Source organism: Neorhizobium tomejilense (genome assembly GCF_964254135.1).
Lineage (GTDB): Bacteria > Pseudomonadota > Alphaproteobacteria > Rhizobiales > Rhizobiaceae > Neorhizobium > Neorhizobium tomejilense.
In genome coordinates this window covers 4,319,916-4,430,419 of record NZ_CAXUSO020000001.1, presented here as the reverse complement: position 1 = coordinate 4,430,419, position 110,504 = coordinate 4,319,916, and the positions used below count along the sequence as shown (strand labels likewise).

The following is a 110,504-nucleotide window of genomic DNA, read 5'->3' as shown; positions in this document are numbered from 1 at the left end:
TTCGGTCACCGCGGCCTCGTCTCCCGCGAGCAGCTTGCGATAGGGAATGACCATGTCGATCTCGTCGGCGCCATCCTTGATCGCCTGCCGCGTCTCTTCGACCACGGTCGCGACGGCCAGATCGCCCGACGGAAAATTCACGACGGTCGCGATCCGGATCGGATGCTCGGGGCCTAAGATCTGGCGCGCATGGGCGACGAAACGCGGCCAGATGCAGATCGCCGCCGTGTTGCCATAAGACGTCTGGGCGCGCAGGCACAGTTTCTCGATAGCCGCATTGTCGCAATCGTCGCGCAGGTTCGTCAGGTCGAGAAGCGATAGCGCGAAGGCTGCCGCCTCGCGCGGGCTCAGGAGTTCCATGTCGAGTGCCTCCCCGGCTTGGTTACTGCGCCGCGCGACCGTTGGCCGCGTCAGGGACCCAGTAAATTCAAAGGCGACGCAGGTCCGGTCAAAGTCTGTTCGACTTCTGGGTCATGCGCCTGATCATATTTACCGTTCAAACGATTAGATGCAAGCCACACCGGCGGGACGCACGGCCGCACGGGACGTATCCGATTGAAATACATCGTGTAATCAGGCCAACATTTCTTTCAGAATAGCCGCCAGCCGCTGCCCTCCGACGGGGGCCATGTCCTTGGTTTCCGCGTGGCTGAGCTCCGCACCGGTCATGCCTGCGCCGAAATTCGTGATGACCGACGCGGCCGCAACCTTGAGCCCGAAATAGCGTGCGAGGATGACTTCCGGTACCGTCGACATGCCGACCGCGTCGGCGCCAAGCGTGCGCGCCATGCGGATTTCCGCCGGCGTCTCGAAGCTCGGTCCGGAGAACCACATGTAGACCCCAGAAAACAGCGGGACACCGCAACGGATCGCCGCATTGCGCATGTCGAGCGCGAGGTCTGCATCATAGGCGGTGGTCATGCCGACAAAACGCCCGTCGCCTTCCTCGCCGATCAGCGGGTTCATACCGGAATAGTTGATGTGGTCGGAAATCTGCATCACCGAGCCCGGCGGCATATCCTCCTTGAGGGAGCCTGCCGAGTTGGTCAGGATCAGCGACTGGACGCCAAGGCCCTTCATCACCTCGATCGGAAAACGCATCACCTTGGCATCGCCGCGCTCGTAATAATGAGCGCGTCCGGAAAGCATGATGACCGGCTCGGCTCCGAGATAACCGGCGACGATCTCACCCGCATGCCCGGTGACGCCGCTCGCCGGGAAACCGTCGAGCGCGCCATAGGGGATGCGGACGGCCTCCGTCACCTCGTTCACCAGCGAACCGAGGCCTGAACCGAGCACGACCGCGTGGCGCGGCACCAGGCCATCCAGGCGATCGACGAGCAGATCGATGACTTGCCTCATGTCTGCCCCCTCAGCCGATCGCGTCAGTTTCGAAAGCATAAGGGAGAAGCTCCGCCATGGTGACGGTCTTCTGCACGCCGAGATCGTCGCAGAGATAGATGCGCGTATTGGCGGAGGCGAACTCGGCGATCTTTTGCCGGCAGCCGCCGCAGGGCGAGCAGAGCGCCAGCTTTTCGGCGATCACCGCCAGTTCGACGATCTTCTTTCCGCCGCCCATGATCATTGCGCCGATCGCCGTCGGCTCGGCGCACCAGCCCTGGGGGAAGGAGATGTTCTCGATATTGGCGCCAAGATAGACCTTGCCGTCATCGGCGCGGATCGCCACACCCACCGGGAACTTCGAATAGGGGGCATGAGCCTTGGACATCGCGTCGCGGGCAGCTTCGAAAAGATCGTGAGACATCTGATCAGCGCTCCTTGGTATAGGGCACGCCGCCGGCCTTGGGCGGGCGGGCGGTGCCGATGAAACCGGCGAGCAATACGCAGGTGAGGATATAGGGCAGCGCCTGGAAGATCTGTACCGGCACTTCGCCGATCAGCGGCAGCGATTTGCCCTGCATGAAATTGGCGAACGCATCGAGGAAACCGAAGAGCAGGCAGGCGAGCATGACCGGCACCGGTTTCCACTTGGCGAAGATCAGCGCCGCGAGCGCGATGTAACCCTTGCCGGCCGACATGTTGTTGATGAAGGCGGCCGATTGGGCGATCGACAGATAGGTGCCTGCGAAACCGCAGAGGAATCCTGCGACGATCAGCGAGCGATAGCGCATCCAGGCAACCGAAATGCCGGCGGTATCCACCGCACCCGGATTTTCACCGACGGCGCGCAGGCGCAGCCCAAAGCGGGTGCGATAGAGAACCCACCAGGAGATCGGCACCATCAGGAAGGCGATGTAGGTGAGGATGTTGTTGCCGGAGATCACGTTGGCATAAAGCGGGCCGATGATCGGCACGTCGCGCATCATGTCGGCGCCCGGCAGGACGATGGAAGAGAAGCGGCCTTCAGGTGGAACCTGGCCGGTGCGCCCGCCCTGCCTGAACCAGGCCTGGCCGAGCACGATCGTCAGACCCGCAGCCACAAAATTCAGCGCCACGCCGGAGACGATCTGGTTACCGCGATTGGTGATCGAGGCAAAGCCGTGCACGAACGAAAATACGATCGAGACGCCGATGCCGCCGAGCAGGCCGAACCAGGCATTGCCGGTCCAGTAGGCGACGCAGGCTGCCGCGAAGGCGGATGCCAGCATCTTGCCTTCCAGGCCGATATCGAAAATGCCGGCGCGTTCCGAAAAGAGGCCGGCAAGCGCCGTGAACAGAAGCGGGATCGAAAGGCGAACCGCCGAGCCGAGAATGCTGATGAAAATATCGAAATAATCCATGAGCCTACTTCCCGGTGAGCTGCTGGTAGAGCCGGACGATGGACGGGCGTAGCATGTATTCCAGTGCCCCGGCGAACAGGATCACCATGCCCTGGATGACGACGATCATGTCACGCGTGATGCCCGGCATGTCGAAGGAGAGTTCGGCCCCGCCCTGGTAGAGAATGCCGAAGAGCAGCGCCGCCAGGATGATACCTGCCGGATGATTGCGGCCCATCAGCGAGACGGCGATGCCGACGAAGCCGGCGCCCCCGACGAATTCGATCTGCAGGCGGGCGGAAGCGCCCATCACCGGGTTCAGCGCCATCATGCCGGCAAGACCGCCGGAGATCAGCATGGTGATCATGACGATCTTGGAATAGCGGATGCCGGCGTAACTCGCAGCCGTCGGGCTGATGCCGAGCGTGCGCATTTCGTAGCCGAGCTTGGTGCGCCAGATCAGTACCCAGACCAGGAAGCACATGATCAGCGCGATCAGGAACGAGAAGTTGAGCGGTGCCGCGCCGATCTTGCCGCCAAACATGGCGATCAGCCAATCGAGCTTGGGAAGCTGACCGCCGGGCAAGAAGGTACGGGTTTCCGGCGCCATCTTGCCAGGCACGATCAGCACCCGCACCAGCATGTAGTTCATCAGCGACGAGACGATGAAATTGAACATGATGGTGGTGATGACGATATGGCTGCCGCGCTTGGCCTGCAGCCAGGCGGGAATGGCGGCGCAGGCCGCCCCGAACAGGGCAGCGCCGATCACCGCGAAAGGCATGGTGACATACCAGGGCACATAGCGGTCCATGGCGAGCGCCACCAGCGCCGCACCAAGACCGCCGAGATAGGCCTGGCCTTCCGAACCGATGTTGAACAGGCCGGCATGGATCGCGACCGCCACCGAAAGACCGGTGAAGATGAAGCTCGTCGTGTAGAACAGCGTGAAACCGATGCCCTCGCCACGGCCGAGCGCGCCGATCAACAGCAGCTGCAGCGCCTCGAACGGGCTTTCGCCGATCGCCCAGACGACCAGACCGGAAAAGAAGAAGGCCAGGATGAGATTGAGCAGGGGGATGAGGCCGTAATTGATCCAGGCGGGAAGCGGAACGGATGCGGTGGTCATGCCCCTGCCCTCGTCCGCGGTGCCGCCGCCGAAAGTCCGATCATTCCATGCTCCGGATGGGTCATTGCTGAAAGCGTCATTACTCCAGACATCATGCGGCGATCCCGGCCATCATCAGGCCCAGCGTCTGTTCGCCCGCCTCGCCCGACTTTTCGCCGACGATCTTGCCCGCGAACATCACCAGGATACGGTCGGAGAGCGAGCGGATCTCGTCCAGCTCGACCGAGACCAGCAGCACCGCCTTGCCGGCATCGCGCATCTCGATGATCCGCTTGTGGATGAATTCGATGGCGCCGATATCGACGCCGCGGGTCGGCTGGCCGATGATCAGCATTTTCGGATCGCGCTCGATCTCGCGCGCCACGACGATCTTCTGCTGGTTGCCGCCGGAAAAATTGGCGGTCCGCAGCCGCGGGTTCGGCGGGCGGATGTCGTATTTGCCGATCTTCTCCTCGGCATCCTTGCGCATCGCATCGAGGTCCAGGAGCGGACCCCGGCCGTATCTGGGATCGCGGTGATAACCGAGGATCGAGTTTTCGTATTCCTCGAATTTCAAGACCAGGCCCATGTGATGGCGGTCTTCGGGGATATGCGCAAGCCCGAGATCGCGCAGGCCCGCCGGATCGACCCCGGCGACGGGCTTGCCATCGATGAAGATCTCGCCGGACGACGGCTTACGGATGCCGGCGATCGCTTCGAGGAGCTCGGACTGGCCGTTGCCGGCGACGCCGGCGATGCCGACGATTTCGCCGGCCCGCACGTCGAAGGAGACGTCGTCGACCATGGTGACGCCGCGGCTGTCCTTGACCGTCAGGTTCCTGACCGACATCAGGACCCCACCCGGATGGGCGGCTCCCTTTTCGACACGCAGCAGGACGCGGCGGCCGACCATCAGTTCGGCGAGCTCTTCGACGGTCGTTTCGGCGGTCTTGCGGGTCGCGACCATTTCGCCGCGGCGCATGACGGACACCGTGTCGGTGATCGCCATGATCTCGCGCAGCTTATGGGTGATGAGGATGATCGTCTTGCCCTGATCGCGCAGCACGCGCAGGACCTTGAACAGATGATCGGCCTCCGGCGGGGTCAGCACCCCGGTCGGCTCGTCAAGAATGAGGATGTCAGCGCCGCGATAGAGCGCCTTCAAAATTTCGACGCGCTGCTGGTTGCCGACCGGCAATTCCTCGATGACAGCATCCGGATCGACCTCGAGGCCGTAATCGTCCTCCAGCCGCTTCAGTTCCTTGCGGGCGCTCGCAACGCCCTTGGCGAGGAGTTGGCCGCCTTCGGCGCCGAGCATGACGTTTTCCAGCACGGTGAAATTCTCGACCAGCATGAAGTGCTGATGCACCATGCCGATGCCCGCGGCGATCGCTGCCTGGCTATCCCGGATCGTCACCGGCTTTCCGGAAATGCGAATCTCCCCATGGTCGGCCTGGTAGAAGCCATAGAGGATCGACATCAGGGTCGATTTGCCGGCACCGTTCTCCCCGATGATACCGTGGATCGAGCCTTTGGCGACCGTCAGATTGATGTTCTTGTTCGCGTGTACCGTACCGAATTTCTTGTCGATGCCGACAAGCTCGATCGCGTGCTCCTTAGGAGAATCGAGGCTCAATGGTTCGCCCTTCCGCCTGATATGCAAAAAGGGCGCATGGCGATCATCATCGCCCTGCGCCCCTCGAAACCCGACCTTACTTGTTGCAGGCTTTGTTCGACATGTAGTCGTGCACCTTGATGGTGCCGGCAATGATGTCGGCCTTGGCCTTTTCAACAGCGGTCTTCATTTCAGGCGTGATCAGTGCCTTGTTGTTGTCGTCGAGCGCGTAGGCAACACCGTCTTCCTTGACGCCGAGAGCCTGGATGCCGGCCGTGAACTTGTCTTCCTTGGTGTCCTTGAAGGCATTGTAGACGGCGAGATCGACGCGCTTGACCATCGAAGTCAGAACCGAACCCGGATGCAGGTGGTTCTGGTTGGAGTCGACGCCGATCGACAGCTTCTTGTTGTCGGCAGCGGTCTGCAGCACGCCGAGGCCAGTTGCGCCGGCAGCCGCGTAAACGACGTCGGCGCCCTGATCGATCTGGTTCTTGGTGAGCTCGCCACCACGGACCGGGTCGTTCCAGGCAGCACCGGTCGTGCCGGTCATGTTCTGGAAGACCTGCGCATCGGGCTTGGCCGCCTTGACACCCTGGACATAACCGCAGCCGAACTTGCGGATCAGCGGAATATCCATGCCGCCGACGAAACCGACCTTGCCGGTCTTCGACGCCATGCCGGCGAGAAGGCCAACGAGGTAGGAACCTTCTTCCTCCTTATAGAGGATGGAGCGGACGTTCTTCAGGTTGACGACCGAGTCGACAATCGCGAATTTGGTGTCCGGGAACTCGGCCGCGACCTTTTCCATGGCCGAGGTCCAGGCGAACGATACGGCGACCACCGGGTTGAAGCCGCGGCTTGCGAAGTTGCGGATAGCCTGCTCGCCCTGGGTGTCGCTGGTCGGTTCGAAATCCCGGAAGTCGATCCCCGTTTCCTTCTTGAACCTTTCGGCGCCGACGGAAGCGGCTTCGTTGAAGGATTTGTCGAACTTGCCGCCTGTGCCATAGACCAGCGCCGGCTTGATATCCGCGGCAAGCGCGGTTGCCGACATGGCAGCCATGGCAATGAGGCTCAAAAGGGTTTTCTTCATCGTGCAGCCCTGTTTTTTAGCTGTTAGGTCCCCCCGCAATCCCGTTCTCCGGGCATGTCTGCGGCCACCGGCCCTTTTTCTTCAAGGGTCTGGCTTCGGTCACTCTTGCACGGGTTTCGGAAAAATTCACGAGATTTTTTTCAACTGGTAAAAAACAACGAACCTGCTGAAAACTTCGACAATGTTGTGGAAAAACTGCACAAACAGGCGGCTTTAGGCGCGACGCGGGGGAACTGGCGCGACCAGCCTCTTCAGGCGGAAAACCGCCCTGCGAAATGCGGCCTGCTGTATCCGGCCATCCAGAAGATCAGGGCGATTGCCAGGAACACAACGAATGCCGGCTGCGCCAGCACCGGGGTCACAAAGGGCCGCCAGATATCCTGACTGAGATATGTGCTCACGACGAATTCCGCGAGCGTCAGGCTTTCCGGATCGAGATTGAGCCAGGCGTTGCCAAGGCTGGTCAGCACTACCGACGAGGACGACACAGACTGGATGGAATCCAGCGTGCCGGCAACGATCGCGGCAGCCAGCGCAAGCCCGCTGAGCAAATGGAAGACGAACCGTATGACTGCCATTCCGAACAAGCCCGCGTCGTTGATCACGGTCGCGCCGCCTGCAGCACGACGGCATTTATGGCAGAAGAAATAGTCCGCGCGCCGAGGCTTGGCAACGCGGCCAAGAAGGTTTTCCCGCCCACTGTCAAAAAACGTTCAGATTCGGGTTGATCCCGGGGAATTGATCGGTATATATCGCGGCCGTTCCAACGTTTTGCTTCTCAGACGACGCAAAGCAACCAAGGACAGGTGGCCGAGTGGTTTAAGGCGCACGCCTGGAACGCGTGTGTGCGTGAAAGCGTACCGTGGGTTCGAATCCCACCTTGTCCGCCATTGGCTTTTTAAATAACTTTTTCTGTTGCGTATCTTCGGGCCGGGGGCTGATGCCCTCGATTGCCCTGCATCCCCGCTTGTACGGGCAGAGCAGCGGCCTCATTCCGCGGAACCATCGCGAAATCTCCAGAAATTATTCGAGCCATCATCCAAGGAGTTTTCCGGTTACTCCGGCATCGGTTGTGTGCCTGCAGCCGTATCGCCATCCGGGGATCGAAGACAAAAGACGCAAGCATGCACATCGCCGATGCCCTTGAACTGAGGCATGTCAGGCTCTTCAAACTGGATATACGACCCGCCCAACACGGACGCCGGGTTGAGGCCGTTTCTTATCAATTGCCAATTTTTCAATAATAGGTTGAGTTAGAAATTCGTTATGCAAAGATTTTACTCTTTTTGGTTACTTTCCTTCCAGACGACAACCGGATGGCCCCAACCAGGTTAGTCCGGTCTTCGAGCGCTAAGTTCACCTTCTGGATAATTCAGCCATGCGCCGTTCGGTTCTCTGCATCGCCCTTTTCTCAGCCGTGTCATTGCAAGGCGCGACAGCTGGCAATCTTGCCGATTTCAAGCGACCTCTCGCAATTCCCTTCGACAAGGTGACGCCATATTCGTTGCAGTTGGCGACGCTCGGAAAGATGTTGTTTTTCGATCCGCGCCTGTCGGGCGCGAAGAACATGAACTGCGCCAGCTGTCACAATCCGTCGTTCGGCTTCGAAGTGCCGGTCAAGACGCCGGTGGGTGCAGCCAACACGCATCTGTCCCGGCAGGCACCGACAATTCTGAACGTTGCGTGGACCACTTCCCTGTTCTGGGATGGCCGTGCGCCGACGCTCGAGGCGCAAGCCGCAGGACCAATCACGGCGCCCGCGGAGATGAATGGCAAGCTTGACCAGATTGTTGCCGATCTGCGCGCCATTTCCGACTACGACAGCTGGTTCAAGCAGGTATTCCCGGACAAGGGCGCGACCCAGGAGACGCTGTTGGCGGCGATCGCGACCTATGAACGAACCGTCGTTTCCGCGTGGTCGCCGTTCGACCGCTGGGTGGACGGCGACCAGGCAGCGGTCTCAGACAGTGCCAAACGGGGGTTCGAACTGTTTACCGGAAAGGCAAATTGCTCCGTCTGTCACACGGGTTGGAATTTCACCGACCACAAGTTTCACAATACCGGGCTGCCCACAGGCGACATAGGGCGCGCCAAGCTGGAGCCGAACAATCCCAAAGCCTTGTATGCTTTCAAGACGCCCAGCCTTCGCAACACTCTCTATCGAGGCCCGTATATGCATAACGGCAGCCTGGCGACCATGGAGGACGTGATTGCCCACTACGAAAGCGGCGGTCTCGAAAGCCCGTCCCGCTCGGATCATATATCCCCATTTTTCGTGACTGATCGCGAGCGGGAAGACCTGATCGCTTTCCTGAAGACCCTCACTCCCGAGCAGCAGGATTTGCTCCTGCCGACATTACCAAACTGAGTAGCACGCCATGGCACTTTCAGTCCGATTCCAGATCCTTCTTCCCCTCATTCTCTCCATTCTCGCGGGCCTTGGAGCTGCCGCTCTCGTCGGATCGCAGGCGATCGACGGCCAGGCGCATGTGGAACGCGTCGTGCAAGACGCGATTGCCGCCAAGACGCTGGCGGCAAGGACCGGAGCACAGTTCGAGAATGTGTCGGGCGTGGTCGCAAATCTCCTGGCGATGACGACGTTTGTTTCGGTCGAAGAGGTCAAAAAGCGGTTTGACACGACAAATGGCGCCTTGGAGACGACGCTTGCCGAATTCAGCCGCAATTCGCTGTCGCCTGCCGTTTCCGACAACGTCAAAAATCTCACCGAACTGCACGCTGCATGGCGCAGCAACGTGCGCATCATGCTCGGACTCGATCGGGCGAACGCTATTCCGACGGCCGAGCAGCTTACCCGCTCGCGCACGGCCATATTGGCAAAGATCCTCGACATCAACACGGTCGTGGACAAGGCAGCATCCGACAGGGTTGTGTCAGCCGGCGACGCGCTTGAGACCGAGATCCGCAACGAACTGACGACCGCCGCCGCACTCGCGGTCGTGGGCGTCGTCATTCTGCTGTTCGTCGCCCAGCGGATTGCCGGTCCGATCGTGCGGATCACCGCGTCGATGAAGCTGCTTGCGGGCGGCAACATCGAGGTCGTCGTGCCAAAACGGCGGGGCGCCAAGGAAATTCGCGCCATGATCGATGCCTTGGCCGTGTTCCGTGAAAATGCCCGAATGCGTGATACGTTGGAGAAGGAAGCGCAATCCCAGACCGCCAGTCTCGCCAATGTCTCGGCGGAAGCCCGGCTGCTGCAGAGCCAGGTGCGCGGCGTCGTCAACAAGGCCACCGAGGGCGATTTCTCCGGTCGGGTCAACGGCCCGTTCGACCGTCCCGAACATCACGAGCTGGCCCAGAGCCTCAATACGCTGATATCGAGCTTCGAAGGCGGGCTCAACGAAACCAGCCGCGTTCTCGATGCGCTTGCCAATGCCGACCTGACGATCCAGTTCGAAGGTGTCCACAAAGGCGCATTTGCCGAGCTGCAGGACAATGCGAACGCGGTGACGAGCCGTCTATCGGCGGTCGTGTCACGACTGGCCGATGCTTGCGCGTCCGTCTCGGCATCCAGCGACGAGATTCTGCGCGGAACCACCGAATTGAACGGGCGGTCTACGCGTCAGTCGTCGATGCTTCAGACAACGGCTGTGACAACGAACGCTGTTGCCGAAACCGTCGGCCAGAACTCCAAGCGTGCGGGTGAGGCCACCAGCGTGATTTCGGATACCAGCCAGATGGCTGAAAACGGCAGCCATGTCATGAACGGCGCGGAAAGCGCCATGGCCCAGATCACCGTCTCCTCCGGCAAGATTTCCGAAATCATCGGGGTCATCGAGGATGTCGCATTCCAGACAAACCTGCTGGCGCTCAACGCGGGGGTCGAAGCCGCGCGTGCAGGCGAAAGCGGGAAGGGGTTCGCGGTCGTCGCAACCGAGGTGCGCTCTCTCGCCCAGTCGACCGCCAATGCTTCCAACGAAGTCAAAGCGCTCATTCAGAAAAGCCAGGCGGAGGTGAAGGCGGGCGCCGAACTGGTCCGCCAGGCGAGCGAGCAATTTTCCCAGATCGTCTCGTCCATCGCGTTCGTCTCTTCGCTTTCCAGCCAGATAACCAGCGAGAGCAACAACCAAAGTGCCAACCTTCGGCAATTGTCGAGCGCGATGAAAGATCTCGACGAGCTCAATGCCCATAGCAACCGGCTCGTCGGTGATCTTTCAGCCTCCACCGAGAGGACAAGCCGGGAAATGGAGGCCCTGGCCGAGATCGTCAATCTGTTCCGCATCGACAATCGGGGGCAATCCCGCACCAGATCGGGCCGGGCTGCTTGAGACGGACGACGACGGCGCAGGGCGTCGCGCTGTCGATATGGGTGGAGTTTTCACCGGAACGCTCTGCTGCGGCCGGCAACTCTCACGGAACATGAACACGGCCCTCAGCCTTCGTTCATTTTCCGCGGCCTACCTTCACGGAAACCGCCAATCCAGCGGCCAATCCGAAGGAGGAGAAAATGAAAAAGTTCATTGCCGCCTGCATCATCGGGCTTGGATGTCTTACCACGACCGCGGCCCCGACCCTCGCCGATAGTTTCAGCATAACGATTGGTGATCGAGGATATCGGCCCGGACACCACTATCGGCCGTACCATCGCTACCATCGCCCCTACTACCGGCAGTATTCCAGGCACCATTACCGTCCGCACTGCAGGGTCCGGAGCGTCGAGTACCGCCATCATGGGCGGTGGGTCACCAAGACGACACGCGTCTGTCGAGGCAGATAAATCGATCCCGACCCGCTAGCCCCCGACATGGCTTGCGGGATCGGCTGGTTCGCGGCGCACTCTGCATTATTGGGAGATCGAAAAGCTGACCTGCTGCCATCGGCGCAGCTGCGGATCGAAAGCGATCACGAGCTCGAAATCCCTGCGGTCCAGGCCCTTGTCGGTGTTGATGTCGGCATGGCCGCCAATGGAGAACCGGCAATCGGCGATCCAGCGAAGATTGCCCCAGGCGACATCGACGATATCGGGGCGTTGTTCAACGAGCTGGCGGGATTTCTCAAACGCGAGGTTTCCCGGGCACGCCTCGTCGGCCGGCTCGCCCACGGCCATGAGAAACGCAAGGCCGGCAATCGGCACCACGAAGGCGACGCTCTTTACGACATTCGCTTCCATGACGGCTCTCCCAAGCTTCGAATCCGAAGCAGCCGAACTCAAGAACAGGGCCTAAATATCCGGAGCAAGGCCTGATCATGCCGTAAAGGATAACATCATTTCGACTGGCTCGCCAAGCTTTGCGGAATGAGCTTAGGCGCTACACCGCCGATTTGGGGTATTGCCAATTTCAACTTTATCTTCATAGGAAATGAACTAGGACGGTCATCCTTGGAGTCTCCTTTGATGGGTAGCGCATGAAATTCGGAACGAGCGGTCTTCGGGGCCTTGTGACTGACCTGGAGGGGCGGGCTTCATCGCTCTACACCCAGGCCTTTGCCCGGCACCTCCTGGAAACGGGCGCGGCAAAACCCGGTGATGCCGTGCTGGTCGGCCGCGATTTCCGCCCGTCTAGCCCCGACATTGCCGCCACCTGCATCGGGGCGCTGAAGCGCGTCGGTCTTTCGCCGATCGATTGCGGCGCGGTGCCGACGCCGGCGCTGGCGCTCTACGGGCTTCAGCTCAAGGCCGCATCGCTGATGATCACCGGCTCGCATATCCCCGCGGACCGCAACGGCATCAAGTTCTATCGACCCGACGGCGAGATCGACAAACAGGACGAGATGCGGATCACCGCGATCGCTGCCGAACTGGACAGAAGCGAGATCGACACGACGCCCGGCGAAGCGCCGGATCATTCGGCCAAAGCCGAGGCGCTGTTCCTCGCCCGCAATATGGCAATGCTACCCGCAAGCGCGCTCGCCGGCCTCAAGGTCGGGGTCTATCAGCATTCGACGGTCGCCCGCGATCTCATGGTGCGGGTTCTTGAGGGCTATGGCGCAGACGCCGTGCCGCTCGGCCGCTCCGAAGAGTTCATTCCGGTCGATACGGAAGCGGTCTCGATCGAGACGATTGACCTCCTCAAGGGCTGGGCGCGCGAACATGGGCTCGACGCGATCATCTCTGCCGACGGCGACGGCGACCGGCCGCTGGCTTCCGACGAAAGGGGAGAACCGCTGCGCGGCGACCTTCTAGGCCTGATCGCGGCAAAGTTCCTGAAGGCGCAGGTCGTCGTAACGCCGGTCACCTCCAATTCGGGCATCGAGGCGGCTGGGGATTTCGACGTGGCCCGCACCAAGGTCGGATCGCCTTTCGTCATCTCCGGCATGCTCGCAGCACTCGAAGCCGGCAAGACGGGCGTCATGGGTTTCGAGGCGAATGGCGGGCTTCTGACCGCCTCGCCTTTCGAAACCGGCACGGGCACGCTCTCGCTACTTCCCACCCGCGACAGTTTCCTGCCGGTGCTGGCGACGCTTGTGCTGGCTGCGCGCGAGAAGAAGCCCCTGTCGCAAATCGCCGCCGGTTTCCGCCTGCCGTTTGCGGCCGCCGACCGGCTGGAGAATTTTCCCGTGGAAACTAGCGCCGCGCTGATGGCACATCTCAGGCAATCCGACGACAATCTTGCGGCGTTCCTCGCGCCGATTTCGACAGTCGCTGCCAAAAGCGATATCGATGGCCTGCGGGTGGCGCTTGAAGATGGCCGGATCGTGCATTTCCGACCATCGGGCAACGCACCTGAAATGCGCTGTTATGTGGAAGCCGGGACGGAAGGCGAGGCGAAGGCCCTGTTGCACGAGGGGCTGAACCTCATCCGCGCCTGGGCCGCAAAAGCTTGAACGATAATTGGACGGTAACTGCCGGAGATATTGGAATGAATAGCAAGATCATCCCCGTCATCATGGCCGGCGGCAAGGGCACGCGGCTCTGGCCGCTGTCCCGCGCAAGCGCGCCGAAACAGTTCATCCAGTTCATCGGCGACAAGACGCTGTTCCAGGCGACGCTGTTGCGCGTTTCAGACCCGAAGCTCTATGAGGCTCCGGTCGTCATTACCAACGAGGATTTCCGGTTCCTGGTGGCAGAACAGGCCCGCGAGCTCGGCATCAAGCTTTCCGGCATCCTGCTCGAGCCCGTCGCCCGCAACACGGCACCGGCAGTCGCCGTCGCTGCCGCCTTCGTCGAAGGCCGCTTCGGCGAGGATGCCATCCTGCAGGTGCTTGCCTCGGACCACGAGATCACCGCGGATGCCGGCTATTTCGATGCAATCGGCATTGCCAGACAGACGGCTCTTTCCGGCAAGCTCGTCACCTTCGGCATTGCTCCGACGGAGCCCGCCACCGGGTATGGCTATATCGAGATCGGCGAGGCGCTGCCTTCCGGCGCCTGCAAGGTCAAGCGCTTCGTCGAGAAGCCGGTGCTGGCCGAGGCCGAGAAGATGCTGTCGACCGGCGGCTTTGTCTGGAACTCTGGTATCTTCATGTTCAAGGCCGGTCAGGTGCTGAGCGAACTTTCCACCTTCGCGCCCGAGGTCGAGGCGGCCGCGCGGGCCGCACTTGCCAAGGCTTCGAGCGACCTCGATTTCACCCGCCTCGACGCGCAGGAATTTGCCGCGAGCCCGGATATCTCCGTCGACTACGCCCTGATGGAGAAGACCTCCAACGCGGCGGTCGTGCCCTCGTCGTTCACCTGGTCCGATCTCGGAAGCTGGGACGCCGTCTGGAAGCTCGGCGCCCGCGACGAGGCCGGCAACGTCACCTCCGGCAAGACGACGCTGATCAACACCAGGAATTCGCTGGTGATGTCGCGCACCAGCCATCTCGCCGTTCAGGGCCTGGATGGCGTCGCCGTCATCGCCAGCGAGGACGCGGTCTATATCGGCCGACTGGAAGACAGCCAGGACGTCGGCAAGATCGTCAAGCAGCTCGCCGCGGCCAAGGCGACCGCGGCGCTGACCGAAACCCATCCGACCTCCTATCGGCCCTGGGGCGGCTATACGTCGGTTCTCAACGGCGATCGTTTCCAGGTGAAGCGGCTGTTCGTGACGCCCGGCAAGAAGCTCTCGCTGCAGAAACATCACCACCGCTCGGAACACTGGATCTGCGTCAAGGGTACTGCGGAAGTGACGATCGGCGAGGAAACCCGGACCGTCAGGGAAAACGAGTCGGTCTATATCCCGCAGGGCGAAGTGCATCGTCTGGCCAATCCCGGCAAGATCATGCTCGAGATGATCGAGGTGCAGACCGGATCTTATCTCGGCGAGGACGACATCATCCGCATCGTCGACGAGTTCGGACGCGGCTGAGGCGCCTCGGCGAATATCGGCTCAGTCGATCTCGTGGCGATGGTCGAGATACCACTGGACGAAGGCCTTGACGCCTTCCTCCAGGCCGATCTCCGGCTTGCGGCCGGTCAGCGCCACGAGAAGATCGGGGCTGGCGAAGGTTCTCGGCACGTCGCCCTTCTGCATCGGCAGCATCTTGCGCTTGGCCGGTTTTCCCATGATCCGTTCGATGGTTTCGACGAAGTCGATGAGGCCCGAGGGCTGGCCGCCGCCGATATTAACGACGCGGAACGGTGCCTGACGGGAGAGCGTATCGATGTCCGCGACGCGATTGTCCTCACCGGGATAGACCTTGGATAGGTCGATGATCGAATTCACCAGGTCGTCGATATAGGTGAAGTCCCGGCTCATCTTGCCTTCGCCGTAGATCTCGATCTCGCGATCCTCGATGATCGCCTTGACGAACTTGAAGAGCGCCATGTCCGGCCGGCCCCAGGGCCCGTAGACCGTGAAGAAGCGGAAGGCGGTAATCGGCACCTTGTAGAGATGGGCGTAGCTGTGCGCCATCAGCTCCGTGGCCCTCTTGGTCGCTGCATAAAAGGTCAGGGGTTCGTCGGCGCGGTCGCTTTCGCGGAAGGGAATATCCGGGTTGGCACCGTAGACCGACGAGGTCGAAGCGAGCATCAGATGGCCGACGCCGTAGTTTCGGGCAATCTCCAGGATATTCCAGGAGCCGATGAGATTGGAATCGAGATAGGCCTTGGGGTTTTCAAGGCTGTAGCGCACGCCGGCCTGGGCGGCGAGATGGATCAGGACATCCGGCTTGAAATCCTCGACGGACTTGTCGATCAGCGACTTGTCTTCCAGCATGCCGATGACCGGGCGGAAGGCAGGGAATTGTGCGAGCCCGGCATTGCGGGCTTCCTTGAGGCGCAGGCTGTAATAGGGCGTCATCCCATCAAAGCCTAGAACCTCGTGGCCGTCCTCCAGCAGGCGTCGCGCCAAGTGGAAACCAATGAAGCCTGCCGTCCCGGTGATGAAGTAACGCATGTATGACCCGCTGTCGCTCTGGGGCGATCCCATAGCGCGGATATCCGGCCCTGTCATCTCAAGGACAGAAGTTATTTGAACCGCCCGACGATCAGGCCGTTTTCAGTGAAAGAGCCGCAGCCGCGCCGGCGGCACCCCGGGCCGGCCATTCTTGCGATCGACGGCGAACTGGATGAGGTCCATCGAAGCCTGGTCGGTCAGCGGTTTTGCCATCACGCCGAGGACCCCGGAGACGCCCGCCGCCACAAGGCCCGGATTGCCGGTGATCATGATCACCACGATGCCGTATTCCGCCAGTGCCTTGGCGATCTCGGGGCCGGTCTCGCCGTCGGCAAGGCGCACGTCCACGAAGGCTATATCCGTGTCGCGGGTATAGTTCAGCGCCACGGTCATGTCGGGTGCTATTCCGACGACGTCATGGCCGCTTCGATGGACGGCGTCCTCGATATCCATCGCGACCAGCAAACTGTCTTCGACGATCAGGAAACGATATTCCAACGGCAGATCCTCCCGGACTGAAGGAGGCAAATAGACTCCGATCGTCGCTTGGCAATAGGAGCGGGGCCGGATATCGATTTTTTGATCTAGATCCCTGGGATCAGGGCACAACGCCGGCCGCTAGGCCGATAGATTTTCCGAACGGAGGCCTGTGAGGGCTACGTTGCCGACTCAGCTTTGGCGAGCGGAACATGGCTACACCTCCCGAATACCTCCTCGCTCAAGATTTCAGACACTTACGAAAGGTGACCGGCAGACAGGAACCACTCAAAAACTGGTGGGTTAGCCCTTCGGAAGTTAGAACGAAAAGGAGAAGACCCATGAAGAAGATCATTCTCGCGTCCTGCGCCATTCTCGCCGCTTCCTTCGCCACACAGGCCGGAGCCCAGCAAGGCACCGTCAACGGTGCAGCCGGCGGAGCCGTTACCGGTGCGATCGTCGGCGGTCCAGTCGGCGCTGCAGTGGGTGGGGTCGTCGGCGCCGTAGCCGGTACCGCGATCGACCCGCCACCACGCGAAGTCGTCACCTACGTCGAGGAACAGCCCGCCCCGACCGCTTCCGTAGTCGTCGAGCAGCCTATCGTTGTCGGTAAGCCGCTCCCGCAGAGTGTTGTGGTCACACCGGTGCCCAGCAATCCGAGATACGCCTATACGGTGGTCAACAATCAGCGCGTGATCGTCGATCCGCAAACCCACACCGTAGTGCAGGTCATTCGGTAAGCAAGGCTCCCATTCCCCTTAAGCCAGCCAACCCAGACAGGCTCCGCCACTTCCGGCGGGGCCTGTTCCCGTTCGAGGAGTCGGCTAGACCAGGACGACCTGATCGACGCGGTCTTCCTGGCCGAAGAACTTCAGATAACGTTCCACCTCGGCCGGATCTCCGGTCGCCTTGCGCGGATTGTCGGAAAGTTTCACCGCCGGACGGCCGTTCGCCTCGCTTACCTTGCAGACGATGGAGATCGGCATCAAGCCGGCAATCTCGTGGGGTGCGCAGCCGGCGAAATCGTTGGTCAGGTTGGTGCCCCAGCCGAAGCTCATGCGCACGCGGCCTTCGAAATGCCGGTAGGTGTCGATGATCGCATCGACGTCCAGCCCGTCGGAGAAGATCAGCAGCTTTTCCTTAGGGTTGCGGCCCATCTTCTTCCACCAGGCAATGATCTTTTCGCCGCCCTCGATCGGCGGAGCGCTGTCGGGGCGGAACCCGGTCCAGTCGGCCACCCAGTCCGGCGCATCGCGCAGGAACGCCGCCGTGCCGAAGGAATCCGGCAACACGATCAGCAAGTTGCCGCCATAAAGCCGGTTCCAGTCCTTCAGGACCTGGTAAGGGGAGGCGCGCAGCTGTTCGTCGGTCTCTGCGAGTGCCGCAGCCACCATGGGCAGCTCGTGCGCATTGGTCCCCACGGCTTCGAGATCGGAGTCCATCGCAAGCAGGACGTTGCTGGTGCCGGTAAACGCCGGGCCGATGCCTTCCTTGAGCGCCTCGACGCACCAGCGCTGCCACAGGAAGCTGTGACGGCGGCGCGTACCGAAATCGGAGATGCGCAGGCCCGGCAATGCCTGCAGCCGCTCGACCTTTTCCCACATCTTGGCCTTGGCTCGCGCGTAGAGAACGTCGAGCGTGAAGAAACCGAGCGAGCGCATCGCCGAGCGCGAGCGCAACTCGTTGATGATCGCGAGTGCGGGAATTTCCCAGAGCGTCGTTTCCATCCACTTGCCGTGGAAGGTCAGTTCGTACTGGCCGTCACGCTTCGAAAGTTCGTATTCCGGCAGCTTGTAGGTCGACAGCCAGTTCAAAAATTCCGGCTCGAAGATCTGCTTGCGGCCATAAAACGTGTTACCCGCGAGCCAGATCATCTCCTTCTTGGACAAGCCGACCGTGCGGGCATGGTCGAGCTGCTCGCGCAGCGCGCCCTCATCGATCTCCTCCGCCAGCTTGACGCTGGTCGTGCGGTTGATCAGCGAGAACGTGGCGTCCACGTTCGGATAGAGCTTCCAGATCATCTGCAGCATCAGGAGCTTGTAGAAATCCGTATCGATCAGACTGCGGATGATCGGGTCGAGCTTCCAGGTGTGGTTATAAACCCTGCTCGCGATATCGGTCTTGGTCATGCCTGCCCCTGCCCCGGCCCTTCCGGGCCGGCTCCGCCGATTTCGATGCGTATGGAGGCAGCGGCTGATCAACCTCCGGGCATTTTTATCGAAAAAAATGCAGAGTAAGTCCAGACGCAATTCGGCCGCGAGGGATCACGGCCGAAAAAATCAGGAATGATGCAGTCAGTTGCCGGATTGCGAGTTGGTTGCCGGTGGCGCGGCGGCCGGCGGCGCAGAAGGATTGGCGGTCGGTGGCGCATTCGGGTTTGCGGGCGCCGTGCTTCCGGCTGGCGGCGTCGCGGTCTGTTCGTCCGGCGGTGCGGTGCTCCGACCGTACCACTCGGCGCCGGCCCAGGCGACCATTGCCAGAATAAGGCCGGCAATCAGCACCTTCAGGACCGGTGCACCCCAGCTTCCCTGCCGCGCTTCCGTAGCGGTCTCAACAACCGGCGGCGAACCGATCGGGTTCGGATGACGGGGCTCGGCTTCCTGGGGATCGAAACGAGTGTTCATGATTTCGCTCCTTGTTCGGCCGGAATGCCCGGCTCATGCACAAGAAACGGTCAGCGAAAACGAATGTTCCGGCAGGAGGGCTCAGTAGCCCGCCCGGCGATCCACGACGTGCTGCAAGGGGTCGCCCGCCTCGTAGCGTTCCATCTGGGTCTCCGCATTGCGAAACAGCGCCCTTACATCGGACGCGGAAGCCGCGTGGGGGGTAATAATGACGTTGTCCTTCGTCCAGAGCGGGCTATCCGCACCGAGCGGCTCCTTCTCGAAGACATCCAGCGATGCGCCGCCGAGAATGCCGTTGCCGAGCGCGGCAACAAGATCGCTCTCCACCTGGCTGCCGCCGCGTCCGGCATTGATGAAGACCGGTTTGCCCAAGGCGCCGCCCTGGCGAAGCTTTGCAAACAGCGAAGCATTGAAGATACCGCGCGTCTCGGGCGTCAGCGGCAGGAGGCCGACCAGAATGTCGGTGCGGGCAAGGAAAGCATCGAGTTCGCCCCCGTCGAAGGTCTCGACGCCTTCGATGGCCTTTTTGCCGCGCGACCAGCCGATCACGTCAAAACCCATGATCTTCAGTTTGCGGACCGCGTCCTGGCCGAGCACGCCAAGGCCCATCACGCCGACGGTCAGATCCTTCGCTTCCGGCTGGGAGAGTTCGCGCCACTGGCGTTCGCGCTGCTGCCCGAGATAGGCCGGCACCTGCCGCAGGTGGCTCAAGGCCTGCAGCACGACCCATTCGCTCATCCGCGTCGTCAGGCTTTCGTCCACGAAACGAACGATCGGGATATCCGGCAGGCCGGGCATGGTGAGGATATAGTCAACCCCGGCGCCGCCGGAAAACAACACCTCCAGCTTCGGCGCCCGCTGGAACAGATCCGGGTCCGGCTTCCAGATCACCGCGTAGCGCGCCTCTGAAATCTCCGCTCCCGGATCGGAGGCGTGCAACACGGTGCGGCCGGTGAAGGCGCTGGCGAGTGCGGCATCGATCTCGCGGCGCTCGAATTTAAGATCGACGACGACCGGATGTTTGGCAGGCATGGACTGATTGACCTTGATTGCTGTGATTACTGGTTGATGGCTTCGATTTCGACGGCTTCCAGATTGAAGGCTGCGGCCATCAGGGCGCGGGTATAATCCTCTCTCGGCGCTTGGAAAATCTGGTCCGCGGGACCTTCTTCCACCACCTTGCCGAGCCGCATGACGATGACGTGGTTGGCGAGTGCCTTCACCACCTTCAGATCGTGGCTGATGAAGAGATAGGCCAGATCGTGCTTCTTCTGCAGGTCGCGCAGGAGATCGACAACCTGGGCCTGCACGGTCATGTCGAGCGCCGATGTCGGCTCGTCGAGCATCACGAAACGCGGTTTCAGCACCATGGCGCGGGCGATCGCGATGCGCTGCCGCTGACCGCCGGAAAATTCGTGCGGATAACGCCAGCGGGTCGCCGGATCGAGGCCGACTTCGCTCAACGCCCAGGCGACGCGCTCGTCGCGGCCGTCGGCGGAGAGCGACCGTTCATGCACCTTCAGCCCCTCGGCGACGATATCGCCGACCGACATGCGGGGGCTCAGCGACCCATAGGGATCCTGGAAGACGACCTGAAGACGGTCGCGGAACGGACGCATTTCCTTGAAGGAGAACTTGTCGATGTCCGTTCCGATGAAGGCGATGCGGCCCTTGGAGGAGATGAGCCTTGCGAGCGCCAGACCGAGCGTCGTCTTGCCGGAACCGGATTCGCCGACGACGCCGAGGGTCTCGCCGGCCCGCAGTTCGAGATCGACGCCATCGACCGCCTTCACATGATCGACCACCTTGCGCAGGAAACCCGCCTTGATCGGAAACCAGACACGGATGTCCTTGCCTTCCATCACCACCGGCTTCGAGGGATCGGTCGGCGGCGGCTCGCCGCGCGGCTCGGAGGCGAGCAGATGGCGCGTATAGGCGTGCTGCGGATTGGTGAAGACCTCCTCCACCGTGCCGGTCTCGACGATCTTGCCCTTGGTCATGACGCAGACGCGATCGGCGAATTTCCGGACGATGCCGAGGTCGTGGGTGATGAACAGCATGGACATGCCATGCTCGCCCTTCAGTCCGCGCAGAAGATCGAGGATCTGCGCCTGCACGGTGACGTCGAGCGCCGTGGTCGGCTCGTCGGCGATCAGCAGTTTCGGGCGGTTGGCGAGCGCCATGGCGATCATGACGCGCTGGCGCTGGCCGCCGGACAGCTCGTGCGGATAAGCTTTCAGCCGCTTTTCCGGCTCGCGTATACCGACCTGGTTCAGGAGTTCGAGCGTGCGGATACGCACTGCCTGACCGGCAATTCCGTGATGAAGCTCAAGGATTTCGCCGATCTGCTTCTCGATCGAATGAAGCGGATTGAGCGACGTCATCGGCTCCTGGAAGATCATCGTGACGTCGTTGCCGCGCACGCGGCGCAGCTCCGGCTCGGACGCTTTCAACATGTCCTTGCCGTCGAACAGGATCTGGCCGGACGGATGGCTTGCCGAAGGATAAGGCAGAAGCTTGAGGATGGAATTTGCCGTCACCGACTTGCCGGAGCCGGATTCCCCGACCAGCGCCATCACCTCGCCGGGCATGATGTCGAACGAGACCCTGTCGACGGCAATCGAGGTATCGCTGCCCTGATGGAAGGCGACGGAGAGATCGCGGACGGAAAGAAGCGGCTCTGTCATCGGCCAAGGCTTTCGATGAGGGAACGAAGCGTCGTTTCGTCTGGCCGAAGTACGGTTAAAGGTGAGCTACTTTTCGTCAGACCGAAGCGGAAATGTGTAATTTCGTAGATGTTTTTCAGCCCCATATCGGCGGTGAGCATGTGCGTGCAGCCGGCTCCGAATGCGGTGGAAATATGGATCGAGTCCGGAAGCTTCAGCCCCACGTTTTGAGATCTTAGGATCGCGGCGTACCATAGCATCTGCCTGCCAACGGGAAGCACTTCGAGCCATTCGTTCGTTTGAATCAGCCCTTCATATTTGTCGATGGCGCTATCATTTCCGTCTCGGTACGGCTTGACCAACAATTCGGACAGCGTCAGTTCGCTAGTGGCGAAACGCTGAGAATGGTCTTCTATCGAAAGGAGATTGCCCAACGCGGCGCTGATTTCGCTGTTGTTCTCAAATGCCAGAATGAAGATATTCGTATCCAGATAGATTTTTCCGAGCCCGAGCATCAATCGTCCCATTCATCGCGCAATTCGCGTATGCGAGAGACAGCTTCTTCGACGCTGACAGACGGCCTGCCTTCAGCCTTGTATTTCCTGATGGCTTCCAGCGTATCTGCAATACTCATCGGCTTTCGCTCGACCATCGGGAAATCCTTGAAACCGGGATATCTGCCGATATCGTTTGGTATCGCGGCATCTTCCACCTCAACGACGATCTTCACGGTCGCGTCAGTCGCCAGTCCCTCCCGCAGATCCTCGGGAAGGTTGGCGACCGGGTAATGCTCCCTGACGATCTTGTTCATGGCGTCACGCTCGCTGATATCCCCGACAATCTAGCGCATCGATCATGCAATTACGACCCGCCATCACCCGAACGTCTTTCTGGGATCGAAGGCATCGCGCACGGCCTCGCCGATGAAGATCAGCAGCGAAAGCATGAGGGACATGGTGAAGAAGGCGGTGAAGCCGAGCCATGGCGCCTGCAGGTTGTTCTTTCCCTGCGAAATCATCTCGCCGAGAGACGGGGAACCTGCCGGCAGGCCGAAGCCCAGGAAGTCGAGCGAGGTCAGCGTCGCAATCGAACCCGACAGGATGAAGGGCAGGAAGGTCAGCGTCGCGACCATGGCGTTCGGCAGCAGGTGCCGGGACATGATCGTCCAGTTGCCGACGCCGAGCGCGCGGGCGGCGCGGACATATTCGAAATTGCGCGCCCGCAGGAATTCGGCGCGCACCACCCCGACAAAACCGACCCAGGAGAAAAGCAGAAGGATGCCGAGCAGGACGAAGAACCCTGGCGGCAGGATCGAGGCGATGATCAGCAGGATGTAGAGAACCGGCATGGACGACCAGATCTCGATGAACCGCTGCATCAGCAGGTCCGTCCAGCCGCCGAAATAACCCTGGACCGCGCCGGCCGTCACCCCGATTACTGCCGAGCAGACCGTCAGCACCAGGCCGAACAGGACGGAGATGCGGAAGCCGTAAATCATGCGGGCGGTCACGTCGCGTGCCTGATCGTCGGTGCCGAGCCAGTTCAGGTTGCCGAGGATGCAGTTCGGGTCCTGATCCTTCTGCGGATAGGCGGCGCAGCGATCCGCCTTCTCCATCAGCCAGAAGGGTTCGGTCGGCGCCGAATGGGGGATGTTGGAATTGACCGTCTGGTAGGAATAGCGGATCGGCGGCCAGACCATCCAGCCGTTTGTCTCGATTTCCTGCTGGATGTAGTCGGAGCGGTAATCGGTCGTCGCCAGGAAGCCGCCGAACTTCTCTTCCGGATAGTCCACCAGGACCGGGTAGAGGATCTCGCCCTTGTAGGAGGCGACGATCGGCCGGTCGTTGGCGATGAATTCCGCAAACAGGCTGAGCACGAAAAGGACCATGAACAGCCAGAAGGACCAGTAACCGCGCTTGTTGGCGCGGAAATTGGCAAGCCGTCGCCGGTTGGTCGGCGAAATCCAGGGCCGCTTCTGCGGCGGTGCCGTCTGTACGGTGGTCTTTGCGGCGGTCGCCTCCATCAGACATCCCTCCGCTCGAAATCGATGCGCGGATCGATCCAGGTATAGATCAGGTCCGAAATCAGGCTGACGAACAGGCCCATCAGCGAGAAGATGTAGAGCGTGCCGAAAACGATCGGGTAGTCGCGGTTGACGATCGCGAGATAACCGAGGCGCCCCAGTCCATCCAGCGAGAAGATGTTCTCGATCAGCAGCGAGCCGGTGAAAAAGGCCGAGATGAAGGCGCCGGGAAACCCTGCGATGACGATCAGCATGGCGTTGCGGAAGACGTGGCCGTAGAGCACCTGCCGCTCGTTGAGGCCCTTGGCACGCGCCGTCGTCACATACTGTTTCTTGATTTCGTCGATGAACGAGTTCTTGGTCAGCAGAGTGGTGGTGGCGAAGGCCGAAAGCGACATGGCGATCAACGGCAATGTCAGGTGCCAGAAATAGTCGATGACCTTTTCCCACCAGGAAAGTTCCGAAAAATTGTCCGAAACCAGGCCGCGCAGCGGGAACCAGTCGAAGAAGGAACCGCCTGCGAAGAGCACGATCAGCAGGATGCCGAACAGGAAGCTTGGCACTGCATAACCGATGATGATGACGCCGGAGGTCCAGACGTCGAAGGTCGAGCCGTCCTTAACCGCCTTGCGAATGCCCAACGGGATCGAGATCAGATAGGAGACGATCAGGATCCAGAAGCCGAGCGAGATCGATACCGGCATCTTATCGATGATCAGATCGAGCACCGAGGTATTGCGGAAGAAGCTCTCGCCGAAGTCGAAGCGGATGTAGTTCCACATCATTTCGAGGAACCGCGTCGCCGGCGGCTTGTCGAAACCGAACTGCTTCTCGAGCTTGGCGATGAATTCCGGATCAAGGCCCTGGGCGCCGCGATAACGGCTTTCCTCGCCTCCGCCCTGTTGCTGGAGCAGGTCACCGCCACCGCCGGAAAGCCGGTCGCCGGTATCCTGGCCCTGGATCTGAGCGATCACCTGCTCGACGGGGCCGCCCGGCGCGAACTGCACGACGAGGAAGGAAATCGCCATGATGCCGACGATCGTCGGTATCATCAGCAGAAGACGGCGGAGAATATAGGCGCCCATCAGAGCTCCCTGCCCGTGGCTACAGGGCTTGTCTCAGCGCATATTCCAATGCCGATCAAATGGCTCTTTCCTCTTTTTGCGGTGCGAATCATACGGGTTCATTTGGAACAGGTGCCGGTCGGCGACGCAAGTGCGCGCCCAGTTCTTCACTTCGCGGCGCTTCTGGCCGACCAGGTGTCGGGGAAACCTGTGCTGTATTCCGGCAGTCTCTGCGGATGCGTGATGCGGTTCCAGTAGGCGATCCTCGCTTCGCCGGAATAGAACATCGGGACCACATAGTGGTTGGCGAGCAACACCCGGTCCATCGCCTTGACGGCGGCCACCTGATCCTCCCGGTTCTGGGCAAAGGTGATCATGTTGATCAGCTGATCCACCGCTGGATCGGCGATGCCTGCATAGTTGCGTGATCCCGGCCGGCTGACGGACGCCGATCCCCAGTAGTCGGACTGTTCGTTGCCGGGGTTCATGGTCTGGGCCCAAACCCCGTACATCATGTCGTAGTCAAAGCTGCGGATTCGATTGATGTATTGCGATGCGTCGACGATCCGGAGCCGGACATCGATGCCGATTTTCTTGAGACTTGTCACATAGGGCATCACGGTGCGCTCCTGCGACTGGCTGTTCAGGAGAATTTCGAAACCCAAGGGCTGCCCGGTCTTGGCATTGACCATCCGGTTGCCCTTCAGCTCCCAGCCGGCCCCCTTCAGCAGGCTCACGGCCGTGCGCAGGTTGTCGCGCACCTTGTTGGGGTCGCCACCGACGGGGTTGGTATAGGGGGTCGTGAACACCCTCGCCGGAACCTTGTCCTTCAACCCGTTGAGAATCTCCAGTTCCTTTCCCTGGGGCAGGCCGGAGGACGCAAGCTCGGTGCCCCAGAAGAAGCTATCGACCCGCTTCAGGCCGCCATAGGCAAGGTTCTTGTTGAGATCCTCGAAGTCGTAGGCGTAGTTCAGCGCTTCGCGGACCCGCGCGTCCTTGAAGATGTCACGCCGCATGTTCGGCACGAAAGCCTGCATGACGCCGACGGCCTTGAACGGATTGGTCAGCGCTTCCTTGATGACCCGCCCGTCCTTCACCGCATCGAAATCGTAACGCGTGACCCAGCGGCTCGAACTGTTTTCCTGGCGGTAGTCGATCGTACCGGCCCGGAAGGCCTCGAATTCCACGTCGGCATCCGAAAAATAGGTATAGCTGATCGTCCGGAAGTTATACTGGCCGAGGTTGATCGGCAGATTTTTGCCCCAGTAGTCGTCGCGCAGCTCGTAGCGAATGGTGGAGCCCGGCTGAACAGCGCCGATCTTGTAGGGTCCGGACCCGATCGGCGGCTCCAGGGTGGTGCGGGAAATGTCGCGCTGGTTGCCCTGTGCGTCCTTGCCTTCCCACCAGTGCTTCGGCAGGACCGGAAAATCGCCGACGATCGAGGGCAGTTCGCGGTTGTTCTTTTCGTCGAAGCGGAAGGTCACTTCGCGATCGCCGGTCTTTTCAGCACCGATGACGTGCCGATAGTAGCCGGAATAAAGGGCGCTGTGCTCCTTCAGCTTCCCCAGGCTGAAGATCACGTCCTCCGGAGTGACCGGCTGCCCGTCCGACCATTTCGCCTCCGGCCTCAACCGGAAGGTCACCGAAGACACGTCGTCCGGATAGGACACCGCCTCGGCCAGAAGGCCGTAGGTGCCGAAAACCTCGTCCTCCGAGCGCTTCATGAGCGTGTCGTAGATCAGGCTGACACCCGAAGCCACGGCACCCCGGTCGATCACCAGGTTGAGGTTGTCGAACGTGCCTTCGTCGCCGAGGCGCAGTTCGCCGGCCTTCGGCGCGTTTACATCGACATAGGGGAGCTGCTTGAAGCCTTCCGGCAGCTTGAGGTCACCGACAACGGCCATGCCATGCCGCCATTTGGGTTCCTGGGCCGGCACGTTCGACGCTGCGAGAACCGCCGCCAGGACGATCGCGAAACCTACCTTCAGCCGAGCCAGAACCATTCGTTACCTCTTCCGAGTTTCTCTGTTGCGGTGAAGCATAGGACAAAAGGCGGCGAAAAACAGGAGTTCGGCGCTCACATCCGTTTTATCCGGCGTTTATCTTCCGGAAATCGGCAAAGCTTCCACCATCTCCATTTCACCAAAATCCTGTTTCACGGTAGATTCGAGGCGATCAGGTGATTTGCGGCGGATGGGCATGAGATCGATTTCGGGTATTATTTTGCGGCTGACGGTGACTGCTTTCCTCTGCGGCACCTCTGTAGGGCCGGTGGCAGCGCAGGAAGGCACGCCGGCGAAACAGCTTTTTGGCACCGTGAAGCTCCCGAGCATGGCGGAGGCGGAGCCGCTCGGTTTCTATGCGAAGGGCTGCATGTCCGGCGCCGTGGCGCTGCCCACCGACGGACCGACCTGGCAGGCGATGCGCCTCTCGCGCAACCGCCGCTGGGGCAATCCGGCAATGATTTCATTGCTCGAGCGGTTCTCCGGCGATGCCGCAAGGCTCGGCTGGGGTTCCGGCATTCTGGTCGGCGACATTTCCCAGCCGCGCGGCGGTCCGATGCTCACAGGCCACGCCTCACACCAGATCGGCCTCGACGCCGATATCTGGTTCACGCCGAAGCCCGCCCAGCCTCTGAGCCCACAGCAACGCGAAAGCCTGCCGTTTACCTCCATGCTCGACAAGAGCAAGTTCCTGACCGTCGATCCCAGCCGCTGGACCAGCACCCACGCCAAGGTCGTCATGCAGGCGGCGAGCTATCCGCAGGTGGAGCGGGTCTTCGTCAACCCGGCCATCAAGAAGAAGCTTTGCGAAACCTGGACCGGCGATCGAAGCCTGCTCGGCAAGGTCCGGCCGATCTACGGCCATGACGAACATTTCCATATCCGCATCCACTGCCCGGCCGGCGCTACGGCCTGCCAGAGCCAGGCACCGGTCACCAAGGGCGACGGCTGCGACAATTCCCTCGCCTGGTGGTTCAGCAAGGAGCCGTGGGCGCCGCCACCCAAGCCGGACCCGAACAAGAAGCCGGTCAAGCCTCGCCAAGTCATGCTCTCGGATCTGCCGAAAGCCTGTGCAGCCGTGCTTGCCGCCCCCGCGCGCTCCGAAGACGACGCCACCTTTGGCGGCAGCGCCGTGGCCTACACGGCTCAGCCTGCCGCGTCGGCACCGGCAAAGACTATCGAGGCGATCGTCAACGATCCGCCGGCTGCTTCCGACGACATGCCGATCCCGACGCCACGTCCGCTGCAATAGTTCCGGATGAGGCCGGCAATCGAAAACGCCGGTGTCGACGCCACCTTTCCAAGAACGAAGCGGCACGCTAGAACGCGTCACAAATCGATTGAATATCGTTCTGGTGAGGATACCCAATCATGTCGGCCAAGCCCTGCATCGCGCTGATCGCGCACGACCAGAAGAAGGACGACATGGCGGATTTTGCCCGCCATCACCAGGTGGCGCTTTCGCGGTTCCGCATCGTCGCCACCGGCACGACGGGCGGCCGGGTTCAGGATGCCTGCCCCGGCCTCGAAGTGACGCGGCTGAAGAGCGGCCCGCTCGGCGGCGACCAGCAGATCGGCGCGATGATCGCCACCGGCGAGGTCCACATGCTGATCTTCTTCATCGATCCCTTGAGCGCGCTTCCCCACGATGTCGACGTCAAGGCGCTGACGCGGCTTGCAACGGTCTATGACATACCGATGGCGCTCAACCGCGCCACCGCCGAAAAACTCATCGACTTTCAGAAGGACTAAGCTTCCCGATGGCCGATAACATGAAGACAGACAAGCTGCCCTTTCCGATCCTGATCGGTGATATCGGCGGCACCAATGCCCGCTTCTCGATCCTCCTCGACGCCGATGCGGAACCGAAGCCGTTCCCGAACGTGCGCACCGCCGACTACCCGACGATCGATGACGCGATCCAGAAAATCGTGCTCGACAGGAGTTCGGTAAAGCCCCGTTCGGCGATCCTTGCCATCGCGGGGCCGATCGATGGCGACGAGATCGACCTGACCAATTGCGACTGGGTGGTGCGGCCGAAAGGCATGATTGCCGATCTCGGCTTCGAGGACGTGCTGGTCGTCAACGATTTCGAAGCCCAGGCGCTTGCCGTCGCGGCCATGCCCGACGAATACCGCGAGACGCTCGGTGCCAACAGCGAGCCGCATATGGCGTCGCGCGTGGTGCTCGGCCCCGGTACCGGCCTCGGCGTCGCAGGCCTTGTCTATGCGCGGCACATGTGGTTTCCGGTTCCCGGCGAAGGCGGACATGTGGATGTCGGCCCGCGCTCGGAACGGGATTTCGAGATCTTTCCGCACCTCAAGCGCATCGAGGGTCGCGTTTCCGCGGAAGAAATCCTGAGCGGGCGGGGCGTCGTCAACATCTACCAGGCCGTCTGTGCGGCCGACGGTCTGCAGCCGGCGTTTTCCGAACCGGCGGATGTCACGGCCCACGGTCTGAACCGCTCGAATTCCCAGGCCGTCGAAACGCTTTCGCTGTTTGCCACCTATCTCGGCCGGGTCGCCGGCGATATGGCGCTGATCTTCATGGCGCGGGGCGGGGTCTATCTCGCCGGCGGCATTTCGCAGAAGATCGTTCCGGCGCTGAAAGGCCCAGAGTTCCGCGCCGCCTTCGAGGATAAAGCGCCGCATACGGAGCTGATGGGCACTATCCCGACCTTCGTGGTGACCCATCCCCAGGCGGCGCTGGCCGGCCTTGCAAGCTTTGCCCGCACGCCTTCCGCCTACGGCCTTTCCATGGATGGCCGCCGCTGGCAACGTTAGGTGCGGCCCGAGATGATCGTCGCGGGCGAGGCTCGGTTTCCTGGATACGACCTGCAAGAGATGCTTGCGCAGTGCGGAAGCGGCCTTTACGCTCGCCCCGACAAGCTGTAACCGCTCCAAAAGACTGACCGACGAAGCAAGGACTGCGCCGCGCATGACCGCAAATGACATGAAACTCGTGGTGGTTGGTGCTGCAGGCCGGATGGGCCAGGCAATGATCCGGGTCATCCATGAAACAGCAGGCGTGACACTGCACGCGGCCGTTCAGCGCGAGGGTTCGCCGTTCATCGGCAAGGACGCCGGCGAGCTTGCGGGTGTCGGAACTCTTGACGTTCCCGTAACCTCCGATCCGCTGAAGGCTTTTCTCGATGCCGACGGTGTCCTCGATTTCACCACGCCGGCGACCAGCGTCGCCTTCTCGGTCCTCGCCGCGCAGGCACGGATCGTCCATGTGATCGGTACGACCGGCTGCTCGGTCGAGGACGAGGAAAAATTCAAGGCGGCCGGCCGTCATGCGCGCGTCGTCAAGTCCGGCAATATGAGCCTCGGCGTCAATCTGCTCGGTGTGCTCGTCGCGCAGGCGGCGAAGGCCTTGCCGGCCGCCGGCTGGGATATCGAGATCGTCGAAATGCATCACAAGCACAAGGTCGACGCGCCATCCGGAACGGCACTACTGCTCGGCGAAGCCGCAGCGCAAGGCCGAGGCATCGATCTCGCAAGCCAATCCGTTCGGGTGCGCGACGGCCATACGGGCGCCCGTCCGACCGGCACGATCGGGTTTGCGACGCTGCGCGGCGGCTCGGTCGTCGGCGACCATTCCGTCGTGCTTGCCGGCGAAGGCGAGTTGGTGACACTCGCGCACAGCGCGCGCGACCGCTCGATCTTCGCCCGCGGCGCGGTTGCCGCGGCGCTCTGGGCGCGCGACAAGAAGCCCGGCCACTATTCCATGCTCGACGTGCTCGGGCTTTCCTGAAAATCTTCCCGGAGGAATTCATCCCATGAGCGGCACTCTCGTCCTCGTTCGCCACGGCCAGAGCGACTGGAATCTCAAGAACCTTTTCACAGGCTGGCGCGACCCGGATCTGACGCCGCTCGGCGTCCAGGAAGCCGAAGCCGGCGGCGAAGCGCTGGCTGCAACAGGCATCAAGTTCGACATCGCCTTCACCTCGGTGCTGAAGCGCGCCCAGGACACGTTGAAGATCGTCCTCGACAAGGTCGGCCAGCCGGATCTCGAGACGATCCGCGACCAGGCGCTCAACGAGCGCGACTACGGCGATCTTTCCGGCCTCAACAAGGACGATGCGCGCGCCAAGTGGGGTGAGGAGCAGGTGCATATCTGGCGCCGCTCCTACGACATTCCACCGCCGGGCGGCGAAAGCCTGCGCGATACCGGTGCCCGCGTCTGGCCCTATTACATGACGGAAATCCTGCCGCGCGTGCTGCGTGGGGAAAAAGTCCTCGTCGCCGCGCACGGCAATTCGCTTCGCTCGCTGGTGATGGTTCTCGACCGCCTCAGCAAGGAAGAGATTCTCAAGCTCAACCTCGCGACCGGCGTGCCGATGGTCTACACGCTCAAGGCCGACTCGACCGTCGCTTCCAAGGACGTTCTCGGCGACATGTCCGGCGCGCATTGAGCTTTGCCTCCAGAAGATCCATGTGTTACATTGTATTGACAGCGTAACACATGGATTTGAAGATGACTGAGGCCACATTCACGTTCCGCGTCGAGGAAGAGCTGAAAGCCGCGTTCACCGAGGCTGCGAAAGCGGACGATCAGACAAGCGCGCAGTTGTTGCGCAAGTTCATGCGCGACTATATCAAGCAGCAGCAAGAAGCTGCGGATTACGATGTTTGGTTTCGCCAAAAGGTCCAGAAGGCGATAGATTCGGCGAATGCCGGTGACCTTCTTTCCGAAGAAGACGTCGAAACCGAATTCGCTGCCTTACGGGAAGAGGCGCGGAAATCGTCCGCTCAATGAAGCTTCTCTGGACGCCGCAAGCGCGTCGCGATCGCAGAACAATTTTCGATTACATTCGCCTTGAAAATCCGATGGCCGCAGTCGCCATGGACGATCAGTTTGCAATAGCGGCAGGCCAGCTCTCCCGCCATCCCTATTCGGGGCGTCCCGGCCGTGTTTCTGGAACGCGCGAGCTCCTCGCCCATCCCAGCTATCTGATGATCTACGACGTGCGCGAAGGCGCGGTGCGGATTTTAAGCATCATCCATACCGCCCGCCAATGGCCGCCCGAATAGGCGACTTCAATTCTCAATCGTGAATTGCACCATGTCGGCCGGGAAGCGGCTGACGGCGTATTGGATCGGTACGCCTTCCGTATCGGTGTTGAGCGCGCGGGCCACGAGGATGATGGCTCCCGGCGACAGCTGCAGGTCGACGAGATCCGCGCCGTCGGCATGGGTAGCCGTCACTTCCGTCGAGACACGCAGATAATCTGAAATGCCGAGCGTCCGGAATGCAACCGTGATCGAGCCGCTTTTGCTGTAGGCCTCCTCGATGCCGCCGAAACGGTCGGCCGGAAACCAGGTCGTCGAGCGGGAAACCGGGCGGCGATCCGCTTTCCTCAGCGTTTCCAGCCGGATCACCTGTGCACCTTCAGGAATGCACAGCCGGGTCGACAGGTCGACTGTGGCCGGTTCCTGGGCCGAATGCAGCAGCAGGCCTTCCTTTTCCCGAGCCTGGTCGCCGATGCCCTCACTGAACCGGGTGCGCCGCGTGATCGGGAAGTTCAGCCGTTCCTTGCGCTCGATCAGCGTACCGCGCCCCTGTACCGAACGAACGATGCCCTCCTGAGCAAGGGCGGCAAGCGCGCTCCTGACCGTATGGCGATTGACGCCGAACTGCGCGGCCAGCGTGAATTCCGGCGGCACCTTGCCGGTCGCGTCGTAGTCGCCATTGGCGATCGAGGCGCGAATGCGGTCGGCGATCTGCCGCCATAGCGCTACGCCGTTTTGTCGGTGAACGTTTGTCTGCCCGGTATCCATGTCACACGCTTGTTATATCAGAAAGTTAGTAGTACATATAACTTGTATGGTTGTCTATATCAATAGACATTTAGGAGCTTGGCAATGGACCTGGCGAAACAAATCGAGCCGAATGCAGAAATCGCAGCGCGCCGACGCGCCGCTGGGCTTCTTGCGCGCGCGACGACGAGCGAACTGCATGCCGCCTGGGAAAAGCTTCCGGCCAAACCGGAGGTGAAGCCGGTGCGTAGGCCCGAGACCGGACTGGTGATGGTTCGCGGTCGCATCGGCGGCGGCGGCGCACCCTTCAATCTCGGCGAGGCGACGGTGACGCGTGCGACCGTGCTTCTGGCATCCGGCACCGCCGGCCATGCGCAGGCGCTCGGCACCGCGAAGGCGAATGTCCGGCTCGCGGCCATTTTCGACGCACTCTGGCAAGAGGACGGCACGCGCGATTTCGTGGAGGCTACGTTGCTCGGTCCGATCGAGGCCCGCATCGCAACGGAAGATAAACAGAAGGCGGAAGAGACGGCCGCGACCCGCGTCGATTTCTTCACCATGGTACGGGGGGACGACTGATGAACATCAAGACGCAAGCGCTTTCCGGCGGATTTAGAGAACCGGTCTTCGAATCCCAGGACGTGTTCCGCATGCTGATGGACAGCATGGCCCGTCCGGGAACGATCCGTACCGTCAGACCGGATGTCGGCCAGCCGGAACCGCTTGGAGGAGCGGCCGGGGCGATCGCCGTGACGCTCTGCGACCATGAAACGCCCGTGTGGCTAAGCGCCGGGCTTTTCAAATCGGCCGTCGGGGAGTGGATCGGCTTCCACACCGGTGCGCCGATCACCCGCGAGAAGGCCGAGGCCCGCTTCGCCTTTGTGGAGGCCGGGGCAGCGCTTGCCTCGTTCGGCCTCTTCTCGGCCGGCACGCAGGAATATCCCGACCGTTCAACGACGCTGATGATCGAGGTCGCAGCACTTGGCGAAGGCCTGCCGCTGACATTGACGGGTCCTGGCATTCCGCACGCGACCACCGTCATGGTGAAGGGCCTTCCGGAAGTTTTTCTGCGGCTGTGGGCCGACAACCGGGCGCTCTTCCCGCGTGGCGTCGATGTCATCCTGACGGCCGGCAAAAACCTGTTGTGCCTGCCGCGGACAGTCCGCATCGCCACCCAATGAACGGTCGACCGACTTTTTAACCTTGGGGCCGCCGCTTGGGGCCAAACGACCAAACCTTCCCGCATCTTGATGGGATGCCGGTAATGGCCAGGAGAATGAACCATGTATGTTGCCGTCAAGGGTGGCGAGGCCGCCATCAACAATGCTCACAGGCTGCTGGCCGACCGGCGTCGGGGCGATCGCTCGCTTCCCTCCGTCACCATCGAGCAGATCGTCGAGCAGCTGGGCCTCGCCGTAGACCGCGTGATGGCCGAGGCCTCGCTTTATGACCGGGCGCTCGCAGCGCTTGCCATCCGCCAGTCGCGCGGCGACATGATCGAGGCGATCTTCCTGCTGCGGGCCTATCGCACCACGCTGCCGCGCTTCGGCTCCTCCGTTCCGGTCGATACGGCCGCCATGAAGGTCGAGCGGCGCGTTTCGGCGACCTACAAGGACCTGCCGGGCGGCCAGCTTCTCGGAGCAACGTTCGACTATACCCACCGGCTGCTCGATCCTTCTCTGCTCACCGACGAACCGGTCGACGAGCCGGAACGTCGCGACACGCCGGCGGAGCACATCATGCGGGTCTCCGACATTCTCGCCCATGAAGGCCTGATCGAGGCGGACGGCGAGTTTTCCGAGGACCATCAGGCCGGCGACCTAACCCGCGAGCCGATGGAATTTCCGATGAGCCGTGATCTGCGCTTGCAGGCGCTCGCCCGCGGCGACGAGGGTTTCCTGCTGGCGCTCGGTTACTCCACCCAGCGCGGCTACGGCCGCAACCATCCGTTCGTCGGCGAAGTCCGGATCGGGGAAGTGGAAGTCGAGATCGAAGTTGCAGAACTCGGTTTTGCCGTCTCGCTCGGCCGCATCCGGATCACCGAATGCCAGATGGTCAACCAGTTCAAGGGTTCGTCGAAGGCGCCGCCGCAGTTCACCCGCGGTTACGGCCTGGTGTTCGGCCAGAGCGAGCGCAAGGCGATGTCGATGTCGCTGGTCGACCGGGCGCTGCGTGCCGAAGAGCTCGGCGAGGACATCACCGCGCCGGCGCAGGACGAGGAATTCGTGATCTCCCATTCGGACAACGTGCAGGCGACCGGTTTCGTCGAGCACCTGAAGCTGCCGCATTACGTCGACTTCCAGGCCGAGCTGGCGCTTGTGCGCAAGATGCGATCGGACATCGAGACGGCGCGCAATGGCGGCAATGGCCTGCAGGAGGCCGCCGAATGATGCCGGTTCGGCCGCAGTTCGGGGGCGGATCAGTCGCCTCCGCCGCCTCCCCCGTCACCACCTCCGCCGCCATCGCAGGCGCCGCCCGCGTTGGCGCCGTCGCAGCCGCTCCCGTAGCCCCCGACCCCACCGCCCTCGCTGCTCGCGTTGGCCCTGCCGCGGTTTTTCGGCGGCTTGATGACATAAAAGGGAATGATGATCCCGCAGGCGACGAAGGCCGCGAAGACGGCCACGCCCAGCAATCCGTTCGAAGTGATGGCGTCCATGACAGCCTTTCCTTCTAGTTGGTTCATGCAGTCACAGGATACTCCAAGATGACGGACCTCGCCACTTACAACTTCGCCTATCTCGACGAGCAGACGAAGCGGATGATCCGCCGCGCGATCCTCAAGGCGATCGCCATCCCTGGTTACCAGGTGCCCTTCGCGTCGCGCGAAATGCCGATGCCTTATGGCTGGGGCACCGGCGGCGTGCAGGTGACGGCAGCGATCATCGGCCCGCAAGACGTGCTGAAGGTGATCGACCAGGGCGCCGACGACACGACCAATGCGGTCTCGATCCGCGCCTTCTTCCAGAAGGTCGCCAACGTCGCCGTCACCACCCACACCAAGGACGCGACGATCATCCAGACGCGCCACCGCATTCCCGAGCACAAGCTCGCCGAGGGCCAGATCCTCGTCTACCAGGTGCCGATCCCGGAGCCCTTGCGCTTCCTCGAGCCGCGCGAGACCGAGACCCGCAAGATGCATGCGCTCGAAGAATACGGGCTCATGCATGTGAAGCTCTACGAGGATATCGCCCATAACGGCCGGATTTCGAAGACCTATGCCTATCCGGTGAAGGTTGCGGGCCGCTACGTGATGGACCCGTCGCCGACGCCGAAGTTCGACAATCCGAAGATGCACCGCTCGGAGGCGCTGCAGCTGTTCGGCGCCGGCCGCGAAAAACGCATCTACGCGGTGCCGCCCTATACGGACGTCGTCAGCCTCGACTTCGAGGATCATCCGTTCGAAATCCAGACCTTCGACAAACCCTGCGCGCTCTGCGGCGCCGAGAACGTCTATCTCGACGAAGTGGTGCTGGACGACAAGGGCGGCCGCATGTTCGTCTGTTCGGACACTGACAATTGCGAGGACCGCCGCGAACACGGCCATGTCGGCGCCATGCTGGCGCCTGCCAAGGAGGCAGCGGAATGACCGACACCCCTCTTCTCAAAGTCAGCGGCGTCTCGAAATTCTACGGCAGCCGGATCGGCTGCAAGGACGTTTCCTTCGACCTGTGGCCGGGCGAAGTGCTCGCCATCGTCGGAGAGTCGGGCTCCGGCAAGACAACGCTGCTCAACTGCCTGTCGACCCGGCTGATGCCGACGACCGGCAGTGTCGAATACCGGATGCGCGACGGCAATTTCCGCGACCTCTACCACATGAGCGAGGCCGAACGGCGCTTCCTGATGCGCACCGACTGGGGCTTCGTGCACCAGAACCCGGCCGACGGCCTGCGCATGACGGTTTCGGCCGGCGCCAATGTCGGCGAGCGGCTGATGGCCGTCGGTGACCGGCACTACGGCAAGATCCGCGAGACGGCGAGCGACTGGCTGACCCGCGTCGAGATCGGCACCGACCGTATCGACGACCAGCCGCGCGCCTTTTCCGGCGGCATGCGCCAGCGCCTGCAGATCGCCCGCAACCTGGTTACCGGCCCGCGCCTGGTGTTCATGGACGAGCCGACCGGTGGTCTCGACGTCTCGGTCCAGGCCCGCCTGCTCGACCTGGTGCGCGGTCTCGTCAACGATCTCGGCCTGTCGGCGATCGTCGTCACCCATGATCTCGCGGTTGCACGCCTTCTGTCCCATCGGATGATGGTGATGAAGGACGGCCATGTGATCGAACAGGGGCTGACCGACCGGGTGCTCGACGATCCCCGCGAGCCTTATACCCAGCTTCTCGTCTCTTCCATTCTTCAGGTCTGAGGAGAATACCGATGGCCACACCTCTCGTCGTTTCCGAAGTCTTCAAAAGCTTCACCATGCATCTGCGCGACGGCATCAAGCTGCCGGTCGTCAAGGATGTGAATTTTTCCGTCGCAAGCGGCGAATGCGTCGTGCTCGGCGGCCCGTCAGGCATCGGCAAGAGCTCGATCCTGAAGATGCTCTACGGCAACTACGCCGTCGATGCCGGACAGATCCTCGTCGACCACAAGGACCGGATCGTCGATATCGCCCGCGCCGATCCGCGCACGGTGCTCGACGTGCGGCGCCATACGCTCGGCTATGTCAGCCAGTTCCTGCGCACTGTCCCGCGCGTCTCGGCGCTCGACGTGGTCGCCGAACCGCTGGTCGCCCGCGGCATCGCAGCGCCGGAAGCGCGCGACAAGGCGGCCGAGCTCCTGGCCAAGCTCAACCTGCCGCGAGAACTCTGGACCCTGCCGCCCGCCACGTTTTCGGGCGGCGAGCAGCAGCGGGTCAACATTGCCCGCGGTTTCATCACCAGCCACCGCATCCTGCTCCTCGACGAGCCGACCGCGTCGCTCGACGCGGTCAACCGGCGCGTCGTCATGGACATGATCGCGGACAAGAAACAGGAAGGCGTCGCCCTTCTCGGCATCTTCCATGACGAGGAAGTGCGCGAGGCAGTGGCCGACCGCGTTCTCGACGTCTCCCAATTTTCTCCGCGAAAGGCAGTCGCTGCATGAGCGTCAAGGTGGGGCTAGAGCCCGCGATCCACGAAACGGCAAATGTCAGCAATTCCACGCTCGGTCCGTATACGGAGGTTTCCGAGCGCTGCCGCATCAGCGAGGCCGAGATCGGCGCCTATTCCTATATCATGCAGGACGGCTCGATCTGGTGCGCGACGATCGGCAAGTTCGTCAACATGGCGGCCTCGGTGCGCATCAACGCCACCAACCACCCAACCTGGCGGGCGACGCTGCATCATTTCACCTATCGCGCCGCCAGCTACTGGGACGACGCGGAAGACGAGAAGAGCTTCTTCGAATGGCGGCGCGACAATCGCGTCACGATCGGCCATGACGTGTGGATCGGCCATGGCGCCACCGTGCTGCCGGGCGTCACCGTCGGCAACGGTGCGGTGATCGGTGCCGGTGCGGTCGTATCGAAGGACGTGGCGCCCTATACGATCGTCGGTGGCGTGCCGGCAAAGCTCATCCGCGAGCGCTTCACGAAAGCGGTTGGCGAAGCGATGGACCGGCTTGCCTGGTGGGACTGGGATCACTTGAAACTGAGGGCTGCTCTCGACGACTTCCGGACGCTTTCAGCAGAGGAATTCGTGTCCCGTCATGCCAGGTAACGGAAGCGCGGCGGGCGCCTCCGGAATATAATAAAACCGACATAAATCCGACATTCAGACTTCATCAACCATCGCTATCGAGCTCTCAGAAAAAAAGCTGAATTGGCGAGAGAGCATGAAGTTCGAATTGAGGGACATCACCCGCCGTTTCGGCGATCGTATCGCGGTGAGTGCCGTGAACGTCGAGATTCCCCAGGGCCAGATGGTCGGCATCATCGGCCGCTCCGGCGCCGGCAAGTCTACCCTGCTGCGCATGATCAACCGCCTGCAGGAGCCGAGCTCCGGCTCCATCTACTTCAACGGCGCCGAAGTCTCCTCCCTCAAGGGCCGGGCGCTGCGCAACTGGCAGCGCGATTGCGCGATGATCTTCCAGCAGTTCAACCTGGTCCCGCGCCTCGACGTGATGACCAACGTGCTGCTCGGCCGTCTCAATCACCGGTCGACGACGATGAGCCTCCTGAAAATCTTCAGCCGCGACGAGCGCGTCATGGCGATGGCGGCGCTGGAGCGGCTCGGGATCGAACAGACGGCACTGCAGGCGGCCGGAACGCTGTCGGGCGGCCAGCAGCAGCGCGTGGCGATCGCCCGGGCGCTGGTGCAGGCACCGAAAATGATGCTCGCCGACGAGCCGATCGCCTCGCTCGATCCGCTCAACGCCAAGATCGTCATGGATGCCCTGCGCGACATCAACGAGCGCGAAGGCATCACGGTCATCACCAATCTGCACACGCTCGATACGGCCCGCAGCTATTGCGAACGGATCATCGGCATGGCGGGCGGCCGCGTCGTCTTCGACGGCCCGCCGCAGCAGCTCAACGCCAATGCGGTTCGCGAGATCTATGGTTCCGACAAGGATGGCGCCGGGATCGACGAGACCATGACATCGACCAGCCTTGCCCCCGCCCGCCGCGGCGAAGCTCCCGTCGCGATCGACACATCCGGCATGGTGACCGAAGCCGCCGCCATGCGCTGACCTGTTTCCGGCTGCCGACCCGCGGCCGGAAGACTGACGCCCTTTCCGGGTTGACCAACCCAATCACCAAAGGAGACTTCCATGTCTGCATTCCGCAAGATCCTGATGGCGACGATCGCCGTCGCCGCCGTTGCCGGCCAGGCCCACGCCCAGAGCGCACCGGTTCTGCGTATCGGCCTCGACGGCGGCGAAAACGAAGCCGATCAGGTCCGCCGCACCGAATGCGTCAAGCCGGGCCTGATCGCCGCGACCGGCGCTTCGGACGTCAAGCTCTTCCCGTCGCCGAACTACAACGGCGTCATCCAGGGCCTGCTCGGCGGCACGATCGACCTCGCCGTCATGGGCGCGTCCTCCTACGCTTCGATCTACATCAAAGACCCGAACGCCGTTACCCCGGTCCTGACCACCAAGCAGGCCGACGGTTCGACCGGCTACTACTCGATCATGGTTGCCCGCAAGGATTCGGGCATCAAGACGCTCGCCGACGCCAAGGGCAAGAAGATCGGCTTCGCTGATCCGGACTCGACCTCCGGCTACCTCGTGCCGAACGTCGCCCTGCCGAAGGACGTCGGCATGCCGGTCAAGCAGTACTTCTCCGAAACCGGCTTCGGCGGCGGCCATGAGAACCTCGTTCTCGGTATTCTCGACAAGAAGTTCGACGTCGGCACCACCTTCGGCTCCGCCGTCGGCGACTGGGCACAGGGTTACTCATCCGGCAACCTGCACATCATGGTCTCCAAGGGCCTGCTCGACATGGACGACATCGTCCAGGTCTGGAAGTCGCCGCTCATCCCGAACGGCCCGCTGATGGTTTCCAACAAGCTTTCCGACGACATGAAGAAGAAGGTGACCGCCTACTTCGCCGAGCTGCCGAAGAAGGACAAGACTTGCTTCGAGAGCTTCACGGGCGGCGGTTACGTCGACTGGTCGCCGGTCGACCAGAAGTTCTACCAGACCATCATCGACGCTCGTAAGGCTGTCATCGGCGGCTGATCCAACGTCTGATCAATATCTTGGCGGCGGCATCATGACGATGCCGCCGCTCGTTCAACAAGGATACCCAGAATGGCGCACGTGGCCGGACCCGCTCAGTACAGCGGGCTGCAGGAAAGCTCCCGCACCATCCTCGACCATTATCAGCAACAGGTGCGGACCCGGCGGATCTATACCGTCGTCTCCATCGTCGTTTTCCTGATCGTGCTCGGCGCGTCGCTGGATTTCGCCAACGAAGCCAATTCCGGCAAGTTCTTCGAACGCCTTCCTTATCTCTTCGATTTCCTGAAGAGCTTCGTGCCGAACAGCCCGCTGGAAATCTTCCGCGCCATGTTCGACCTGCCGTCGCCCTATGCGGACGGATCGATCAAGTTCGACTATACGAGCGATCGCGTCTGGATCACCGACAGTTTCTATATTCCGAACTTCTTCTACCAGTTGGCGATCACCATCAACATCGCCATCGTTTCGACCATCCTCGGCGCCACCGGCGCCTTCCTTCTCTGCTTCTTCGCCTCCACCAATCTCGTCGGCGCCGGTCTCACGCGCTGGGTGGTGCGACGCATCATGGAAATCCTGCGCGCTTTTCCGGAGATCGTCGTCGCAGGCCTGCTGGCCGCGATCCTGTCGATCGGCCCGATCGCGGCGATCATCGCCGTGTCGATTCACACCATCGGCGCGCTCGGAAAGCTGTTCTTCGAAGTGGTCGAGAATGCCGACATGAAGCCGGACGAAGGCCTGCGCGCGTCTGGTGCCAGCTGGCTGGAGCGCGTCCGCTTCGCGATCCTGCCGCAGGTCCTGCCGAATTTCGTCTCCTACACGCTGCTGCGCACCGAGATCAACGTGCGCGCCTCGACCATTATCGGCGCCGTCGGCGGCGGTGGCATCGGGGAAGTGTTCAGCCTGTCGATCGGACGTGACCACGCCGCCAAGACCTATGCGATCATCATTCTACTTCTGATTACGGTCATCTGCGTCGACCAGTTCTCGGCCTGGCTGCGCCGCCGGCTGATCGGCAAGCAATCGTTCGAATTCGGCCGGGGAGCTGCCTGATGTCCAATCTCGCCGTCAATGCCGCCGATCGCGAACGCCTCCTCGCCGCCTATCCGGAAGTCTTTCACCGCAGCGTCTTGCAGCGCTGGGGCCTGGCGATCGCGGCCGTCGCCGTCTTCGTCTACCTCGCCTTCTGCTTCTCCTTCTTCAACGTCATCCCGACCTTCGTCAACGGCAACTGGGATCGCGCGGCGATCTACCTGCAGGACTGGTATTCATGGCGCGCGCAGCCCCGTCTGCGCTTCCAGAACGGCGAGGCCGTGCCGCAATGGACGAGCCGCGGGCAATATCCGGACGGCGCGGCGATCGACTGGCTGAAGCCGGCCTCCAACGGCGGCTACACGGTGATCTTCGGTAGCGACGACCGGCTTGACGTCACCCCGAGCCAGGTCGACGTCTATCTCGACGGCAAGCTCTATCCCGTCGCGATCAAAGGGGATCGGGCGATACTGCCTGCCGGTGCGCCGGCGCGGATGGTGCAGGACGGCAACAAGGTCAATGTCCGTTTCGGCTTTGCCGGCCAGGCGGAAATCCGCAACAGCCAGGTCTATGTGCAGCGGCGTTTCCTCGGCTGGGCGAATTTCTTCTTCGACACCCAATCGCCGTTCTGGGGCCGCAGCGTCACCGGCGTGGGCGGGCTGATGCTCTTCGGCGAGCGGCTCGACCCGAGCCAGTCCAATGCCTCGCTGGCGCTCGACAACTTCTTGAACAATAGCAGCTGGCAGCATGGCGATATTCTCTCCAAGCTGATGCAGACGCTGGTCATGGCCTTCGTCGGCACGCTGTTCGCCACCCTCATCGCCTTCCCGCTCGCCTTCGTCGCGGCGCGCAACATCACCACAAGCCGGCCGATGAACTGGGGGATGAAGCGCTTTTTCGACTTCCTGCGCTCCATCGACATGCTGATCTGGGCCCTGTTCTTCACCCGCGCCTTCGGGCCGGGGCCGCTCCCCGGGATCGCCGCCATCTTCTTCACGGATACCGGTGCGCTCGGAAAGGTCTATTCGGAAGCGCTGGAGAATGTCGACGACAAGCAGCGCGAGGGCGTCAAGTCGGTGGGGGCCGCGCCGGTCGTCGTGCAGCGTTACGGCGTCGTGCCGCAGGTCCTGCCGATCTTCATCTCGCAATCGCTGTATTTCTGGGAGTCCAACACCCGTTCGGCAACCGCGATCGGCGCTGTCGGCGCGGGCGGTATCGGCCTCAAGCTGCTCGAATCCATGAAGACCAATGCGGATTGGGACAAGGTTGCCTATATGGTCCTGCTGATCCTTCTGGTGGTCTTCGTCTTCGACAATCTCTCCAATGCGCTGCGTTCGCGCGTCATGGGCAAAAAGGGCTCCTGACAGGCCGGATTATCATCATTCTGTCATGGAAATCTTTTAGCCGGGGGTCCTGTTTCGCGGGCCGGCGCACAGGTAAAGTCGGCCGGCCTTCTCCTGATTCCGGAATCCCGTTTTGCGCTACGCTCTCTATTTTTCGCCCGCCGAAAACCATCCGCTGACGAAGGCGGCAGCGCGTTGGCTCTGCCGTGACGCCTTTACCGGCGAGACGTTTCCGACGCCCGATGTCGAAGGCCTGTCCCGCGACACCGTCCATGAACTGACCGCCGATCCGCGCCGCTACGCCTTTCACGCGACGCTCAAGGCGCCGTTCGAGCTGCATCCGGACCGGACGGAAGCCGAGCTGATCAGGGCCGCCGAACGCTTTGCCGCAGAGACCACCGCGTTCGACATCCCGAACGTCATCGTCGGCCAGCTGGGGCGGTTCTTCGCGCTGGTTCCCGATACCATTTACCCGGAGCTCCAGCATTTTGCCGGACGCGTCGTCGAAGAGTTCGAACATTTTCGCGCACCGCTGTCGGAGGACGATATCGCGCGGCGTAAACCTGATATGTTAAGTTCGGCCCAGCGCGCCAATCTCGACCGCTGGGGTTATCCCTATGTCATGGACGAGTTCCGCTTCCACATGACGTTGACCGGGCAGGTCCCGCCCGAAGAGGCGCCCATCATGCGCCGCGAGCTCGACCGCCGCTTTGCCGATTTCGCCAACGCGCCGCTGACCGTCGATGGGCTCGCCATCTTCGTAGAGCCGGAGCGCGGCACACCCTTCATCGCCCATCGCTGGCTTCCGCTGGCGTCCGCCTTCGAAAACAGAAAGACCGCATCATGACCGCCGAACTCGTGCTCACCAATGCCCGCATCGTGCTCGAGGACAGCGTGATCTCCGGTTCCGTCCAGATCCGGAACGGCAAGATCACCGACATCTCGGAAGGCAATGTCCATACCGGCGAGGATTTCGAGGGCGACTATCTGATCCCGGGCCTGGTCGAACTTCATACCGACCATCTGGAACAGCATTATTCGCCGCGCCCGGGCGTGCGCTGGAACACCACGGCGGCGATCCAGGCCCATGACGCACAGATCGCCACCTCCGGCATCACCACCGTCTTCGACTGCCTGCGCATGGGCGCCGACGAGGACGGCGGCTTTGCCCATGGCGAAATGCGCGCCATGGCGGACGCGATTGCCGCTGCCGGCGCCTACGGCCGCCTGCGCTCCGAACATTTCCTGCATCTGCGCTGTGAAGTCTCCGCCGACAATTGCATGGAGCATTTCGTCGACTTCGAGAACGATCCGCATGTCCGGCTCGTCTCGCTGATGGATCACGCGCCAGGCCAGCGGCAGTTCCAGACGATGGATCAGTACACGCTCTACTACCAGAAGAAGCGCGGCCTCAGCGATGAGGCATTCGCCGCTTTCGTCGCCAAACGCCAGGAAGAATCGGCACGCAATGCGACGCCGCACCGCGTTGCGATCTCCAAGATCTGCGCCGAGCATGGCATTGCAGTCGCAAGCCATGACGACGCGACGCTCTCCCATGTGGGCGAAGCGATCGACAACGGCGTTCGGCTGGCGGAATTCCCGACCAGTTTCGATGCGGCAAAGGCTTCGCACGAAGCAGGCATGAGCGTGCTGATGGGCGCGCCGAACATCGTTCGCGGCAAGTCGCATTCCGGCAATATCGCCGCCCGCGACCTTGCCGAGCGTGGCGTGCTCGACGTGCTCTCCTCCGATTACGTGCCGCTCAGCCTGCTGCACGCGCCCTTCGTGCTTGCCTCGGAGGTTGAAAGCATCTCGCTGCCGAAGGCGCTCGCCATGGTAACATCGACCCCTGCCCGCACCGTCAGCCTCGACGACCGGGGCCGGATCGCGACCGGCCTGCGTGCCGATATCGTCCGCGTCCATCACGAAGAGGGGGTTCCCGTCTCCCGCGCCGTCTGGCGGGAAGGCCGGCGGGTCGCCTGATGGACGCCAGGCCGACAGCAACGGAACCGGAGCGAAGCGGCTGCATGGTCGCGGTCGTCGGCCCGAGCGGGGCCGGCAAGGACACGCTGATGGCCTATGCCGCCCGGTTCTTCGAGGGCCGCGATGACGTCGTCTTCGTACGGCGCGTCATCACCCGCAACGCCGCCGCCGGCGGTGAAGACCATGATGGCGTTTCCGAAGCGGAATTCGAGGCTCTGGAACAGGCCGGTCGTTTTGCGGTCTCCTGGGGTGCCCACGGCCTGCGATACGGCATTCCCGTCGAGACGAAAGAGGCCATGGCAAAAGGCCAGCTGGTCGTCGCCAACGGCTCGCGTTCCGCGCTTGCCCGGTTCAAGGATACCTATCCGTCGCTGGTGGTCATCAACATCACCGCCAGCCTGGACGTGCTCGCGGCCCGGCTCGAAGCGCGCGGGCGGGAAACGCGCGAGGAAATACTTCGGCGTCTCGAACGCAGCTCGCTGACCGTGACCGGCAACTACCAGGTGGTGACGATCGACAATAGCGGATCGCTCGAAGATGCCGGCAGGGCCTTGATCGAGGCCCTCAACGGTTGCTTTGCGAGCCACCCGACTGGTTAGCGAAAAACGTTCGATCGTTCTTTAAAGTCCCTGATCCGGCTCTATGTGCCTTTCCTTATAAGGAAAGGAAAAATCATGGGCCAGAGCAAGCCGCGCGAAGGGCAACGTCCCGATGGGGCTACTGCCATCGATCTGGAAGCGCGCGTCGTTGTTCTGGAAATCGTCTCCATGACGGCGTTGGCGCTTGCCATGGACACGTCCGAGAACGCAGACGTCGAACACGCCCGCGGGATCAGCAACCTCGTTCTCGAAGCCGTGCACCAGCGCTGTCACGAGATGAACATGCCCGAGGATGCGCGGCTCACCGCCTGCACCTATGCAGATGAGCTGCTTTCGACCGCACTTCTGTCTCTTTATCCGCAGGAACGCTGAGCCTTAGGCTCAATGCGCTTCGTCCCAATTGCTGGCGGCGCGAGCATCGACCTTCAGCGGCACCCGCATCGAGATCGCCGGCATGGCCGCCTGCTCCATGGTCGAGATGATCACCGGCAAGGTCTTGTCGATCTCCTCATCCTCGACCTCGAAGATCAGTTCGTCGTGCACCTGCAGCAGCATGCGGGCCCTTCCGTTCAGCCCGGTCGTTTCCAGCGCCGATTCCATCTTCGCCATCGCGCGGCGGATGATATCGGCGGCCGAACCCTGGATCGGCGCATTGATCGACGCACGTTCGTTGAAGGCACGCACCGAAGGGTTGGAGGACTTGATCTCCGGATAATGCGCCCGGCGGCCGAAGATCGTCTCGACGTAACCGTTCTCGCGCGCGAAGGTCTTGGTGCTTTCCATATAATCGCGGATGCCCGGGAAACGCTCGAAATACTTCTTGATATAGTCGCCCGCTTCAGAGCGTTCGATCGACAGCTGGTTGGCCAACCCGAAAGCCGAGATGCCGTAGATGATGCCGAAGTTGATCGCCTTGGCGCGGCGGCGCACTTCGCTCGGCATGCCTTCGACCGGCACGCCGAACATTTCCGAGGCCGTCATCGCGTGAATGTCGATCCCATCGGCAAAGGCCTGGCGCAGCTGCGGAATATCGGCCACATGCGCAAGCACGCGCAGCTCGATCTGGCTGTAGTCGGCGGAGACCAGCTTGTGGCCGGGCGTCGAGATGAAGGCGGTGCGGATCTTGCGGCCTTCCGCCGTACGCACCGGGATGTTCTGCAGGTTCGGTTCCGAAGAGGAAAGCCGGCCTGTGGTGGTGGAGGCAAGCGAGTAGCAGGTGTGGACCCGCTTCGTTTCCGGGTGAACGTAACCCGGCAGCGCGTCCGTGTAGGTGGATTTCAGCTTTGTCAGCTGGCGCCAGTCGACGATCTTGCGCGGCAGGGGATGACCTTCGGCAGCCAAATCTTCCAGCACGCTGGCCGAGGTAGACCACTGGCCGGTCTTGGTCTTGGCGCCGCCCGGCAGGCCCATCTTGCCGAACAGGATGTCGCCGAGCTGTTTCGGGGAGCCGATGGTGAACTTTTCTCCCGCCAGTTGGTAGATCTCGTCTTCGAAGGCGGCGGCCCGCTGGGCAAGCTCGCCGGAAAGCCTGGACAGGATCTGCCGGTCGATGGTGATGCCGCGCTCTTCCATGCGGGCGAGTACCGAAACCAGCGGCCGCTCGAGCCGCTCATAGATGCGCGTCAGGCCTGCGGCCGCCAGCTGCGGTTTCAGCACCATCCACAGGCGCAGCGTCACGTCGGCGTCTTCCGCCGCATAGGCGGTTGCCTTGTCGATATCGACGAAATCGAAGGTGACGCCCGCCTTGCCGCTGCCGGCGACTTCCTTGAAGGTGATCGGCTTGTGGTTCAGCCAGCGCTCCGACAGGGCGTCCATGCCGTGGTTCGCCTTGCCGGCCTCCAGTACATAGGACATCAGCATCGTATCGTCGTAACCCTCGACGGTGATGCCATGACGTCTCATCAGCAGGTAATCGAACTTCAGGTTCTGCGCCACTTTCAGGACCGACGGGTCCTCCAGCAGCGGCTTCAGACGCGCCAGCGCTTCCCGGGTCGGGATCTGGTTTTCGGCAAGCCCGCCGCCGAGCAGATCGCCGACGCCGGTCTTGTGGATCAGCGGCACATAGGCCGCGCGGACTTCGAGACCGGACGGATTGGCGATATTGTCGGCAAGTGCGAGGGAAAACCCGACCAGCTCCGCCTGCATCGGATCGAGCGATGTGGTTTCCGTGTCGAAGGCGACGAGACCGGTTTCCTGCGCCGCGCGGATCCAGTCGTCCAGCACCGTCAGGTCCCGGATGGTCACGTAGCAGCTCGGATCGAGTTTGGCCTTGGCAAAGGCTTCGATGCGGGCCTCTGCGAATGCGGTCGGCGTTGCCGCCTCCGTGCCCTTGGCGACCGGCGCCTTGGCGGGATTGGCGGGCGCTTCCGCCGCCGCCTCGCCGGTATCGACCGCCGCCACGCCGCCGGCATCGAGGTCCGGGCCGCGGGCGGCCTGGCCCCATTCGACGTTCACGACGGCGGGTTCGATGGCATCGGCATCGCAATTGCAAGCGGCGGCGACGCGGCGCGTCAGCGTGCCGAATTCCATGGTCTTCAGGAAGCCGACCAGTTTCGGGCCGTCCTGCGGCTCCAGCACCAGCGCATCGAGATCGAGGTCGAGAGGCACGTCGAGCCGAAGCGAGACGAGCCGGCGCGAAAGGCGGGCGAGGTCGGCATTGGCGACGATGTTTTCGCGGCGCTTCACCTGCTTGATTTCGCCGGCGCGGGCAAGCAGCGTGTCGAGATCGCCGAATTCTTCAAGAAGCTGCGCTGCCGTCTTCGGGCCGATGCCCGGAATGCCCGGCACGTTGTCGACCGAATCTCCGACCATCGCCTGCAGGTCGATCATCTTCTCCGGCGGCACGCCCCATTTCTCGATGACGTCGGGAACGCCGATCTGCTTGTCCTTCATGCTGTCGTACATATGGACGTTCGGCGTCACGAGCTGCATCAGGTCCTTGTCCGACGAGACGATGGTCACATCGGCGCCGGTCGCCTCGGCCTGGCGGGCATAGGTCGCGATGATGTCGTCCGCCTCGAAACCTTCGGTCTCGATGCAGGGCAGGTTGAATGCGCGGGTCGCCTGGCGGATCAGGCCGAATTGCGGGATCAGCTCTTCCGGCGGCGCCGAACGGTTCGCCTTGTAGGCGTCGTAGAGCTCCTTGCGGAAGGTTTTGGCGGAATAGTCGAAAATGACGGCGAAATGGCTGGGCGTCACGCCGACCGAGGTGTCGCGCGCATCGGTCAGCAGCTTCCACAACATGTTGCAGAAGCCGGAGACGGCGCCGACCGGCAGGCCGTCGGATTTGCGGGTGAGCGGCGGCAGCGCGTGGAAGGCGCGGAAAATGAAGCCGGAACCGTCGATAAGGAAAAGATGATCGCCTTTTTTCATGGCGCAAGGAATAGCGTGGGGCATTTGATCCGTCCACGAAAACTTCGCTGCCGCGAAGCCTCCCGCCCTCACCGGAACGTTACCGATTTGTAATATGCTTTCTCTTGAAAAGCCCGGTTCGGCCCCACATTTCCTACTCACCGGCGATTGATCACGCCGCAGTCTGGCAGCCGGCATGTCCCCCGCCGAACCAGGCCGGACAAAGGCCTATCCCCCTCTCCGGGCCTTTGTCCTTCCATCAGAAACCGCCACGGCTGTCCCCTCCCTGCCGTGGCGGTTTTTTATTGCTCTTTCGCAGGAAACACTTGTCATTTCCCCCATCTTCGCACAGGCTTGGCGAAAGCATGGCGTGCGATATATCTGGCAGATATTGCTCGCAAACGGGCTCGTTCAGGGAGGGATGAAGACCAGCCATGGGATTCGACCGCTCGCATTCTGCGACATACCTGGCGGGCCAACTCGCCAAAGGCTTTGCGCGCTCCCTGCAGAAGCGGGCGATGGTGCTTGGCTTTTCCCCTGGCCAGTTTCCCGTCCTGCTCGAACTCTGGCAGGAAGACGGGCTGACGCAGAAGCAGCTCCTCGACAAGCTGGAGGTCGAACAGGCGACGCTCGCCAACACACTCGCCCGCATGGAGCGGGACGGTCTCATCCAGCGCACCCCCCATCCGAACGACCGCCGTGCACAGATCATCACGCTGACCTCGCTCGGCCGCGAGCTGGAAGTCCAGGCCGTGGAAGCGGCCTCCGAAGCGGATGCGGCCCTGTTCTCAGGCTTTCGTCGCTTCGAGCGCGAGCTGATGATCGAATACATGCGGATGATCGTCGAGAACGCACGCAAGATCTAAGCCAACGGCGTTGGCGTCTTTGCCATTGTCTCCGCTGCCCCTGACTTGCTAACAAGGTCGGGCATTCGAAACGATGGGCCGCTTCTTGCCTCCTGGGCTCGAGGTCTCGCATTTCAAAGACAGGATTTCCCATGACCGATCTTTCCGCCGTCCTCGACCGCGCCGACCAGAACCTTCCCGCAAGCCTCGAGCGCCTGTTCGGCCTCGTCCGCATCAAGTCGATCTCCACCGACCCCGCCTTCAAATCCGATTGCCGCGAGGCTGCCGAGTGGCTGGTGGCCGAACTGAAGGATCTCGGCTTCGAGGCGTCGGTTCGCGATACGACCGGTCATCCGATGGTCGTCGGCCACCACCCGGGCGCCAGCGCTGATGCGCCGCACGTGCTGTTCTACGGTCATTACGATGTCCAGCCGGTCGATCCGATCGATCTCTGGGAGGACGATCCCTTCGACCCCAAGGTCAAGGAACTCGGTGTCGGCCGCAAGGTGGTGACGGGCCGCGGCGTTGCCGACGACAAGGGGCAGCTGATGACATTCGTCGAAGCCTGCCGGGCTTACAAAGATGTGCATGGCTCGCTGCCGGTGCGCGTCACCATCCTCTTCGAAGGCGAGGAAGAATCCGGCTCGCCGTCGCTCAAACCCTTCCTCGACGCCAATGCCGCCGAACTGAAAGCCGATTACGCGCTCGTCTGCGATACCGGCATGTGGGATGCGGATACGCCGGCGATTACCGCGTCGTTGCGTGGCCTGGTCGGCGAAGAAATCATCGTCAGCGCCGCCAACCGCGACCTTCATTCCGGCATGTACGGCGGCGCTGCGGCAAACCCAATCCAGATCCTGTCGAAAATCCTCGCCGGATTGCATGACGATACCGGCCGCGTGACGCTCGAAGGCTTTTACGACGGCATCGAGGAGACGCCGTCCAACATCAAGGCGGCCTGGGAAAACCTTGTCAGCGGTCGCGACGACTTTCTGGGAGAGGTGGGCTTGTCGGAGCTGGCCGGCGAAAAGGGCCGTTCGCTGCTCGAACTGCTCTGGGCGCGGCCGACCTGCGAATTCAACGGCATCAGCGGCGGCTACGAAGGCCAGGGCTTCAAGACGGTGATCGCGTCGAAGGCCTCGGCCAAAGTGTCCTGCCGTCTCGTCGGAGGCCAGGATCCGGAAAAGATCCGCGAAAGTTTTCGTGCCTATGTGCGCTCGAAGATCCCGGCTGACTGCTCGGTGGAATTCCTGACGCATGGCGGCTCGCCGGCGATCCAGCTCGGTTACGATTCGCCGGTGCTCACCAAGGCGAAGACGGCGCTTTCCGAGGAGTGGCCGAAGCCGGCCTTGGTTGTCGGCGTTGGAGGATCGATCCCGATCGTCGGCGATTTCCAGAAGACGCTCGGCATGGAATCGCTGCTGGTCGGCTTCGGCCTCAGCGACGACCGCATCCACTCGCCGAATGAAAAATACGACCTGCGCTCCTTCCACAAGGGTATCCGCTCGTGGGCGCGCATCATCGCGGCGCTGGCTGACTGACCTCTGAAGGCCTGAAACGGAGAAGGGCCCGACGCGTCTCCGCGTCAGGCCCTTAAAAACAAAAAGGCCGGGGCAAGCCCGACCTTTCCACTCCCATTCACTGGTGCCAGTACATCCGTGGTCACTCGAAATGGGACAAGCATTTCCGACGCGGCCGCTCTTCGACCTTTTCAGATCACTGCGGCTCTAGCGGTCATCGTCCCTCGGTTAAGTAAACATCCCGTTAACGCGGATATGAAAACCGCCTCGAGACGGCACGGTCGCCCGTATTTGCCGTAACACACATGCTCGCTCAGGCTTTTGGAGCCCCGACCACGCGGTGCGTCGGAAACGCTATTGAACCCTAGATGGGAGCTAAGGTTTCCGTTTACAAGGGGTTAAGTTTAGAATCGCTCTAAACACTGGAGGAGCCCGTTCCAGAAAAGCAGAAAGGCCGGACAAGCCGGCCTTTCGCGAGTTCGACTCTGAGGTCTTCAGCAGATCATGCGCCCTGGAGGCGGTCTGCGGAAACCTTGCCAGAACGCTTGTCGCTGACGAGTTCGTAGGAGATCTTCTGACCGTCCTTGAGCTGGCCGAGGCCAGCGCGCTCAACGGCGGAGATGTGAACGAAAACGTCCTGCGAACCGTCGTCAGGCTGAATGAAGCCGTAGCCCTTGGTTGCGTTGAACCACTTTACAGTACCGGTAGCCATAACGATGCCTTTCCCTTGCAAATATGACCGACTATTCCACGCTCGAGCGCTTGGAACGTTGAAGTTTCGTATTTGAAGAGAGATCGTCGCAAACGCCGCGAGGCGCATAGTGCTGGCTATCAAACAAATATCGATGGCGAACCAGATAATGGCTCCGGTCAAAAAGGTCAAGATCGGGAAAATTAAGCCGCGCTTTCAAGGGCGAAATAGCCAGCGATTTCAAGGCGCATAAAACAGAAAACCCGGCGCGGGAGGAGGTGCGCCGGGTTTCCGAAACTGACCAACAACTGGGAGGAGGAGGTGTTGTCGGTCCCATCTGGGGCGCTGGGAGGAGGAGTGCGCCCTTCGATGAATTGAACATACAGGAGCGAAGCTTAAAAAACAGTCACGATATCGCAGTGCAGCATTGCAATTCTCGCATAGCTCCTTTGTCCTCTTGCAGCCCACACCGTCCTAGGCCAATTTGAGTGCATGAGCCTCGAATCCGTCCGCACCTTCTTCGCCGCCAACGCCCCCGATGTCCACGTCATCATTACCGAGCAAAGCTCGGCCACCGTGCCGCTTGCCGCCCTCGCTCACGGGGTGGCGCCCGAGCAGATTGCCAAGACGATCTGCGTACGCGCCGGCGAGACCACCATGCTTGTGGTGATGTCGGGAACCATCCGCCTGGACAACCGCAAATTCCGGGATCATTTCGGTGCCAAGCCGCGCATGCTCGGCGGTGACGAGACGGCCGAGATCACCGGCCATCCCATCGGCGGCGTGTGTCCGTTCGGGTTGCCTTCCCCGATCCCGATCTATTGCGACGAGTCGCTGCGGAAATTCCCGGAAGTCGTGCCTGCGGCCGGCGCCACCAATGCCGCTGTGCGCATCAGCCCCGACCGTATGGCGGACCTGACCGCAGCGACCTGGATCGATGTCGGTCAGGATCCGGTTTAGAGGCGGCCGCTCAAGTAACGGTCGTACCAGGCATGCTTGCTTTCCGCCGAAGCGGTTGCAACCACATAGCCGATGGCAAAACCGATCGCGCCGATCAGGGTGAACAGCGTCGTGGTCGCAGCGGGATGTTCGCGGATGGTGCCGGCAACCGTGCTTGCTTCGTTCTGCACGTAATGCGCAGCGTTGCCGGCGCGCTCAGTCACCTTGCCATAGGCGGCACCGGTTTTTTCGGAGAGCATTTCGCGCAGGTTGGCAATCTCGGAACGCAGCGTCGCGATCTCGGTCTTAACGTTTTCGCCGGGTTCGTGATCGAAAGAGGGCGTATTCGATTTCGCGGGGGTGTTCAGGTTTCTGACGGGCTCTGCCATTACGGCCTCCTTGCGTTTTTCAAGAGACCGTTCAACTGCCGAAGGACTGATAGGTTCCTCGTTTAAAGCAAGAACCTATCGGCTTTTCGCCAGCGCCTCGGCGAGCGCCGAGAGCTTTTGCTTGTCGTCCGAGCCTTTTTGAAGGGAGTTCACGAGGATCAGCGCGAGTGCCTCGGCATCGGGGCTCGCCTTGTCGATCTGGTGTTCCGCGCAAGCCTGGTCAAAGACCTGCTGCAGCAAGCTGAGCTGGTCCGGATTGACAGGATTTCTAACCATCTGTGTAGGCATATAACCCTCCCGATCATACGGTGCCCGACCGGCGGACCATTCTCCTCGCCCTGCTCTACAATGGCGGCTGGAGAAACTTACCAGCGGCCTTCTATTGCGACAGACTTGCGCCGGCCTTGTCGGCGCCCGAGGAACAAAAAGGTCTACAAGCCACAGGAGAGAGGATTTTGAGCCTTGGCTAATAAATTGACAATAACAATAATAGACGGGTGTAATATAAGGGTAGACCCGTACGGGTTACTACCTATACGGGTCCTTCGGGTGTCTAAGAACGAGGCATGAAGGTCCAACGGCGGCTTATGCCATGCCCGCCGGGTCGCCAGTTGGCATCAGAGCGGGATTGAGCGTCGGATCCTGCGGGTTCTTGCTGTCGCCAGGATCCTGTGCAGGCGTCAATGGCGGCTTTTCCTGGGTTCGATCGGGGACACCGCCCGCCGGTGTCGGCCCGCGCGGCTGAGGGCTCGGAGCGGGGATAGGGTCTCGATTGGGCATGATGGCCTCCTTTTCCTGTCAGGAAACCAACGATTGAGGCCAGTCACGGTTCCGCAGGGCGGCCAGTATTCCCGAAGAAAACCTCACTCGCCTTCAGCGATACAAGCGCCGGTCGCGGGAGGCGGACGACATGCCGAGCATGTAGCCTATCGCCAGGCCGAGCAGACCGACGGCAGCAATTGCCGAGCCGGTAGCGGCCGGATGGTCGACAGCGTGGGCGGCGACCATGCCCGCCTCGTCCTTGACATGATGAACGGCAGATTTCGTACGGGCACCAACGCCTGTCTCTTCGGCGACATCACCGGTAAAGCCGGCAGCGAGAGGTTTTTTGGCCATTGAAGTCTCCTTTTCGGAAACAACACCCAAACGGAACGCGAGGTTCCGTCTCCAGCTTCCCATCTGAAAGGGCAGGCCTTTGTCTGAAGGGAATGGAAACCCGCGCCGACAGGGCCGGCGCGGGCAAAACCATTATTCGGTGACTTTAGCCTGTCCTTCAGACTGCTTCAGCACGACGGCTTCCTGGCGCGGGTCCACTTTCGGAGGCGCGATGCTTGCCGTGGTGACTTCCTTGTCCACCTTGGCGGAAGCCGTGACGTCGTGGCCGGCGCATTCCGCAAGGGCTGCGGTGGATGACAGGCCGAGCACGGCGGCGATTACGAGAACTGTCTTCATGCCATTCTCCTTTCGCTGTGGTTGCAGGTGCCACGGTAACCCGTAGTGCGATGAACCCGAAATCACGAATTCGCGTTTTCGGGCTGCCTCATATGGCCTGTTTTCATCGCTTGGTAGCGATTACATCAGTTTTGAAAGGGTTTCGCGATTGACGAAAATATCAGTCTTTCCGGCTTCATAAGCGGGGTGGCTGAACTCCACCATTCCCCTTTCAGGCATTTCAAGCGCCTGCTTGACGGTGACCAGCCCGACCGGGACGCGCTGGTCGCCATTCCGGACGACTGCCTCGACGACTTTCTGCATATCCTCCCCTCCTCCAAGGTGGAATCCGTCATAACGCGGATCTTGCCTCCTTGTTCCATCAGGAATCGGATTTTTTTAAGGTTGGATGCGGTATCGGGCAGCTTTTGTAACATAGGCCAACGCCCGACCCTCCAGGGCGTTGCGGCATTTCAATGAAGGTCCAGCGGCAGCTGGATGCCCTTGGGAATATTCGGGCGTCGCTGGCTGGCGATCTGTATCTTCTGGAACGTCTCGCGCCGACGCTGCGCTTCAGCCTCGCGCAAAGCCTTCGATGCTGCGACTGCGGCCATTGCACGTTCGATCACATGTTCGGTTCTGCTCATCAGTACCTCCAAATGTTCTCTATTTGTTCTCATAAATGGAGATGGAAGTCAAGCGGTTCAAGACCGGGCCAAATAAGTGGGTCCTTTACGCCTCCTTAAATCGCCGCATTTAGAGTCGAGCCAAAGGCTTGGGCGATCAGACATTCGAGTAACAGCCTGTTTTGACAGGCGCGTAACGGGGGTATGCCGGCTCACCATGGCAGCCAGAGGCAAATCAGACAAACGCGTTGAACCGTCCTTCGAGGGTTCGCGGCCGAGCGGCGATTTACGTCTCGACGCGGATGAGCGGATCGTGGGCAACGGCCGGCCTGGCAGACGTCCATCGAAAGCCGAAAGCGACGAGCGTTCCGAGCGCCCGGAACGCGCCCGTCCCTCGCGCGACAGGAAAGCCTCCACCCGTCGCCAGGGCGGCGGGTTCTTCTCACCGCTCAAGCGCTTAGTCTACTGGTGTTTCGTGCTCGGCATCTGGGCCGGCATCGCCGTCGGCGGGCTGGTGCTCTATTACGGCGCAAAAATGCCGGCCGCCAGTACCTGGTCGATCCCGGACCGCCCTGCGAACATGAAGATCACCGCGGTCGATGGCTCGGTCGTTGCCAATCGCGGCTCGACTGGCGGCGAGGCTCTGGCGCTCGAAGAAATGTCGCCCTACCTGCCGCAGGCGGTGATCGCCATCGAGGACCGGCGTTTCTATTCGCATTTCGGCGTCGATCCGCTGGGCCTGGCGCGCGCCCTGGTCAACAACCTGACCGGCCAGCCGATCCAGGGCGGTTCAACCATCACCCAACAGCTCGCCAAGAACCTGTTCCTGTCGCCGGACCGCACGTTCGAACGCAAGATCCAGGAGGTGCTCCTGTCCTTCTGGCTGGAGCACAAGTTCACCAAGGACCAGATCCTCGCCATGTACCTGAACCGGGTGTTCTTCGGTTCGAACGCCTATGGCGTTGAGGCGGCGTCGCGGCGGTATTTCAACAAGTCCGCCCGCGACGCGAATCTCGGCGAAGCGGCGACGCTTGCCGGCCTCCTCAAGGCACCTTCCCGTCTGTCGCCGGCCCGCGATCCGAAGGCAGCGGAAGCGCGCGCCCAGGTCGTGCTCGGCACGATGCGCGAGGAAGGTTACATCACCGACAGCGACCTCAAGAGTGCCATGTCGCAGCCGCCGGCCAAGGCGAAGCGCTACTGGACCGGCGCCCAGCATTATGCCGCCGACATGGTCGTCGACGAAGTGAAGAGCCTGATCGGTGAGCCGAAAGTCGATGTGACTGTTGAGACCACGCTCGACATGCGCTTAGAAGCTGCTGCCGAAAAGTCGCTGAACGATGTGCTGAAGAAGGAAGGCGGCAAGCTCAACGCCTCGCAGGCAGCCCTCGTCTCGGTCGATGCGACCGGCGCGATCCGGGCGCTGGTGGGCGGCCGCGATTATGCGACGAGCCAGTTCAACCGCGCCGTCAAGGCGAAGCGCCAGCCGGGCTCGGCTTTCAAACCCTTCGTCTATGCCGCGGCACTCGAAGCCGGCGCCCGGCCGGACTCGATGGTCAACGATACGCCGGTCAAGATCGGCAACTGGTCACCGGAGAATTTCGACGAGAAATACCGCGGCCCGGTGACGCTCGCCTCGGCCTTCGCGCAATCGCTCAATACGGTTGCCGCGCAGCTGGCCATGCAGGTCGGTCCCGACAAGGTGGTCAGCCTCGCCCACCGGCTCGGCATCGATTCCGACATCCAGGCGAATGCTTCGATCGCGCTCGGCACCTCGGAAGTCTCGCTGGTCGAGCTGACGTCTGCCTACGCATCCTTCATGAACGGCGGCTACAAGGCGACCCCGCATATCGTCAAGCGTATCATCGATCCGGATGGCAAGGTGCTTTACGAGGCCGATTACGCCAACCCGCCGCGCGTGCTCAGCGAGCCGGTGGCGGCGACGATGAACGGCATGATGAACCGCGTCATCAACGAGGGTACCGGCAAGGCCGCCAGGATCGACGGCTGGCAGGCAGCCGGCAAGTCGGGCACCACCCAGTCGTTTCGCGACGCGCTGTTCGTCGGTTATACCAGCATCATGACGACCGGCATCTGGTTCGGCAACGACGACGGCGCCTTCATGAAGAAGGTAACCGGCGGCGGGCTGCCGGCAAAGGCCTGGAAGGAATATATGACGTCCGCGATGAAGGGTTATACGCCGACGCCGCTGTTCGGCACCGGCCGCGGCCTTGATCTGCCGCCGCCGGCCGCAGTCCAGCCGGATTCGCCGTCGACGACGATCGGCGATATCATTTCTGGCATCCTGCCCGGTGGCCGCAGAACCCAGGACGAACTCCCCGCCGATTACCCGCCGGCGCCGCGCCCTCCCGCCCAGGATTCCGCCTCGATCGAACGGGAACCCGCCCGCGTGCGGCCCGTCTATGGCGACAACCAGGGCTACGACAACAGGAACAACGGACAGATCTACGACAACAGGCCGGTCTATGGCGACCGCGGCCGTCGTGGCGATGTAATACCGCCCGGCGACGTTCCGGTCCGTGATTATCGCCAGTATCGCGGCCCCTATGATTCGTCCGCTCCGGTGCCGCCGGGAGCGATCGGCGGCGGCCCCGTTCCGCCCGGCGACGTCGGCGTTGCGGGCTCCAGAGACCAGCCGCGGCAGACAACGCTTTTCGACCTGATCATGGGGCAGTGAAGCGTATTGACAGTATTGCTCGGCAAACTGTTCTTTTTGCTGGGATCCGGGCGATTTCTCGCCTTGCAGTCCTAAAAACCCGTCCTTATATACGCCGCATGACCGCAGCCGATGCTGCGTACCATCCCAGTCGAGGAACTGTCAGTGGAATGCCTTTGAGGGGTTCCGATGGTTCGCTTAAAGGAGAGAGAAGAAAATGGCAAAAGTAATTGGCATCGACCTCGGTACCACCAACTCCTGCGTCGCCATCATGGACGGCAAAGATGCGAAGGTGATCGAGAACGCCGAAGGCGCGCGTACCACGCCCTCCATGGTCGCATTTTCCGATGACGGCGAACGCCTCGTCGGCCAGCCGGCCAAGCGCCAGGCGGTGACCAACCCCACCAATACCCTCTTCGCCGTGAAGCGCCTGATCGGCCGCCGCTACGAAGATCCGACGGTTGAAAAAGACAAGGGCCTCGTCCCCTTCGATATCGTCAAGGGCGATAATGGCGACGCTTGGGTCAAGGCCCAAGGCAAGAACTATTCCCCCGCACAGGTTTCCGCGATGATCCTTCAGAAGATGAAGGAAACCGCTGAATCCTACCTCGGTGAAAAGGTCGAAAAGGCCGTCATCACTGTTCCGGCCTACTTCAACGACGCGCAGCGCCAGGCAACCAAGGATGCCGGCCGCATTGCAGGTCTCGAAGTGCTGCGCATCATCAACGAGCCGACGGCAGCCGCTCTCGCCTATGGCCTCGACAAGAAGGACGGCAAGACGATCGCCGTTTACGACCTTGGCGGCGGCACGTTCGACATCTCGGTCCTCGAAATCGGCGATGGCGTCTTCGAAGTGAAGTCGACCAACGGCGACACCTTCCTCGGCGGTGAAGACTTCGACATGCGTCTCGTCGAATATCTTGCCAATGAGTTCAAGAAGGACCAGGGCATCGACCTGAAGAACGACAAGCTCGCCCTGCAGCGCCTCAAGGAAGCTGCCGAAAAGGCTAAGATCGAACTCTCCTCCTCGCAGCAGACCGAAATCAACCTGCCGTTCATCACGGCCGACGCTTCCGGTCCGAAGCACCTGACCCTGAAGCTGACCCGCGCCAAATTCGAAAGCTTGGTCGACGATCTCGTCCAGCGCACCATCGCACCGTGCAAGGCAGCCCTCAAGGATGCCGGCGTTACCGCCGCCGAGATCGACGAAGTGGTTCTCGTTGGCGGCATGAGCCGCATGCCGAAGGTCCAGGAAGTCGTCAAGCAGCTGTTCGGCAAGGAGCCGCACAAGGGCGTCAATCCGGATGAAGTTGTCGCTCTCGGCGCCGCCATCCAGGCAGGCGTTCTGCAGGGCGACGTCAAGGACGTTCTGTTGCTCGACGTGACCCCGCTGTCGCTCGGCATCGAGACGCTCGGTGGCGTCTTCACCCGCCTGATCGACCGCAACACGACGATCCCGACCAAGAAGAGCCAGACCTTCTCGACCGCCGAAGACAACCAGCAGGCCGTGACCATCCGCGTATCGCAGGGCGAGCGCGAAATGGCCCAGGACAACAAGCTGCTCGGCCAGTTCGACCTCGTCGGCCTGCCGCCGTCGCCGCGCGGCATGCCGCAGATCGAAGTCACCTTCGACATCGACGCCAACGGCATCGTCCAGGTTTCGGCCAAGGACAAGGGCACCGGCAAGGAACAGCAGATCCGCATCCAGGCTTCCGGCGGTCTCTCCGACGCCGAGATCGAGAAGATGGTCAAGGACGCCGAGGCCAATGCCGAAGCCGACAAGAAGCGCCGTGCCGGCGTCGAAGCCAAGAACCAGGCAGAAAGCCTCGTTCACTCCAGCGAGAAGTCGCTGAAGGAATATGGCGACAAGGTTTCCGAGACAGACCGCAAGGCAATCGAGGATGCGATCGCTTCGCTGAAGACCGCCATCGAAGCCTCCGAGCCGGACGCCGATGACATCCAGGCGAAGACGCAGGTCCTGATGGAAGTGTCGATGAAGCTTGGTCAGGCCATCTATGAGGCCCAGCAGGCCGAAGGCGGCGAAGGCTCCGAGGGCGGCAAGGACGATATCGTCGATGCCGACTACGAGGAAGTCAAGGACGACAAGAAGTCCGCCTAATCCGCCGGTTGCCTGATGGCCAGACCTCGACCATAGTTGACTTGAGTATCCGGCTGCCTTCGTGCAGCCGGAATCCTTTCCGGAGCCGGTTACCTCCATGGCAAAAGCAGACTTTTACGAAACGCTGGGTGTCGGCAGGACAGCCGATGAGAAGGAGCTTAAAAGCGCCTTCCGCAAGCTCGCGATGAAATATCATCCCGACAAGAATCCGGGCGACGCAGAAGCCGAAAAGAAGTTCAAGGAGCTCGGCGAAGCTTACGAGACCTTGAAGGATCCCCAGAAGCGCGCGGCCTACGACCGCTTCGGCCATGCCGCCTTCGAACAGGGTGGAATGGGCGGCGGAGGCGGCTTCTCGGGCGCGGGCGCCGGCGGTTTCTCCGACATCTTCGAAGATATCTTTGGCGAAATGATGGGCGGCGGTCGTGCCCGGCGCTCGACCGGCGGTCGCGAACGCGGCGCCGATCTTCGCTACAATATGGAAATCACGCTGGAAGAAGCCTTTTCCGGCAAAACGGCGCAGATCCGGGTTCCGACCTCGATCACCTGCGACGTCTGTTCGGGTTCGGGCGCCAAGCCCGGCACCCAGCCAAAGACCTGCGGCACCTGCCAGGGCTCCGGCCGCGTGCGCGCATCCCAGGGCTTCTTCTCGGTCGAGCGCACCTGCCCGACCTGCCACGGCCGCGGCCAGACGATCACCGATCCCTGCGGCAAGTGCCACGGCCAGGGCCGCGTCACCGAAGAACGTTCGCTGTCGGTCAACATCCCGGCCGGCATCGAAGACGGCACCCGCATTCGCCTTCAGGGCGAAGGCGAAGCCGGCACGCGCGGCGGGCCGGCGGGCGATCTCTACATCTTCCTGTCGGTGAAACCGCACCAGTTCTTCCAGCGCGACGGCGCGGACCTTTATTGCGCCGTGCCGATCTCGATGACGACTGCCGCCCTCGGCGGCACGTTCGACGTGGCCACTCTCGATGGAACCAAATCCCGCGTGACGGTGCCGGAAGGCACCCAGCCAGGCAAGCAGTTCCGCCTGAAGGGCAAGGGCATGCCGGTGCTGCGGTCCAGCCAGACGGGCGATCTCTACATCCAGATCCAGATCGAGACCCCGCAGAAGCTCACCAAGCGGCAGCGCGAGCTGCTGCAGGAATTCGAGGAACTGTCCTCGAAGGATAACAATCCGGAATCGACGGGCTTCTTCGCCCGGATGAAGGAATTCTTCGAGAGCTGAATTCTGGAGCCACCCTCTGAAGCCGCTCGCAGCACGTCGTTGCGGGCGGCTTTTTCGTTGGGCTCCTAGAAGGTGTCGCGGACACCGCTGCGCGGATCGCTCACCATATGCGGCTCATAGATGCCGGCCCGCGCGGTTCGCCTCCAGGGGCGGGCGATCTCTCCCGGATTGTGCTCGACATCGACGATCGCAAGCGAAGGCGTCGCATCCGCCCGGCATCGGGTCACCCATTCGCCGCTCGGGGCGGCGATTCCGGAAGGGGGCATGAAGCCGGGATAGGCCAGCACCGAGAAACTCACCCAGTAGCGGTTGGCCGCCGCATGTCCCAGCACTTCAGCCGCGAAGGCCGGCGTTGCGCCGGTGGTCGAGAACAGGACGCAATCGACGTCGAGCTGCTCGTATTCCCTGAAGATTTCGGGAAAATGCGTCTCCATGCCGAGCGAGCAGCCGAAGCGGACGCCATCGACCTCGAAGGTCACCGGGGTCGAACCCGGCGTGTACATGAACGAGATCTTGGTGTTCGACAGCAGGCGCTCGTCGTAGCGCGTCACCAGCTCTCCCCGGTCCGAGACGACATAGAGACTGTTATGCGGCCGATGCGGCTCTGTCAGCTGGTGCACGGAACCGATGACCGCAAACAGCCCGAGTTCGTGTGCCAGCGCCAGCGTGGCCTCCAGTTCCTCGCGCAGCACGGCCCATTCGAACCGGCTCCAGTCGGACGGCCCGACCGGATCCCGGCCGGTCGAGGACATGATACGCTTGTCGGGAGAGCAGGTCGCACCTTCGGGGAAGTGGATCACCCTCGCGCCCGCCTGTCGCGCCTCGCGCGTGAGGCGCCGCATCTCCTCGCCGCTTGTACGAAGCTCGGCCACGCTGCGGGGATCGACATAGGGAGTGGTCTGAGCCACGGCCAGGCGCACCGATCTGGCCTGCGGCCCTGGATCGCTCGGGGCACTTTCGCGGATGTGGCTGAGGGCGGCGGTATAAGATTCGCCTGTCTTTGCGGCACGGGCACGGACACGGCGTTTGAGATTTCCGTTTTGCGTCATCTTGAGCCTTTCACGTCCCGGACGGAGTTCCCCAGCAACCACATCCGAAACGGTCGGACCAAGATAACGACCCGAGACTGAAGTCCCTTTGCCTCCGTTTCAAGACCATGCTGGAGAAGGTCCGGGGAGGTTCGGCGCAGGCCACGCCAAACAAAAATGCCGATCCCTCTTTGATTCGTCAACTGGGCCGGGGCCCCCCGATTTCAGGCCAGCGCTCTCAGGCCAGCGACTGGATCGATCCGCTGGCGAGGATCATTGCGAAGAGGACGAGGCAGGCGGCGGCAGCGCGGCGCACGACGACCGGCTTCACCTCGAAACGCTCCGTTCGCCGCATCAGGCTGCCGAAGGCGATCCAGCCACTGGCGGCACAGATTACCAGTCCCGCAAACAGCGCGAGCCAGGGCGCAAGTTCCTGCAGGCCGCCATGCGGCATGATGACGAGCGCGATAATCAGCGCCTTGGGGTTCAGCACCGTCGTGACCAAGACCTGGCGGATGGAAATTTCCACCGCTTCCTTCGCCTGCTTTTCGGACATCCACAGGCTATAGCCGAGATAAAGAACCCAGACGCCCGCCGCGAGCTTCGCCCAGATCAGCGCCTGCGGATAGGCATCGAAGAAAGGCGCCGCAAGCGTTGCCGCCGGCACGATCACCAGCAGATAACCGCCGAGTTCACCGGCGATCAGGGGCAGGCCCCTCAGCCAGCCGCGCGCATACCCGCCAAGCGCCATCAGCGTGTTGGTCGGCCCCGGCGTGCAGAGAAGCAGGAGGATGGCGAGGGTGAATTCCGGAAGGGTCATGCAACTGCCTGTCAAAGTGGCCGGCACGGTCCGGCCCCTTCCTCTCTATCAGCATTTTCAGCATGCCGATTGACACCCGTCAAACCAGCTTATGTTCTCGGCGAAGGCATGCGGGCCACGAACCAGCGGTGATGGTTCCAGATCGGTCGGCGATGCCGTGGTTGGGCAATTTGCGCTTGGGGTCAAGGCGCCTTGGATGTTCCGAACACGCTCCGAACCACCCTCGGCTTTCTGAGACAACGCCCTAGATATTAGCTAGGGCCTCTTCCTCGTCCCGTCGGAACGAGGCGCCCGCAAGGAGCCTGATGACCGAGAGCAACCACGATTGGCTTCGAAAGGACGATGTCCAATCGACCAAGGCGAGCTTTCCAGAGCTTTTCTTCGATCTCGTCTTCGTCTTCGCGCTGATCCAGCTTTCCGAGACGCTCGCCTCCGACTTCAGCATCGGCATCGCCGCCGAGGCAATCCTCTTCATCTTCGCGCTCTGGTGGGTGTGGATCCACACGACCTGGGTCACCAATCTCCTCGATACCGAGATCGAGCCGGTCAGACTGCTGCTCTTCGTGCTGATGTTCTGCGGCATCGTGCTGGCCATCGCGCTGCCGAAGGCCTTCACGGACATGGGCCTCGTCTTCGCGCTCGCCTATTCGGCGATGCAGCTCATCCGCTCGCTGTTTGCGCTTTATGCGTTCCGGGGAACCGATGCCGCCTCCTTCATGACCTTCTTCCGGATCACCGCCTGGCTGGCCGTATCAAGCGCGCTGTGGATCGCCGGTGGGCTTGCCGAGCCGCAGATGCGGGCGACCCTTTGGATCGCCGCCCTTGCCATCGAATATGCCGGTCCGGCGATGCGCTACTGGGTGCCTTCGATCGGCGCCTCGCCGCCCGAAACGCTCGACATCAGCGGCGAGCATCTGGCCGAACGCTGCGCGCTGTTCGTCATCATCGCGCTCGGCGAGACAATCCTTACCACCGGCAAGAATGCCGCAAGCCACATGGACAATGCCGGCACGCCGCTGGTGCTCTGCTGCGCGTTTCTCTCGACCATCGTCATGTGGTGGATCTATTTCCATGACGGCCAGGAAAAGGCAGCCGACAAGGCGGAAGAGACGGCCCAGCCGCAGGCGACCGCCCAGCATCTCTTCACCTACGGACACCTGCCGATCGTCGCCGGCATTATCCTCACTGCCGTGGGTGAGGATTTCAGCCTCTCGCATCCGCAGGAAGAAGGCTCCTACGTCCACGCACTCGCCATGCTCGGCGGGCCGATCCTGTTCCTCGCCGGCACGGCCTGGATGAAGACGGTCTCGTCACGCTTCATCCCCTATTCGCATGCCGCCGGCGTCATCCTCCTCGCCGCCTGCTTCCTCTCGGTACCCTTCATCGCCAATTTTGCGATCCAGGTCCTCGCTACCGCGATCCTGCTCTTCGTCGCCACCTGGGAATATGTCGCGCTCAGGCGGCGCATGCCCCGCGCCGCCTGAGCGGCAACCGGGCGGTCAATAATGCGGCGGCCTGGTGACGGCCGGCGCTTCCAGCGAGGTCTCCTCCAGCGACAGGAACCGCTCGGTCAGCCGGTCGAGCTTGGCGCGCGTCTGTTCCATCACCTTCCATTGCTCGGCGAGCTGATCGGACAATTCCTCGATCACCTTGGCCTGATGGGCGGCCAGCTCCTCGAGCTTGACCAGTCTTTGTTCGTCACTCACTTGGATCTTCCTTCGCGGCCTTCCTGGCCGTTTTTTCGGCACGAACCGCGTCCGGCATGCCGTCATGGGGTCCGAGCGGCCGCACCGGCGCATCGTCCCACCAGTCGGAGCGGATCGGCTTCATGTCGAGATGCTTGGGATAAACTATACGGTTCGCATGCGTGGAAGCCTCGCCTACCACCAGCAGCCGTACTTCCGCATCGGTATTGTTGATGAAGGTGTGCGCCAAGCCGGTGCCGGCCGGAAAGCCCACCGAGTCGCCCGGCTTCAGCGGATAGACCTCGCCATCCAGCCAGGCTTCCGGCGTTCCCTCGATCACGTAGACGAACTCCTCCTCGGCGCTTTCGGCATGCGGAAAGGAGGTGCGTCGCCCCGGCGGCAACCGCTCATGATGGATGCCGAGCCGCGTCAGGCCAAAATGGCGGGCCAGCGGCGCGCCGAACCCCATCAGCTCGTCGTCGCCGCGGTAATGCCCTTCCTCGGGCTTTTCCACTTCGGCCCAATGGGCGATGCAGGACGGGCGGTTTCTGTCGGTCATGTCGCGGCCTCCTTCGGAAAACCACAGGACACTAGCCGACCGGCGCCGCCCGGTCCATGTTTCTGGCCGAATTCTGGACCGGATTCCGGGCCGAAGATCAGGCACGCAGGCGCGGACGCTCGGTGCGGGTCTCACGCACCGCCTTTGTCTTGAAGTGGCCGAGCAGCGCCGCCAGCCGGCCGCTGATTCCGACGAGGCTCCGGGTCGAGGCGTTGGTCTCCTCCATCAGCGCGGCGTTCTGCTGGGTGATCTGGTCCATGCTGCGGATCGCAGAATTGATCTCCTCGATGCCGGAAGCCTGTTCCTGGGCCGAGCGGGCGATCGACGAGATATGGTCGTCGATCGACTTGACGCGATCACCGATGCCGACCAACGCCTGTCCCGTCCTGTTGACGAGTTCGACGCCGCGGTGGACGTCCGTCGAAGACTGGTCGATCAGTTCCTTGATCTCCTTGGCGGCCGCCGCGGATCGCTGCGCCAGCTCGCGGACTTCCTGCGCGACGACCGCAAAACCCTTGCCCTGTTCGCCCGCGCGGGCCGCTTCCACGCCTGCATTGAGCGCCAGAAGATTGGTCTGGAAGGCGATCTCGTCGATCGCCCCGATGATCTGGGTCATCTTCTGCGAGGACTGCTCGATATCGCCCATCGCTGCAATCGCTTCCTCGACCACCTTGCCGGAGCGGACCGTCTCCGAGGCGGATTCACGGGCAATCACCTGCACTTCGCGGGTCCGCTGCGCGGCCTGGCCGGAAATCGTGGTAATCTCTTCCAATGCCGCCGCTGTCTGTTCGAGCGCAGAAGCCTGCTGCTCCGTGCGCCGGGCCATGTTTTCTGCAGCCGACGAAATGCCGCCCGCCTCGGCGCGCACCTGTTCGACGGAGGTGCTGATCTCGCGCATCGCCGCGTCGAGCTCGGCAACGGAGGAATTGTAGTTCTGCCGCAGCTTGGCGAAATTCGGTGCCAGTTCCTGCCAGAGTTCGGATGTCAGATCACCATCGGAAAGGCTCTTCAGGGCGCCATCGAGCGCCGCAAGCGCTGCGTCCTGCTCGGCCTTGGCCTTTTCCTGCCTGGCTTCGACCTCTCTGCGCTCATCGCCCAGCGCCTCGAGATAGACCGAAATGGCGTAGTCCATGTCCAGCAGGGCGGCCTTGACGACGGAAGAAAGATGTTCGGAAAGCACCTTCGCCTTCTTCTCCTGGAAGAAGCCGCTCATCTCCCGGGCCACCACGGCGCGGATGATGCCATCGAGGACCAGCGCGTAACCGCCGATATACCAGCGCGGTTCGAGACCGAGCCGCGCATGGGTACGGCCGATCGCGGAAACCGCGTCCACATATTCGGCATCGTATCTGCCGGATGCGATGCCTTCCCAATGGGCAGCCTGGCGGCTCTTGGCATGGGCGATCTGGGCATCATTGGAGAAGAACTTAGCCGTCTGCGGGTTGCCCTTGACCTTGCGGTAGAAGGCATCCAGCGCGCCGCCGACCGTTTCCTTGATGACGGGCCGAATCTCGGCCAGAGACCGGCGCTGCTCTTGGCCAAGGCCGATGAATTCAAGGCGTTCGGCGAGATCGGCTTTGTGGTTCTGGTCTTTCATGGGGGTCTCCGGAGATTGAAGGGGTCCACACGGCCATCCGGACATGAGATGCGTATGCGTGCATCGGCACTTCTAGGAGCGAAGCTTTAACGCGCTGTTAGCCATGCCTCCTAGTTTTTGAATAATTATAAAAAATTGGACTGCATTGAAAACGACATTCGGGGGAAGGCCTCACCACCTCGCGCCGAAGGAGCGTCAGGCTGAGGGTATAGGTCTTCCAAGCAAGAGCTTGCCATCCGGGCTTCGAGCCCTTAGCTCCTGTTTCACGAAACCTTAAGATTCCCGATGGCGCAAAAGACCTCCCTTTCCCGGCTGAAGCTCACCGATTTCCGCAATTATGCGGAAGCGGCGCTGCCGCTCGACGGGCGCCATGTGGTGCTGACGGGCGAGAACGGCGCGGGCAAGACCAATCTCTTGGAAGCCGTCTCCTTCCTGTCGCCCGGCCGCGGACTGCGCCGCGCCGTGCTGTCCGACGTGACGCGCGTCGGCGCCGCCGGCGGGTTCACTATCTTTGCCGATGTCGACGGCATGGACGGCGAGGTCTCGATCGGCACCGGCATCGAGCCGGGCGAAGGCGAAAGCGTTACCCGCAAGCTCAGGATCAACGGCACCCCGGCCAAATCAACCGAGGAGCTTACCGACCACCTGAGCGTCCTGTGGCTGACGCCGGCAATGGACGGGCTGTTCACCGGTGCCTCGTCGGACCGCCGCCGTTTCCTCGATCGTCTCGTCCTGTCGCTCGATCCCGCCCATGGCCGGCGGGCGAGCGACTTCGAGCGCGCCATGCGCAGCCGCAACAAGCTGCTGTCGGAAGGCCGTTTCGACCCTTCCTGGCTGTCGGCCATCGAGGCGCAGATGGCCGGCCTCGGCATCGCCATGGCCGCCGCCCGGCAGGAGATGCTCGGGCTTCTGAGGACCCTATCCGGCAATTCCGGCGAAACGCCGTTCCCGACGCCGGTGCTGACGCTGGAAGGCTTCATGGACGGCGTGATGGACCGCCCGTCGGCCGATCTCGAGGAAGACTATCTCGACATGCTGCGCAACGGCCGCGGCCGCGATGCCGCCGCCGGCCGCACGCTCGACGGACCGCACCGCTCCGACCTGCTGGTGCGCCATCGGGAGAAGGACATGGAGGCAGAGCGCTGCTCGACGGGCGAGCAGAAAGCGCTGCTGATCGGCCTCGTGCTCGCCCATGCGCGGCTCACCGCCGACATGACCGGTTACGCGCCGATCCTGCTGCTCGACGAGATCGCCGCCCATCTCGATGAAGGCCGGCGGGCGGCTCTCTTCGATCTCGTTCACGGTCTCGGCGGCCAGTCCTTCATGACCGGCACGGACCAGGCGATGTTTTCCGCGCTGGCCGACCGGGCACAGTTCTTTACCGTTGCGCATGGCGGCATCAGCGTTTGATATCCACCTTACGCGGCCCGGCGGCCGGTGATATGATTGCACCATGGAAAGCCTGACCCCGGAAAAATTGAGCCAAGACGAGATCGAGCGTTACCGCCGTCATATCCTGCTGCCGGAAATCGGCGGCGCGGGGCAGCAGAAGATGAAGAATGCCCGCGTGCTGGTGATCGGCGCCGGTGGGCTAGGCGCGCCGATCCTCGAGTACCTGGCGGCCGCCGGCATCGGCACGCTCGGGATCATCGACGACGACCGCGTTTCCCTTTCCAACCTGCAGCGGCAGGTCATCCACGATACCGGCACGATCGGCGAGATGAAGACCAGGAGCGCCCGCGAGGCGATCGCCCGGCTCAACCCGCATGTCCGGGTCGTCGATTTCGAGGAGCGTTTTTCCGCCGAATGGGCGGCCCGCAAGCTCGCCCTGTTCGACCTGCTGATCGACGGTTCCGACAATTTCGACACCCGTTATGCGGCCGCCGATGCCGCGGAAGCCACCCGGATCCCGCTGGTGACCGGCGCGGTCGGCCGGTTCGACGGTTCGGTGACGGTGATGAAGCCATACGAGACGGGACCGGACGGCGTTCTCAATCCCGGCTATCGCGACCTCTTTCCGGAAAAGCCGCCGGCGGGACTGATCCCGTCCTGCGCCGAGACCGGCGTCCTGGGTGCCCTGACGGGGGTGGTCGGCACGCTGATGGCGATGGAGGCGATCAAGCTCGTGACCGGCATCGGCGAACCGCTGGTCGGGCGGTTGATGCTCTACGATTCGCTGTCCGCCCGCTTCGACATGATCAAATACAAGCGCCGTACGGCCAAGGCTGCCGCCGAGTGATGGAGCCCGCCGCGGTTGAGATTGTTCGCATTGACGAGGATTTCGGGCGCTGGGACGAGCTTCTGGCTCTCATCCTCTCTTCTTTCGCCTATATGGACGGCGTCATTGATCCGCCTTCCTCCGCACATCGCCTGACGCTCGCCTCGCTCGACCGGAAGGCCCGCGACGAGATCGCGTTTGCGGCGACCGAAGGCGGCAGGCTCGCCGGCTGCGTCTTCTGCAAACCGGAGCCGGGCTTCCTCTATATCGGCAAGCTCGCCATCGCCCCGGCCAGCCAGGGCAAGGGCATAGGCCGCCGGCTGTTGACCGTCGCGGAAGGGATTGCTCGGGAAAAAGGCTTGCCCGCCCTGCGGCTCGAAACCCGCATCGAACTCGCCGGCAATCATGCGACCTTCGCAAGATGGGGTTTCGCCAGGACGGCGGAAAACTCCCATCCTGGCTTCACCCGCACCACCTCGATCGAGATGCAGAAGCGGCTGACTTGAGATCAGTTGCGGCCCGGAAGCACCCGGTTCGGAGGGCGGTGGCCGTCGAAGAAGGTGCGGATGTTGATGATCACCTTGTCGCCCATGTCGATCCGTCCCTCGATCGTTGCCGAGCCCATATGCGGCAGCAGCACGACCCGGCCCTGATGGGCGAGCTTGACGAGTTTCGGGTTTATCGCCGGCTCGTTCTGGTAGACGTCGAGGCCGGCGCCGGCGATCTTGTTGTCGCGCAGAAGCTGGATCATCGCCGCCTCGTCGATGATGTCGCCGCGGGCGGTGTTGACGATGATCGAGCCCGGCTGCATCAGCGCCAGGCGCCGCGCCGAGAGAAGATGGAAGGTCGCTGGCGTCGAGGGACAATTGACCGAGACGATATCAACGCGTGCGAGCATCTGGTCGAGGCTGTCCCAATAGGTTGCCTCGAGATCCTCTTCCGTCGCAGGGCTGACACGCTTGCGGTTATGGTAGTGGATCGACAGGCCGAAAGCCTTGGCGCGGCGGGCGACCGCGGTGCCGATGCGGCCCATGCCGACGATGCCGATACGTTTGCCCCAGATCCGCCGGCCGAGCATCCAGGTGGGGCTCCAGCCCGTCCACTCGCCCGGCTTGTCGGTCAGGATGCGCGAACCCTCCGCGAGCCGCCGGTTGACCGCGAGGATCAGCGCCACGGTCATGTCTGCCGTGTCCTCGGTCAGCACGTTCGGCGTGTTGGTAACGGTGATGCCTTTCCTGGCGGCGGCGTCGACATCGATATGGTCGAAGCCGTTGGAGAAGCTGGCGATCAACTTGAGTTGCGGCCCGGCCTCCTCGATCAGCGCCTCGTCGATACGGTCGGTCACCGTCGGCACCAGCACGTCGGCAGACTTCATGGCGGCCGCCAACTCGTCGCGCGAACGCGGCGTGTCGTCGATATTGAGTTCGGCCTCGAACAGCTCGCGCATGCGGGTTTCCACCGCATCCGGCAGCTTACGGGTAATGTAGACCTTGGGTTTCTTCTTCGCCGTCATGAAACTCTCTGCCTGACGCCTTGAAGCACGAAACCTGAACGTATCCGGGGTTCGTGCTTCAAGCTTTGTTCGACATATGTCGTTATCCCGAAACCGGCACCCGCTTTCGGGCGACCTGCTTTAGGAGGTCCTTAACCAAGTCGCGCGATATTCAATTCATCCAGGGCGTTTTCTACCAGACCCGTCAGCGAAGACAAACAAAACCTCGCGAGGTTCCCGAAAGCCCGAGATCGCTCAGCCGGAACCAAACATATGCGTCGCGCCATTCTCAGCTCTTTCATCGCTCTTTCCTTCGGGCTTGTCGCCTCCCTGTCCGCAACCGCCCCGAGCTATGCTCAGGGCGCCGCCAAGGGTCCGAGCGGCCTGCCGCTGCCGCGTTTCGTCAGCCTCAAGTCGAGGAAGGTCAATATCCGCATCGGCCCGAGCACCGACTATGCGGTTTCCTGGATGTATATGAAGTCCGGCACGCCGATGGAAATCATCCAGGAATACGAAAACTGGCGGCGCGTTCGCGACGCCGAGGGCACCGAGGGCTGGGTGAACCAGGCCCTGCTCTCGGGCGACCGGACTGCGGTCGCGGCCCCCTGGATGCGCGGCAAGGGCAAGGATATCTACGTCAACATGCGCCGCGACCCGCAGGCGACGGCTGCCATCCTCGCCAAGCTGGAACCGGGTGTCGTGCTACAGATCAAGGAATGCAACGGCGACTGGTGCCGCGCCGAAACCAACGGCGCCGAGGGCTGGATCGCCCAGGCCGAAATCTGGGGCGCCTATCCCGGCGAGGCCTTTAAATAAGCTCTTCCCTGCGAGGCCTCAAAGGAGGCCTTGCTTCTTCGCAGCTTCAATGAGCGACGCCATCGGGCGCGGGCCGATCTGCTGGATGCAGATGGCGGCCGCAAGGCAGCCGAGCTTGCCGCAATCCTCGAGCGAACGATCCTGGGTATAACCGAACAGGAACCCGGCCGCGAAGAGGTCGCCGGCGCCGGTAGTATCGACCAGTTCCCTGATCGGATAGGCGTCGATCTTCACGCGCTCGTCGCCGCGAATGATGATTGCGCCTTCCTCGCTGAGCGTCACGGCCGCCAGCTTGCAATCTTGCGAAATCTTCTTCAGCGCCAGTTCGAAATCCTCTGTCTCGTAGAGCGACAGCGCTTCCTGTTTGTTGGCGAACACGATGTCGACCGTGCCGGAACGCATCAGGTCGAGGAATTCGGCACGGTAGCGGCCGACGCAGAAGGGGTCAGACAGCGTCATCGACACTTCGCGACCATGCTCATGGGCGATGCGGGCCGATTCGCGGATCGCTTCCTTGGCGCGCGGAGGATCCCAGAGATACCCTTCGAAATAGGTGACCTTGGCCTCGGCAACGACATCCTCTTCGACATGTTCCGGGCCGAGATCAACGCAGGCGCCAAGATAGGTGTTCATCGAACGCTCGCCATCCGGCGTCACGAAGATCATCGAACGGGCGGTCGGCGGATTGTTGCCTTCCGGCCTGGTCTGATAGTGCACGCCCTGGGCGCGGATGTCGTGCTGGAAGATGTTGCCGAGTTGGTCTTCCGCAACCTTGCCGAAATAGGCGGCCTTGCCGCCGAAACCGGCAATGCCGGCCGCCGTGTTGCCGGCCGAACCGCCGGACGCTTCCACTGCCGGGCCCATCTTCGAATAGAGGAGTTCGGCGCGCTCGGCATCGATCAGGTTCATCGCGCCCTTGGTAATCGCATTGTCGCTCAGGAAATTGTCGTCGCAGCGGGCGAGAATATCCACGATGGCATTGCCGATGGTGAGCACGTCGAACTTGGGCATCCGGTCTTGATCCTCTTGGGAAGCAGTTTGTCGCGAAAACCGGTATTCGGGTTTTGAACCGATTGGAAGGGAAAATAACCGCGACGCCCGCAATCCGGGGCGTTTTGCCCCAACTCTGACTAGGCCGACCCTGGGCCGTCACTCTGCTGTCACGATCACAGGTTATACATTCGACGATCCGGTTGCGTTGCCGACCACGGATGAACTGGCGGCCGACCACCGGATGTCCTGGACGAGACCAGGAGGGAAAGCGGGGATTGCCCCGCTTTTTTGTTGGGCGCCGTCGCCGCGCCGTCCTGCCAAACAGCTTCTCTGCACCAAACGTATTTGTCGCGAGCCGCGACATGCGTTAGACGCATAAAAACGTCTCCACAGAAAGCCTGCCCCTTGTCCTCCGTCTTCCTGAATGTCGTGCCCCTCTTCATCCTGATCCTGATCGGCTGGATGACAGCGAAAACCGGGATATTGAAGGAGGAGACAGGCGACGCACTCGGCGAATTCGTGTTCAAGATCGCCGTACCCATGCTGATCTTCCGGACGCTGGCGGATGCGCATTTCGAAGGGGCCTCGCCGTTTCGGCTGTGGACCGTCTATTTCCTCGGGGTCGCCATGACCTGGGGGATCGGTCATATGCTCACCACCCGCGTTTTCGGCCGGGATGCGAAGATCGGCGTGATCGCCGGCATGTCCGGCTCTTTCGCCAACAACGTCTTCATCGGACTGCCGCTGGTCGCCCAAGTCGTCGGCAAGGATGGCCTAGTGGCGATCTCCATCCTGCTTGCGATCCACCTGCCGCTGATGATGGTGGCCGGCACGATCCTGATGGAGGGCGCGGCCGCCAAGGTCGACGGCGGTGAAAAGCGCGGCATCGTAGCGGTCCTCGGGCAAGTAGGCTCCAACCTTGCCCGCAACCCCCTGGTGATCGCGCTCATCGTCGGCGTCGGCTTCAATTTCCTCGGCCTGCATCTCCCGTCGGCGGCCGCCATCGTCGTCGACCAGATTTCCGCCGCGGCGAGCCCGGTCGCCCTGATATCGATCGGCATGGCGCTGACCAGATATCCGATCCGGGGCGATATCGGCCTTTCGGGCGCCGCTGCGGTGCTGAAGCTGCTGGTGCTGCCGGCGCTCGTCTTCCTGATGAGTTATCTGTTTGGCCTGCCGAAGGACTGGACCGCGGCGCTGGTGCTGACCGCCTCGGTGCCGACCGGCATCAATGCCTGGCTGATCGCCCAGCGCTTCCGCTCCGGCCATAGCCTTGCGGCCTCGGTGATCAGCATGACCACCGCATTCGGCGTCTTCACCGTCGGCTTCTGGGCATGGCTGCTCGGCTGAGCCAAGCCGCATCTCCGATTACGAAAGCCCAAAACAAAAATGCCCGACTGACGCCGGGCATTTCAATTGGAATTCGTGGGACTTGCCGATCAGTTGGTGGCGGGCGCCGGAGCGGCTGCATTCGGGTCCGGAAGCGGAACGGGCGAATCAGCCAGCGTGCGCAGGTAAGCAATCAGGTTGGCGCGCTCGGCATCGTTCTTCAGACCGGCGAAGCCCATCGCCGTACCCTTCACGAAAGCTTTCGGAGCGGTCAGGAAATGGTTGAGGTTGTCGAAGGTCCAGTGCTCGGCACCGCCCTTGGAGAACTCCTTCATGCCGGCCGAATAGGAAAAGCCTTCATGTCCGGCGATAGGACGGTCGACAATGCTCCAGAGATCGGGGCCGACCTTGTTCGGTCCGCCCTTCTCCCCGGAATGACAGCTCTGACACTTCTTGAATGCGGCTTCCCCGGCCTTGGCGTCGGCTTTCGCCAGCAGCTGCGCGATCGGAACGGCGGCAGCAGCGGGTGCAGCGGCTTCACCGGCTGCGGGCTCTTCGGCGGCGACGATGGCAAAACCTGCCTTCTCGGGTACCTCCGAGTGGAAAATGCCTTCCGAGGCAATGGACACCGACATCAAGACGAAAACAGTAGCAAGCAGGGCGCCTGCCGCCATGTTGACATTGGGGTTCATCCGCAAAAGCTCCTTCGCAACCGCCTGTGGGAAAGCGGACCATCTTGAAATCGCGCGGAACCTATGTCTTTTGCATGGTTGTTGCAACACGATTATCGTCCCGCGCGTGAGACTTTTTGACACTGTTTACGCGGGAATAGAAGGGTCTCTCATGAAGAATTCGGCTTTTGACCGGACGCTGGTGTTGATCCCGGCGCGAATGGCATCGACCCGCCTGCCGGGGAAACCTCTGGCTGATATTGCCGGCCTGCCGATGATCGTGCAGGTAGCAAAACGCGCCGAGGAAGCGCAAGTCGGGCGAATCATCGTCGCCGTCGACCACCAGGACGTCTACGACGCCGTGGCCGCTGCGGGCTTCGACGTGGTGATGACCCGGCAGGACCATCAAAGCGGCTCGGACCGGATTTTCGAGGCCGTCCAGAAGGCCGATCCGGACGCGCAGATGGACTTCGTGATCAACGTTCAGGGCGACCTGCCGACGATCGAGCCGGAAGCGGTGCGCGCCTCGCTGCGCCCGCTCGACAATCCGTCGACCGACATCGCCACCCTCACCGTCGAGATCACCGACGAACACGAAAAGACCAATCCGAACGTGGTGAAAATCGTCGGCTCGCCGATTTCCGCCACCCGGTTGAAGGCGCTCTATTTTACCCGCGCCACCGCGCCCTACGGCAACGGGCCGCTCTACCACCATATCGGGCTCTACGCCTATCGCCGCGCTGCGCTTGAAAAGTTCGTGTCGCTCGGGCCGTCCGTGCTCGAAAAGCGCGAATCGCTCGAACAGCTGAGGGCGCTCGAAGCCGGGATGCGCATCGATGCCGAGATCGTTGACTCGGTTCCCTTAGGCGTCGATACTCCCGCCGACCTTGAAAAGGCCCGTGCGATCCTCTTTGCCCGTGCCTCCTCGTAACGGATAACCCCATGAACGCACTCACCAATCGCATCGCCTTCCAGGGCGATTTCGGCGCCAATTCCGACATGGCCTGCCGCGACATGTTCCCGACCATGGAACCGCTTCCGTGCCCGACTTTCGAGGACGCCTTCCAGGCGCTCGAAAACGGCGATGCGGACCTGGCGATGATCCCGATCGAGAACACGATCGCCGGACGCGTCGCCGATATCCATCATCTCCTGCCGGAATCGCGGCTGCATATCATCGGCGAATATTTCATGCCGATCCGCTTCCAGCTGATGGTGCTGCCTGGCGTGACCCACGAGGAAATCCGCACCGTCCACAGCCATATCCATGCACTCGGCCAGTGCCGAAAGATCATCCGCTCGAACGGCTGGAAGGCCGTCGTCGCCGGCGACACGGCGGGTTCCGCCAAGATGGTGGCTGAAAAGGGCGACCGCACCATGGCGGCACTGGCGCCGCGGCTTGCGGCCGATCTTTACAGGCTTGAGATCCTGGCGGAAAATGTCGAGGACCGGGACGACAACGTCACCCGTTTCGTCGTGCTCTCCCGCGACGAAAAATGGGTGCAGCGGAACGATCCGGACGAGGTGCTCGTGACCACCTTCGTGTTCAACGTCCGCAACATTCCGGCCGCGCTCTACAAGGCGATGGGCGGTTTTGCGACCAACGGCATCAACATGACGAAGCTCGAGAGCTACCAGCTCGGCGGCAAGTTCGTGGCGACCCAGTTCTATGCGGATATCGAAGGCCATCCGGACGACGCCCCGGTGCGCCGGGCGCTGGAAGAACTGCGGTTCTTCTCGGAAAAGGTACGGGTTCTCGGCACGTATAAGGGCCACCCGATGCGGGGGGCTCTGCAAAAGGGGTGAGAGGCGAGCCTGAGAACGGGACACGCTAATGCCTTCGTGTTGAACCCGAGGATCGGCCTGGACACGTCGGGTTGCGATCGTCCCCTCGAGGGGAGAGTCCCGGCAGGGCAGAGCGGGTGCCACACCCGCCCAACCCTCACGGCTGTTTGCGCTTACCGTGCGCTCATCGCATAGACCCGCAGCCGGTGTCCGTCCGGATCGGTGACGACGAACGTGTAGCCGAAATCCATCTCCACAGGCGTCTGCAGCACGCGCAGGCCGCGGCCCGACCAGTCGGCATAAGTCTTGTCCACGCCGGCTGCGTCCCCGTGCCTGAAGCAGACTTCCGAGCCGCCGCCGCACTCGCCCTTCACCGACGGTTCAGCCGTGTGGCGCGACCACAGGCCAAGCTTCATGCCGGTGTTCAGCACGAAGAGCGTAAAGGTGGGGGACTTTTCCACGGGTTCGACGCCGAAGAGGGACTGGTAGAAATCCGCGCTGGCGAGCGGGTTGTCGACGAAGAGGATGGTGAAATCGGGATGGACCATGTCGGTTCTCCTTGTGACGCAATTCCCTCTGCCGAGAATTGCTACTGGTTGGGACTGACCGGAGATTATCGCAGCCTACTGTCAGATAATGGCAGTAGCGTTCATGGCTGGGCCGGAATTCCTTCAGCCTCTCGCCACTCCTTGAGCAAGACCGGCCGGCGGCGCGGATAACGTGTTTCCGTCCAAGCCGCAGAGGAGATGCGGTCGGTGCGGAAATGCCGGAAGTCCTGCCTCAGTTCGCACCAGGCAACCATCACCCTGACGCTGTCGAAGAAGCCGAGGGCGAAGGGCCAGACTTTTCGATGGGTCAGGGCCCCCTTTTCGTCCTCATATGCGAGTTCAAGGATATGCTCGGCGCGGATCGCCTTTCGGATCAGGCCGAGATCGGCCCTGTCCTCGTTTCGCCGCGGCGCTCCGACAAGCAGCGTCGAACTGTCGAGTTCCTGCCTGAGATCTGCCGGCAGGACGGCGGCGATCTTGGCGAGCGCATCGACCGCGCCGGCGGCCAGCCGCGGATCGGCAGTCTTTGCGACCCAGCGGGAGCCGAGCACCAGCGCCTCGATCTCTTCTTCCGAAAACATCATCGGCGGCAACATGAAGCCGGGTCTCAGGACATAACCGAGACCCGCCTCGCCTTCGATGAAAGCGCCCTGCGCCTGGAGGCTGGCGATATCGCGATAGAGCGTGCGCAGGCTGACGCCGGTCTCGGCGGCGAGCTTGGCGCCGCTGACGGGCTGGCGGTAGCGCCGGAGCGTCTGGAGAAGAGCCAGCAGGCGCTCCGACCGCGCGACGGTCATGGTTCTACCGGCTCCACTCGATCCAGTCGCGCAGAAGGCGATGGGCGATCGCCCCCTTGACCGGCGCGAAAACCGGAGCGTCCGGGCCGGCATCGAGCATGGCCTCGGCCTCGGCCCGCTCGAACCAGCGGACATCGGCCATTTCCTGCGGATCGATCTTGATCTCGATGGATTTTGCCTCGGCGTAACAGCCGATCATCAGCGAATGCGGCATCGGCCAGGGCTGCGAGGCGTGATAGCGGACCCGGCCGGTCTCGATGCCGGATTCCTCGAAGGTTTCGCGGCGGACCGCATCCTCGATCGTTTCACCCGGTTCGACGAAACCGGCGAGGCAGGAATACATGCCCTCCTGAAAATGGTGGCTGCGGCCAAGCAGGCAGCGGTCTCGCTCGATATCGACGGTCAGCATGATCACCACCGGGTCGGTGCGCGGAAAGGTCATGTGCTGGCACTGGGTGCAGACCCGCTTGTAGCCGCCGATCCTGGTTTCGGTCGGCGAGCCGCATTTGCCGCAGAATTTGTTGGCCGCATTCCAGTTAAGCAGTGCAACGGCTTGCGCCACCTCGCCCTGCAACTCGCCTTCGATGAGCTGGTCGCGAAAGAGCGCCCTCGCCTCGGTCGGCTTGTAGTGGCTTGCCAGTTCCTCCGCCGGGATCAGCATCGGCACGGCGATGCGCGGTTCGCCGGTCTCGCGATAGCCGAGCAGCACGGCGTTGTCGAAATCCGGCGTGAGTTCCGCGAGCTCGTAGGGCGAAAACAGCGGGTCGAGGATCTGGCTGTCGTGCTTCAGGATCAGCCGGCTGCCGGTGAAGGCGAGGATATGGGCGCCTTCCACGGCGAGCGCCTTCTCGACGCAATCGTCCTCACGGTATTCGGCGCGGCGATCCAGCTTATTGCCGGAAAAAGCCGTCAGCTTGCTCGGTTCGGGATGGGGTGCGTCGGTGTCGAAAAGGTTCGCTGTCATGAAAGGGCTTCAACCAGTTTGTTGAGAAAATCTTGCTTTTGTTGCTCTTCATAGGTCACCGGCTGGCCGAAACCCCATATCGGGCCGGGCCAGTTCGGGTCGCCCTCGAACCGGGCGATGACATGGACATGCAGCTGGCGGACGATATTGCCGAGTGCGCCGACATTGATCTTGGTGGCGCCGGTCACCGTCTTCAGGGCGGCGGCCACCCTGTTGACCTCGACCGAGAGCAGCGCCTGTTCGGCTGGCGAAAGATCGAAGATCTCGGTCATGCCGGCGCGTTGCGGCACCATGACCAGCCACGGCCAGCGGCTGTCGTTCTGGATGCGCAATTGGCAGAGGCCCAGCACCGTCACAAGATCGGAATCGCGGGCAATCCTGCCATCCAGTTCGAATTCGCTCAAACTTTCCTCCCTTGTTTTTCTGTTCGATAGCAGTTTTTTACAGGGTTGGCTTGCATTTGGAAGCGTTATTGACGATATGGGAAGCGGGAGGTTGGTGGTGGACGAGCCACTCGCCAACCGGGTCAGGTCCGGAAGGAAGCAGCCCTAACGAGCCAGGCACGGGTCGCCGTGCCAGCCTCCCACCCTTTTACTTGTACTACCATCTTGGTCAGCTTCCGGCCCGGTCAAGACCGTGCTCAGGATTGGCCCGCGCAGGCTGGCAGGACTGAATGAGCGATACCGGGCCCACATCTTCAAGCACCTCCGCCGCCAATCCCGCCGCAGGCAGCGGATACCGGGTGCTCGCCCGCAAATACCGTCCCAAGGATTTCTCGGACCTGATGGTCGGCCAGGAGCCGATGGTCCGCACCCTGACCAACGCGTTCGAGACCGGCCGCATCGCCCAGGCCTACATGCTGACCGGCGTTCGCGGGGTCGGCAAGACGACGACCGCCCGCATTCTCGCCCGCGCGCTGAACTACAAGACCTCCGATATCGACAAACCGACCATCGACCTCAGGATTCCCGGCGAACATTGCCAGGCGATCATGGAAGGCCGGCATGTCGACGTGATCGAGATGGACGCCGCCTCCCATACGGGCATCGACGATATCCGTGAGATCATCGAGCAGGTGCGCTACCGTCCGGTCTCGGCCCGCTACAAGGTCTATATCATCGACGAAGTGCACATGCTCTCGACACAGGCCTTCAACGGCCTGTTGAAGACGCTCGAAGAGCCGCCGGAGCATGTGAAGTTCATCTTCGCGACGACCGAAATCCGCAAGGTTCCGATCACCGTGCTGTCGCGCTGCCAGCGGTTCGACCTGCGCCGCATCAGCGCCGCGGACCTGGTTCACCTGTTCACCTCGATCCTGGAAAAGGAAGGCATTCCGGCCGAGCCGGAAGCGCTTGCCATGGTCGCCCGTGCAGCAGAAGGGTCGGCGCGCGACGGGCTGTCGCTGCTCGACCAGGCGATCGCCCATGGCGGCGGCCAGGTGATCACCGAGACCGTGCGCGGCATGCTGGGGCTTGCCGACCGCGCCCGCATCGTCGACCTGTTCGAGCATATCGTGCGCGGTGACGTGACGGCGGCGCTTTCGGAATTTACGGAGCAATACGAGGCCGGCGCCAATCCGGTCGTGGTTTTGACCGACCTTGCCGATTTCACCCATCTGACCACCCGTTTCAAATATATCCCGGACGCCGCCAACGATCCTTCGATCAGCGAAGTGGAGCGCTTGCGCGGCCGCGAATTTGCGGACGGCGTCGCGGTGAGTACGCTGTCGCGCATCTGGCAGATGCTCCTGAAGGGCATTCCGGAAGTCGAAAATTCCTCGCGCCCGGCGGGGGCGGCCGAAATGGTGCTCATCCGGCTGACGCACGCGGCCCATCTTCCCTCGCCGGAAGATGCCGCGCGCCGCCTTGCCGAATTTTCCAATGGCGACGGCCAGCGTGCGCCGGTTCCGAGCGGCAATGGCGGCGGACGCCCAGTTTCGCCGCCGCAATCGCCGGTCAATGCCCGCGGCACCGAAATGTCGAGCCCGCGTGTTCCTTCCGGCGGTCCGACCGCGATGCTGCAGGCCGTGCCGAATACGACGCCGCGCGAAATGCCGGTCGGTCGCGCGGAAGAACAGCCGGCCGAAAAGCCGGTGCCGAAGGTCCCGGTCAATTCGGTCTCGGATATCGCCGATCTCTGCTCCAAGAACCGCGATCCGCGGCTGAAGGCGCTGCTGCGCAATTTCGTGCGGCTGGTGAAGATCGAGCCGGGCCGGCTGGAGATCAATCTGTCTGGCGACGCGCCGAAGACCATTGCCGGCGACCTGAAGGCGCGGCTGGAGGAATGGACCGGGATCACTTGGTGGGTGACGCTCAGCAACGAGGCTGGCGAGCCGACGCTGGTCGAATCCGAAAAGAGCGTGCGGGAGGCGCAGTTCACCGACGCCCGCGCCGATCCGGACGTTGCGGCGATCCTCGCCCAGTTCCCCGGCGCCAGGATCACCGACGTGCGCATCCGCGTGACGGAAGAGGATGAAACCGAGACCGAGGACCTGCCGGCGGCGGCGACCGCGGAATCCGAAGAGGGCGACATCCTGCCCGGCGACGACATCGAGCTATAAGAGAAGAGGACAGACAGATGCGCGACATCATGGGCATGATGGGCAAGGTCAAGGAAATGCAGGCCAAGATGGAGCAGATGCAGGCGGAAATCGCCGCTCTCGACGTCGAAGGCACATCCGGCGGCGGGCTGGTGACCGTGCGGCTCAACGGCAAGGGCGACATGCTCGGCCTCAAGATCGATCCGTCGCTGTTCAAGGAGGACGATGTCGAGATCCTCGAGGACCTGATCGTCGCCGCCCACAAGGCCGCCAAGGAGCGCGCCGAGGCGATCGCCGCCGAAAAGACCAAGGAACTGACCGCCGGCCTGCCGATCCCGCCCGGCTTCAAGATGCCGTTCTGAAAGAACGCAATTCGGTCTTTAAGGCATTCCTGCTTTCTTCGAATTGCGGAAAGGCTCTATCTCTTTGTTTTCAAGCAATTCCCGGCGCAAAACAGCGCCATACTTTTGCTGGAATTGCTCTCATATTTCACCCAGTAGTTCCACAGATCTCATAAGGTTTTTCATGAAGATCGCCGGCGTTTTTCGCCTTTGCCTCGCAGCTACTCTATTCGCGCCGACGGTTGTCAATGCGAGCCAGTGCGATCGTAACAAGCGTGTTTATGTCTTTGATCAGTCTAATACGGGCGACGACACTAAAATCTTCTATAAGGTGCGCGCTGGAGAACACCCATTCTACGCGGAGCTGGTAAGATTTGAAACTTGGCGAAAGTCCAAACTGGTTTGGTCTATCGATGGCGTTGTCATATGCAGCGATGTGATACCCATGTGCAATTTAGACTTGCGTACCGTCAAGAAAAATAGTGACAAATCCGTCGCTTACGAATGCTTTAAAGAAGTCAATGATCCGGCTACATCCAATGAGCAGATGGCACCGTTCCTAATCCCGGTCACCGACATTTCCTCCGGTGATCAAACGCCGTACATTGCCTTCGGTAATTTGACCGCCCTCTCCATTGCCTGCAGCAAGCACATGGCCGTCCAAGTTAAGCGGAAGGATCTGCTAACCAAGGACGAGCGGAAAAATGGCTTTCTGTTGCCGCCTTTTGTTCGGCTAGATTCATGCCAGGAATAGATCGCCGTTCGCCAGCGTAAGTACGGAGCGTCATTGTCGCTGTGCATTGCCCTTATATTCCGGGCTCCAACATCGCCCGCAGCTTGTAGTGGATGGGAGCAGCGAGATATCGCGCCCGGTCCGACTCCGAAAGCCGCCGGCCGAAGGTTTCCATTAGCTCGGGCATCGTCACCCTTTCTCCGGGAAAAGGTTGAGATTCCACCGGCGTCCCGGCTTCGGCCACGCCATCCGTGACGCCCCGGCAATAGATGCCGTTCTGATCCTGGGTCCGATGGAATAGGGAGGTTCCGATGACGTTGACATCACTTCTGGTTTTCGTGGCGGCACTTTTTGTCGCTGCCGGTTCGCCTGGTCCCAGCATAGCCGCGCTCGTGGCGCGCGTTCTGTCCAAGGGGTATCGCGACGTATTGCCGTTCCTCGCAGCGATGTGGGTCGGCGAGGCCATATGGCTTTCGTTTGCGGTCGCAGGTCTTGCCGCCATCGCCGAGAGCTTCCATGCCGTCTTCGTGGCCATCAAGTGGATCGGCGTCGCCTACCTCCTCTATCTCGCATGGAAGATGTGGTTCACCGAACCCGCCGGCTCCGGCGAAGACCTTCCGGAAAATCGCTCGGCGCTGAAGATGTTTTTCGCCGGCCTCACCGTGACGCTCGGCAACCCGAAGATCATGATGTTCTATGTGGCGCTGCTGCCTTCGATCATCGATCTCGGGGGCGTGACGCTGACCGGCTGGCTGGAACTGGTCGCCGCGATGTTCGTGGTGCTCGTAGTCGTCGATCTCGCATGGGTGCTGCTTGCCGCCAAGGCGCGTCAGTTCCTGAAGAGCCCTCGGGCCGTGAAGATCGCCAACCGGGTTTCGGCCGGCGCCATGGCGAGTGCGGCAGCGGCGATCGCGACCCGCTAGGTCTCGAACGTCGGCCTCCAGCGGCGGCCGATGGGTGCGGCCAAGAAGCGGGCTTTTTCGGTTTCCGACAGGTTCCTGCCGACCGCCGCCAGCATTTCCGCGATCATGACGCGGTCGCCGGCATAAAGTTCGTGGCGGACGGGATCGCCGGGCGAGACCATGCCAGACTTGACGACGCGGCAATAGATGCCGGGGCGGCCGGCCCTCACATATGTCTTCAGGAATTTCGGATCGTCCATCTTCACCGCAAGCGTGTTGCAGGGAGAGCGGGCGCAGGTCGCCTCAAGCACGACTTCGCCTATATGAAAACGGTCGCCGACGGCGACATCGCGGTTGTCGAGACCTTCGACGGTCAGGTTCTCGCCGAATGTGCCGGGCGGGAAATCGCGACCGAGCGCGGCCGTCCACCAGTCGAGCGTCAGCGAGCCCTCGAGCAGGATCGCCTGATCCTCGCCGCCGTGGTGTTTCGTATTGCAGACCGCATCGCCGACGAGGCCGAGGCTGTCGATCATGACGGCGGCATTGACGGCCGACTTGTAGATGCCGGTCTTGAAGCTCTTGCCCGGCAGCCTTTCCGGACGCCCGAGGCAGACGGCGAGAAGTTTCATAAGCGGCCCTTCCGCGATTCCGTTTTTTGAGCATATGGGCTAAAGGGAGAAAATGGCAAAGCGAGTCACCGGCCCCGAAATCGAAAAACTCATCCAGCTTCTGGCAAAGGTGCCGGGTCTCGGGCCGCGCTCGGCGCGCCGGGCGGCGCTGCATCTGATCAAGAAGAAGGAACAGCTGCTGGGGCCGCTTTCGAGCGCCATGGGCGAAGCCTATGACAAGGTGAAGATCTGCTCGCGCTGCGGCAATGTCGATACCGTCGATCCCTGCACGGTCTGCACCGATATCCGCCGCGACCAGACGATGCTGATCGTCGTCGAAGACGTCTCCGACCTGTGGGCGCTGGAGCGGACGGGCGCGATGAACACCGCCTATCACGTGCTCGGCGGTACGCTCTCGCCGCTCGACGGCATCGGCCCCGACGACCTCAACATCCGCGGGCTGATCGACCGGGTGAACGAGGGCGTCATCCGCGAGATCATCATCGCCGTCAACGCGACCGTCGAGGGGCAGACCACGGCCCATTATATTACCGACCAGCTCTCCGGCATCGACGTGAAGATCACGAGGCTGGCGCATGGCGTTCCGGTCGGCGGAGAACTCGATTATCTCGACGAAGGCACACTGACGGCGGCGCTTCGGGCGCGGACGGTGATTTAGAGGAAGGCATTGAGTATGTGGAGACGTACCCCCCTCTGCCCTGCCGGGCATCTCCCTCTCAAGGGGGGAGATCGGCCAGAGGCGCCGTTCTCCCGTATCGTTAAACGTATCGAAAGGAGCTTCGGCAGGCTCATACTTTTAATGGGAATGGGGCTTCGCTCCCATCCGATCTCCCCCCTTGAGGGGGAGATGTCCGGCAGGACAGAGGGGGGTGCCTCCAGGCGAGCGGTAGCATTGGCTTTCGCCATATTCACAACCCTCCTCCCCCTCCCTGCCCTCGCCCAAAATCGCCCCGACGTCGAGAAGCAGTTCCAGCGGTGGATCGGCAGCGATCTGGCTCCGGTGGCCAAAAAAGCCGGTATTTCCGAGCGGACGCTGAAGGCGGCCTTCCAGGGCGTGACGCTCAACTGGGACCTGCCGGACCTGGTACCGCCGGGTTCGGAACCGCCGAAGCAGCAGGACCAGAGCCAGGCGGAATTTTCCTCTCCCGGCGCCTATTTTTCCGAAAAGCGATTGCAGGGGCTGGCCGCCACCGGCCGCGGGCTTGCGGCGACCTATTCGGCGACGCTGAAGAAGATCGAGGCGGCCTATGGCGTGCCGGGCGAGATCGTCGTCGCCATCTGGGGCCGTGAATCCGGCTTCGGCAAGGCGCGGATGCCCTATTCCGCCGTGCAGGTTCTGGCAACCAAGGCCTTCATGTCGACACGCAAGGACATGTTCCGCGAAGAGCTGATCGCAGCGCTGAAAATGATCGAGCGGGGCGACGTGGATGCGGCGACGATGAAGGGTTCCTGGGCGGGTGCGCTCGGCCAGCCGCAGTTCATGCCGTCGAGCTATCTGAAATACGCCGTCGACTTCGACGGCGACGGTCGCCCGGATATCTGGAACTCGGTACCGGATGCGCTTGCCTCGATCGCCCACTACCTGCAGAAGGAAGGCTGGCAACGCGGCCGCGACTGGGGGTTCGAAGTGACGATCCCCGCAAAAGTTTCCTGCGCACAGGAAGGGCCGGATCTCGCGAAGCCGATCTCGGCCTGGGCGGCAACCGGCATCACCCGCATTTCCGGCAAGGCGTTTCCCGCGGCAGATCTCAAGGCGGACGGCATGATGCTGGTGCCGGCGGGGCGCAGCGGACCGGAATTCGTCGTCACGCCGAATTTCTACGTGATCAAGGAATACAACAATTCCGACCTTTACGCGCTGTTCATCGGCAATCTCGCCGACCGGATCGCCTCGGGCGCAGGACCGTTCCAGGCACCTTGGGGTGATGTCGGCAAGATGCTGCGCTCCGACGTGCTCGCCATGCAGAAGGCGCTGGTCGCCAAGGGTTATGACGTGGGCAATGTCGACGGCCTGCCGGGCTACAAGACCCGGCGTTCGCTCGGCGACTGGCAGGCAAAGAACGGCCTTGCTCCAACGTGTTTTCCCGATCCGTCGCTAAAAGGAAAGATCCGCTAGTCAGAGGCTGCGCTTCAGGCCCTCGTGGCTCGAGGTGAAACCGAGCTTCTCATAGAAGCGGATTGCATCCGGCCGCGCCTTGTCGGAGGTGAGTTGCACCAGCTTGCAGCCGCGCTCGACACACTTTCCCACCGCCCATTCGATGAACTGCGATCCCAGTCCACTACCGCGCTCGCTTGCAGCGATCCGCACGCTTTCAATCTGGCCACGCCACATGCCGGCGCGCGACAGGCCGGGAATGAAGGAGAGCTGCAGGCAACCCACCACCTTGTCTTCCCGGTTCACCGCGACTGCCAGAAGCTGGTTTCCGTCAGCCTCGATCGCTGCAAAGGCCTGCTCGTAACGCGGATCGACCGGATCGGACACGACTTCGCGAGCCTGGCCAAGCGCATCGTCCGCGAGCAGTTCGACAATGGCGAGGAGATCGGAGCGGCGGGCTTTTCGGAAAGAAACCATGGGATCTAGTGGTGCAGGTCGGGCGGCGATTTATGGAAAATGTCGTCGCTCGGAGGGATCGTCTGACGCTCGATCAGCCGGTGGACGCGCGGGCCTTCTTCGCCGCGATGAAGAATGCGGATCGCATCCCAGACCTCGGCATCCGCCTGGGTGCGGCGCTGGTTGTGGCGCACGTAATCGGCCCAGGTGGCGGTGTGATAGGTCTCCGTCCAGATTTCCGGATGTTCCAGATCGCGCATCAGCGCCCACTGCCGCGCACCATCGCGGATGCGAATACGGCGTCGCTGCGACATCAGCGCCAGGAACTCCGGCACGTCCTCGTCGGCAATAGTATAGTCCACCAGGGAGACGATCGGTCCGCTGCGCGGCTGCAGGTCGAGGCTCAGCATCGGCACGTTGAAGCGGTTGAGCGGATCGAGATTGGCATCGCTGAACTGCGGCAGCGGCAGGCGCATGCCGACCACGGCACCAAGCAACATGACCAGGCTCGACAGTGTCAGCGCGATCGAGACCCCGAACGTATCGGACAGGATACCCCACACCCAGCTTCCGCCGGCAATGCCCCCGAACGTCGCCGTCTGGTAGAAGGAAAGCGCGCGGGCGACCACCCATCGCGGCGTCGAAAGCTGCACCGTCGTATTGAACAGCGACAAGGCCAGCACCCAGCAAGCGCCGGGCACGAGCAGGACGATCGCGGTCAGCAGCGTGCTTGAACTCATGGCGATGATCGCGGCACTCGCGGCAAAACCCAGAAAGGACAGGCGGACGATCGATTCGCTCGACAGCTTTTCGCGCAGTCGCGAATTGCCCATTGCACCGGCGATCGCACCGACCCCGAAGGCTCCGAGCATGATGCCGTAGGTCAACGGGCCGCCAGAGACCAGGTCGCGGGCGACGATCGGCAGAAGCGCCAGCACGGCGCTTGCCGAAAGACCGAAAACAAGACCGCGGAACAGCACGTTGAGAATGTTCGGCGACATGACGACGTAGCCGAGACCGGCCGAAAGCGCCCGCAGAAGCGTCTCGCGCGGCAGCGCATTGTCACGACCTTCCGGCTTCCAGCGGATCAATGCATAGATCAGAGCGAAATAGCTCATGGAATTGGCAGCGAACGCAGCGGCGGCGCCTGCGGCCGCAACGATCGCCCCGCCGATCGCGGGGCCGACGCTGCGGGTGATGTTGAAACCGACGCTGTTGATCGTCACGGCCGCCGGCAGCACCTCGCGGGGCACCATGTCGCCGACCGAGGCCTGCCAGGCCGGGTTGTTGAGCGCCACGCCGCAGCCGAGCAGAAAGGTGAATGTCAAAAGCAGCCAGGGCGTCAGCAGGTCGAGATAGGCAAAGACCGTCAGGGTGAGCGAGACGATGAGCATGAAGAACTGCGCCGTCAGCATCAGGCTGCGGCGGTTGACGTTGTCGGCAAGCGCGCCGGCAATCAGCGAAAAGAGCATGATCGGCAGCGCGGTCGAGGCCTGGACCAGCGCAACCATGTCCTCGGAATCGGTGATCGAGGTCATCATCCACGCCGCCCCGACCGCCTGGATGAGGCTGCCGAAATTGGAGGCGAGACTGGCGATCCAGATAGTTCTGAACGTTGGGTGCCTGAAGGGAGCCAGGGTCGATATCCGATCGGGCACTTTTATCCTCGTTCTTTCGTGCGTCGTATCAAACGGTTATAGACCCGGCAGAACCAAATTCCAGTCGCTAGGGCTGGAGAATATGCGACTCTTGCAATCGCAGGGCCGAAAGCGTATATGCACCCCATATTCTTGATCGTCCGATGAAGAGTGGGCCCCACCGGACCCGCTCTTTTTTGTTAGGCGATCACTGTAACCCAGACATTGGGCCCAGCTATGGGGCAATGATTGCCGGAGAGCTTATGCCGCAAACCGAATACGAGCCGCGGCTCATCATCGAGACCGGGCTTGACCTCAGGGTCGCCGAAATCATCGAGCCCGTGCTGACCGCCATGGGCTATCGTCTGGTGCGTGTGAGGATGCTGAACCAGAACGGCGCGACGCTGCAGATCATGGCCGAGCGCAATGACGGGACCATGGATGTGGAAGGCTGCGAGGCCGTATCCGTGGCGATTTCGCCGGTCCTGGATGTAGAAGATCCGATCGATCGGGAGTATCATCTGGAAGTGTCCTCGCCGGGCATCGACCGCCCGATGGTTCGCAAGTCGGATTTTACCCGCTGGCTGAACCATCTGGTCAAATGCGAAACGTCGATCATGATCGACAATCGCAAGCGGTTCCGCGGCAGGATCACCGAAAGCGATGCGGACGGTTTCACGATCGAGCGGGACCAGGTCGCCTATGGCGAGGAACCACGGGTGACGATCCCGTTTTCGGCACTGGCTGAGGCAAAGCTCATTCTGACCGACGATCTGATCCGCGACGCACTTCGGGCCGACAAGCTCGCCAAGGCGCAGGCCGCGAACCAGAACGAAGAAGCAGAAGACGAATAAACCGAACAGAGACTTGTGCCTTTCCCCCGGAAAGGCCTCATCTTTTGACCTACGGAGACCAACGACAATGGCAGTGAGTGCGAACCGGCTTGAACTTCTGCAGATCGCGGATGCAGTGGCGCGCGAAAAGGTCATCGACCGCGAGATCGTGCTGGCTGCGATGGCCGACGCCATCCAGAAGGCTGCCCGCTCCCGCTACGGCTCGGAAACCAATATCCGTGCCGACATCAATTCCAAGACCGGCGAGATCCGGCTCCAGCGCCTGCTGGAAGTCGTCGATCACGCCGAAGACTATGGCACGCAGATCCCGCTGGCTCTGGCGCTCGACCGCAATGTCGACGCCAAGATCGGCGACTTCATCGCCGATCCGCTGCCGCCGATGGATTTCGGCCGCATCGCCGCCCAGTCGGCCAAGCAGGTCATCGTCCAGAAGGTGCGTGAAGCCGAGCGCGACCGCCAGTTCGACGAGTTCAAGGACCGCGTCGGCGAAATCATCAACGGCACCGTCAAGCGCGTCGAATACGGCAACGTCATCGTCGATCTCGGCCGCGGCGAAGGCATCATCCGCCGCGACGAGATGATCCCGCGCGAAAACATGCGTTATGGCGATCGTGTCCGCGCATACGTATATGATGTCCGTCGCGAACAGCGCGGCCCGCAGATCTTCCTGTCGCGTACCCATCCGCAGTTCATGGTGAAGCTGTTCACCATGGAAGTGCCGGAAATCTACGACGGCATCATCCAGATCAAGTCTGTCGCCCGCGATCCGGGTTCGCGCGCTAAGATCGCCGTGATCTCGAACGACTCGTCGATCGATCCGGTCGGCGCCTGCGTCGGTATGCGCGGCTCGCGCGTCCAGGCGGTCGTCGGCGAATTGCAGGGCGAGAAGATCGATATCATTCCGTGGTCCCAGGATCCGGCGTCGTTCATCGTCAACGCGCTGCAGCCGGCTGAAGTCGCCAAGGTGGTTCTCGACGAGGATGCCGAGCGGATCGAAGTCGTGGTTCCGGACGAACAGCTGTCGCTTGCCATTGGCCGCCGCGGCCAGAACGTCCGCCTCGCCTCGCAGCTGACCGGCTGGGACATCGACATCATGACGGAAGCCGAGGAGTCGGAGCGCCGCCAGAAGGAATTCAACGAGCGCACCAACCTCTTCATGGACGCGCTCGACGTCGACGAAATGGTCGGCCAAGTGCTGGCTTCGGAAGGTTTTGCCCAGGTCGAGGAACTGGCTTACGTCGATCTCGACGAAATCTCTTCGATCGACGGCTTCGACGAAGACACCGCCACCGAAATCCAGACCCGCGCCCGCGAATACCTGGAGCGGATCGAAGGCGAGATGGACGCCAAGCGCAAGGAGCTCGGCGTCGAGGACGAGTTGCGCCAGATCAACGGCCTGAACGGCCAGATGCTCGTCGCGCTCGGCGAAGACGGCATCAAGACGATCGAGGACTTTGCCGGCTGCGCCGCCGACGACCTCGTCGGCTGGAGCGAACGCAAGGACGGCGTGACGAAGAAGTTCGAGGGCCTGTTCTCGAAGTTCGACGTTTCCCGCGTCGAAGCTGAAAACATGATCGTCCAGGCCCGCCTGTCCGCAGGCTGGATCACCGAAGAAGACCTCGCAAAGGGTGCCGCCGAGCCGGAAGCTGAAGCGGAGGAGGCGGACGCCGTCGAGCAGGAATGATCCCGCTCGCAAATGAGCCGGACGAGAACGAAGACGGACATGTCGATGATGACCTGGGCGAGATCGTCGTGAACGACCGTACCTGCATCGTCACCCGCGAGGCGGGATCACCGGAAACGCTGATCCGCTTTGTGGCCGGCCCGAACGGCCAAGTCGTGCCCGATCTGAAGCGTCAGCTTCCGGGCCGCGGCTGCTGGATCAAGGCCGAACGGTCGCTCGTCGAACGGGCGGTCCAGAAAAAGCTTTTCGCCCGGGCCCTCAAAGCCGAGGCGAAGGCGGATGCGGATTTGGGCGCGCTGGTGGATCGCCTGCTCGCCGCCGATCTCGTCGGCATGATGAACATGGCGCGCAAGGCAAGCCAATTCGTCACCGGCGCCACGAAGGTGGATGCCGCCGTGCGCTCGGGTGCGGCACTTGCAGTGTTCCATGCGGCCGATGCGGCCGCCGACGGAGTGAGAAAAATAGACCAGGCCCGCAAGGCCTGGAAGCTCGGTTCGAGTACCGGGGAAGACATTCCGTCCTTTTCGCTCTTCACGAGCGCTGAATTGGACGAAGTGATGGGCCAGAATGCTTTTATCCATGCCTGCGCGCTTGCGGGGCAGGCGGGTGAGGGTGTAGTGAAGCGCGCAAACCTACTTGAACAGTACCGCATGAGCGGTCTGTCCCAGACAAAAGGTGTCGCTGACATGCCGAAACAATGACGCGGTCACCGGCTTTAGCCGGACGCACATCGATATGTACGGATTAAACGACGGGTTCTGATGGCTTCCATCCGTTCCTGTCCGAAGGAACAGGAACGGAATGACCGACAACAAAGACGATAAGACACTCGGCGTAAAGAAGACCCTTACACTGAAGCCATCTGGGATGAGCCAGGGTACCGTCCGCCAGGACATGGGTCGCGGCCGCACCAAGGCCGTCGTCGTCGAAACAGTCAAGCGGCGGCCGACCCGGCCGCTGGACGAAAAGCCGGTAATCACGCCCGCAGCCCCGACGCCCGCGCCGCGGGTGGTAGAGGCTGTCGCTCAGCCGGCCGCTCCCCAGCGCCCGGTACCGCAGCAGCCTGCCGCTCCGGCAGCGCGCGTCCACCAGCCGGGCTCGCAGAACGCACGGCCGCAGCAGAACCAGCGCCCGCCGCAATCCAATCAGCCGCAGCGCCCGCAGCAGCCTAACCAGCCGCAGCGTCCGCAGCAATCCAGCCAGCCGCAGCGTCCGCAGCAGCGTCAGGGCGGCGCCGTCCTGCACGACCTTTCCGCCGGCGAGATGGAAGCCCGTCGCCGCGCTTTGATGGAAGCGCAGGCGCGCGAGGTCATCGAGGCCAAGCAGCGCGCCGAAGACGAGGTACGTCGCCAGGTCGAGGAAGAACGCCGCAGAATAGAGGAAGCCGCCGAGGCTGCCCGCCGCGCTGCCGAACCCAAGGTCGAACCGGTCGAGGCCCCGGCCCCGGCTGAGACACCTGCACCCGCGGCTGCCGAAAAGCCGGCCGAGCGCGCCGCTGGCGCCCCTGCCGGCCGTCCGGGCGAAACACGTCCCCAGGCTCCCCGGCCTGCAGCTCCCGGCGCCGCACCTGCGGCACTGCCGGTTGCCGGCCGCCGCAAGGGCGCTGACGAAGAAGACGAAGATCGCGGCCCGCCGCGTGGAGCACCCGGCCGTGGCCGAGTCCCCGTCGCTGCTCCCGCCAAGGTTCCGGCCCGCCCGAAGACCGAAGACGAACGCCGCCGCGGCAAGCTGACGGTGACCACGGTCAGCACGGACGAGGACGGCAATGCCCGTGGCCGTTCGATGGCCGCGACCCGCCGCCGGCAGGAGAAGTTCCGCCGCAGCCAGATGCAGGAAACGCGCGAAAAGGTCATGCGTGAAGTCATCCTGCCTGAAACCATCACCATTCAGGAACTGTCGCAGCGCATGTCCGAGCGCGCCGTCGACGTCATCAAGTACCTGATGAAGGAAGGCCAGATGATGAAGCCGGGCGACGTCATCGACGCCGACCTCGCCGAAATCATCGCCGGCGAATTCGGCCATACCGTCAAGCGCGTCTCGGAATCCGACGTCGAAGAAGGCATCTTCAACGTTGCCGACGACGAAGGCGAAATGGTTTCGCGCCCGCCGGTCGTCACCATCATGGGTCACGTCGACCACGGCAAGACCTCGCTGCTCGACGCCATCCGCCATGCGAACGTGGTCTCCGGCGAAGCCGGCGGCATCACCCAGCATATCGGCGCCTATCAGGTGGAGCATAACGGCCAGAAGATCACCTTCATCGACACCCCCGGCCACGCCGCCTTCACGGCCATGCGTGCCCGTGGTGCCCAGGCGACGGATATCGCCATCCTGGTGGTCGCAGCCGACGACAGCGTAATGCCGCAGACGATCGAATCGATCGCCCATGCCAAGGCAGCGGGTGTTCCGATCATCGTGGCGATCAACAAGATCGACAAGCACGAAGCCAATCCGGACAAGGTTCGCCAGCAGCTTCTGCAGCACGAAGTGTTCGTGGAATCGCTCGGCGGCGAAGTGCTCGACGTCGAAGTATCGGCCAAGAACAAGGTCAATCTCGACAAGCTGCTCGAAGCCATCCTGCTGCAAGCCGAAATCCTCGACCTCAAGGCTGATCCGAGCCGGACGGCCGAAGGCATCGTCATCGAAGCCCAGCTCGACCGTGGCCGTGGTTCCGTGGCCACCGTTCTTGTCCAGAAGGGCACCCTGAAGCCCGGCCAGATCATCGTTGCCGGCGACCAGTGGGGCCGTGTGCGCGCGCTCGTCACCGACAAGGGCGACCATGTGAAGGAAGCCGGCCCGGCCATGCCGGTCGAAGTGCTCGGCCTGTCCGCCACGCCGGCTGCCGGCGATCGGTTCGCCGTGGTCGAAAACGAAAGCCGCGCTCGCGAGATTTCCGAATATCGCCAGCGGCTTGCCCGCGACAAGGCGGCTGCCCGCCAGTCCGGACAGCGCGGTTCGCTCGAACAGATGATGTCGCAGCTCCAGAATACCGGCTTCAAGGAATTTCCGCTGGTCATCAAGGGTGACGTGCAGGGCTCGATCGAAGCGATCATCGGCGCACTGGACAAGCTCGGCACCGACGAAGTCCGTGCCCGCATCGTTCATTCGGGTGCCGGCGGCATCACCGAATCGGATATCTCGCTCGCCGAGGCATCTAACGCGGCGATCATCGGCTTCAACGTTCGCGCCAACCCGCAGGCACGTGCTTCTGCGGAACGCGAAGGCCTCGAGATCCGCTACTACAACATTATCTACGATCTGGTGGATGACGTGAAGCAGGCGATGTCGGGCCTCCTGTCTCCGGAACGCCGCGAAACCTTCATCGGCAATGCCGAGATCCTGGAAGTGTTCAACATCACCAAGGTCGGCAAGGTCGCCGGTTGCCGTGTCGTCGAGGGCAAGGTCGAGCGTGGAGCGGGCGTCCGCCTTATCCGCGACAACGTCGTCGTCCACGAAGGCAAGCTCAAGACGCTCAAGCGCTTCAAGGACGAAGTCAGCGAAGTGCCAATGGGTCAGGAATGCGGCATGGCGTTCGAGAATTACGAAGACATGCGCGCAGGCGACGTCATCGAATGCTTCCGCGTGGAGCATATCACGCGTACGCTGTGACCTCCGGCGAACAGCCCGAACAATTACAGGAGCCGTCCGTGACATTCACGGGCGGCTCCTGGCATTTTGACCAGGTGCTTTCCGATACGGAACTCGAGGACGGCATCGATCTTTGCGATACCGCCGGACGTGACATCAGCTATGTTCGTGGCCTAACACGCCGCCGCTAGCGCGCCGTGGATCCAGCGCTTTCCCCGCTTTCGGCGTCGACTTGTGACGTGGCAAAAATTTTCAGCTTCTATCGGAGGGGTCGCGACGGTAAGCATCTACCCATATCCGCATTTTCAGTTTCCGAGGAGGACACCATGCCGATTTCATTCGACCTGACGGGTAAGACGGCGATCGTCACCGGCGCCAATACGGGCCTCGGCCAGGCGATATCCGTGGCGCTGGTGCAGGCCGGCGCGGATGTGGCGCTGGTCGGACGCTCCTCGATGGCCGAGACGGAAGCCGCGGTCAGCGCGGCGGGCGGCCGCAGCCTGTCGATCCAGGCAGACCTTTCGACACTCGAACCGGTCGATCGGATCATAAGCGAAACGGTCGCCTGGACCGGGCGTGCCGATATCCTCGTCAACAACGCCGGGATCATCCGCCGGGCCGACGCGATCGATTTCAGCGAGGCCGACTGGGATGCGGTGATGGACGTGAACCTGAAGACAGTGTTCTTCCTTTCCCAGGCGTTTGCACGCCGGCTGATTACCGAGGGCAAGGGCGGCAAGATCGTCAATATTGCCTCGCTGCTCTCCTTCCAGGGCGGCATCCGCATCCCTTCCTATACGGCCTCGAAGAGCGGTCTTGCCGGCCTGACCAGGCTGCTCGCCTGCGAGTGGGCAGGCAAGGGCATCAACGTCAATGCCATTGCACCCGGCTATTTCTCGACCAACAACACCGAGGCGTTGCGCGACGATCCGGACCGCAATGCAGCGATCCTCAGCCGTATTCCAGCCGGACACTGGGGCCAGCCGGAAGAGCTCGGCGGAGCCGCCGTATTCCTCGCCTCACCGGCATCCGACTATGTGCATGGTGTCGTGCTGCCGGTCGATGGCGGCTGGCTGGCGCGCTAAACGCGTCCGACCGCCCCTCGGGTAGCGGAACGCTCATCCCATGCGCGAATGGGGCAATTGCCCCAACACGCATAAATTTGATCGGCATCTCGCAGATTTATTAGTTGCCATTTCTACTCATGTTTATTATCCGGTAGCTGCAACATCGCGAACCCGGCGGCAGTCGCCGGCGGCGTTCCGGTGTCCCGTTTCCGTCGTTGTCGACCAGCGTCCCCGGGCGCCGTCTGCGATGCCGAACAGTCCGGAGTATCGCCTGCCATGCCTGCTGCCCTGAAGCCCGCCTTTTCGATGCGCCAGCCAATCAGGAGCCGGTTCCCGATCGTTCTCGCGGCCGTGGTGCTGACGGCTTCGACGGTGATGGCACAGACGCCTGCACCGGATGCGTCGACGCAAACACCGCCCTCGCCGCAGGCGGCCTCGCCTTCCGGTGCACAGCCGACGCAGGCGCCCCCCGCTCCTGCCGTGCAGGCAGCGCCGACAACCTCCCGCACGGCGCCGAACGAGCCGGCAGCCTCGCCGACTGCGGTACCGCCCGCCGCACAGCCGACCAATCCCGTGGCCCCTCAGCCGGAAGCCTCTGCTCCACAGCCCGCCGTCCCGACGCAAGCGCCGCCGAGCAACAGCGTTCAGCCCGCGCCTGCCAGCCCGGCCCAGGTGCCGACGCAGGCACCCACCCAGGCACCGGGGGCACGCCAGCCGATCGACATGTTCACGCAGTTCCTGGAGCCTGAGCAGCGTTCGGACCTGCCGCACAACCTTTCGCCCTGGGGCATGTTCATGGCGGCCGACTGGGTCGTCAAAGGGGTGATGATCGGGCTCGCGTTCGCCTCGCTGGTGACCTGGACGGTCTGGCTCGCGAAGACGCTGGAGCTTGCAGGCGCCCGCGCCCGTGCCGGGCGCACGCTGAAAGTCATCCGCACCTCCCGCACGCTTTCGGAAGCCGTCGGCGGCGCCGGTGGCCGCGGTGGTCCCGCCGCGCTGATGCTGCGGTCCGCGGCAGAAGAAATGCAGCTTTCAGAAGCGGCCCTTGACCATGCCGATGGCGACGGCGTGAAGGAACGGGTCGGCTCGGCGCTCTCCCGCATCGAGGCCTATGCCGGCCGGCGCATGTCGCGCGGTACCGGCGTGCTTGCGACGATCGGTTCGACGGCTCCGTTCGTCGGCCTGTTCGGCACGGTCTGGGGCATCATGAACGCCTTCATCGGCATTTCGGAATCACAGACCACCAACCTCGCCGTCGTCGCGCCCGGCATCGCCGAAGCGTTGCTGGCGACCGCGATCGGCCTCGTTGCGGCCATTCCGGCTGTCGTCATCTACAACGTCTTCGCCCGTTCGATCACCGGCTACCGGCAGCTGCTGGCGGATGCCGCGGCGGGTGTGGAACGGCTGGTGAGCCGCGACCTCGATTTCCGCAAGGTTCCTCCGGGCAGCCGCAAGGCGCCAGTCTCGCTGGTGGCAGGAGGCTGACATGGCCGGCGGCATCCGCGAACAGCACGGCGACGAGCTTTCCGAAAACCACGAGATCAACGTGACGCCGTTCATCGACGTCATGCTGGTACTGCTGATCATTTTCATGGTGGCAGCGCCGCTGGCGACCGTGGACATCAATGTCGATCTTCCCGCCTCGACCGCAAAGCCCGCGGAGCGACCGGACGAGCCGCTCTACCTGACGGTCAAGGAAGACCTGAGCCTCAATATCGGCAATGACGCGGTGGGGCGCGAGCAGCTTGCGGCGACCCTCGACCGCGTCACGGAAGGCAAGAAGGACACCCGCGTGTTCCTGCGCGCGGACAAGGCAGTCGATTACGGCCAGTTCATGGAGGTCATGAACCTGCTGCGCGATTCCGGCTACCTCAAGATCGCGCTTGTCGGGCTTGAAACATTGCCGGCACCGGCCGCGCCAGCCGCGATGACGCCCCCCGGAAATGCTCCTGCGGCCGCACCCGCCGTACCGGCGACCGGAGGCAATCCATGAGCCTCGTCGTCTCGCAGACAGGTCCGGGCGGACGCGTCGGCGAGCTGGCGCTGTGGGGCGTTGCCGGACTGCTAATGCTGACGGTGCATTTCGGCGCCGCGGCCTATCTGATGCGCGAACAACCGGAAGTGCTCGCCGAAAATGCACCACCGGCGGCGATCATGATCGAGCTCGCGCCGGAGCCGGAAGCCGCCAATACCGAGGAAGAGCAGATTTCTCCTGACGTGCAGGAGCAGGAACAGGTGGTGAGCGATCAGACCCAGCCAGTCGAGGAACCGCAGCCGGAGCCCGTTGCCGAACCCGTCGAGCAGCCGGTCGAGCCGCCGCCGCAGGAAGTCGCCGAGCCGGTCGAGTCTGAACCGGTGCAGCCGCCCGTGGTAGAACCGCCGCCGGAACCGGAGCCCCAGGTTACCGAAACCATCCCCGAACTGCCGCCGGAACCGATCGAGGAGATCAAGCCGATCGACGAACAGATGACGGCGGCGCTGGAAAACGTCGAAGTGCCGTTGCCGGCGATGCGGCCTCTGCCGCCGCCGGTCGCGGAAAAGCCTCCGGAACAGCCGAAAAAGCCGGAGCCCAGAAAGGAGCCGGTGAAGAAGGTCCAGAAGCCGAAGCAACAGCAGCAGGCCCGTCCGGACATGGCCGAGGCGAAGATCCAGGCCAGGCAATCGGACCGCACCGCCGCCAGCCAGAATTCCACGAGCCTCTTCTCTTCGTCGGTCTCCCCGCAGCAGTGGATGACGCGTGTGCGGACAAAGATTGCTCGATACGCCCGCAAATGCCCCGGCAACGGAACTGGCGTGGTGACGGTCCGTTTCAGCTTCGACGGCGGTGGCAACATCAGCAACGTGGCGGTCGCGGGATCGTCGGGCAACTCGTCTATCGATGACTATGTCGCATCGGCAGTCCGGCGTGCTTCGCCCATCCCTGCGCCGCCTTCGGGTGTTGCAAGTTCACTCAGCCAGCCGGTAAAGTGCGAATAACCGCTTGATTTCCTCGCGGTGTTCGACACTGAACTCACCTGGATCTCCTGCATGCATATTACTCTGAATGAAGCCGAAACGCTGGTACAGAGCGTTTTCGAAGCCAATGGCGTTCTTCCCGAGACCGCCCGATCCGTCGCCCATGCGCTCGTGCATGCGGAAGCTGCCGGGCAGTACGGTCATGGCCTCCGCCGCGTTCCCGCCTATATCGGCCAGGCACGCACCGGCAAGGTCGACGGCCAGGCGAGACCCATTGCTATCCGGCCGCGCCCGGCCGTGCTTGTCGTCGATGCGGCGCTCGGTTACGCCTACCCGGCTTTCGATATCGCAGTCGCCGAGCTTCCGAAAATCGCGCGGGAACAAGGCATCGCGCTTGCCGCCATCCATCGCTCCCACCATGCGGGCGTCATGGCGCTGACCGTGGAACGGTTTGCCGAGCAGGGGCTCGTGGCGCTGATGTTTGCCAATGCGCCGGCCTCCATGGCCGCCTGGGGCGGCAGGAAGCGGCTGTTCGGCACCAATCCGATCGCCTTTGCGACACCGGTCGCCGGCGAGGAGCCGCTGGTCATCGATCTCGCGCTTTCGACCGTCGCCGCCGGCAAGATCATGGCGGCGCGCCAGAAGGGCGAGAGCATTCCGGAAGGCTGGGCCTTCGACGCCGACGGCAAGCCGACCACCGATCCGCACGCGGCCCACAAGGGCCTGATGGCGCCCTCGGGCGGTGCAAAGGGTGCGGCGCTGGCGCTGATGGTGGAAATTCTCTCCGCTGGCCTCACCGGATCGAACTTCTCCTACGAAGCAAGCTCGTTCATGGACGAGAAAGGCCCACCACCCTCGGTCGGTCAGACGCTTATTGTCATCGATCCTTCCGCGAGCACGGCTTCGGCTGCCGAGCGGATCGCAGAACTCGCCCACGAGATGGCCTCCGAAGAAGGCGTGCGCCTGCCCGGACGGCGCGGCCAGAACGCGCGCCGGAAGGCGATCGAGCAGGGGCTCGATGTCGAGGACGCGGTGATCTCGGCAATCGAGGCGCTGGTCTAGGCCCGAAGCGCCGCTGCCGGCGACAAGGCCGGTCAGGAAGCCGATGCCGAGCGCCACCAGCAGGAAGAGCTCGGCGCGGCGACTACGCAAAAGCAATATTTTGAAGGGAAATCCTGCTCCAGAAACGGGAAAAGCCTGGCGCGGGAGGAGGGTGCGCCAGGCTTTAAACTTGATCGACAACTGGGAGGAGGAGGATGTCGTCGATCCGTATCGAGCAACACTGGGAGGAGGAGTGCGTCGCTCGATGACCAAACATATAGGCTAATCGTTTAATCACGCCAACCCATCCTGCCGCAATGCAGCAATGCGCTGAGTGCAGAGCTGAGCAAATGCCCGAGGCCGGCCCGATCGCTCAGGCGCTTTTTCGGCCCCTGCTGCGCCGCGCCCTTAAGATCACCATATCGCTCGGGAAAAACGTGGTTTATAGCGAATTTGCGGCAGACAGACGGACGGAGACGGACATGGCAGAGATCAGGTATCACGAAGGCGATATTCCGGCAGCGGATGCGGCGCGTTATACGGGGGCGATCGCCATCGATACGGAAACCCTCGGCCTCGTGCCCCGCCGCGACCGGCTTTGCGTCGTGCAGCTTTCGCCCGGGGACGGTTCCGCCGACGTGATCCGTATCGCCGCCGGGCAGAACGAGGCTCCAAACCTCGTCGCCATGCTTGCCGATCCGACGCGCCAGAAGATCTTCCACTACGGCCGCTTCGATATCGCCGTTCTCTTCCATACGTTCGGTGTGACCACGGCGCCGGTGTTCTGCACCAAGATCGCCTCGCGGCTGACCCGCACCTACACGGACCGGCACGGACTGAAGGACAATCTGAAGGAAATGCTGGATGTCGACGTTTCCAAGGCGCAGCAGCAATCCGACTGGGCAGCCGAGGTTCTTTCGCCGGCGCAGCTGGAGTATGCGGCCTCCGACGTGCTGCACCTGCATGCGCTCCGCGACAAGCTGACCTACCGCCTGGTGCGCGATAGGCGCGCCGAACTCGCTCAGGCCTGTTTCGAATTCCTGCCGACGCGGGCGAAGCTCGACCTGCTAGGCTGGGAAGAGGCCGATATCTTCGCCCATAGCTGATGTCCACGAAGGACCTCCGCCCAAATATTCGCCCGCCGAATCTGAGAAAGAGCGGTATAACCTCTAGTTGTCCGGTAACGCTCCGTTAACTGTTCGAATCTAATTTTGCCCGCGGTATACCTCTCGACGAGACCGGATTTCGGGCCATGTTGCTTCCTACCCAGCAGACTTATGGGCTTGCCGCGACCAATATGATGCAGTCGATGCTCGACAGCATCGAGGAGCAGCGCAAGAAGGACGAGGAACAGCGGACCGGCAAGAAGAGCGACCCGGTTACCGAAGCCCGTATCAGCGCCAGCGAAGACGCCCGGCGCGCGCGCGACAAGATCACCTCCGCCCTTTTCGGCGTCACCAAGACAGATCCCAACGAACTGAAGATCGAACTCGTCGACCGTCTGGCTGCCAAGCTCGGCATCGATACCGACGAAGCGCGTTCGTCCTACAAGCTCGGAAGAGCGCTGGAAGATGCGCTGAAAGAGATGATGCCGGACGAGATCGGCGAACTCGTCGAAGATCTCGGCCTCGAAGACATCGGCATCTCGATGGACACGCTGCTCTCGGCGATCAAGAATCCTTACGGCGACGACAACCAGCGCCTCATGGAGGGGCTCAACCGGAAGGCCAATGGCGGCAAGCTCGACACGGAAGTCGAGCGCGTCATGCAAAGGCTGGAGGATGTCGCCGATCCGAAGACGCTCGAAGAGCTGAAACTCGGCCCGCAGGGCTATGATCCGACCCGTGTCGAAGATGCCGAAACGCGCGCCGAGCGCCAGGCCGACATCGAGGCGGCCGAAGCCAGCAAGAAACTCGAAGACGTCCAGAAAATCCAGGATGTCATCGAAAAGAAGAACGACAAGGCGAATGCAGAACCGGCTGCCGATGGCGCGACCGACACGGCATCCGTGGACGATACAGCGCTACTGGCCCTGTTTGCCGCAGCCGCCGAACAGGCCGCCGGCTCCGATACCGGCGACGCTGCCGACAGCCTCGTTTCCGATGATAGCTCCAGCAAGGACGAATCCTCCGACGCCGTGCTGGCGGAAAACGAAGCGCCGACTAATGAAATGGCGGCGAAAGCGATCGAAGAGCTCGCAGCCAAGAACGCCGACCAATCCTATGCCGACATTGTGCCGGTGCATGTGGACGAGATCGGCATTTATGAATTGTTGAAGAAGAAGTTGGCTGCGTGACAGTGCAATACCCCCCAGTCCCACCCTCATCTGCATCGGAATGGATCATTTTCGCTGAGCTGCCAGCGGAAGGCGGAATCCGTTAGCGAGTTGTTAACCTTTTTGCCTCACAGTCATATCTGTGTATCGGCACTGGCGACGCCATGAGGCGTTCCGGTCGCAACGCCGCTCGTTGCGAAAAGACAAGAACCCGTTCAGCCGAGCTGTCCTATCGTCTCTATCAGACATTGGAGCGGACGATGCTGCCCCCGGTTCGTACCAGTTCATTCGTCGACTATCAGACACCGTCGCAACAACCGATGCTGCGCCAGCGGATCGACATGGCCAATACCGCGGCGAATAGCGGGTTGATCGGTTCCTCGCCGATGTCGGCAGGCCGGCTGGATATCCTTTCGCTTTCGGCGCAGCTCCAGCTCGCCCAGGGTTTTTCCATCTTCGCCGAAACCATCGGCAGGCTGATCAAGGTCCCACGCCGCGAAGGCGAGGCATTGGCGGATTATGCCCAACGCCTTTCCGAGGCGGTCAAGGCGATGAACCCGGCCGAAAAGGTGGCCCTCGAGCGCACGCTCAACCAGCTCGTCAAAGGCATTTCGCTGCGCCTGCTCACTGAAATCCTCAACAATCCGGCAGGTCCCGAAGCCGCCCGCGTCGCCATACAGCTGGAGACCGCGCAGCTGCTCGAGCGCGACCTCGTGGCAAAGGCCGTCGTCAGCTCCTATCGGCAGAATGCCGGGGCGGAACAGGTGCCGAGCACCTTGCCGCAGCCGGCAAATGCTGCGCCATCAGCACCCGGCCAGGCTTCGGTGCCCGCGCCCACGCCAGAGGCCGAGGGCCAAGCCGCGCAACCCGGCGCCGAAACTGCGATCGACGGAGCGTCGCCTGAGGTTATGGCCTCGAATACGGATACCCAGGACCCGGATGTACCGCGTGTTTCGACGGCAACGTCCAGCACCACTCCAGATCCGACCATGCTTTCGGCGGAAGCCGAGGCCCTGCCGACGCCAACCGACAACAATGCATCTCAGATGAGCGTCGAGAACGATCTCGACGCGGCATCCGTGTCGGTATCCGCGCAGGAAGCGGTCGAGCTCCCAGAGAGCGAGACGCCGGAAGTTGCAGCCGCCCGGGCCGACGAGACAGCGGAGAACCCATCCGCTGCGCGCCCGGACGACGGCCGGCAAACCGCAAGCGCCGCCGCCGGCGATCGACGCATGTCTCAACCCGTGTTTTACGACGGTCCGGCCCTGGCCCGGCTTTCCCAGCGCGGCCTCGAACAGCAAAACGGCGTTCGGGGGCCGAATGCGGAGAAGATGGCGAACGGGGCGACGACCGTATGGCTTGCGGAAGTGCTTGCCGAGGCCACCAGCGAACTGCTCGACGGCCTGCCGGTAGCGGCAAGGCAATTGCCGGAACAGCAGGCGCTGCAGCAGCTGACCGACAAGGAGCTTTTCGGAAAATCCGCCATGCAGGCGAACGAGGCAGCGAGTGCCGCCGCGGCGAAGTCCGTGCCGCCGGCCACCGATGAGCCGGTCAGCACCGGGTCAACGGGTAACACGACCGGTCCTTCCGCGAACGCAAGCAGCCAGGCCACGGCCGCGACGGAACTCGCCGAACAGCTCGCTCTCCCGATCGCCATGCCGCATGCCTTTCGCGAAGGTGTTGCCCTGCCCTACGTCGCCTATCCGCCGGAAGAGCGCGAGCGGGACCCCGAGGAGCGCAAGACCAAGGCAATTTCGGAGACCGACGAAGACGGCGAACAGCAGCATTCGGCCGGCGAGCAGGCGTTCGGCGAAGAACACCCGGACGACGACCCCGCCCAGGACGACGAGAGCGACGGCGCTTCGAAGGAAGCCGTCGAAGATGCAGACCGGGCCAACGACCTCTATTGGCGCATGGCCGGCTGGACGTAAATTCAATCCATAAACTGCGCATGAAAAAACCGCCGGACTTGCATCCGGCGGTTTTTGATTCTCAGAGAAGCTTCGATTACTCGTTGCTGCCGCGGTTCTTCAGAGCCGCACCGAGGATGTCGCCGAGCGAAGCGCCGCTATCGGACGAACCGAACTGAGCAACTGCTTCCTTCTCTTCTGCGATCTCGAGAGCCTTGATCGACAGCATGACCTTGCGGTCCTTCTTGGAGAAGTTGACGACGCGGGCATCGAAGACTTGGCCAACCGAGAAACGCTCCGGACGCTGATCGTCGCGATCGCGTGCCAGGTCGTTGCGGCGGATGAACGAGGTGATGTCTTCGTGGTTGACGAGACGAACCTCTACACCACCGTCGTTGACGGCGATGACTTCGCACGAGACGACAGCATTCTTGCGCAGTTCGCCGGAAGCGGCGGCTTCACCGACCGAGTCCTTGCCGAGCTGCTTGATGCCGAGCGAGATGCGCTCCTTGTCGACGTCCACATCCAGAACGACAGCCTTGACGACGTCGCCCTTGTTGAACTCCTCGATGACCTGTTCGCCCGGACGGTTCCAGTCGAGGTCGGAGAGGTGGACCATGCCGTCAACATCGCCTTCGAGGCCGATGAACAGGCCGAATTCGGTCTTGTTCTTGACTTCGCCTTCGACTTCAGTGCCGGCCGGATGGCTGTAGGCAAATGCCTGCCACGGATTTTCGAGCGTCTGCTTCAGGCCAAGCGAGATACGGCGCTTGGACGGATCGACTTCGAGAACGACCACGTCAACGTCCTGCGTCGTGGACAGGATCTTGCCGGGATGGACGTTCTTCTTGGTCCAGGACATTTCAGAAATGTGGATGAGGCCTTCGATGCCCGGCTCCAGCTCGACGAACGCACCGTAGTCGGTGATGTTCGTGACGGTACCGGAAATCTTCTTGCCGACCGGATACTTGGCGGCAATGCCATCCCACGGATCCGACTCGAGCTGCTTCATGCCGAGCGAGATGCGGTGGGTTTCCTGGTTGATGCGGATGATCTGTACCTTGACCTGCTGGCCGATGGACAGGATTTCCGACGGATGGTTCACACGGCGCCATGCCATGTCGGTGACGTGCAGCAGGCCGTCGATGCCGCCGAGGTCAACGAACGCACCGTAATCGGTGATGTTCTTGACGACGCCGTCAACAACCTGGCCTTCTTCGAGGTTCTGAACGATTTCAGAACGCTGCTCGGCGCGGGACTCTTCGAGAACCGTGCGGCGCGAAACCACGATGTTGCCGCGACGCTTGTCCATCTTGAGGATTTCGAAGGGCTGCGGGTTGTGCATGAGCGGCGTGACGTCGCGGATCGGACGGATGTCGACCTGCGAACGCGGCAGGAAGGCAACGGCGCCGTCGAGATCGACGGTGAAGCCACCCTTGACCTGGTTGAAGATAACGCCTTCAACGCGCTCGCCAGCTTCGAACTTGAGTTCGAGCTTGACCCAGCTTTCTTCGCGGCGAGCCTTTTCGCGCGACAGAACTGCTTCGCCCAGCGCGTTTTCGATGCGCTCGACGTAAACTTCGACTTCGTCGCCGACCTTCAGCGAACCGTCCTTGCCCTTGGCGCCGAATTCCTTGAGCGCGATACGGCCTTCGACCTTAAGGCCGACGTCAACGACGGCCATGTCCTTTTCGATCGCGGTGACGCGACCCTTGGTGACGTAGCCTTCAGCCAGATCGTTGGTAGCGAAGGATTCTTCGAGGAGGGCTGCGAAGTCCTCCCGCGTGGGGTTAGATACTGCCATGAAATCTCCTGAGGTGCCCTATACGGGCCCATACAGCGCCGGTGGTTCGTGTTGCACATGCCCAATGTTCAGGTCCGCCTCCCTCATCGGAATTATCCGGGGGAGGCAATCCGGCGCGGGGACCGAACCTCGGGCTATTCTATTCTAATTCGATTGTCTCTTCAGGGCGGCGTCGATGATGGTCTTCGCTGCCCGAAACGCGGCCTCTATACTCATTTCCGAGGTATCAAGCAAGTGCGCATCGTCGGCGGGCTTCAGAGGGCTGTCGGCCCGGCCCATGTCGCGTTCGTCGCGTTTCTTCACGTCGGCGAAGATCGCACCGTAATCCGCCTCGCCGCCCTTGCCGACGATCTCGTCGTAACGGCGCCTTGCCCTCACATCCGCGGATGCGGTGACATAGAGCTTCACCGGCGCATCGGGGCAGACGACCGTGCCGATATCGCGCCCGTCGAGCACCGTTCCGGGCTGCCTCAGGGAAAAGGAACGCTGCGCCTCGACCAGAGCCCGGCGGACCGACGGCATGACCGCGATTTTCGAGGCCGCCTCGCCGATCGCATGGGCGGACAATATATCGCGATCGAGCCCAGCGAGTTCGACCTCACGCGCCATCTTCCCGGCGACCTCTTCATTATCGAGCGGCAGGCCGGCATCGAGAAGCGCCTTGGCGGTGGCGCGATAGGTCAGTCCGGTGTCGAGATGATGAAAACCATAGGCGTCGGCGATCAGACGCGACAGCGTGCCCTTGCCGGCGGCTGCGGGACCGTCGATGGCGATGACGATTGCGGGCTTGGACGTCAAACTCATGCTTCTCGCATCGCCCCGGATGTGACCAGCAGACCGAGCAGATGGGTCCCGATCAGCGCATGCTGAGTTCCGAGATCCTCTTCGCGAAAATGCGGCGGCTGGTACATGTTTTTCAACCTCTTATCAGTCCCGAACGGAGAGACGGCGAGGCCGGCCCCTTGCGGCGGAAATTTCTCGTCGTGACTAACATAAAGCCTTCGACCGGTCACCGCTTTCGCTCTTATGCGGCTCATGAAAAGTTTGTCTTTGACATCAAAGAGCGCAGGCCTTATGGGGACCGGCTTAGATTTTCACCCTATAAAGCCGCGATACAAGCGGCGCGCCGAACTATTCGGCCATCCCATGAGGCTCTGACTGTGGCAAAAGCGGAACTCGGAACCAAGCGAACCGACCCCGATACCGGCAAAAAATTCTACGACCTGAACCGTGATCCGGTCGTTTCTCCCTATTCCGGCAAATCCTGGCCGCTGTCCTTCTTCGAGGAGCACAGCGCCGCCAAGAAGATGGAACAGGCCGAGGAGGAGGACGTCCAGGAAGTCGATACCGAAAATCCGGAAGTCGAACTCGTATCGCTCGAAGAGGGCGACGAGGCAGCCAGCGGCGACGATATCCCGGATATCGGCGATGACGACGATGTCGATATCGGCGATGACGACGACGATACCTTCCTGGAAGCCGACGAAGATGAAGACGACGACGACATGTCGGGCATCATCGGCGTGACCGGCGACGACGACGAAGTCTGATCCGATATCCAAGTTAAGGCCCGGCAATTCAATAAAAATTGCCGGGCGCACAAAATACGGCTTGCACTCTCCGTAAACCGGAAGTAATAAGCCGCCACTCCAACGGGGCAGCCCTTACAGGCGCCCGGCGGAGTTTCCCAGGACCGGCAAATACCGGACCACCCTGATGGGGCTATAGCTCAGCTGGGAGAGCGCTTGCATGGCATGCAAGAGGTCAGCGGTTCGATCCCGCTTAGCTCCACCAAACTTTCTCCGAGACACATAAAGATCGACCGGCCGGAACGCCTGCTCGCGTTCGCGCTATTTCGGTATCAAAGGCGGCTGCGGCGGTCGAGCCAGGCTGCGCCCTGGAGTGCGGCCAGGATGATGATCACGCCGATCACCACCCTCACCTCGGGCACCTCGTCAAAGAAGACGTAACCGGTGATGGTCACGAAGACGATCGAGAGGTAGCCGACGGGCGCGAGCACGCTGGCATCGGCGATCCGATAGGCGCGCAGGAAACAATATTGTCCGAGTTGGGCGAGGAAGCCGATGCCGAGCAGCGGGATCCAGTCGAAGGGCATGACCGGTTTCCAGGTGAAGACGGCCGGCACGGCGGTGATGACCGCGAGGCCGACCGTGTAGAAGACCATCATCACGGTGGTGTTCTCGTCCTTCAACGCCCGGGTCTGGATGATCGCCAGCGAACCAAAGACGACCGAAACCAGGACGACCAGAACCTCGACATCGAAGCTCGACGTGCCGGGCGCCATGACGATCAGCACGCCGATGAAGGCAAGGCCGGCGCCGAGCCAGCGGATGCGGCTCACTGTCTCGCCGAGCATGGCGACCGCCATGGCCATGGTGATCAACGGCCGGGAGAACCCGACCGCATTGACCATGGCGAGCGGCAACATGGTGATGGCGAGGAAATTGCTGGTCAGCGCCACCGCATTGCAGGAAATGCGAAAGATATTCCGCCAGGGGTGTTTGACCCGGCGCATCTCGGCGCGATGCCGCCAGATCAGCGGCAGGATGAACAGGAGCCCGATCATCGCCCGGATGAAGACGAGCTGGAAGGCCGGATAGGTCGCTCCTTGCGCCTTCACCAGCGCGGTCATGCCGCCGGAGACCAGCGTCATGTCGAGAAGCAGCCAACCGATGCCGGTGCGGGCGTTCGAGGCCCGCTCGGCTTCCGGCTCTGGCGTTGCCTCCGTGCTCACGCCGGCTGCACGAGGTTCGCCATCAGCCGGAAGGCACCGGGAACGAGCTTGTCGAGCTGGTGATGCAGCACGAGGCTGGTATGGGTGTGTCGGCCCTTGCCGATGGCAGCGGAGATCAGCGCGCCCTTGAGGGGCTGTTCGTTGACATCGTGCATGGCGAGCAGCGGCTCATAGGCGTCATCCCAGCGGGAGACGAAATAGAGGCCGCGTTCCTTGTCCCATCCCTGCCAGTCTTCCGGGCCGATGGTGTTCGGTCCCTTGAGCAGAACATGGTCCGGCGCAAGCACGGTGACTTCGGCCCTCGGATCGGTAACCCGCCAGCGCAGCGACGGCGAGCCGATCTCGATGCGGCGGACCGGGGTCTCGTTCGGATCCCAGCCATCGGTCGGCCGGTGATACAGGGTCACGAGGTGGCCGCCTTCCTCCACGAAGCGATGCAGGCGCTCGGTGGAGGCGGCGAGATCCTTGCGGATGCCGAAGGCGAAGATGCCGACGACGATCGTGGTGAAGCGCGACAGATCGCCGGACAACGCCTGGGCGTCGAGTTCGGTGACATCGAGGCCCATGCGGGAGAGCCACATGCCGACACGATCGGCGCCGGCGCCGACGTAACCGATCCGCGCGCCCTCGGGCAGCTTGAGGTCAACCGACAGGATTTTCAGCGTAGCGGGCGCGCGGAAACTGGTGCGGCCGATATGCCGGTAGGCGATCGGCGTGACCTGGAAGGCCGGGTGGCCATCGATCTCCGGCTCGATCTCGACGAGGCCGAGCTTGGCCGCATCGGTCGGAGAGGCAATCCAGCCGCCGTCGGTCTTCTTCATTACCCAGCCAGCGGGTGTCTTGAAGGAAACCGGCGCATTGGTGCCGGAGACATTGGCCTTGATCGGCCATTCGGTCTGCTTGGTGCCGAGCGGCACCAGCAGCGCTTCGGGCAACAGGGTCAGCGATTGGGCAGGCGTCACCGCGAACGGCTCTTCGAGATCGAAAGTGGCGGAGACGGTGCGTCCGCCAATCTCGGCCGAGATTTTTACATGCGCATGGCCGTTGCCGCCGAGCGCCGACCAGCCGGGCAGATAGAGGCCGGAAAGCGCTGCGTCCGACGTCGCGGTTAGCGCGAATACGCGGTCATGGGCGAGCGACTGGACGGAGGACGAGACGCCGGCCGGCAGAATCGGGAGAATATCGACCTTGTGGCTCGAAGCGCCTTCGCCGAGCTCGACGGTGAGTGTCGCAGCACCGCCGGGAGAGATGGCGGAGGGATCGGCATAGGCGCGCTCGAAGATCGCGGCCGCATCCAGGATCGCGGCATCGACTTCCGTCCGTTTGCGGGCGATGCGGTGCCCGTGCAGAGCCGTGAACTCTTCCGGTGCGGCGGAGGCTGCGATGTCCAGCCAGCCGGCGGCCTCGTTCAGCGCCTTGATAATCGCGTCGCGATCCGGGAACGCTGCTGACGCCACCGCAATGGCGGCATCCGCGGAGCGCAGGGCTTCCGCCGCATTGGCAGGCAGGCCGGCGAATGCGGCAAGTTCGGTCAGCGATGCCGGCAGGTCCTCGAGCACCGACTGCTCGGATTTCGAGCGCGTGGCGGAGAGCTTCAGGTGCAGCTGCCAGTCCTTCTCCGGACGCTTCGGCCAGTGACCCATGCCTTGGGAGGCGTGATAATAACGCGACCATTCGCCGATCCGGTCATAGTCCGCGCCGGTCGCCGGATCGCGGCCCTCGGCCACAACCGTCACCGTGGTGTCCGGCGGCGGCACTTCGTCGTCATAGGTATCGCCGCCGCCGGACCAGGCCGGCAGGTAATATTTCGCGACCTTCCAGGGCCTCAGGCCCTCGGTGAAATGTTCTGGATAGGCATTGGGGTCGGCGGCGAGTGTGATCGCGGTCTCCGCGGCCCGGGTCATGGCGCGGTGATGGCCATGCTGGCCGGGGACGTCGAGGAAGGTCGGGATGACGATGTCCGGACGCTCCGTCCGATAGGCGCGCACCAGCCGCTCCACCGTGCGGGCCTCGCCCCAGCGGGTGAAGGTCGCGTCGCCATCCTTGGAGAAGCCGAAATCGTGGACCGGGTCGGTCGGGCCGTGGCCGAGCCAGGAGACGTCACCGTCGATCGCGCGGGCCGCCTCTTCCAGTTCGCGGGAGCGTATCACGCCGAGCGGGCCGAGACGTTCGGGGCCGAGCGCGTTCTGTCCCCCCTCGCCGCGTGTCGAGCAGGCGATGATGACGCGCATGCCGAGGCCGAGGCGGAACCAGGCGAGCATACCGTTCTGCTCGTCGTCGGGATGGGCGCCGGTGTTCATCATCGTGACCGTCGACTTCAGCCGCGAAAGCTTGCGGTGGAGCCGGACGAGCGAGGGATCGGCCATCTGCCGTTCGATGCGTTCGCGGGCGGTCAGCATGAAAACTCTCCTCAATATGTCATGCGGGAATATCGGCAAGCGCGGCAAGCGAGGTTTCCAGCTTGGGCGTCACCATGTCGAAAAGCGGAAGGGCGGCAGCGCCGAGTGCTGCGGTCAACTGCCCCGTCTGGCCGCGCAGGACGCGCGGCAGATCGCGCTGCCTGCGGCTTGCGACCGAGGTCGGCAGGTTGCCCATACGGGCGACGATGTCCTCGATGATCGCATCCGGCAGCGCGCCGCCGAGGATCACGGTCTGCGGATCGAGGATGTTTTCCAGCATGGCGACCATCGGGCCGAGATAGGTCGCCGCCTCGTCGATCCATTCCTCGACGACCGGGTGGTGATCCGCGTGCAGCGTCTCGAGATCGGAAAACTCGGTGTCGGAAATACCGACGCAGCTCAGCTTTTCCTTCAGCACATAGGCGGAAACATAACCTTCCAGGCAGCCGAGCTGGCCGCAGGAGGGGCAGGGCCTGCCCTTCGGCACGACGGTGACGTGGCCGATCTCGCCGGCATTGCCGAAGGCGCCGCGATAGGGCGCGCCGTCCTGGATGATGCCGAGGCCGATGCCGACACCGAAATAGATCATGCAGAAATTCGAGATCGCCAGGCCCGCGCCGAACAGTCGCTCACCGACGGCCGCCGCCGTCGCGTCGTTTTCGACAATCACCGCATGGCCG

The 110,504-nt window shown here is 62.4% G+C and carries 112 protein-coding genes, 2 tRNA genes, 1 other RNA gene and 2 pseudogenes (2 of these 117 cut by a window edge); 64 read left to right on the top strand and 53 right to left on the bottom strand.

Annotation, left to right across the window (positions count from 1 at the left end; genetic code table 11):
• The 8 genes from deoC to ACSQ3G_RS21740 form a co-directional block, all read right to left on the bottom strand.
• Positions 1-360, bottom strand: partial view of a deoxyribose-phosphate aldolase gene (gene deoC / locus ACSQ3G_RS21775; RefSeq protein WP_436111505.1) — the start only. The gene continues 411 nt to the left of window position 1, outside the view; only the first 360 of its 771 coding nucleotides appear in the window; it begins with the start codon at positions 358-360; its stop codon lies beyond the left edge, outside the window.
• A gap of 213 nt (positions 361-573) precedes the next feature.
• Positions 574-1,362 (bottom strand): purine-nucleoside phosphorylase, encoded by a 789-nt coding sequence (locus tag ACSQ3G_RS21770; protein ID WP_436111504.1) that lies wholly within the window; start codon positions 1,360-1,362, stop codon positions 574-576.
• Positions 1,363-1,372: 10 nt separating this feature from the next.
• A complete protein-coding gene (locus tag ACSQ3G_RS21765; protein WP_436111503.1) occupies positions 1,373-1,765 on the bottom strand; it encodes a cytidine deaminase in 393 nt (130 codons plus the stop codon).
• Between the two features lie 4 nt (positions 1,766-1,769).
• A complete protein-coding gene (locus ACSQ3G_RS21760; RefSeq protein ID WP_046638057.1) occupies positions 1,770-2,741 on the bottom strand; it encodes an ABC transporter permease in 972 nt (323 codons plus the stop codon).
• A gap of 4 nt (positions 2,742-2,745) precedes the next feature.
• Positions 2,746-3,849, bottom strand: a complete 1,104-nt coding sequence (locus ACSQ3G_RS21755; RefSeq protein ID WP_105438765.1) for an ABC transporter permease — start codon at positions 3,847-3,849, stop codon at positions 2,746-2,748.
• Positions 3,850-3,940: 91 nt separating this feature from the next.
• Positions 3,941-5,464: an ABC transporter ATP-binding protein gene (locus ACSQ3G_RS21750; protein ID WP_436111502.1), complete on the bottom strand. Its 1,524-nt coding sequence runs from the start codon at positions 5,462-5,464 to the stop codon at positions 3,941-3,943.
• 76 nt (positions 5,465-5,540) lie between these two features.
• Positions 5,541-6,533, bottom strand: a complete 993-nt coding sequence (locus tag ACSQ3G_RS21745; RefSeq protein ID WP_046602960.1) for a BMP family lipoprotein — start codon at positions 6,531-6,533, stop codon at positions 5,541-5,543.
• 251 nt (positions 6,534-6,784) lie between these two features.
• A complete protein-coding gene (locus tag ACSQ3G_RS21740; RefSeq protein ID WP_105402484.1) occupies positions 6,785-7,111 on the bottom strand; it encodes a hypothetical protein in 327 nt (108 codons plus the stop codon).
• 222 nt (positions 7,112-7,333) lie between these two features.
• On the opposite strand from ACSQ3G_RS21740, the gene ACSQ3G_RS21735 reads away from it, so the two are divergent.
• From ACSQ3G_RS21735 to ACSQ3G_RS21725, 3 genes are all read left to right on the top strand, one after another.
• Positions 7,334-7,423: transfer RNA gene (locus tag ACSQ3G_RS21735), tRNA-Ser, on the top strand.
• 488 nt (positions 7,424-7,911) lie between these two features.
• Entirely contained in the window at positions 7,912-8,901 is a 990-nt protein-coding gene (locus ACSQ3G_RS21730; RefSeq protein ID WP_436111501.1) for a cytochrome-c peroxidase, read from the top strand.
• Positions 8,902-8,911: 10 nt separating this feature from the next.
• Positions 8,912-10,819 carry a methyl-accepting chemotaxis protein gene (locus ACSQ3G_RS21725; RefSeq protein ID WP_436111500.1) on the top strand — a complete coding sequence of 636 codons (1,908 nt, stop codon included), beginning with the start codon at positions 8,912-8,914 and terminating at the stop codon, positions 10,817-10,819.
• 515 nt (positions 10,820-11,334) lie between these two features.
• On the opposite strand, the gene ACSQ3G_RS21720 is transcribed toward ACSQ3G_RS21725, so the two are convergent.
• Positions 11,335-11,661, bottom strand: coding sequence for a hypothetical protein (locus tag ACSQ3G_RS21720; RefSeq protein WP_436111499.1), 327 nt, complete (start codon positions 11,659-11,661; stop codon positions 11,335-11,337).
• 236 nt (positions 11,662-11,897) lie between these two features.
• Here ACSQ3G_RS21720 and ACSQ3G_RS21715 point away from each other — a divergent pair, with 236 nt between their 5' ends.
• Together ACSQ3G_RS21715 and ACSQ3G_RS21710 are read left to right on the top strand one after the other, a co-directional pair.
• A complete protein-coding gene (locus ACSQ3G_RS21715) occupies positions 11,898-13,316 on the top strand; it encodes a phosphomannomutase (protein ID WP_436111498.1) in 1,419 nt (472 codons plus the stop codon).
• A gap of 35 nt (positions 13,317-13,351) precedes the next feature.
• Positions 13,352-14,779: a mannose-1-phosphate guanylyltransferase/mannose-6-phosphate isomerase gene (locus ACSQ3G_RS21710; RefSeq protein WP_436111497.1), complete on the top strand. Its 1,428-nt coding sequence runs from the start codon at positions 13,352-13,354 to the stop codon at positions 14,777-14,779.
• A 21-nt stretch (positions 14,780-14,800) separates the two neighbouring features.
• Here the strand turns inward: ACSQ3G_RS21710 and ACSQ3G_RS21705 are convergent, their stop codons facing one another.
• Together ACSQ3G_RS21705 and ACSQ3G_RS21700 are read right to left on the bottom strand one after the other, a co-directional pair.
• Positions 14,801-15,808 carry an NAD-dependent epimerase/dehydratase family protein gene (locus ACSQ3G_RS21705; RefSeq protein ID WP_436111761.1) on the bottom strand — a complete coding sequence of 336 codons (1,008 nt, stop codon included), beginning with the start codon at positions 15,806-15,808 and terminating at the stop codon, positions 14,801-14,803.
• Between the two features lie 102 nt (positions 15,809-15,910).
• Positions 15,911-16,306, bottom strand: a complete 396-nt coding sequence (locus ACSQ3G_RS21700; RefSeq protein ID WP_046667243.1) for a response regulator — start codon at positions 16,304-16,306, stop codon at positions 15,911-15,913.
• 320 nt (positions 16,307-16,626) lie between these two features.
• Between ACSQ3G_RS21700 and ACSQ3G_RS21695 the strand changes: the two genes are divergently transcribed.
• Entirely contained in the window at positions 16,627-17,025 is a 399-nt protein-coding gene (locus ACSQ3G_RS21695; protein WP_105402348.1) for a DUF1236 domain-containing protein, read from the top strand.
• Positions 17,026-17,109: 84 nt separating this feature from the next.
• Here the strand turns inward: ACSQ3G_RS21695 and pncB are convergent, their stop codons facing one another.
• The 9 genes from pncB to ACSQ3G_RS21650 all read right to left on the bottom strand — a co-directional run bounded on the left by pncB (position 17,110) and on the right by ACSQ3G_RS21650 (position 26,665).
• Complete coding sequence (gene pncB / locus ACSQ3G_RS21690) at positions 17,110-18,414, bottom strand: nicotinate phosphoribosyltransferase (RefSeq protein ID WP_436111496.1); 1,305 nt, start codon at positions 18,412-18,414, stop codon at positions 17,110-17,112.
• A 165-nt stretch (positions 18,415-18,579) separates the two neighbouring features.
• Positions 18,580-18,909: a hypothetical protein gene (locus ACSQ3G_RS21685; protein ID WP_436111495.1), complete on the bottom strand. Its 330-nt coding sequence runs from the start codon at positions 18,907-18,909 to the stop codon at positions 18,580-18,582.
• An 81-nt stretch (positions 18,910-18,990) separates the two neighbouring features.
• The gene (locus tag ACSQ3G_RS21680) at positions 18,991-19,941 is read right to left on the bottom strand and encodes a 2-hydroxyacid dehydrogenase (protein WP_436111494.1); all 951 of its coding nucleotides are present in this window, start codon (positions 19,939-19,941) and stop codon (positions 18,991-18,993) included.
• Between the two features lie 26 nt (positions 19,942-19,967).
• Positions 19,968-21,596, bottom strand: a complete 1,629-nt coding sequence (locus tag ACSQ3G_RS21675; RefSeq protein ID WP_436111493.1) for an ABC transporter ATP-binding protein — start codon at positions 21,594-21,596, stop codon at positions 19,968-19,970.
• Positions 21,593-22,090: a type II toxin-antitoxin system VapC family toxin gene (locus ACSQ3G_RS21670; RefSeq protein WP_105424832.1), complete on the bottom strand. Its 498-nt coding sequence runs from the start codon at positions 22,088-22,090 to the stop codon at positions 21,593-21,595. The genes ACSQ3G_RS21675 and ACSQ3G_RS21670 overlap by 4 nt, the downstream gene beginning before the upstream one ends.
• On the bottom strand, positions 22,090-22,386 hold the full coding sequence (locus ACSQ3G_RS21665; RefSeq protein ID WP_105424678.1) for a hypothetical protein: 297 nt from the start codon (positions 22,384-22,386) through the stop codon (positions 22,090-22,092). The genes ACSQ3G_RS21670 and ACSQ3G_RS21665 overlap by 1 nt, the downstream gene beginning before the upstream one ends.
• Before the next feature lie 63 nt (positions 22,387-22,449).
• On the bottom strand, positions 22,450-23,598 hold the full coding sequence (locus ACSQ3G_RS21660; protein ID WP_436111492.1) for an ABC transporter permease: 1,149 nt from the start codon (positions 23,596-23,598) through the stop codon (positions 22,450-22,452).
• Entirely contained in the window at positions 23,598-24,683 is a 1,086-nt protein-coding gene (locus ACSQ3G_RS21655; protein WP_046667238.1) for a microcin C ABC transporter permease YejB, read from the bottom strand. The genes ACSQ3G_RS21660 and ACSQ3G_RS21655 overlap by 1 nt, the downstream gene beginning before the upstream one ends.
• A gap of 146 nt (positions 24,684-24,829) precedes the next feature.
• Positions 24,830-26,665 carry an extracellular solute-binding protein gene (locus ACSQ3G_RS21650; RefSeq protein ID WP_436111491.1) on the bottom strand — a complete coding sequence of 612 codons (1,836 nt, stop codon included), beginning with the start codon at positions 26,663-26,665 and terminating at the stop codon, positions 24,830-24,832.
• Positions 26,666-26,861: 196 nt separating this feature from the next.
• Here ACSQ3G_RS21650 and mepA point away from each other — a divergent pair, with 196 nt between their 5' ends.
• The 7 genes from mepA to ACSQ3G_RS21615 all read left to right on the top strand — a co-directional run bounded on the left by mepA (position 26,862) and on the right by ACSQ3G_RS21615 (position 31,701).
• Positions 26,862-27,917: a penicillin-insensitive murein endopeptidase gene (gene mepA / locus ACSQ3G_RS21645; RefSeq protein ID WP_436111490.1), complete on the top strand. Its 1,056-nt coding sequence runs from the start codon at positions 26,862-26,864 to the stop codon at positions 27,915-27,917.
• A 119-nt stretch (positions 27,918-28,036) separates the two neighbouring features.
• Positions 28,037-28,417 carry a methylglyoxal synthase gene (locus ACSQ3G_RS21640; RefSeq protein ID WP_105402340.1) on the top strand — a complete coding sequence of 127 codons (381 nt, stop codon included), beginning with the start codon at positions 28,037-28,039 and terminating at the stop codon, positions 28,415-28,417.
• 8 nt (positions 28,418-28,425) lie between these two features.
• On the top strand, positions 28,426-29,448 hold the full coding sequence (locus tag ACSQ3G_RS21635) for a glucokinase (RefSeq protein WP_436111489.1): 1,023 nt from the start codon (positions 28,426-28,428) through the stop codon (positions 29,446-29,448).
• Between the two features lie 154 nt (positions 29,449-29,602).
• Positions 29,603-30,421: a 4-hydroxy-tetrahydrodipicolinate reductase gene (gene dapB, locus ACSQ3G_RS21630; protein ID WP_436111488.1), complete on the top strand. Its 819-nt coding sequence runs from the start codon at positions 29,603-29,605 to the stop codon at positions 30,419-30,421.
• A gap of 25 nt (positions 30,422-30,446) precedes the next feature.
• Positions 30,447-31,082: a 2,3-bisphosphoglycerate-dependent phosphoglycerate mutase gene (locus tag ACSQ3G_RS21625; RefSeq protein WP_436111487.1), complete on the top strand. Its 636-nt coding sequence runs from the start codon at positions 30,447-30,449 to the stop codon at positions 31,080-31,082.
• Positions 31,083-31,132: 50 nt separating this feature from the next.
• Positions 31,133-31,426, top strand: a complete 294-nt coding sequence (locus ACSQ3G_RS21620; RefSeq protein WP_436111486.1) for a CopG family ribbon-helix-helix protein — start codon at positions 31,133-31,135, stop codon at positions 31,424-31,426.
• Entirely contained in the window at positions 31,423-31,701 is a 279-nt protein-coding gene (locus tag ACSQ3G_RS21615; RefSeq protein ID WP_105438804.1) for a type II toxin-antitoxin system RelE/ParE family toxin, read from the top strand. Before ACSQ3G_RS21620 ends, ACSQ3G_RS21615 begins: the two co-directional genes overlap by 4 nt.
• A gap of 6 nt (positions 31,702-31,707) precedes the next feature.
• Here the strand turns inward: ACSQ3G_RS21615 and phnF are convergent, their stop codons facing one another.
• Positions 31,708-32,448, bottom strand: a complete 741-nt coding sequence (gene phnF / locus ACSQ3G_RS21610; protein WP_436111485.1) for a phosphonate metabolism transcriptional regulator PhnF — start codon at positions 32,446-32,448, stop codon at positions 31,708-31,710.
• A gap of 84 nt (positions 32,449-32,532) precedes the next feature.
• On the opposite strand from phnF, the gene phnG reads away from it, so the two are divergent.
• From phnG to ACSQ3G_RS21595, 3 genes are all read left to right on the top strand, one after another.
• Positions 32,533-33,006, top strand: coding sequence for a phosphonate C-P lyase system protein PhnG (phnG, locus tag ACSQ3G_RS21605; RefSeq protein ID WP_436111484.1), 474 nt, complete (start codon positions 32,533-32,535; stop codon positions 33,004-33,006).
• Entirely contained in the window at positions 33,006-33,608 is a 603-nt protein-coding gene (gene phnH, locus ACSQ3G_RS21600; RefSeq protein ID WP_436111483.1) for a phosphonate C-P lyase system protein PhnH, read from the top strand. The genes phnG and phnH overlap by 1 nt, the downstream gene beginning before the upstream one ends.
• A gap of 102 nt (positions 33,609-33,710) precedes the next feature.
• The gene (locus tag ACSQ3G_RS21595; protein ID WP_436111482.1) at positions 33,711-34,817 is read left to right on the top strand and encodes a carbon-phosphorus lyase complex subunit; all 1,107 of its coding nucleotides are present in this window, start codon (positions 33,711-33,713) and stop codon (positions 34,815-34,817) included.
• Positions 34,818-34,846: 29 nt separating this feature from the next.
• On the opposite strand, the gene ACSQ3G_RS21590 is transcribed toward ACSQ3G_RS21595, so the two are convergent.
• Positions 34,847-35,083, bottom strand: coding sequence for a hypothetical protein (locus ACSQ3G_RS21590; protein WP_250809149.1), 237 nt, complete (start codon positions 35,081-35,083; stop codon positions 34,847-34,849).
• Positions 35,084-35,131: 48 nt separating this feature from the next.
• Here ACSQ3G_RS21590 and ACSQ3G_RS21585 point away from each other — a divergent pair, with 48 nt between their 5' ends.
• From ACSQ3G_RS21585 to ACSQ3G_RS21530, 12 genes are all read left to right on the top strand, one after another.
• Positions 35,132-36,013: an alpha-D-ribose 1-methylphosphonate 5-phosphate C-P-lyase PhnJ gene (locus ACSQ3G_RS21585; protein WP_046667229.1), complete on the top strand. Its 882-nt coding sequence runs from the start codon at positions 35,132-35,134 to the stop codon at positions 36,011-36,013.
• Complete coding sequence (gene phnK, locus ACSQ3G_RS21580) at positions 36,010-36,786, top strand: phosphonate C-P lyase system protein PhnK (RefSeq protein WP_436111481.1); 777 nt, start codon at positions 36,010-36,012, stop codon at positions 36,784-36,786. Before ACSQ3G_RS21585 ends, phnK begins: the two co-directional genes overlap by 4 nt.
• Positions 36,787-36,797: 11 nt before the next feature.
• Positions 36,798-37,508, top strand: a complete 711-nt coding sequence (phnL, locus tag ACSQ3G_RS21575) for a phosphonate C-P lyase system protein PhnL (protein ID WP_436111480.1) — start codon at positions 36,798-36,800, stop codon at positions 37,506-37,508.
• Positions 37,505-38,122, top strand: coding sequence for a DapH/DapD/GlmU-related protein (locus ACSQ3G_RS21570; RefSeq protein ID WP_436111479.1), 618 nt, complete (start codon positions 37,505-37,507; stop codon positions 38,120-38,122). The genes phnL and ACSQ3G_RS21570 overlap by 4 nt, the downstream gene beginning before the upstream one ends.
• A gap of 115 nt (positions 38,123-38,237) precedes the next feature.
• Positions 38,238-39,095 carry a phosphonate ABC transporter ATP-binding protein gene (phnC, locus tag ACSQ3G_RS21565; protein ID WP_105438814.1) on the top strand — a complete coding sequence of 286 codons (858 nt, stop codon included), beginning with the start codon at positions 38,238-38,240 and terminating at the stop codon, positions 39,093-39,095.
• An 81-nt stretch (positions 39,096-39,176) separates the two neighbouring features.
• Positions 39,177-40,088: a phosphonate ABC transporter substrate-binding protein gene (phnD, locus tag ACSQ3G_RS21560; protein ID WP_436111478.1), complete on the top strand. Its 912-nt coding sequence runs from the start codon at positions 39,177-39,179 to the stop codon at positions 40,086-40,088.
• A gap of 72 nt (positions 40,089-40,160) precedes the next feature.
• Positions 40,161-41,141: a phosphonate ABC transporter, permease protein PhnE gene (gene phnE, locus ACSQ3G_RS21555; RefSeq protein ID WP_436111477.1), complete on the top strand. Its 981-nt coding sequence runs from the start codon at positions 40,161-40,163 to the stop codon at positions 41,139-41,141.
• Positions 41,141-42,484 (top strand): phosphonate ABC transporter, permease protein PhnE, encoded by a 1,344-nt coding sequence (gene phnE, locus ACSQ3G_RS21550; RefSeq protein ID WP_436111476.1) that lies wholly within the window; start codon positions 41,141-41,143, stop codon positions 42,482-42,484. Before phnE (ACSQ3G_RS21555) ends, phnE (ACSQ3G_RS21550) begins: the two co-directional genes overlap by 1 nt.
• A 112-nt stretch (positions 42,485-42,596) precedes the next feature.
• Positions 42,597-43,310 carry a DUF1045 domain-containing protein gene (locus ACSQ3G_RS21545; protein ID WP_436111475.1) on the top strand — a complete coding sequence of 238 codons (714 nt, stop codon included), beginning with the start codon at positions 42,597-42,599 and terminating at the stop codon, positions 43,308-43,310.
• Complete coding sequence (locus ACSQ3G_RS21540) at positions 43,307-44,446, top strand: alpha-D-ribose 1-methylphosphonate 5-triphosphate diphosphatase (protein ID WP_436111474.1); 1,140 nt, start codon at positions 43,307-43,309, stop codon at positions 44,444-44,446. Before ACSQ3G_RS21545 ends, ACSQ3G_RS21540 begins: the two co-directional genes overlap by 4 nt.
• Positions 44,446-45,045, top strand: coding sequence for a phosphonate metabolism protein/1,5-bisphosphokinase (PRPP-forming) PhnN (phnN, locus tag ACSQ3G_RS21535; RefSeq protein ID WP_436111473.1), 600 nt, complete (start codon positions 44,446-44,448; stop codon positions 45,043-45,045). The genes ACSQ3G_RS21540 and phnN overlap by 1 nt, the downstream gene beginning before the upstream one ends.
• Positions 45,046-45,120: 75 nt before the next feature.
• On the top strand, positions 45,121-45,417 hold the full coding sequence (locus ACSQ3G_RS21530; protein ID WP_436111472.1) for a hypothetical protein: 297 nt from the start codon (positions 45,121-45,123) through the stop codon (positions 45,415-45,417).
• A gap of 9 nt (positions 45,418-45,426) precedes the next feature.
• Here the strand turns inward: ACSQ3G_RS21530 and polA are convergent, their stop codons facing one another.
• Positions 45,427-48,441, bottom strand: a complete 3,015-nt coding sequence (gene polA, locus ACSQ3G_RS21525; protein WP_436111471.1) for a DNA polymerase I — start codon at positions 48,439-48,441, stop codon at positions 45,427-45,429.
• 389 nt (positions 48,442-48,830) lie between these two features.
• On the opposite strand from polA, the gene ACSQ3G_RS21520 reads away from it, so the two are divergent.
• Positions 48,831-49,262, top strand: coding sequence for a MarR family winged helix-turn-helix transcriptional regulator (locus ACSQ3G_RS21520; RefSeq protein WP_046602923.1), 432 nt, complete (start codon positions 48,831-48,833; stop codon positions 49,260-49,262).
• 131 nt (positions 49,263-49,393) lie between these two features.
• Positions 49,394-50,782: a M20/M25/M40 family metallo-hydrolase gene (locus ACSQ3G_RS21515; RefSeq protein ID WP_436111470.1), complete on the top strand. Its 1,389-nt coding sequence runs from the start codon at positions 49,394-49,396 to the stop codon at positions 50,780-50,782.
• 481 nt (positions 50,783-51,263) lie between these two features.
• Here the strand turns inward: ACSQ3G_RS21515 and ACSQ3G_RS21510 are convergent, their stop codons facing one another.
• Positions 51,264-51,473, bottom strand: coding sequence for a cold-shock protein (locus tag ACSQ3G_RS21510; RefSeq protein WP_007754264.1), 210 nt, complete (start codon positions 51,471-51,473; stop codon positions 51,264-51,266).
• Positions 51,474-51,944: 471 nt separating this feature from the next.
• Between ACSQ3G_RS21510 and ACSQ3G_RS21505 the strand changes: the two genes are divergently transcribed.
• Positions 51,945-52,412 carry a YbaK/EbsC family protein gene (locus tag ACSQ3G_RS21505; protein WP_436111469.1) on the top strand — a complete coding sequence of 156 codons (468 nt, stop codon included), beginning with the start codon at positions 51,945-51,947 and terminating at the stop codon, positions 52,410-52,412.
• On the opposite strand, the gene ACSQ3G_RS21500 is transcribed toward ACSQ3G_RS21505, so the two are convergent.
• The 7 genes from ACSQ3G_RS21500 to ACSQ3G_RS21470 all read right to left on the bottom strand — a co-directional run bounded on the left by ACSQ3G_RS21500 (position 52,409) and on the right by ACSQ3G_RS21470 (position 54,858).
• Entirely contained in the window at positions 52,409-52,780 is a 372-nt protein-coding gene (locus tag ACSQ3G_RS21500) for a hypothetical protein (protein WP_436111468.1), read from the bottom strand. The two genes, ACSQ3G_RS21505 and ACSQ3G_RS21500, sit on opposite strands and share 4 nt — an antisense overlap.
• A gap of 75 nt (positions 52,781-52,855) precedes the next feature.
• The gene (locus ACSQ3G_RS21495) at positions 52,856-53,068 is read right to left on the bottom strand and encodes a hypothetical protein (protein ID WP_172716915.1); all 213 of its coding nucleotides are present in this window, start codon (positions 53,066-53,068) and stop codon (positions 52,856-52,858) included.
• Positions 53,069-53,365: 297 nt separating this feature from the next.
• The gene (locus ACSQ3G_RS21490) at positions 53,366-53,560 is read right to left on the bottom strand and encodes a hypothetical protein (RefSeq protein WP_105402322.1); all 195 of its coding nucleotides are present in this window, start codon (positions 53,558-53,560) and stop codon (positions 53,366-53,368) included.
• A gap of 93 nt (positions 53,561-53,653) precedes the next feature.
• On the bottom strand, positions 53,654-53,896 hold the full coding sequence (locus tag ACSQ3G_RS21485; RefSeq protein WP_436111467.1) for a hypothetical protein: 243 nt from the start codon (positions 53,894-53,896) through the stop codon (positions 53,654-53,656).
• 132 nt (positions 53,897-54,028) lie between these two features.
• Positions 54,029-54,232 carry a hypothetical protein gene (locus ACSQ3G_RS21480; protein WP_436111466.1) on the bottom strand — a complete coding sequence of 68 codons (204 nt, stop codon included), beginning with the start codon at positions 54,230-54,232 and terminating at the stop codon, positions 54,029-54,031.
• Between the two features lie 120 nt (positions 54,233-54,352).
• Positions 54,353-54,535, bottom strand: a complete 183-nt coding sequence (locus ACSQ3G_RS21475) for a hypothetical protein (protein ID WP_038547982.1) — start codon at positions 54,533-54,535, stop codon at positions 54,353-54,355.
• A 149-nt stretch (positions 54,536-54,684) separates the two neighbouring features.
• Entirely contained in the window at positions 54,685-54,858 is a 174-nt protein-coding gene (locus tag ACSQ3G_RS21470) for a hypothetical protein (RefSeq protein ID WP_436111465.1), read from the bottom strand.
• Positions 54,859-55,054: 196 nt separating this feature from the next.
• Here ACSQ3G_RS21470 and ACSQ3G_RS21465 point away from each other — a divergent pair, with 196 nt between their 5' ends.
• The 3 genes from ACSQ3G_RS21465 (at position 55,055) to dnaJ (ending at position 60,858) form a co-directional block, all read left to right on the top strand.
• Positions 55,055-57,532, top strand: a complete 2,478-nt coding sequence (locus ACSQ3G_RS21465; RefSeq protein WP_436111464.1) for a transglycosylase domain-containing protein — start codon at positions 55,055-55,057, stop codon at positions 57,530-57,532.
• 196 nt (positions 57,533-57,728) lie between these two features.
• Positions 57,729-59,630, top strand: a complete 1,902-nt coding sequence (dnaK, locus tag ACSQ3G_RS21460) for a molecular chaperone DnaK (RefSeq protein WP_105402318.1) — start codon at positions 57,729-57,731, stop codon at positions 59,628-59,630.
• A 97-nt stretch (positions 59,631-59,727) separates the two neighbouring features.
• Positions 59,728-60,858 (top strand): molecular chaperone DnaJ, encoded by a 1,131-nt coding sequence (gene dnaJ, locus ACSQ3G_RS21455; protein ID WP_105417033.1) that lies wholly within the window; start codon positions 59,728-59,730, stop codon positions 60,856-60,858.
• Positions 60,859-60,923: 65 nt separating this feature from the next.
• On the opposite strand, the gene ACSQ3G_RS21450 is transcribed toward dnaJ, so the two are convergent.
• Both ACSQ3G_RS21450 and ACSQ3G_RS21445 read right to left on the bottom strand, forming a co-directional pair.
• Positions 60,924-61,907: a carbon-nitrogen hydrolase family protein gene (locus tag ACSQ3G_RS21450; protein WP_436111463.1), complete on the bottom strand. Its 984-nt coding sequence runs from the start codon at positions 61,905-61,907 to the stop codon at positions 60,924-60,926.
• A 217-nt stretch (positions 61,908-62,124) separates the two neighbouring features.
• Positions 62,125-62,706, bottom strand: coding sequence for a LysE family translocator (locus tag ACSQ3G_RS21445; RefSeq protein ID WP_436111462.1), 582 nt, complete (start codon positions 62,704-62,706; stop codon positions 62,125-62,127).
• A gap of 305 nt (positions 62,707-63,011) precedes the next feature.
• Between ACSQ3G_RS21445 and ACSQ3G_RS21440 the strand changes: the two genes are divergently transcribed.
• The gene (locus tag ACSQ3G_RS21440; RefSeq protein ID WP_436111461.1) at positions 63,012-64,190 is read left to right on the top strand and encodes a low temperature requirement protein A; all 1,179 of its coding nucleotides are present in this window, start codon (positions 63,012-63,014) and stop codon (positions 64,188-64,190) included.
• 15 nt (positions 64,191-64,205) lie between these two features.
• Here the strand turns inward: ACSQ3G_RS21440 and ACSQ3G_RS21435 are convergent, their stop codons facing one another.
• From ACSQ3G_RS21435 to ACSQ3G_RS21425, 3 genes are all read right to left on the bottom strand, one after another.
• On the bottom strand, positions 64,206-64,412 hold the full coding sequence (locus ACSQ3G_RS21435) for a SlyX family protein (protein ID WP_105417025.1): 207 nt from the start codon (positions 64,410-64,412) through the stop codon (positions 64,206-64,208).
• Complete coding sequence (locus ACSQ3G_RS21430) at positions 64,405-64,950, bottom strand: cupin domain-containing protein (RefSeq protein ID WP_436111460.1); 546 nt, start codon at positions 64,948-64,950, stop codon at positions 64,405-64,407. Before ACSQ3G_RS21430 ends, ACSQ3G_RS21435 begins: the two co-directional genes overlap by 8 nt.
• Positions 64,951-65,047: 97 nt before the next feature.
• A complete protein-coding gene (locus ACSQ3G_RS21425; RefSeq protein ID WP_436111459.1) occupies positions 65,048-66,547 on the bottom strand; it encodes a globin-coupled sensor protein in 1,500 nt (499 codons plus the stop codon).
• A gap of 285 nt (positions 66,548-66,832) precedes the next feature.
• Between ACSQ3G_RS21425 and recF the strand changes: the two genes are divergently transcribed.
• The 3 genes from recF to ACSQ3G_RS21410 are packed head-to-tail and all read left to right on the top strand — an operon-like array spanning position 66,833 to position 69,271.
• On the top strand, positions 66,833-67,957 hold the full coding sequence (gene recF, locus ACSQ3G_RS21420) for a DNA replication/repair protein RecF (RefSeq protein WP_436111458.1): 1,125 nt from the start codon (positions 66,833-66,835) through the stop codon (positions 67,955-67,957).
• 43 nt (positions 67,958-68,000) lie between these two features.
• Complete coding sequence (locus ACSQ3G_RS21415) at positions 68,001-68,786, top strand: molybdopterin-synthase adenylyltransferase MoeB (RefSeq protein WP_436111457.1); 786 nt, start codon at positions 68,001-68,003, stop codon at positions 68,784-68,786.
• Positions 68,786-69,271 (top strand): GNAT family N-acetyltransferase, encoded by a 486-nt coding sequence (locus ACSQ3G_RS21410; RefSeq protein WP_436111760.1) that lies wholly within the window; start codon positions 68,786-68,788, stop codon positions 69,269-69,271. Before ACSQ3G_RS21415 ends, ACSQ3G_RS21410 begins: the two co-directional genes overlap by 1 nt.
• Before the next feature lie 2 nt (positions 69,272-69,273).
• Here the strand turns inward: ACSQ3G_RS21410 and ACSQ3G_RS21405 are convergent, their stop codons facing one another.
• On the bottom strand, positions 69,274-70,278 hold the full coding sequence (locus tag ACSQ3G_RS21405; RefSeq protein ID WP_436111456.1) for a 2-hydroxyacid dehydrogenase: 1,005 nt from the start codon (positions 70,276-70,278) through the stop codon (positions 69,274-69,276).
• Positions 70,279-70,530: 252 nt separating this feature from the next.
• On the opposite strand from ACSQ3G_RS21405, the gene ACSQ3G_RS21400 reads away from it, so the two are divergent.
• On the top strand, positions 70,531-71,073 hold the full coding sequence (locus tag ACSQ3G_RS21400; RefSeq protein WP_046667197.1) for an SH3 domain-containing protein: 543 nt from the start codon (positions 70,531-70,533) through the stop codon (positions 71,071-71,073).
• An 18-nt stretch (positions 71,074-71,091) separates the two neighbouring features.
• On the opposite strand, the gene ACSQ3G_RS21395 is transcribed toward ACSQ3G_RS21400, so the two are convergent.
• Positions 71,092-72,084: an adenosine kinase gene (locus ACSQ3G_RS21395; protein WP_436111455.1), complete on the bottom strand. Its 993-nt coding sequence runs from the start codon at positions 72,082-72,084 to the stop codon at positions 71,092-71,094.
• 387 nt (positions 72,085-72,471) lie between these two features.
• Between ACSQ3G_RS21395 and ACSQ3G_RS21390 the strand changes: the two genes are divergently transcribed.
• The gene (locus ACSQ3G_RS21390) at positions 72,472-73,416 is read left to right on the top strand and encodes an AEC family transporter (protein WP_105424713.1); all 945 of its coding nucleotides are present in this window, start codon (positions 72,472-72,474) and stop codon (positions 73,414-73,416) included.
• 89 nt (positions 73,417-73,505) lie between these two features.
• On the opposite strand, the gene ACSQ3G_RS21385 is transcribed toward ACSQ3G_RS21390, so the two are convergent.
• Positions 73,506-74,087 (bottom strand): c-type cytochrome, encoded by a 582-nt coding sequence (locus ACSQ3G_RS21385; protein ID WP_046667194.1) that lies wholly within the window; start codon positions 74,085-74,087, stop codon positions 73,506-73,508.
• A 151-nt stretch (positions 74,088-74,238) separates the two neighbouring features.
• Here ACSQ3G_RS21385 and ACSQ3G_RS21380 point away from each other — a divergent pair, with 151 nt between their 5' ends.
• On the top strand, positions 74,239-74,997 hold the full coding sequence (locus ACSQ3G_RS21380) for a 3-deoxy-manno-octulosonate cytidylyltransferase (RefSeq protein ID WP_046667193.1): 759 nt from the start codon (positions 74,239-74,241) through the stop codon (positions 74,995-74,997).
• Positions 74,998-75,008: 11 nt separating this feature from the next.
• Entirely contained in the window at positions 75,009-75,872 is an 864-nt protein-coding gene (locus ACSQ3G_RS21375; protein WP_436111454.1) for a prephenate dehydratase, read from the top strand.
• A 152-nt stretch (positions 75,873-76,024) separates the two neighbouring features.
• Here the strand turns inward: ACSQ3G_RS21375 and ACSQ3G_RS21370 are convergent, their stop codons facing one another.
• The 4 genes from ACSQ3G_RS21370 to ACSQ3G_RS21355 form a co-directional block, all read right to left on the bottom strand.
• Positions 76,025-76,399, bottom strand: a complete 375-nt coding sequence (locus tag ACSQ3G_RS21370; protein WP_436111453.1) for a VOC family protein — start codon at positions 76,397-76,399, stop codon at positions 76,025-76,027.
• A 101-nt stretch (positions 76,400-76,500) separates the two neighbouring features.
• The gene (locus ACSQ3G_RS21365) at positions 76,501-77,196 is read right to left on the bottom strand and encodes a helix-turn-helix transcriptional regulator (protein ID WP_436111452.1); all 696 of its coding nucleotides are present in this window, start codon (positions 77,194-77,196) and stop codon (positions 76,501-76,503) included.
• 4 nt (positions 77,197-77,200) lie between these two features.
• Positions 77,201-78,160 carry an NAD(+) diphosphatase gene (nudC, locus tag ACSQ3G_RS21360; protein WP_436111451.1) on the bottom strand — a complete coding sequence of 320 codons (960 nt, stop codon included), beginning with the start codon at positions 78,158-78,160 and terminating at the stop codon, positions 77,201-77,203.
• Entirely contained in the window at positions 78,157-78,564 is a 408-nt protein-coding gene (locus ACSQ3G_RS21355; protein WP_436111450.1) for an HIT family protein, read from the bottom strand. Before ACSQ3G_RS21355 ends, nudC begins: the two co-directional genes overlap by 4 nt.
• A gap of 86 nt (positions 78,565-78,650) precedes the next feature.
• Between ACSQ3G_RS21355 and ffs the strand changes: the two genes are divergently transcribed.
• The 4 genes from ffs (at position 78,651) to ACSQ3G_RS21335 (ending at position 81,794) form a co-directional block, all read left to right on the top strand.
• Positions 78,651-78,747, top strand: an RNA gene (gene ffs, locus ACSQ3G_RS21350) — signal recognition particle sRNA small type.
• Between the two features lie 86 nt (positions 78,748-78,833).
• A complete protein-coding gene (locus ACSQ3G_RS21345) occupies positions 78,834-80,720 on the top strand; it encodes a DNA polymerase III subunit gamma/tau (RefSeq protein WP_436111449.1) in 1,887 nt (628 codons plus the stop codon).
• A gap of 17 nt (positions 80,721-80,737) precedes the next feature.
• The gene (locus tag ACSQ3G_RS21340; RefSeq protein WP_038547916.1) at positions 80,738-81,061 is read left to right on the top strand and encodes a YbaB/EbfC family nucleoid-associated protein; all 324 of its coding nucleotides are present in this window, start codon (positions 80,738-80,740) and stop codon (positions 81,059-81,061) included.
• Between the two features lie 163 nt (positions 81,062-81,224).
• On the top strand, positions 81,225-81,794 hold the full coding sequence (locus ACSQ3G_RS21335; RefSeq protein WP_436111448.1) for a hypothetical protein: 570 nt from the start codon (positions 81,225-81,227) through the stop codon (positions 81,792-81,794).
• Between the two features lie 52 nt (positions 81,795-81,846).
• Here the strand turns inward: ACSQ3G_RS21335 and ACSQ3G_RS21330 are convergent.
• A pseudogene (locus ACSQ3G_RS21330) lies at positions 81,847-82,047 on the bottom strand (MOSC domain-containing protein); the annotation flags it as partial.
• A gap of 37 nt (positions 82,048-82,084) precedes the next feature.
• On the opposite strand from ACSQ3G_RS21330, the gene ACSQ3G_RS21325 reads away from it, so the two are divergent.
• Entirely contained in the window at positions 82,085-82,696 is a 612-nt protein-coding gene (locus ACSQ3G_RS21325) for a LysE family translocator (RefSeq protein WP_436111447.1), read from the top strand.
• On the opposite strand, the gene ACSQ3G_RS21320 is transcribed toward ACSQ3G_RS21325, so the two are convergent.
• Positions 82,693-83,304 (bottom strand): MOSC domain-containing protein, encoded by a 612-nt coding sequence (locus ACSQ3G_RS21320; RefSeq protein WP_436111446.1) that lies wholly within the window; start codon positions 83,302-83,304, stop codon positions 82,693-82,695. The genes ACSQ3G_RS21325 and ACSQ3G_RS21320 overlap by 4 nt on opposite strands.
• Before the next feature lie 52 nt (positions 83,305-83,356).
• Between ACSQ3G_RS21320 and recR the strand changes: the two genes are divergently transcribed.
• Both recR and ACSQ3G_RS21310 read left to right on the top strand, forming a co-directional pair.
• Positions 83,357-83,962, top strand: coding sequence for a recombination mediator RecR (gene recR / locus ACSQ3G_RS21315; RefSeq protein WP_046638126.1), 606 nt, complete (start codon positions 83,357-83,359; stop codon positions 83,960-83,962).
• A 189-nt stretch (positions 83,963-84,151) separates the two neighbouring features.
• Positions 84,152-85,420: a lytic murein transglycosylase gene (locus tag ACSQ3G_RS21310; RefSeq protein ID WP_436111445.1), complete on the top strand. Its 1,269-nt coding sequence runs from the start codon at positions 84,152-84,154 to the stop codon at positions 85,418-85,420.
• On the opposite strand, the gene ACSQ3G_RS21305 is transcribed toward ACSQ3G_RS21310, so the two are convergent.
• Both ACSQ3G_RS21305 and ACSQ3G_RS21300 read right to left on the bottom strand, forming a co-directional pair.
• Complete coding sequence (locus ACSQ3G_RS21305; RefSeq protein ID WP_436111444.1) at positions 85,421-85,876, bottom strand: GNAT family N-acetyltransferase; 456 nt, start codon at positions 85,874-85,876, stop codon at positions 85,421-85,423.
• Positions 85,877-85,881: 5 nt separating this feature from the next.
• Positions 85,882-87,513: an MFS transporter gene (locus ACSQ3G_RS21300; protein ID WP_436111443.1), complete on the bottom strand. Its 1,632-nt coding sequence runs from the start codon at positions 87,511-87,513 to the stop codon at positions 85,882-85,884.
• A 242-nt stretch (positions 87,514-87,755) separates the two neighbouring features.
• Between ACSQ3G_RS21300 and rimP the strand changes: the two genes are divergently transcribed.
• The 13 genes from rimP to ACSQ3G_RS21235 all read left to right on the top strand — a co-directional run bounded on the left by rimP (position 87,756) and on the right by ACSQ3G_RS21235 (position 102,887).
• A complete protein-coding gene (gene rimP / locus ACSQ3G_RS21295; RefSeq protein WP_436111442.1) occupies positions 87,756-88,346 on the top strand; it encodes a ribosome maturation factor RimP in 591 nt (196 codons plus the stop codon).
• A 67-nt stretch (positions 88,347-88,413) separates the two neighbouring features.
• Positions 88,414-90,030 (top strand): transcription termination factor NusA, encoded by a 1,617-nt coding sequence (gene nusA / locus ACSQ3G_RS21290; RefSeq protein ID WP_105438846.1) that lies wholly within the window; start codon positions 88,414-88,416, stop codon positions 90,028-90,030.
• Complete coding sequence (locus ACSQ3G_RS21285; protein ID WP_436111441.1) at positions 90,027-90,731, top strand: RNA-binding protein; 705 nt, start codon at positions 90,027-90,029, stop codon at positions 90,729-90,731. Before nusA ends, ACSQ3G_RS21285 begins: the two co-directional genes overlap by 4 nt.
• Positions 90,732-90,831: 100 nt before the next feature.
• Positions 90,832-93,639 (top strand): translation initiation factor IF-2, encoded by a 2,808-nt coding sequence (infB, locus tag ACSQ3G_RS21280; RefSeq protein ID WP_436111440.1) that lies wholly within the window; start codon positions 90,832-90,834, stop codon positions 93,637-93,639.
• Between the two features lie 38 nt (positions 93,640-93,677).
• Entirely contained in the window at positions 93,678-93,809 is a 132-nt protein-coding gene (locus ACSQ3G_RS21275) for a hypothetical protein (RefSeq protein ID WP_436111439.1), read from the top strand.
• Positions 93,810-93,944: 135 nt separating this feature from the next.
• Positions 93,945-94,703 carry a 2-dehydro-3-deoxy-D-gluconate 5-dehydrogenase KduD gene (gene kduD / locus ACSQ3G_RS21270; protein WP_436111438.1) on the top strand — a complete coding sequence of 253 codons (759 nt, stop codon included), beginning with the start codon at positions 93,945-93,947 and terminating at the stop codon, positions 94,701-94,703.
• A 357-nt stretch (positions 94,704-95,060) separates the two neighbouring features.
• Positions 95,061-96,170 (top strand): tonB-system energizer ExbB, encoded by a 1,110-nt coding sequence (exbB, locus tag ACSQ3G_RS21265; RefSeq protein WP_436111759.1) that lies wholly within the window; start codon positions 95,061-95,063, stop codon positions 96,168-96,170.
• A 1-nt stretch (position 96,171) separates the two neighbouring features.
• The gene (exbD, locus tag ACSQ3G_RS21260; RefSeq protein ID WP_436111437.1) at positions 96,172-96,678 is read left to right on the top strand and encodes a TonB system transport protein ExbD; all 507 of its coding nucleotides are present in this window, start codon (positions 96,172-96,174) and stop codon (positions 96,676-96,678) included.
• On the top strand, positions 96,675-97,661 hold the full coding sequence (gene tolA / locus ACSQ3G_RS21255) for a cell envelope integrity protein TolA (RefSeq protein ID WP_436111436.1): 987 nt from the start codon (positions 96,675-96,677) through the stop codon (positions 97,659-97,661). The genes exbD and tolA overlap by 4 nt, the downstream gene beginning before the upstream one ends.
• A gap of 51 nt (positions 97,662-97,712) precedes the next feature.
• Positions 97,713-98,702: an Ldh family oxidoreductase gene (locus ACSQ3G_RS21250; RefSeq protein ID WP_436111435.1), complete on the top strand. Its 990-nt coding sequence runs from the start codon at positions 97,713-97,715 to the stop codon at positions 98,700-98,702.
• Between the two features lie 461 nt (positions 98,703-99,163).
• Positions 99,164-99,787, top strand: a complete 624-nt coding sequence (locus ACSQ3G_RS21245; RefSeq protein WP_436111434.1) for a ribonuclease D — start codon at positions 99,164-99,166, stop codon at positions 99,785-99,787.
• 146 nt (positions 99,788-99,933) lie between these two features.
• The gene (locus ACSQ3G_RS21240; RefSeq protein WP_436111433.1) at positions 99,934-100,977 is read left to right on the top strand and encodes a hypothetical protein; all 1,044 of its coding nucleotides are present in this window, start codon (positions 99,934-99,936) and stop codon (positions 100,975-100,977) included.
• A gap of 239 nt (positions 100,978-101,216) precedes the next feature.
• On the top strand, positions 101,217-102,887 hold the full coding sequence (locus ACSQ3G_RS21235) for a hypothetical protein (RefSeq protein WP_436111432.1): 1,671 nt from the start codon (positions 101,217-101,219) through the stop codon (positions 102,885-102,887).
• A 76-nt stretch (positions 102,888-102,963) separates the two neighbouring features.
• Here ACSQ3G_RS21235 and rpsA read toward each other — a convergent pair whose 3' ends face one another.
• The 3 genes and pseudogenes from rpsA to ACSQ3G_RS21220 all read right to left on the bottom strand — a co-directional run.
• Positions 102,964-104,670 (bottom strand): 30S ribosomal protein S1, encoded by a 1,707-nt coding sequence (gene rpsA, locus ACSQ3G_RS21230; protein WP_046602871.1) that lies wholly within the window; start codon positions 104,668-104,670, stop codon positions 102,964-102,966.
• Positions 104,671-104,814: 144 nt separating this feature from the next.
• Positions 104,815-105,474 (bottom strand): (d)CMP kinase, encoded by a 660-nt coding sequence (cmk, locus tag ACSQ3G_RS21225; RefSeq protein WP_436111431.1) that lies wholly within the window; start codon positions 105,472-105,474, stop codon positions 104,815-104,817.
• A gap of 11 nt (positions 105,475-105,485) precedes the next feature.
• A pseudogene (locus ACSQ3G_RS21220) lies at positions 105,486-105,581 on the bottom strand (FMN-binding negative transcriptional regulator); the annotation flags it as partial.
• Positions 105,582-105,830: 249 nt separating this feature from the next.
• Between ACSQ3G_RS21220 and ACSQ3G_RS21215 the strand changes: the two are divergent.
• Both ACSQ3G_RS21215 and ACSQ3G_RS21210 read left to right on the top strand, forming a co-directional pair.
• On the top strand, positions 105,831-106,220 hold the full coding sequence (locus tag ACSQ3G_RS21215; protein WP_037080075.1) for a TIGR02300 family protein: 390 nt from the start codon (positions 105,831-105,833) through the stop codon (positions 106,218-106,220).
• A gap of 168 nt (positions 106,221-106,388) precedes the next feature.
• Positions 106,389-106,464 (top strand) — tRNA-Ala (locus tag ACSQ3G_RS21210).
• 67 nt (positions 106,465-106,531) lie between these two features.
• Here ACSQ3G_RS21210 and ACSQ3G_RS21205 read toward each other — a convergent pair.
• The 3 genes in view from ACSQ3G_RS21205 to ACSQ3G_RS21195 are tightly spaced (at most 19 nt apart) and all read right to left on the bottom strand, a layout consistent with a single transcriptional unit that may run on beyond the window.
• The gene (locus ACSQ3G_RS21205; RefSeq protein WP_436111430.1) at positions 106,532-107,425 is read right to left on the bottom strand and encodes a DMT family transporter; all 894 of its coding nucleotides are present in this window, start codon (positions 107,423-107,425) and stop codon (positions 106,532-106,534) included.
• Positions 107,422-109,824 carry a PIG-L family deacetylase gene (locus ACSQ3G_RS21200; RefSeq protein ID WP_436111429.1) on the bottom strand — a complete coding sequence of 801 codons (2,403 nt, stop codon included), beginning with the start codon at positions 109,822-109,824 and terminating at the stop codon, positions 107,422-107,424. The genes ACSQ3G_RS21205 and ACSQ3G_RS21200 overlap by 4 nt, the downstream gene beginning before the upstream one ends.
• A 19-nt stretch (positions 109,825-109,843) precedes the next feature.
• Positions 109,844-110,504 carry the 3' portion of an ROK family protein gene (locus ACSQ3G_RS21195; RefSeq protein ID WP_105424836.1) on the bottom strand. 566 nt of this gene lie beyond the right edge of the window, so only the last 661 of its 1,227 coding nucleotides appear in the window; its start codon lies off the right edge, out of view; the stop codon is at positions 109,844-109,846.

Bases quoted from the DNA above. Each gene is read 5' to 3' on its own strand.
- ACSQ3G_RS21660 (WP_436111492.1), bottom strand. From the start codon at position 23,598: ATGGAGGCGACCGCCGCAAAGACCACCGTACAGACGGCACCGCCGCAG.
- ACSQ3G_RS21670 (WP_105424832.1), bottom strand. From the start codon at position 22,090: ATGCTCGGGCTCGGAAAAATCTATCTGGATACGAATATCTTCATTCTG.
- ACSQ3G_RS21570 (WP_436111479.1), top strand. From the start codon at position 37,505: ATGAGCGTCAAGGTGGGGCTAGAGCCCGCGATCCACGAAACGGCAAAT.
- ACSQ3G_RS21415 (WP_436111457.1), top strand. From the start codon at position 68,001: ATGGAAAGCCTGACCCCGGAAAAATTGAGCCAAGACGAGATCGAGCGT.
- ACSQ3G_RS21765 (WP_436111503.1), bottom strand. From the start codon at position 1,765: ATGTCTCACGATCTTTTCGAAGCTGCCCGCGACGCGATGTCCAAGGCT.
- cmk (WP_436111431.1), bottom strand. From the start codon at position 105,474: ATGAGTTTGACGTCCAAGCCCGCAATCGTCATCGCCATCGACGGTCCC.
- ACSQ3G_RS21410 (WP_436111760.1), top strand. From the start codon at position 68,786: ATGGAGCCCGCCGCGGTTGAGATTGTTCGCATTGACGAGGATTTCGGG.
- ACSQ3G_RS21685 (WP_436111495.1), bottom strand. From the start codon at position 18,909: ATGAACACTCGTTTCGATCCCCAGGAAGCCGAGCCCCGTCATCCGAAC.
- ACSQ3G_RS21705 (WP_436111761.1), bottom strand. From the start codon at position 15,808: ATGCGTTACTTCATCACCGGGACGGCAGGCTTCATTGGTTTCCACTTG.
- ACSQ3G_RS21740 (WP_105402484.1), bottom strand. From the start codon at position 7,111: ATGGCAGTCATACGGTTCGTCTTCCATTTGCTCAGCGGGCTTGCGCTG.
- ACSQ3G_RS21500 (WP_436111468.1), bottom strand. From the start codon at position 52,780: ATGGCAGAGCCCGTCAGAAACCTGAACACCCCCGCGAAATCGAATACG.
- ACSQ3G_RS21440 (WP_436111461.1), top strand. From the start codon at position 63,012: ATGACCGAGAGCAACCACGATTGGCTTCGAAAGGACGATGTCCAATCG.
- ACSQ3G_RS21640 (WP_105402340.1), top strand. From the start codon at position 28,037: ATGTCGGCCAAGCCCTGCATCGCGCTGATCGCGCACGACCAGAAGAAG.
- phnE (WP_436111476.1), top strand. From the start codon at position 41,141: ATGTCCAATCTCGCCGTCAATGCCGCCGATCGCGAACGCCTCCTCGCC.
- phnN (WP_436111473.1), top strand. From the start codon at position 44,446: ATGGACGCCAGGCCGACAGCAACGGAACCGGAGCGAAGCGGCTGCATG.
- phnK (WP_436111481.1), top strand. From the start codon at position 36,010: ATGACCGACACCCCTCTTCTCAAAGTCAGCGGCGTCTCGAAATTCTAC.
- recR (WP_046638126.1), top strand. From the start codon at position 83,357: ATGGCAAAGCGAGTCACCGGCCCCGAAATCGAAAAACTCATCCAGCTT.
- ACSQ3G_RS21515 (WP_436111470.1), top strand. From the start codon at position 49,394: ATGACCGATCTTTCCGCCGTCCTCGACCGCGCCGACCAGAACCTTCCC.
- ACSQ3G_RS21745 (WP_046602960.1), bottom strand. From the start codon at position 6,533: ATGAAGAAAACCCTTTTGAGCCTCATTGCCATGGCTGCCATGTCGGCA.
- ACSQ3G_RS21510 (WP_007754264.1), bottom strand. From the start codon at position 51,473: ATGGCTACCGGTACTGTAAAGTGGTTCAACGCAACCAAGGGCTACGGC.
- rimP (WP_436111442.1), top strand. From the start codon at position 87,756: ATGCCGCAAACCGAATACGAGCCGCGGCTCATCATCGAGACCGGGCTT.
- ACSQ3G_RS21755 (WP_105438765.1), bottom strand. From the start codon at position 3,849: ATGACCACCGCATCCGTTCCGCTTCCCGCCTGGATCAATTACGGCCTC.
- ACSQ3G_RS21675 (WP_436111493.1), bottom strand. From the start codon at position 21,596: ATGACAGAGCCGCTTCTTTCCGTCCGCGATCTCTCCGTCGCCTTCCAT.
- ACSQ3G_RS21400 (WP_046667197.1), top strand. From the start codon at position 70,531: ATGCGTCGCGCCATTCTCAGCTCTTTCATCGCTCTTTCCTTCGGGCTT.
- ACSQ3G_RS21345 (WP_436111449.1), top strand. From the start codon at position 78,834: ATGAGCGATACCGGGCCCACATCTTCAAGCACCTCCGCCGCCAATCCC.
- kduD (WP_436111438.1), top strand. From the start codon at position 93,945: ATGCCGATTTCATTCGACCTGACGGGTAAGACGGCGATCGTCACCGGC.
- ACSQ3G_RS21720 (WP_436111499.1), bottom strand. From the start codon at position 11,661: ATGGAAGCGAATGTCGTAAAGAGCGTCGCCTTCGTGGTGCCGATTGCC.
- ACSQ3G_RS21495 (WP_172716915.1), bottom strand. From the start codon at position 53,068: ATGCCTACACAGATGGTTAGAAATCCTGTCAATCCGGACCAGCTCAGC.
- ACSQ3G_RS21475 (WP_038547982.1), bottom strand. From the start codon at position 54,535: ATGCAGAAAGTCGTCGAGGCAGTCGTCCGGAATGGCGACCAGCGCGTC.
- ACSQ3G_RS21450 (WP_436111463.1), bottom strand. From the start codon at position 61,907: ATGACGCAAAACGGAAATCTCAAACGCCGTGTCCGTGCCCGTGCCGCA.
- exbD (WP_436111437.1), top strand. From the start codon at position 96,172: ATGGCCGGCGGCATCCGCGAACAGCACGGCGACGAGCTTTCCGAAAAC.
- ACSQ3G_RS21520 (WP_046602923.1), top strand. From the start codon at position 48,831: ATGGGATTCGACCGCTCGCATTCTGCGACATACCTGGCGGGCCAACTC.
- ACSQ3G_RS21730 (WP_436111501.1), top strand. From the start codon at position 7,912: ATGCGCCGTTCGGTTCTCTGCATCGCCCTTTTCTCAGCCGTGTCATTG.
- ACSQ3G_RS21715 (WP_436111498.1), top strand. From the start codon at position 11,898: ATGAAATTCGGAACGAGCGGTCTTCGGGGCCTTGTGACTGACCTGGAG.
- ACSQ3G_RS21665 (WP_105424678.1), bottom strand. From the start codon at position 22,386: ATGAACAAGATCGTCAGGGAGCATTACCCGGTCGCCAACCTTCCCGAG.
- ACSQ3G_RS21310 (WP_436111445.1), top strand. From the start codon at position 84,152: ATGTCCGGCAGGACAGAGGGGGGTGCCTCCAGGCGAGCGGTAGCATTG.
- dnaK (WP_105402318.1), top strand. From the start codon at position 57,729: ATGGCAAAAGTAATTGGCATCGACCTCGGTACCACCAACTCCTGCGTC.
- ACSQ3G_RS21695 (WP_105402348.1), top strand. From the start codon at position 16,627: ATGAAGAAGATCATTCTCGCGTCCTGCGCCATTCTCGCCGCTTCCTTC.
- dapB (WP_436111488.1), top strand. From the start codon at position 29,603: ATGACCGCAAATGACATGAAACTCGTGGTGGTTGGTGCTGCAGGCCGG.
- ACSQ3G_RS21530 (WP_436111472.1), top strand. From the start codon at position 45,121: ATGGGCCAGAGCAAGCCGCGCGAAGGGCAACGTCCCGATGGGGCTACT.
- phnE (WP_436111477.1), top strand. From the start codon at position 40,161: ATGGCGCACGTGGCCGGACCCGCTCAGTACAGCGGGCTGCAGGAAAGC.
- ACSQ3G_RS21595 (WP_436111482.1), top strand. From the start codon at position 33,711: ATGTATGTTGCCGTCAAGGGTGGCGAGGCCGCCATCAACAATGCTCAC.
- ACSQ3G_RS21635 (WP_436111489.1), top strand. From the start codon at position 28,426: ATGGCCGATAACATGAAGACAGACAAGCTGCCCTTTCCGATCCTGATC.
- ACSQ3G_RS21425 (WP_436111459.1), bottom strand. From the start codon at position 66,547: ATGAAAGACCAGAACCACAAAGCCGATCTCGCCGAACGCCTTGAATTC.
- ACSQ3G_RS21370 (WP_436111453.1), bottom strand. From the start codon at position 76,399: ATGGTCCATCCCGATTTCACCATCCTCTTCGTCGACAACCCGCTCGCC.
- ACSQ3G_RS21365 (WP_436111452.1), bottom strand. From the start codon at position 77,196: ATGACCGTCGCGCGGTCGGAGCGCCTGCTGGCTCTTCTCCAGACGCTC.
- ACSQ3G_RS21650 (WP_436111491.1), bottom strand. From the start codon at position 26,665: ATGGTTCTGGCTCGGCTGAAGGTAGGTTTCGCGATCGTCCTGGCGGCG.
- ACSQ3G_RS21385 (WP_046667194.1), bottom strand. From the start codon at position 74,087: ATGAACCCCAATGTCAACATGGCGGCAGGCGCCCTGCTTGCTACTGTT.
- ACSQ3G_RS21380 (WP_046667193.1), top strand. From the start codon at position 74,239: ATGAAGAATTCGGCTTTTGACCGGACGCTGGTGTTGATCCCGGCGCGA.
- ACSQ3G_RS21235 (WP_436111432.1), top strand. From the start codon at position 101,217: ATGCTGCCCCCGGTTCGTACCAGTTCATTCGTCGACTATCAGACACCG.
- ACSQ3G_RS21325 (WP_436111447.1), top strand. From the start codon at position 82,085: ATGACGTTGACATCACTTCTGGTTTTCGTGGCGGCACTTTTTGTCGCT.
- ACSQ3G_RS21770 (WP_436111504.1), bottom strand. From the start codon at position 1,362: ATGAGGCAAGTCATCGATCTGCTCGTCGATCGCCTGGATGGCCTGGTG.
- ACSQ3G_RS21620 (WP_436111486.1), top strand. From the start codon at position 31,133: ATGGATTTGAAGATGACTGAGGCCACATTCACGTTCCGCGTCGAGGAA.
- recF (WP_436111458.1), top strand. From the start codon at position 66,833: ATGGCGCAAAAGACCTCCCTTTCCCGGCTGAAGCTCACCGATTTCCGC.
- nudC (WP_436111451.1), bottom strand. From the start codon at position 78,160: ATGACAGCGAACCTTTTCGACACCGACGCACCCCATCCCGAACCGAGC.
- ACSQ3G_RS21680 (WP_436111494.1), bottom strand. From the start codon at position 19,941: ATGCCTGCCAAACATCCGGTCGTCGTCGATCTTAAATTCGAGCGCCGC.
- phnL (WP_436111480.1), top strand. From the start codon at position 36,798: ATGGCCACACCTCTCGTCGTTTCCGAAGTCTTCAAAAGCTTCACCATG.
- ACSQ3G_RS21710 (WP_436111497.1), top strand. From the start codon at position 13,352: ATGAATAGCAAGATCATCCCCGTCATCATGGCCGGCGGCAAGGGCACG.
- ACSQ3G_RS21430 (WP_436111460.1), bottom strand. From the start codon at position 64,950: ATGACCGACAGAAACCGCCCGTCCTGCATCGCCCATTGGGCCGAAGTG.
- polA (WP_436111471.1), bottom strand. From the start codon at position 48,441: ATGCCCCACGCTATTCCTTGCGCCATGAAAAAAGGCGATCATCTTTTC.
- ACSQ3G_RS21375 (WP_436111454.1), top strand. From the start codon at position 75,009: ATGAACGCACTCACCAATCGCATCGCCTTCCAGGGCGATTTCGGCGCC.
- phnD (WP_436111478.1), top strand. From the start codon at position 39,177: ATGTCTGCATTCCGCAAGATCCTGATGGCGACGATCGCCGTCGCCGCC.
- ACSQ3G_RS21250 (WP_436111435.1), top strand. From the start codon at position 97,713: ATGCATATTACTCTGAATGAAGCCGAAACGCTGGTACAGAGCGTTTTC.
- phnH (WP_436111483.1), top strand. From the start codon at position 33,006: ATGAACATCAAGACGCAAGCGCTTTCCGGCGGATTTAGAGAACCGGTC.
- ACSQ3G_RS21480 (WP_436111466.1), bottom strand. From the start codon at position 54,232: ATGAAGACAGTTCTCGTAATCGCCGCCGTGCTCGGCCTGTCATCCACC.
- ACSQ3G_RS21340 (WP_038547916.1), top strand. From the start codon at position 80,738: ATGCGCGACATCATGGGCATGATGGGCAAGGTCAAGGAAATGCAGGCC.
- ACSQ3G_RS21655 (WP_046667238.1), bottom strand. From the start codon at position 24,683: ATGGGCGCCTATATTCTCCGCCGTCTTCTGCTGATGATACCGACGATC.
- phnC (WP_105438814.1), top strand. From the start codon at position 38,238: ATGAAGTTCGAATTGAGGGACATCACCCGCCGTTTCGGCGATCGTATC.
- ACSQ3G_RS21625 (WP_436111487.1), top strand. From the start codon at position 30,447: ATGAGCGGCACTCTCGTCCTCGTTCGCCACGGCCAGAGCGACTGGAAT.
- pncB (WP_436111496.1), bottom strand. From the start codon at position 18,414: ATGACCAAGACCGATATCGCGAGCAGGGTTTATAACCACACCTGGAAG.
- dnaJ (WP_105417033.1), top strand. From the start codon at position 59,728: ATGGCAAAAGCAGACTTTTACGAAACGCTGGGTGTCGGCAGGACAGCC.
- ACSQ3G_RS21490 (WP_105402322.1), bottom strand. From the start codon at position 53,560: ATGCCCAATCGAGACCCTATCCCCGCTCCGAGCCCTCAGCCGCGCGGG.
- ACSQ3G_RS21485 (WP_436111467.1), bottom strand. From the start codon at position 53,896: ATGGCCAAAAAACCTCTCGCTGCCGGCTTTACCGGTGATGTCGCCGAA.
- tolA (WP_436111436.1), top strand. From the start codon at position 96,675: ATGAGCCTCGTCGTCTCGCAGACAGGTCCGGGCGGACGCGTCGGCGAG.
- ACSQ3G_RS21540 (WP_436111474.1), top strand. From the start codon at position 43,307: ATGACCGCCGAACTCGTGCTCACCAATGCCCGCATCGTGCTCGAGGAC.
- exbB (WP_436111759.1), top strand. From the start codon at position 95,061: ATGGCACAGACGCCTGCACCGGATGCGTCGACGCAAACACCGCCCTCG.
- ACSQ3G_RS21305 (WP_436111444.1), bottom strand. From the start codon at position 85,876: ATGGTTTCTTTCCGAAAAGCCCGCCGCTCCGATCTCCTCGCCATTGTC.
- phnG (WP_436111484.1), top strand. From the start codon at position 32,533: ATGGACCTGGCGAAACAAATCGAGCCGAATGCAGAAATCGCAGCGCGC.
- ACSQ3G_RS21760 (WP_046638057.1), bottom strand. From the start codon at position 2,741: ATGGATTATTTCGATATTTTCATCAGCATTCTCGGCTCGGCGGTTCGC.
- ACSQ3G_RS21405 (WP_436111456.1), bottom strand. From the start codon at position 70,278: ATGACGGCGAAGAAGAAACCCAAGGTCTACATTACCCGTAAGCTGCCG.
- mepA (WP_436111490.1), top strand. From the start codon at position 26,862: ATGAGATCGATTTCGGGTATTATTTTGCGGCTGACGGTGACTGCTTTC.
- ACSQ3G_RS21470 (WP_436111465.1), bottom strand. From the start codon at position 54,858: ATGAGCAGAACCGAACATGTGATCGAACGTGCAATGGCCGCAGTCGCA.
- rpsA (WP_046602871.1), bottom strand. From the start codon at position 104,670: ATGGCAGTATCTAACCCCACGCGGGAGGACTTCGCAGCCCTCCTCGAA.
- ACSQ3G_RS21240 (WP_436111433.1), top strand. From the start codon at position 99,934: ATGTTGCTTCCTACCCAGCAGACTTATGGGCTTGCCGCGACCAATATG.
- ACSQ3G_RS21465 (WP_436111464.1), top strand. From the start codon at position 55,055: ATGGCAGCCAGAGGCAAATCAGACAAACGCGTTGAACCGTCCTTCGAG.
- ACSQ3G_RS21285 (WP_436111441.1), top strand. From the start codon at position 90,027: ATGATCCCGCTCGCAAATGAGCCGGACGAGAACGAAGACGGACATGTC.
- ACSQ3G_RS21585 (WP_046667229.1), top strand. From the start codon at position 35,132: ATGACGGACCTCGCCACTTACAACTTCGCCTATCTCGACGAGCAGACG.
- ACSQ3G_RS21335 (WP_436111448.1), top strand. From the start codon at position 81,225: ATGAAGATCGCCGGCGTTTTTCGCCTTTGCCTCGCAGCTACTCTATTC.
- ACSQ3G_RS21245 (WP_436111434.1), top strand. From the start codon at position 99,164: ATGGCAGAGATCAGGTATCACGAAGGCGATATTCCGGCAGCGGATGCG.
- ACSQ3G_RS21725 (WP_436111500.1), top strand. From the start codon at position 8,912: ATGGCACTTTCAGTCCGATTCCAGATCCTTCTTCCCCTCATTCTCTCC.
- ACSQ3G_RS21445 (WP_436111462.1), bottom strand. From the start codon at position 62,706: ATGACCCTTCCGGAATTCACCCTCGCCATCCTCCTGCTTCTCTGCACG.
- ACSQ3G_RS21200 (WP_436111429.1), bottom strand. From the start codon at position 109,824: ATGCTGACCGCCCGCGAACGCATCGAACGGCAGATGGCCGATCCCTCG.
- infB (WP_436111440.1), top strand. From the start codon at position 90,832: ATGACCGACAACAAAGACGATAAGACACTCGGCGTAAAGAAGACCCTT.
- ACSQ3G_RS21505 (WP_436111469.1), top strand. From the start codon at position 51,945: ATGAGCCTCGAATCCGTCCGCACCTTCTTCGCCGCCAACGCCCCCGAT.
- ACSQ3G_RS21590 (WP_250809149.1), bottom strand. From the start codon at position 35,083: ATGGACGCCATCACTTCGAACGGATTGCTGGGCGTGGCCGTCTTCGCG.
- ACSQ3G_RS21320 (WP_436111446.1), bottom strand. From the start codon at position 83,304: ATGAAACTTCTCGCCGTCTGCCTCGGGCGTCCGGAAAGGCTGCCGGGC.
- ACSQ3G_RS21615 (WP_105438804.1), top strand. From the start codon at position 31,423: ATGAAGCTTCTCTGGACGCCGCAAGCGCGTCGCGATCGCAGAACAATT.
- nusA (WP_105438846.1), top strand. From the start codon at position 88,414: ATGGCAGTGAGTGCGAACCGGCTTGAACTTCTGCAGATCGCGGATGCA.
- ACSQ3G_RS21395 (WP_436111455.1), bottom strand. From the start codon at position 72,084: ATGCCCAAGTTCGACGTGCTCACCATCGGCAATGCCATCGTGGATATT.
- phnF (WP_436111485.1), bottom strand. From the start codon at position 32,448: ATGGATACCGGGCAGACAAACGTTCACCGACAAAACGGCGTAGCGCTA.